General features: G+C 43.0%; 77 protein-coding genes and 1 pseudogene. 32 read left to right on the top strand and 46 right to left on the bottom strand.

Annotated features, from left to right (window positions below; genetic code table 11):
- Positions 1-84: 84 nt before the first annotated feature.
- The 3 genes from AB6D07_RS08730 to AB6D07_RS08720 all read left to right on the top strand — a co-directional run bounded on the left by AB6D07_RS08730 (position 85) and on the right by AB6D07_RS08720 (position 3197).
- Positions 85-888 carry an EAL domain-containing protein gene (locus tag AB6D07_RS08730; protein ID WP_372140711.1) on the top strand — a complete coding sequence of 268 codons (804 nt, stop codon included), beginning with the start codon at positions 85-87 and terminating at the stop codon, positions 886-888.
- A gap of 128 nt (positions 889-1016) precedes the next feature.
- Positions 1017-2471 (top strand): hypothetical protein, encoded by a 1455-nt coding sequence (locus AB6D07_RS08725; protein WP_012600475.1) that lies wholly within the window; start codon positions 1017-1019, stop codon positions 2469-2471.
- A gap of 210 nt (positions 2472-2681) precedes the next feature.
- Positions 2682-3197 (top strand): GNAT family N-acetyltransferase, encoded by a 516-nt coding sequence (locus AB6D07_RS08720; RefSeq protein WP_017102880.1) that lies wholly within the window; start codon positions 2682-2684, stop codon positions 3195-3197.
- A gap of 117 nt (positions 3198-3314) precedes the next feature.
- On the opposite strand, the gene AB6D07_RS08715 is transcribed toward AB6D07_RS08720, so the two are convergent.
- Positions 3315-3761, bottom strand: coding sequence for a DUF417 family protein (locus AB6D07_RS08715; protein WP_017102879.1), 447 nt, complete (start codon positions 3759-3761; stop codon positions 3315-3317).
- 281 nt (positions 3762-4042) lie between these two features.
- Here AB6D07_RS08715 and AB6D07_RS08710 point away from each other — a divergent pair, with 281 nt between their 5' ends.
- On the top strand, positions 4043-4405 hold the full coding sequence (locus tag AB6D07_RS08710) for a RidA family protein (RefSeq protein WP_017101776.1): 363 nt from the start codon (positions 4043-4045) through the stop codon (positions 4403-4405).
- Positions 4406-4548: 143 nt separating this feature from the next.
- On the opposite strand, the gene AB6D07_RS08705 is transcribed toward AB6D07_RS08710, so the two are convergent.
- The gene (locus tag AB6D07_RS08705) at positions 4549-6135 is read right to left on the bottom strand and encodes a BCCT family transporter (RefSeq protein WP_009845503.1); all 1587 of its coding nucleotides are present in this window, start codon (positions 6133-6135) and stop codon (positions 4549-4551) included.
- 450 nt (positions 6136-6585) lie between these two features.
- Here AB6D07_RS08705 and AB6D07_RS08700 point away from each other — a divergent pair, with 450 nt between their 5' ends.
- Positions 6586-9744 carry a chitinase C-terminal domain-containing protein gene (locus AB6D07_RS08700; protein ID WP_017101777.1) on the top strand — a complete coding sequence of 1053 codons (3159 nt, stop codon included), beginning with the start codon at positions 6586-6588 and terminating at the stop codon, positions 9742-9744.
- A gap of 292 nt (positions 9745-10036) precedes the next feature.
- The gene (locus tag AB6D07_RS08695) at positions 10037-11500 is read left to right on the top strand and encodes a sensor domain-containing diguanylate cyclase (RefSeq protein WP_029222917.1); all 1464 of its coding nucleotides are present in this window, start codon (positions 10037-10039) and stop codon (positions 11498-11500) included.
- A 90-nt stretch (positions 11501-11590) separates the two neighbouring features.
- Here AB6D07_RS08695 and AB6D07_RS08690 read toward each other — a convergent pair whose 3' ends face one another.
- A complete protein-coding gene (locus AB6D07_RS08690; RefSeq protein ID WP_009845500.1) occupies positions 11591-11845 on the bottom strand; it encodes a YgjV family protein in 255 nt (84 codons plus the stop codon).
- A 268-nt stretch (positions 11846-12113) separates the two neighbouring features.
- Between AB6D07_RS08690 and AB6D07_RS08685 the strand changes: the two genes are divergently transcribed.
- From AB6D07_RS08685 to AB6D07_RS08675, 3 genes are all read left to right on the top strand, one after another.
- On the top strand, positions 12114-12698 hold the full coding sequence (locus AB6D07_RS08685) for a DUF4136 domain-containing protein (RefSeq protein WP_009845499.1): 585 nt from the start codon (positions 12114-12116) through the stop codon (positions 12696-12698).
- A 178-nt stretch (positions 12699-12876) separates the two neighbouring features.
- Positions 12877-14061, top strand: a complete 1185-nt coding sequence (locus AB6D07_RS08680; protein ID WP_017097507.1) for a D-alanyl-D-alanine carboxypeptidase family protein — start codon at positions 12877-12879, stop codon at positions 14059-14061.
- A gap of 197 nt (positions 14062-14258) precedes the next feature.
- Positions 14259-14552, top strand: coding sequence for a YkgJ family cysteine cluster protein (locus AB6D07_RS08675; RefSeq protein ID WP_012600484.1), 294 nt, complete (start codon positions 14259-14261; stop codon positions 14550-14552).
- A 51-nt stretch (positions 14553-14603) separates the two neighbouring features.
- Here AB6D07_RS08675 and AB6D07_RS08670 read toward each other — a convergent pair whose 3' ends face one another.
- The gene (locus tag AB6D07_RS08670; protein WP_009845496.1) at positions 14604-15500 is read right to left on the bottom strand and encodes a LysR family transcriptional regulator; all 897 of its coding nucleotides are present in this window, start codon (positions 15498-15500) and stop codon (positions 14604-14606) included.
- A 116-nt stretch (positions 15501-15616) separates the two neighbouring features.
- On the opposite strand from AB6D07_RS08670, the gene AB6D07_RS08665 reads away from it, so the two are divergent.
- Positions 15617-15997: a DoxX family protein gene (locus AB6D07_RS08665; RefSeq protein ID WP_009845495.1), complete on the top strand. Its 381-nt coding sequence runs from the start codon at positions 15617-15619 to the stop codon at positions 15995-15997.
- 80 nt (positions 15998-16077) lie between these two features.
- Here AB6D07_RS08665 and AB6D07_RS08660 read toward each other — a convergent pair whose 3' ends face one another.
- The 6 genes from AB6D07_RS08660 to AB6D07_RS08635 all read right to left on the bottom strand — a co-directional run bounded on the left by AB6D07_RS08660 (position 16078) and on the right by AB6D07_RS08635 (position 21639).
- Positions 16078-17760 (bottom strand): RluA family pseudouridine synthase, encoded by a 1683-nt coding sequence (locus AB6D07_RS08660; protein ID WP_032500651.1) that lies wholly within the window; start codon positions 17758-17760, stop codon positions 16078-16080.
- A gap of 151 nt (positions 17761-17911) precedes the next feature.
- Positions 17912-18532 (bottom strand): glutathione S-transferase family protein, encoded by a 621-nt coding sequence (locus AB6D07_RS08655; RefSeq protein ID WP_009845492.1) that lies wholly within the window; start codon positions 18530-18532, stop codon positions 17912-17914.
- Between the two features lie 34 nt (positions 18533-18566).
- Positions 18567-19598: an NADP-dependent oxidoreductase gene (locus tag AB6D07_RS08650; RefSeq protein WP_012600487.1), complete on the bottom strand. Its 1032-nt coding sequence runs from the start codon at positions 19596-19598 to the stop codon at positions 18567-18569.
- A gap of 137 nt (positions 19599-19735) precedes the next feature.
- Complete coding sequence (locus AB6D07_RS08645; RefSeq protein WP_009845490.1) at positions 19736-20326, bottom strand: TetR/AcrR family transcriptional regulator; 591 nt, start codon at positions 20324-20326, stop codon at positions 19736-19738.
- A gap of 170 nt (positions 20327-20496) precedes the next feature.
- Positions 20497-20970, bottom strand: a complete 474-nt coding sequence (locus tag AB6D07_RS08640; RefSeq protein WP_012600489.1) for an FKBP-type peptidyl-prolyl cis-trans isomerase — start codon at positions 20968-20970, stop codon at positions 20497-20499.
- 42 nt (positions 20971-21012) lie between these two features.
- Positions 21013-21639 carry a thiol:disulfide interchange protein DsbA/DsbL gene (locus AB6D07_RS08635; protein WP_017097500.1) on the bottom strand — a complete coding sequence of 209 codons (627 nt, stop codon included), beginning with the start codon at positions 21637-21639 and terminating at the stop codon, positions 21013-21015.
- 271 nt (positions 21640-21910) lie between these two features.
- Between AB6D07_RS08635 and AB6D07_RS08630 the strand changes: the two genes are divergently transcribed.
- Positions 21911-22504 (top strand): OmpA family protein, encoded by a 594-nt coding sequence (locus tag AB6D07_RS08630; protein ID WP_032499738.1) that lies wholly within the window; start codon positions 21911-21913, stop codon positions 22502-22504.
- Positions 22505-22612: 108 nt separating this feature from the next.
- Here AB6D07_RS08630 and AB6D07_RS08625 read toward each other — a convergent pair whose 3' ends face one another.
- Both AB6D07_RS08625 and norR read right to left on the bottom strand, forming a co-directional pair.
- Positions 22613-22972 carry a glutaredoxin gene (locus AB6D07_RS08625; protein ID WP_029222916.1) on the bottom strand — a complete coding sequence of 120 codons (360 nt, stop codon included), beginning with the start codon at positions 22970-22972 and terminating at the stop codon, positions 22613-22615.
- A gap of 89 nt (positions 22973-23061) precedes the next feature.
- Positions 23062-24654: a nitric oxide reductase transcriptional regulator NorR gene (gene norR / locus AB6D07_RS08620; protein ID WP_017102876.1), complete on the bottom strand. Its 1593-nt coding sequence runs from the start codon at positions 24652-24654 to the stop codon at positions 23062-23064.
- A 349-nt stretch (positions 24655-25003) separates the two neighbouring features.
- On the opposite strand from norR, the gene hmpA reads away from it, so the two are divergent.
- Positions 25004-26200, top strand: coding sequence for an NO-inducible flavohemoprotein (gene hmpA / locus AB6D07_RS08615; RefSeq protein ID WP_372092179.1), 1197 nt, complete (start codon positions 25004-25006; stop codon positions 26198-26200).
- 140 nt (positions 26201-26340) lie between these two features.
- Here hmpA and AB6D07_RS08610 read toward each other — a convergent pair whose 3' ends face one another.
- Both AB6D07_RS08610 and clcA read right to left on the bottom strand, forming a co-directional pair.
- Complete coding sequence (locus tag AB6D07_RS08610) at positions 26341-27321, bottom strand: TDT family transporter (protein WP_029222915.1); 981 nt, start codon at positions 27319-27321, stop codon at positions 26341-26343.
- A gap of 301 nt (positions 27322-27622) precedes the next feature.
- The gene (clcA, locus tag AB6D07_RS08605; RefSeq protein WP_029222914.1) at positions 27623-29029 is read right to left on the bottom strand and encodes a H(+)/Cl(-) exchange transporter ClcA; all 1407 of its coding nucleotides are present in this window, start codon (positions 29027-29029) and stop codon (positions 27623-27625) included.
- Between the two features lie 540 nt (positions 29030-29569).
- Between clcA and AB6D07_RS08600 the strand changes: the two genes are divergently transcribed.
- The 3 genes from AB6D07_RS08600 (at position 29570) to AB6D07_RS08590 (ending at position 32807) form a co-directional block, all read left to right on the top strand.
- On the top strand, positions 29570-30553 hold the full coding sequence (locus AB6D07_RS08600; protein ID WP_017101788.1) for a GTP-binding protein: 984 nt from the start codon (positions 29570-29572) through the stop codon (positions 30551-30553).
- Positions 30554-30735: 182 nt separating this feature from the next.
- The gene (locus tag AB6D07_RS08595; RefSeq protein ID WP_017101789.1) at positions 30736-32022 is read left to right on the top strand and encodes a DEAD/DEAH box helicase; all 1287 of its coding nucleotides are present in this window, start codon (positions 30736-30738) and stop codon (positions 32020-32022) included.
- Between the two features lie 164 nt (positions 32023-32186).
- A complete protein-coding gene (locus tag AB6D07_RS08590) occupies positions 32187-32807 on the top strand; it encodes a LysE family translocator (RefSeq protein ID WP_017102873.1) in 621 nt (206 codons plus the stop codon).
- Between the two features lie 265 nt (positions 32808-33072).
- Here the strand turns inward: AB6D07_RS08590 and AB6D07_RS08585 are convergent, their stop codons facing one another.
- Positions 33073-35100, bottom strand: coding sequence for a PhoX family phosphatase (locus AB6D07_RS08585; RefSeq protein ID WP_017102872.1), 2028 nt, complete (start codon positions 35098-35100; stop codon positions 33073-33075).
- 252 nt (positions 35101-35352) lie between these two features.
- On the opposite strand from AB6D07_RS08585, the gene AB6D07_RS08580 reads away from it, so the two are divergent.
- Positions 35353-35694 (top strand): YggL family protein, encoded by a 342-nt coding sequence (locus tag AB6D07_RS08580; RefSeq protein ID WP_004731398.1) that lies wholly within the window; start codon positions 35353-35355, stop codon positions 35692-35694.
- A gap of 267 nt (positions 35695-35961) precedes the next feature.
- Here AB6D07_RS08580 and AB6D07_RS08575 read toward each other — a convergent pair whose 3' ends face one another.
- Positions 35962-36417: an exoribonuclease R gene (locus AB6D07_RS08575; RefSeq protein WP_372092184.1), complete on the bottom strand. Its 456-nt coding sequence runs from the start codon at positions 36415-36417 to the stop codon at positions 35962-35964.
- A gap of 158 nt (positions 36418-36575) precedes the next feature.
- Positions 36576-37505, bottom strand: coding sequence for a DMT family transporter (locus tag AB6D07_RS08570; protein WP_029222912.1), 930 nt, complete (start codon positions 37503-37505; stop codon positions 36576-36578).
- Between the two features lie 149 nt (positions 37506-37654).
- Between AB6D07_RS08570 and AB6D07_RS08565 the strand changes: the two genes are divergently transcribed.
- A complete protein-coding gene (locus AB6D07_RS08565) occupies positions 37655-38113 on the top strand; it encodes an Lrp/AsnC family transcriptional regulator (protein WP_009845472.1) in 459 nt (152 codons plus the stop codon).
- Between the two features lie 236 nt (positions 38114-38349).
- Here the strand turns inward: AB6D07_RS08565 and AB6D07_RS08560 are convergent, their stop codons facing one another.
- Positions 38350-38592 carry a hypothetical protein gene (locus AB6D07_RS08560; RefSeq protein WP_009845471.1) on the bottom strand — a complete coding sequence of 81 codons (243 nt, stop codon included), beginning with the start codon at positions 38590-38592 and terminating at the stop codon, positions 38350-38352.
- A gap of 260 nt (positions 38593-38852) precedes the next feature.
- Positions 38853-39427: pseudogene (locus AB6D07_RS08555) on the bottom strand (hypothetical protein).
- A 96-nt stretch (positions 39428-39523) separates the two neighbouring features.
- On the opposite strand from AB6D07_RS08555, the gene AB6D07_RS08550 reads away from it, so the two are divergent.
- From AB6D07_RS08550 to AB6D07_RS08525, 6 genes are all read left to right on the top strand, one after another.
- A complete protein-coding gene (locus tag AB6D07_RS08550) occupies positions 39524-40222 on the top strand; it encodes an SH3 domain-containing protein (protein ID WP_017101825.1) in 699 nt (232 codons plus the stop codon).
- Between the two features lie 550 nt (positions 40223-40772).
- A complete protein-coding gene (locus tag AB6D07_RS08545; RefSeq protein ID WP_017102871.1) occupies positions 40773-41513 on the top strand; it encodes an SDR family oxidoreductase in 741 nt (246 codons plus the stop codon).
- A 26-nt stretch (positions 41514-41539) separates the two neighbouring features.
- Positions 41540-42751, top strand: coding sequence for an acetyl-CoA C-acetyltransferase (locus AB6D07_RS08540; protein WP_017101826.1), 1212 nt, complete (start codon positions 41540-41542; stop codon positions 42749-42751).
- A gap of 130 nt (positions 42752-42881) precedes the next feature.
- Positions 42882-43229, top strand: a complete 348-nt coding sequence (locus AB6D07_RS08535) for a phasin family protein (protein WP_012600514.1) — start codon at positions 42882-42884, stop codon at positions 43227-43229.
- A gap of 73 nt (positions 43230-43302) precedes the next feature.
- Complete coding sequence (gene phaC / locus AB6D07_RS08530; protein WP_017102870.1) at positions 43303-45114, top strand: class I poly(R)-hydroxyalkanoic acid synthase; 1812 nt, start codon at positions 43303-43305, stop codon at positions 45112-45114.
- Between the two features lie 259 nt (positions 45115-45373).
- Positions 45374-46336 (top strand): DUF2860 domain-containing protein, encoded by a 963-nt coding sequence (locus AB6D07_RS08525; protein WP_017101828.1) that lies wholly within the window; start codon positions 45374-45376, stop codon positions 46334-46336.
- Positions 46337-46517: 181 nt separating this feature from the next.
- On the opposite strand, the gene AB6D07_RS08520 is transcribed toward AB6D07_RS08525, so the two are convergent.
- The 12 genes from AB6D07_RS08520 to napF form a co-directional block, all read right to left on the bottom strand.
- A complete protein-coding gene (locus AB6D07_RS08520) occupies positions 46518-47825 on the bottom strand; it encodes a HAMP domain-containing sensor histidine kinase (RefSeq protein WP_017102869.1) in 1308 nt (435 codons plus the stop codon).
- A complete protein-coding gene (locus tag AB6D07_RS08515; RefSeq protein WP_004731337.1) occupies positions 47822-48508 on the bottom strand; it encodes a response regulator transcription factor in 687 nt (228 codons plus the stop codon). Before AB6D07_RS08515 ends, AB6D07_RS08520 begins: the two co-directional genes overlap by 4 nt.
- The gene (locus AB6D07_RS08510; protein ID WP_017102868.1) at positions 48498-51653 is read right to left on the bottom strand and encodes an efflux RND transporter permease subunit; all 3156 of its coding nucleotides are present in this window, start codon (positions 51651-51653) and stop codon (positions 48498-48500) included. Before AB6D07_RS08510 ends, AB6D07_RS08515 begins: the two co-directional genes overlap by 11 nt.
- Entirely contained in the window at positions 51643-52869 is a 1227-nt protein-coding gene (locus AB6D07_RS08505; RefSeq protein WP_017102867.1) for an efflux RND transporter periplasmic adaptor subunit, read from the bottom strand. Before AB6D07_RS08505 ends, AB6D07_RS08510 begins: the two co-directional genes overlap by 11 nt.
- A gap of 1 nt (position 52870) precedes the next feature.
- On the bottom strand, positions 52871-54079 hold the full coding sequence (locus AB6D07_RS08500) for a TolC family protein (protein ID WP_017102866.1): 1209 nt from the start codon (positions 54077-54079) through the stop codon (positions 52871-52873).
- A gap of 406 nt (positions 54080-54485) precedes the next feature.
- Positions 54486-55685, bottom strand: coding sequence for an HD-GYP domain-containing protein (locus tag AB6D07_RS08495; RefSeq protein ID WP_029222911.1), 1200 nt, complete (start codon positions 55683-55685; stop codon positions 54486-54488).
- 460 nt (positions 55686-56145) lie between these two features.
- On the bottom strand, positions 56146-56283 hold the full coding sequence (locus AB6D07_RS08490) for a TIGR02808 family protein (RefSeq protein WP_009845457.1): 138 nt from the start codon (positions 56281-56283) through the stop codon (positions 56146-56148).
- Between the two features lie 11 nt (positions 56284-56294).
- Complete coding sequence (locus tag AB6D07_RS08485) at positions 56295-56876, bottom strand: NapC/NirT family cytochrome c (RefSeq protein WP_009845456.1); 582 nt, start codon at positions 56874-56876, stop codon at positions 56295-56297.
- A 29-nt stretch (positions 56877-56905) separates the two neighbouring features.
- Positions 56906-57367: a nitrate reductase cytochrome c-type subunit gene (locus AB6D07_RS08480; protein ID WP_009845455.1), complete on the bottom strand. Its 462-nt coding sequence runs from the start codon at positions 57365-57367 to the stop codon at positions 56906-56908.
- A 125-nt stretch (positions 57368-57492) separates the two neighbouring features.
- Entirely contained in the window at positions 57493-59982 is a 2490-nt protein-coding gene (gene napA, locus AB6D07_RS08475) for a periplasmic nitrate reductase subunit alpha (RefSeq protein ID WP_009845454.1), read from the bottom strand.
- Entirely contained in the window at positions 59979-60284 is a 306-nt protein-coding gene (locus AB6D07_RS08470; RefSeq protein WP_009845453.1) for a chaperone NapD, read from the bottom strand. The genes napA and AB6D07_RS08470 overlap by 4 nt, the downstream gene beginning before the upstream one ends.
- A gap of 23 nt (positions 60285-60307) precedes the next feature.
- Positions 60308-60787: a ferredoxin-type protein NapF gene (gene napF / locus AB6D07_RS08465; protein WP_017102864.1), complete on the bottom strand. Its 480-nt coding sequence runs from the start codon at positions 60785-60787 to the stop codon at positions 60308-60310.
- Between the two features lie 253 nt (positions 60788-61040).
- Here napF and narQ point away from each other — a divergent pair, with 253 nt between their 5' ends.
- Both narQ and AB6D07_RS08455 read left to right on the top strand, forming a co-directional pair.
- Positions 61041-62771, top strand: coding sequence for a nitrate/nitrite two-component system sensor histidine kinase NarQ (gene narQ, locus AB6D07_RS08460; RefSeq protein WP_017102863.1), 1731 nt, complete (start codon positions 61041-61043; stop codon positions 62769-62771).
- A complete protein-coding gene (locus AB6D07_RS08455) occupies positions 62758-63390 on the top strand; it encodes a response regulator (protein WP_009845450.1) in 633 nt (210 codons plus the stop codon). Before narQ ends, AB6D07_RS08455 begins: the two co-directional genes overlap by 14 nt.
- Before the next feature lie 209 nt (positions 63391-63599).
- On the opposite strand, the gene dcuC is transcribed toward AB6D07_RS08455, so the two are convergent.
- Positions 63600-64967 (bottom strand): anaerobic C4-dicarboxylate transporter DcuC, encoded by a 1368-nt coding sequence (gene dcuC, locus AB6D07_RS08450; RefSeq protein ID WP_029222909.1) that lies wholly within the window; start codon positions 64965-64967, stop codon positions 63600-63602.
- A 566-nt stretch (positions 64968-65533) separates the two neighbouring features.
- Positions 65534-66250, bottom strand: coding sequence for a GntR family transcriptional regulator (locus tag AB6D07_RS08445; protein WP_009845448.1), 717 nt, complete (start codon positions 66248-66250; stop codon positions 65534-65536).
- Positions 66251-66567: 317 nt separating this feature from the next.
- On the opposite strand from AB6D07_RS08445, the gene mngA reads away from it, so the two are divergent.
- The 4 genes from mngA (at position 66568) to manA (ending at position 73780) form a co-directional block, all read left to right on the top strand.
- A complete protein-coding gene (gene mngA, locus AB6D07_RS08440; RefSeq protein ID WP_017102861.1) occupies positions 66568-68502 on the top strand; it encodes a PTS 2-O-a-mannosyl-D-glycerate transporter subunit IIABC in 1935 nt (644 codons plus the stop codon).
- A 236-nt stretch (positions 68503-68738) separates the two neighbouring features.
- Positions 68739-71378, top strand: a complete 2640-nt coding sequence (mngB, locus tag AB6D07_RS08435) for a mannosylglycerate hydrolase (RefSeq protein WP_372092191.1) — start codon at positions 68739-68741, stop codon at positions 71376-71378.
- Between the two features lie 45 nt (positions 71379-71423).
- Positions 71424-72590, top strand: coding sequence for a glycerate kinase (locus tag AB6D07_RS08430; protein WP_017102859.1), 1167 nt, complete (start codon positions 71424-71426; stop codon positions 72588-72590).
- A 2-nt stretch (positions 72591-72592) separates the two neighbouring features.
- Positions 72593-73780, top strand: coding sequence for a mannose-6-phosphate isomerase, class I (manA, locus tag AB6D07_RS08425; RefSeq protein WP_017102858.1), 1188 nt, complete (start codon positions 72593-72595; stop codon positions 73778-73780).
- 230 nt (positions 73781-74010) lie between these two features.
- Here the strand turns inward: manA and AB6D07_RS08420 are convergent, their stop codons facing one another.
- Both AB6D07_RS08420 and AB6D07_RS08415 read right to left on the bottom strand, forming a co-directional pair.
- Positions 74011-74301 carry a putative quinol monooxygenase gene (locus AB6D07_RS08420; RefSeq protein ID WP_029222908.1) on the bottom strand — a complete coding sequence of 97 codons (291 nt, stop codon included), beginning with the start codon at positions 74299-74301 and terminating at the stop codon, positions 74011-74013.
- Positions 74302-74570: 269 nt separating this feature from the next.
- Complete coding sequence (locus AB6D07_RS08415) at positions 74571-75713, bottom strand: fatty acid desaturase (RefSeq protein WP_029222907.1); 1143 nt, start codon at positions 75711-75713, stop codon at positions 74571-74573.
- Between the two features lie 166 nt (positions 75714-75879).
- Here AB6D07_RS08415 and AB6D07_RS08410 point away from each other — a divergent pair, with 166 nt between their 5' ends.
- Positions 75880-76425, top strand: coding sequence for a GNAT family N-acetyltransferase (locus AB6D07_RS08410; RefSeq protein ID WP_009845441.1), 546 nt, complete (start codon positions 75880-75882; stop codon positions 76423-76425).
- Positions 76426-76610: 185 nt separating this feature from the next.
- Here AB6D07_RS08410 and ylqF read toward each other — a convergent pair whose 3' ends face one another.
- From ylqF to AB6D07_RS08355, 11 genes are all read right to left on the bottom strand, one after another.
- Complete coding sequence (gene ylqF, locus AB6D07_RS08405; protein WP_029222906.1) at positions 76611-77546, bottom strand: ribosome biogenesis GTPase YlqF; 936 nt, start codon at positions 77544-77546, stop codon at positions 76611-76613.
- A gap of 166 nt (positions 77547-77712) precedes the next feature.
- Positions 77713-78027 (bottom strand): cytochrome c, encoded by a 315-nt coding sequence (locus tag AB6D07_RS08400; protein WP_009845439.1) that lies wholly within the window; start codon positions 78025-78027, stop codon positions 77713-77715.
- 387 nt (positions 78028-78414) lie between these two features.
- Entirely contained in the window at positions 78415-79098 is a 684-nt protein-coding gene (locus AB6D07_RS08395) for a helix-turn-helix transcriptional regulator (RefSeq protein ID WP_017102854.1), read from the bottom strand.
- Between the two features lie 95 nt (positions 79099-79193).
- The gene (locus AB6D07_RS08390; protein ID WP_029222905.1) at positions 79194-80075 is read right to left on the bottom strand and encodes a hypothetical protein; all 882 of its coding nucleotides are present in this window, start codon (positions 80073-80075) and stop codon (positions 79194-79196) included.
- Positions 80065-82557, bottom strand: a complete 2493-nt coding sequence (locus AB6D07_RS08385; RefSeq protein ID WP_017102852.1) for a fimbria/pilus outer membrane usher protein — start codon at positions 82555-82557, stop codon at positions 80065-80067. The genes AB6D07_RS08390 and AB6D07_RS08385 overlap by 11 nt, the downstream gene beginning before the upstream one ends.
- Complete coding sequence (locus AB6D07_RS08380; protein WP_012600554.1) at positions 82541-83227, bottom strand: molecular chaperone; 687 nt, start codon at positions 83225-83227, stop codon at positions 82541-82543. The genes AB6D07_RS08385 and AB6D07_RS08380 overlap by 17 nt, the downstream gene beginning before the upstream one ends.
- A gap of 2 nt (positions 83228-83229) precedes the next feature.
- Entirely contained in the window at positions 83230-83955 is a 726-nt protein-coding gene (locus tag AB6D07_RS08375; protein WP_009845434.1) for a molecular chaperone, read from the bottom strand.
- A gap of 114 nt (positions 83956-84069) precedes the next feature.
- Positions 84070-84567, bottom strand: coding sequence for a hypothetical protein (locus AB6D07_RS08370; protein WP_009845433.1), 498 nt, complete (start codon positions 84565-84567; stop codon positions 84070-84072).
- A 77-nt stretch (positions 84568-84644) separates the two neighbouring features.
- Complete coding sequence (locus tag AB6D07_RS08365) at positions 84645-85169, bottom strand: hypothetical protein (RefSeq protein WP_012600556.1); 525 nt, start codon at positions 85167-85169, stop codon at positions 84645-84647.
- Between the two features lie 822 nt (positions 85170-85991).
- Entirely contained in the window at positions 85992-86996 is a 1005-nt protein-coding gene (gene ltaE, locus AB6D07_RS08360; protein ID WP_017102851.1) for a low-specificity L-threonine aldolase, read from the bottom strand.
- 40 nt (positions 86997-87036) lie between these two features.
- On the bottom strand, positions 87037-87552 hold the full coding sequence (locus tag AB6D07_RS08355) for an NUDIX hydrolase (RefSeq protein WP_029222904.1): 516 nt from the start codon (positions 87550-87552) through the stop codon (positions 87037-87039).
- 287 nt (positions 87553-87839) lie between these two features.
- Here AB6D07_RS08355 and AB6D07_RS08350 point away from each other — a divergent pair, with 287 nt between their 5' ends.
- Both AB6D07_RS08350 and viaA read left to right on the top strand, forming a co-directional pair.
- Positions 87840-89495 carry an ATPase RavA domain-containing protein gene (locus AB6D07_RS08350; RefSeq protein ID WP_012600558.1) on the top strand — a complete coding sequence of 552 codons (1656 nt, stop codon included), beginning with the start codon at positions 87840-87842 and terminating at the stop codon, positions 89493-89495.
- A gap of 12 nt (positions 89496-89507) precedes the next feature.
- Positions 89508-90953, top strand: coding sequence for an ATPase RavA stimulator ViaA (viaA, locus tag AB6D07_RS08345; RefSeq protein WP_017097464.1), 1446 nt, complete (start codon positions 89508-89510; stop codon positions 90951-90953).
- Positions 90954-91204: the final 251 nt, after the last annotated feature.

The following is a 91204-nucleotide window of genomic DNA, read 5'->3' as shown; positions in this document are numbered from 1 at the left end:
GAAATACGCGAAACGGGGTTGTTCTATCTTTAAATTTAATTACGCAACAAAGCCGCTTACAGTGTTAAAAAGTCACTTCAATCTATTGATGGTGTCTACATATATAACATTAATGACTATGAAAAAAACGTTAGAACCCGTTCGGTAATCCAAGCTTTACATCACGATATAAAAAAGGGAGGGACTCAGTTCGAGCTTTTTTATCAACCCGTCGTTTATAGTATGAATACTTCTAAAGAGTACCTTTGGGAAATATTGCTTAGGTGGAAACGCACAGAGTTCGGAGGTCCTGGTGTATTTATGCCATTATTGGCAACGGAGCCGCACCTACATTACTCATTAACCATTATAATTTTTAAAAAAATAATTGAATACGCAAAAAACACTCAAGATACACTTCCTAATATCAGTGTTAACATTAGTCATGCAGATTTAAGTATCGTTGACTTTTATGATGATGTAATGGAATTAACCAAATTAGTTCCAGAGTTAAGAAGTAAGATAGTATTTGAAACAGTTGAATATAGTGAGGGTCTTTTACATAGTTATGCTAAAGAAAATATAATTGCTCTTAAAGGGGCAGGTTTTCGATTTGCTATTGATGATTTTGGATGTGGTTACTCCAATTTTAACCTTTTATCAGAAAAATATTTTGATTTTATTAAGCTAGATAAGTCGTTACTACAAAAATGTCAGGAAGATATTGTGGCCAATGAGACACTTAAGTTTATGGTTAAGCTATCTGAGCGTATTGATGTAACCTTGATTGTCGAAGGCGTTGAAAATCCTCAACATCTACGACTACTTCCAAAAAAATCTAACATCTTATTCCAAGGCTTTCACTTTTCCAAACCAAGAAGGTTAATTAGCAATGTGAAAACAGGTTGATATATGTATGGATAATAATATGTGAAGGGCTGTAAATGACATTAAACAAAATCGAATTCGTTAACTAATTTAAGAGTATTACTATTTTAATATTTTTAAATCTCAACAAATAATAGAGATCCATTTAAATGAAAATGATGATACCAATTTTGTGCGTTCTGGCCTTATCAGCTTGTGGTGGCGGCGGTGATGGTGGGAGTAATCCGACAATTCACAAAAAAGCTACTGGAAAAGTAATCGATGGTTATATTGTTGGCGCTACCGTTTTTCTAGATATAAATAATGATGGTAAGTATAACGCAAACACTGAACCTAGAGCTTTAACTACAAAAGGTGGTAGTTATGAGCTTGACCTAAATGAAACCCAAGATAAATGCCTTGGTTATGCTCCAACGATAGTAGATGTTCCTGTTGGCGCTATTGATGAAGATTTGGGGCCTGTGAAAAATGCTTATCGTATGGTCTTACCCCCTGAATTTAAAGAACAGGTCGATTTCAAAAACCGTTTTATCACCCCTTTAACTTCATCTTTATGGGCGACAGTAGAAACCAGTAATGGTAAAAGTAACTATACGTGTCAGGATCTAATGAGCGATATAGAAAAACAAACTAAACAGGCCCAAGCGTTAGAGCATGCTCTTACAGAAACAATTCGCACATATAATATTTCTGAGGCTAAAATTTATGGTGACTTTATTGCATCTGAAGATAGTGACCTTGCCTTAAAGGCCCAAAATATCGTAACAGGTCTAAAGAAATCGTTCACAGATACAAAAGATTTACAACAAACCAACCCCAATAGCTATGTGCAAGTTCATTACTACTTCAAAGATGAAAACGGCGCTAGGAATTGGTATAAAAAGGTTTATATTTCTTCTCTAGGTACTAATCAATCAGCAAAGCAAACAACCACAAAAATGAGCGATGATTTGTTAACAGAGGTGGAAGTGTTGTCTGAGTCCACATCGGTTAACCTTTCAACTCAGTGGGGTGTTTACAACAATACTTTTGATATTGCTAGTATTAACAATTTTAATAGCAGCATCCGTCCGGGGTGTACATTCACAGAGAAAATCATTATTAAAGATGATAAATTTGATAATGTACTATCTAACATTGCCTACGATGGTAATATACACAACTTAGTAAATTGTCAATCTCTGGATCTAACAAATAAAATAGTCTCTAGAACTACTTCAACTTGGAAATATAACAAGAGTATCAAAGAACAATTAAATCGTACTTATGTCGACTGGAATGAGCATACTTTTGGAAAAGGCGATGACTTTGGATTATCGACAGTCGTTAATGTTAAAAGTCATTTAAATAGTTTAGATACTGAAAATATCAAAATAAACATTATGGGTAGATATAAAGATTACTCTAGTAATGAATTAGGTGACGCATCTAAGGTCATACGGTCAAAGATAGTTAATGATCAGAGTAAAGAAATCACCTATTGGAAAACACTCTTTCGTGCATCTCCGACGACATATTCACGAAGAATAACATCGTCAGATCAAACTTCTGTATACGAAAAAAGTACTGACGGAACTAATTGGGTAGTATCGAGTAAACCGTAGTCGTTAAGTATGTATATAATTGATGGGGTGGGTTGCTTAAATGTCACGCCCCATTCACTTCTACTAAAAAATATCTTCCTATGCCCACTAGAACCTCACTTTCAGCTGCTAACTCTGAAATAAGTAGTGACGTACCGTTTACTCAGAGATTTGGGCACTCGAATTTCAATCGTAGGCAAGGCTTTCGAAATAACCATTGGGAGTACTCGTATGGATGTATTTTTGCATTTACTTCAAACAAGTGATGCTAGGGCGCTCTTGGAATTTGAAGTAGACAATAGAGATTGGTTCGAGATGTCTGTACCACCACGGGAAGAAAGTTTTTATTCACTTTCAGGTGTAGAGAAGCAGATTGCTAGTTTTTTAGCGGAATATGAAAGTGATGAGATGATTCCTATGTTGATAAAAGATGAACAAGGGATTATCTGCGGTAGGATTAATGTACGTGACATTGACGAAAACGGAGAGCGAGGAGAGCTAGGCTATCGAGTGAGTCACTCCTTTAGTTCTAAAGGCATTGCGTCTAACGCGGTGAGGAAGTTACTTATCTATTTGGCGGAGCACTCTTCCCTTAAATATGTAGATGCCTATGCGTTAGTGGGTAATGTTGGCTCCAACAAAATTTTATCTAAGGCCGGTTTTGGCTTAGTTGAGCGTGTAGAGAATTACGCGTTATTCAAAGGGCAAAATCAAGACGCTAATCATTATCGTAAGGTGCTAGCCTGAGTAGGTGAGTATCAGTGCCTTATTCATTAGAAGCTGGCAGCGTCCTTCTAGCCAGCTTATAGTTTTATGTTGCTTAAAGAAGATCTTTAGGTTTACGGCCACTTATTAGGTTTACATTCACTTCTGAGGCTTGTTGCGTTCGATTACGCTAATAGCGATAGCCAAAAACAGAATATCTTTCACTAGGAAGAAGTTAGTGACTAAGATGCCATCCGATACTTTCCAAACGTTTGGCGTGGTGACTAGAAAGCTCAGTGTCACAACAAAGATAGCCGCTGCTGCAATACCTGAGTAGAAAGCAATAGTCGGCTTCTTAAATCCCACGATCAATCCAATCGCGACGATGATCTCTGCACCACCCACCATGTTAGACACTGCTTGTACCGAGAATAGATTGTAAAGCCAGTTCATTGCCGGGTGGTTTGCAATTAAAGGCTCAATTAGCATCGCTTCAGTTGGCGTAAACTTGTAAATACCAATCCAAGCTAACACTAATGCTACACCAATCACGCCTAGGTTGTATCCGACATTACTCTGTTTTAAATCATAGGTTTGAACATGCATAAAAGTACTCCATTTAATAAAATCTCTGAATATGACCGCAAGAGTTCAGATTAAATTTCGCGTTGAGAGTAATACTTAATATATTTATCTAGAGACTCAATAGATGGTGATTTATTGTTTTGATATTAATGCGTAGGCTAGTGATGTTGAACACCAAAGTCATAGGTTGGCGATAGTGCTGTTTAGCAGGTACTACGAGCTTTCTAATTTTTGTTTTCAATGTTAGGAATTTGGATTAGATTACGCTGATGTGCACCCTAATTATAAGAAGAGTATAACCTGTGAAAATTCATAGAATTAATCCGACCAAGCGTTGGTCTGATGTGACTGTGTTTAACGGTATTGCAAGCTTTGTTGAAGTACCAGAGACGGATACAACGGCAGGAATTAAGAATCAGGTTCAGCAAATCTTCGAACAAGCTGAAGAAATGATGAGTTTGGTAGACAGCGATAAATCTCGTGTATTGTCAGTGACTATTTACCTAACGGATTTCGCTAACTTTGATGCACTCAATGAAGTGTGGGAAGAGTGGTTCCCTGAAGGCTGCGCGCCAAGCCGTGCGTGCGTGAAAGCAGAACTCGCTAACCCTGAACTATTGGTTGAGATGTCATTCATGGTTGCTGCTGGTGAAAAGTTTCAATAAGCCGAAATCTCGGTAGATACAAGCGCTAGTAGACATAACTATTAATAAAGTCGACAGCGAACAGATAAAAAAAGCCACTCAGGTGAATCACTTGAGTGGCTTTTTAGTGTTCTACGCTATCCGAAACTAAATCGGATTAGGTATTAAGCGAGACCTTGATCTCTTGCCATCTGCTTCGCGATCTTCGGTGCATGCCATAGACATGGCAGCAAGATAAACGAAACAGGAACGGCAGTGATCACAATGAACGACTGCAGAGCTGAGATGCCGCCAGAGCCCATTGAGATAAGCGCGATAGCCACTGCCCCCATAATGACGCCCCAGAATGTTCTAACTGCTGAGTTAGGTTCTGTTGTGCCAGTCATTACTACACTGATGGTGTAGGTCATTGAGTCACCTGTGGTCACGATGAACGTGGTCGTCAGGATAAGGAACAGGATTGCAATCAGAGTCGGGAACGGTAGTTGCGAAGTAATAGCCAGTAGTACAGCTGGAAGGTTGAAACCTTCGAATGCGCTAGATATTACGCCTGGGTTCTCTAATTCAAACGCTAAGCCACTACCACCAACAATGCTGAACCAAAAACAAGTCACAAGCGGTGCAACGATGCTGATAGAAACGATCATTTGGCGAATAGTTCGGCCACGTGAGATACGAGCAATGAAGATCGCCATCATTGGGCCATAACCTAAGAACCAACCCCAGAAGAATACAGTCCAGCCACCTAGCCACGCAGTATCTTGGCGGTATAGCGCCATTGGGATAAAGTTGTCGACCATTTCACCGATGCCTTGTAGGTACCCATCAATGATAAAGCTGGTTGGGCCAACAAGGAGAATGTAAACGATTAGGCACACCGACAAGATGATGTTGTAACGGCTTACCAGTTGGATGCCTTTACTTAGACCACTTAATGCCGACAGCGTATACATTGCAATAGCGAATAGAATAACGACGCTTTGGGTAGCAAAGCTGTCAGAAATTCCAAATAGTTCGCTCAGTGCGTAGCTGATCTGTAGGCCAAGGAAGCCGATAGGGCCGATTGTACCTGCGGCTACTGCCACAATGCTGCACGCATCAACGACGTTACCAATCCAGCTGTTGATTGCCTTGTCGCCCAGTACTGGGTAAAGCAGGGTGCGTGGCTTAAGAGGAAGGCCTTTTTCGTAGTGCAAGTACATAAGCACAATCGAAGAGAGACCACCTAAGATAGCCCATGCAAGGAAACCCCAGTGCATGAAAGATTGTGATAGTGCATTGAATGCCATCGCTTGAGGGTCTGCGTTGCCATACAGTGGTGGAGCTGAAACAAAGTGAGCAATTGGCTCTGCAGCTGCCCAGAACACGCCACCACCCGCAAGGAGTGTACATAGGACGATAGACATCCATTTAAACGTGGTCATTTCTGGTAGGGCAAGCTTCCCTAAACGAACGTGGCCTGTGCGACTTAGTGCAAGCACTAAACCGATAATGAAATTGAGTAGTAGTAGGACTTGCCAGAAAGCACCGAACCATTTAGTTGAGTAACTAAAGCCGATGTTGACAAGTTCGGACAATACGGAGGTGTTGGTGAAAGCAAGGATGACAAAGAGGGTCAGGAAACTGCCACTCAGCCAAAAGACTGGGTTTCCGAGTTCCAGTTTTTCACCCAAAGATTGAGCTCTATTGAAATCGATAGAAGTAGATTCTGCGTTGATGTTTTCGTTGGCGACTTGCGTCAAGTTGGACATTATTTCTTCGCTATATTTGGCTCTTTCAAGCCTATGTATTTCTCCCACATTCGGATAAAAATGTGAGGCTCGTCAAAAAAGCCGCTGATACTAACATATTTGTTATCCAAAAGTGGGCGATTTCATAAAATAATCTCAAATCGCCCCTAACTCCCTACTTTTTGGTTAGTTTTGATACGAATTCTCATCGAATCTAAATCATATTTCTAAATTTTGAGACACTATTTTTTTAGCTTTGCGAAATAAATTAATATTAGTTGTTGGTGCAAAATAAGTGTCGAGTCATTGCATGCTATAAACAAATTAATGCGAGTCATTTTATAAATAAGGAATATTTTAGGTGTTTAATTGGCACTGTTACCTACAGTTGTTTTGCGAAGGAATTTAAGTGGCAAAAAAAGTGTCATTTACTTTAAATATCTTAAAACAACAACTTAAGGGACTGCAAACATGCACCTAAATCAAGGACGAGTGGCCAAAAAGGTTTTTACACTCAGTACTCTCACTGCGTCATGCTTAATGGCTTTCAATAGCTATGCGGCTGTGGATTGCTCAACGTTAGAAGCGTGGGATCCTGCCACGGTTTACACCGGCGGCGATCAAGTTTCACATGACGGTAGTGCTTACAAAGCCAATTATTGGAATCAAAATAACAACCCAAACCAATTCGAAGGTGACCATGCACAATGGAAGAAGGTTGATGTGTGTAGCGGTGGTGGTACGCCCAATGAAGTGCCAACGGCTTCGTTAACGACTCCATCAGCCTCTGACATAATCACTGAAGGCGATAACGTGGTGTTGAGTGCAACGGCGCTAGATTCTGACGGCAGTGTTACCTCGGTTGAATTCTTCATTGATGGAACTTCAGTAGCGGTTGTAACAGCTGCACCTTTCGAAGCGGCTTGGGCTGCAACGTCTGGTAGCCATCAGGTTTCGGTTGTTGCAACAGACAATGAAGGCGCGGCTAGCTTAGCGAGCGCGGTCTCTATTTCTGTCGATTCAGTTACACCTGGAAATGAAGCGCCGACAGTATCGGTTGCGCTTTCTGCATCTTCGGTTGATGTTGGTGGTGTGGTAACGCTTACCGCAACGGCAACAGACAGCGATGGTACGGTTGATAAGGTCGATTTTTATGTGGCAGGTTCTTTAGTCGGAACGGCTGCGACAAGCCCATACACGCTTAACTACACAACCACTCAAGCGGGTTCTTTAGCGGTTTACGCAAAAGCGACTGACAATCAAGGCGCAACGACAGATTCAGCGCTGGCTTCTTTGACGGTGAATGGCGTACCAACGGTGAGCACTTGTCGACCTGATGGCTTGTATCAAACTCAAGGTGTCGATGTTCCTTATTGTACGATTTACGATGATGAAGGCCGTGAGAAAATGGGCGCGGATCACCCACGTCGTGTCATTGGTTACTTCACCAGCTGGCGTGCAGGGGATGACCCACAAGCTGCTTACCTAGTAAATGACATTCCTTGGGAACAACTCACACACATTAACTACGCTTTCGTGAGCATCGGCTCAGATGGCAAAGTAAACGTGGGTGATGTGAACGATCCGAACAACGCAGCGGTTGGTAAAGAGTGGCCGGGCGTGGAAGTTGACCCAGCATTAGGCTTCAAAGGTCACTTCGGTGCATTAGCGACAGCGAAGAAAAAACACGATGTTAAGACTTTAATCTCAATCGGTGGTTGGGCGGAGACCGGTGGCCACTTCGCCACTGATGGTAGCCGAGTGGCTGATGGTGGTTTCTATACCATGACGACCAATGCTGACGGTTCTATTAACCATCAAGGTATCGAAACATTCGCAACTTCAGCGGTTGAAATGCTTCGTAAATACCAGTTCGATGGTCTAGATATCGATTACGAATACCCGACGTCAATGGCGGGCGCAGGTAATCCGTACGATAAAGACTTTATGGAACCACGTCGTCAATACCTATGGGCTTCTTACCAAGTGTTGATGAAAGTGTTGCGTGAGAAGCTTGATGCAGCCTCTGCGCAAGATGGCAATCACTACATGTTAACGATCGCGGCGCCTTCTTCGGGTTACCTACTGCGTGGTATGGAAACATTCGATGTAACCAAATATCTCGATTACGTAAATATCATGTCTTATGACCTTCACGGTGCGTGGAACGATCACGTAGGCCATAACGCTGCGTTGTTTGATACAGGTAAAGATTCAGAGTTAGCACAGTGGAACGTATACGGCACAGCGGCTTACGGCGGTATCGGTTACCTGAATACGGATTGGGCCTACCACTACTTCCGTGGTTCTATGCCAGCAGGTCGTATTAACATCGGTGTGCCTTACTACACACGTGGTTGGCAAGGTGTAACTGGTGGTGAGAATGGTCTTTGGGGCCGAGCAGCACTGCCAAACCAAGCTGAATGTTCAGCAGGTACTGGTGAAGGCGAGAAGAACAACTGTGGCCATGGCGCAATTGGTATCGATAACATGTGGCACGATACTGATCCGAAAGGCAACGAAATGGGTGCAGGTTCAAACCCAATGTGGCATGCGAAGAACTTAGAGAAAGGCATTTGGGGTTCTTATGCAGCAGCTTACAAGCTTGATCCTGTTAACGATCCTTCAGATGTTCTAATGGGGACTTACACGCGTAACTATGACAGCGTGGCTGTTGCTCCTTGGTTGTGGAACGCAGAGAAGGGCGTATTCCTTTCAACGGAAGATAAAGATTCTATCGATGTGAAAGCCGATTACGTTATCGACAAAGAAATCGGTGGCATCATGTTCTGGGAACTAGCAGGGGATTACAACTGTTACGTACTCGATGCGAACGGTAACCGAACTTCAATCGATACAACCGAACAGGCGTGTAATAGCGGAAACGGTGAGTTCCATATGGGTAACACTATGACGAAAGCTATCTACGATAAGTTTAAGTCAGCTACTCCATATGGAAACAAGGTTGCAACGGGTGCTATCCCAACGGAAGCATTAGATATTACTGTTTCTGTAGGTGGCTTCAAAGTCGGTGATCAAAACTATCCAATTAACCCTAAGATCACGTTTACAAACAATACAGGTCAAGCGCTTCCTGGTGGTACTGAGTTCCAGTTCGATATCCCAGTGTCTGCACCTGATAACGCAAAAGATCAATCGGGCGGTGGTTTGTCTGTGATTGCTTCTGGTCACACTCGTGCCAATAATATTGGTGGTCTAGATGGTCCGATGCACAGAGTAGCGTTTACATTACCTGCATGGAAAGAGCTTCCTGCTGGTGGTGTGTATGAACTCGATATGGTTTATTACTTGCCAATTTCTGGCCCTGCAAACTATACAGTGAATGTGAATAGTGTCGATTATGCATTTAGCTTTGAGCAGCCGGATCTACCACTGGGTGATATCAGTACTGGTGGCGGTAATCCTGGTGATGGCGGTACCAACCCAGGTACATGCGATACTGCGGGTTTAGCTGTATATCCCGACTTACCTCAGAAAGATTGGGCGGGTAACCCAAGCCACGCAAACACGGGCGACCAAGTGGTTCATAACGGTAGTGTTTACCAAGCAAACTGGTGGACAAGTGCCGAGCCGGGAAGTGACGGCAGTTGGACCAAAGTGTGCTCTTAATTTAATGCTAAGCAATGTATTTATAGACAATAGAGCGTAGTAATAGGTAATAAATGCGAATGCTTTTAAGTCGATTTATCAGAGCTTTAGTATAAATTAAGTTATCAATTTAAACGTAAAATCAAAACGCCGAACTGAATCCAGTTCGGCGTTTTTGCTATAAGTCACAGATTGCACATGAAGAGCGCTATTAATATCGACTATCGTTCAGTAAAATCGATAAATGTGATATAAAACAATCTACTTATAAAAACAATAGCGTTACCTAAAATTTAAAAGCTATGAGGTGATTTTGAAAGTAAGACGTAAGTATATCCTCAACTTTTCCATCGTGTTGGCCCTCGTATCTTTGGTCCTCTCTGCTATTCAATTTAACCGAACCAAAGAATCACTTTTAGAGTCTAATCAATTCTTCTTCCGTACTATTGTAAACGCAAGCTACGACATCGTAGATACTACCGTTAACGAAGCTATTAAAACCTATCTCAAAGGTGTGACTGATACTGTCGCTTCTCACACACTAGGTGTCACTCCAGAACAAGAAGTTAAAGAAGTCATCCGAATTGCTAACGAATTGGTGATTGGAGAGTCAGGTTATATCTATTTGATGTCACCACAAGGTGTCCACCTGTATCATCCGTTTTTACAAGGGCAAAATCGCGCGCATTTAACCCATATTCAAGCGCAACTGACCTCAAAGTCTGGAATGACTCAGTATTCTCATGCTAATCCACATGAAGTCGGCAAGCGTGCGAAGGTCGCGTATTCAGTGAGGCTACCGAGTGGTAATACATTGGTGGCGACCACTTATAAAGATGAACTCATGTACTTGGTCGATCTCGAAGCGCTTAAAGATAAACTAAGAAAGTATTCATATGGCGATAGTGGTTATGTATATATTGTTGATTTGCAAGGCGAGCTAGTCCTCCGACCCAATTTTGAACACGAACACTTGAAAGCCTTAATTGGTTATTCATCAGAGTTGCTCATCGATAAGGTCGTTGCTGAGCCTGAAGGGCATTTTAGTTACTCAATTTCAGATGACAACGGTACGACAAACAAAAACATTTTCTATAAGTTCTACCCATATCTGAATTGGATCATTTCTGCTGGAGTTTTGGAGCAAGAGCTCAATAAGAACCACAGTTTATTGCTAGCTAGTTTGATGACCTTGGTTATAAGTTTGCTTAGCATCATCGCCGTTTTGGTGCTTTACCTGCGGCACCGTCATTTAAAGATCTTAGATGTAGCTAGCTTAGATTATCTTACGGGGTTGAGTAATCGGCGGGACTTTATTTCTCAGGTTAAGATGAGAATTTTAGAGTGTTCGCCTTATCCGTTAAAAGGTGTTGGTATCATTCTTCTAGATATTGACCATTTTAAATCGGTAAACGATCTACACGGGCATAATGAAGGCGATAGAGTGATCTGTGCCGTTGCAAAAGTATTGAAGCAATTTGCAAATGAAAATCGTCTAATTGCTCGCTATGGCGGTGAGGAATTTATCTTTGTGACTTTTGATTGCAATGAATATCAATTGTACGAGTTGTCGGAAGAGCTTAGGCGTAGCGTCGAAAAAATTGAGGGGTTAGTGTTACCTGTAACGGTCAGTGTTGGGTGTCGCTATGCAAATGCACTGTTCCACATAGAAGGCACGATAGACCAAGCTGACAAAGCACTTTATCAAGCGAAAAAGAATGGACGCAATAACACACAGGTGTACAGAGAGAGTCAATATCGTATTGTCTGCCATTGAAGTTTTCTAAAATTGATAAGCATGAAAAAGCCCAAATAGAACGTTCTATTTGGGCTTTTTTAGAATTGTTTGAAAGTGCTAGCCGTTAATCTAAGCTTTTGCTGCTTTCATCGCTTCATTTTTTTTTTCCTTTTGCATTTTTGCAAGGAAGTAGATGTTCACACAAGCGATGAAACCGTTGGTTGCAACCACTGGCCATGCATCAATCATAACGCCGTATGCTGTGAATAGAGTACAGCCAACAAAGTTAAGGACACGCAGACGCACGATATCTTTCATTGTTAATGAAATTGCGACCATAATAGATGCCGCGTAACCTAAAATTTCAACCATATTGAATTCCATTGTGTGACCCTCTTAAATTTGCCGATGCTTTATCGGTACCAATTCTTCTCTTCATGAGATGATTGAGGAAGCTCCGTGCCCCGAATGGTTTGGTTATGTTTAACTAAGTTTACTATACCGAGTCTATTTCTGTGGTTAAACCCCCAAAATGAGTAGAAGTGAAGGTTAGCGATTACGCAAACGTTTAATGATCTTTCTATTAATATAATTACTGTTTATGTTGAAGGTCAAATTGATAATTATTCTTGTATAGGAAAGGAAGCCGCGAATGATAAAACGATTCATATGTGCAACAAAAGGCGTAAATAAAGTCGCGTTGTTGGCTTTGATAGCGATTGGACTGACAGCGTGTACAACCAATGAAACGACTCCAACTCACAATTATGGCGTGGTGACCAGTGGTGACTTTGATTTCATGAAGCATGGGGTAGTCACGTACTCATGGCATCCCGAATCAGAGCAAGTGTACCTTTCTGAAAAATATGACAAGACGGTCGTCACTGATCTTGTACGCGAAGCGATTAAAGAACAACTTTCATTGAAAGGTTATCAGTTGAAATCCGGGGCTGGTGATGTCGTAGTGGGTTTTGGATTAGCTGAAGAGTCTGAACTGAACGATGAATCGATCTTTGATGCGATTCAGCTATCTACAGGTGTGCCATTTTATAGTGATGATGGAAAGGTAAGCGAGAAAGGATCTTTGTATATTGCTTTTTTTGTTCCTAATTCGGAAGTTATACAGTGGCAAGCACTGGCGCAGTCTGGTATCCAACCTGATTTAGAGCCGAGCGAAAGCAAACAGCGGGTTATGGGCTTTGTTGAAATGTTATTTAGACGTATGCCCGAGAGGTAAAGCGAAGTGTTGAATGCATTCATTGAGTCAATCGTTTTTGTGTAAAAAACGGACAGGTCGCAGATTATACTTTTTTATTTGTAACGAACCGTACAAATACGTAAAGCAACGTAAAGTTCGCGCTTCTTTTGCTAGCATTTGTCTATACTGAACAAAACGTTAACTTAGGTTTAATTCAATGAAACGGTTCTCAAAATACTCTCTCCCTCTATTAAGTATGTTCATTGTAAGTAACGCAGCGATCGTAGCAAATACTGCTGTCGCGGCACCTTCTATAGTACCAAGCCCACCTAGCCTAGGCGCAAAAGGGTATGTGTTAATTGATTTTAACTCTGGTGATGTGCTGGTAGAAAAAAACGCACACACTAAGTTGAACCCAGCGAGTTTAACCAAGCTTATGACCAGTTATGTGGCTGGACAAGAGATGAAACGAGGTAACATCTCTGCGGATGATCAGGTGCGAATTAGCGAAAACGCATGGGCGAAAAACTTCCCTGATTCTTCAAAAATGTTCATCGAAGTGAACACTGATGTCGCGATGATGGATCTTTACCGTGGCTTGATTATTCAATCAGGGAACGATGCGAGTGTTGCGATTGCAGAACATGTTGCTGGCTCACAAGATGCATTTGTTGACTTGATGAACTCTTGGGCAGCTTCGCTAAAACTGGAAAATACCCATTTTGCGAATGCACATGGTTTAGATGCGGACGATCTCTATTCAACGCCTTATGATATCGCTCTATTAGGCCGTGCGATTATTCGCGATTTACCGGATGTGTATGGTTTATACAGCGAACGCTCGTTTAGCTACAACAAGATTACACAACACAACCGCAATGGCTTATTACGTGATAGAAGCTTGACGGTCGATGGCATGAAAACAGGCTACACCTCTGGTGCCGGCTACAGTTTAGCGAGTTCGGCGACACAAGGTGAGATGAGACTTATTGCGGTTGTGATGGGCGCATCAAGCGTTAAGAGTCGTGAGTCAGACAGCAAACAATTGTTGAGCTATGGTTTTCGTTTCTTCGATACGCTAAACCCTCATCAAGGCGGTGACCAAGTCGCTGAAGAGAAGGTGTGGTTTGGTGCTCAAGATACGTTGAAGCTAGGCGTTGCAGAAGATACGTTTATTACGCTGCCTAAGTCAGACAGCAAAAAGTTAACGGCATCGATTGAACTAATATCTGAACTGAAAGCCCCGATTTCAGAAGGCCAAACCTTAGGCGTTGTTCATTACACCGTTGATGGTGAAGATGTTCAAACTCAACCTTTGATCGCGTTGGAAGCGGTAGAGCAGGCTGGCTTGTTCAAACGCTTGATGGACTACGTAAAGCTATTTTTTGCTAGTCTGTTCTAAATCGAGGCTAGTCTGTTGTAAAGCGAGATAGTGGCGACAAGTCGCGATGGAAAACCATAAATAGTATGGGCGTTGTGAGTAAATCACAGCGCCTATTTTTATTTCTACATCAATCAAAACACTGCGCCGCACTATCTTTATTAGCCGTAGCGGTCGGTTTCGATTACTATACGCAAAATTTAGCAGCGTAGTCACTTATGACGATTGAGATAAAGAACGTAACCGAACCCGAAGTAACATGTGCTAATTGTCAGGCATGCTGTTGCCGTTTAGAGGTTATGATCATCACAGATACAGGCGTACCTGAAGAGCATATCGCTTATGATGAATGGGGCGGCGAAACGATGTTGCGACTCGACGACGGTTGGTGTTCTGCTGTAGATAGAGAAACACTGATGTGTACTATTTACGAAAACCGACCTTGGATCTGTCGTGAATTCGAAATGGCCTCTTTTGAATGTGTTGATCAGCGCAAGGATGTAATGGGTTAAGACTTTATCTTAGCTATCGATGTTAGTTGAGCTCTAACTGTTCTTAGAGCTTTAACTATTCCTTGCGCTCAAATACTTCGCAAGAAAATCGATAAACACTCGGATTCTTTGGGGCAAATAATCGCTCGCATGATACACCACGTACATTGGTAGCTGGTTATTACTCCAATCTTCCAATAACCTTTTTAGTTCTCCTTTCTCAACATACTCTTTGCCCATCCAATCCGGTAAAGCAACAATACCTAAACCTTGTCGAGCCATTTTAAGTAGCATATCTGGGCTATCTGAAGTGAATATTTGATTTACTTTAATGGTATTAGTTTTGTCGCTCTTGTCGGTAAAACGCCATTCATTCGCAGGGCTCATCAGGGAGTAGGTTAAGCATTGGTGTTCGCTCAAATCTTGTGGATACAGAGGAATCCCTTGTTTTTCTAGATAATCTGGTGATGCGAAGTAGTGAACTTTGTTGTTAAACAAGAAGCGTGCTTTTAGCCCTGAGTCTTTGAGTTGTGACGCGCGTATGGCAACATCAATATTGTGTTCATTAAGGTTGACGATGCGGTCATCGATGCTGAGGTTAATGCGGATACCTGGGTGCTGTTCAATGAAAGCTTGAAGCGGCTCACTGAGTAACATCGATGAAAAAGCACTTGGCGCAGATATCTTAAGCTCACCTTCCACGGATTCTGTTTCACGCTTGAGCCTACTTTCTATGGTAGACATCTCTTCGAGTAAACGGGAGCAATAAGTCAGGTAGTCTTTGCCTGCATGGGTTAGGGATATTTTGCGACTGTTTCGCTGAAACAGCGTCATTCCTAAATCACTTTCTAACCACGCAATCTTTTTACTTACGGCACTTTGTGTCACGTCGAGTTTATTGGCAGTAGCAGTAAAACTGTTCAGCTGCGCAGTTTCCACGAAGATACGAATACACTCAATTTTATCCATTCTAGTTGTCCTATACCTTGTACCTAAACCCAATCATTCCAAATTGGAATCCTAACTATCATAAAACTAGCATTTATCGTTCTATTTATGAATGGTTAAATGATTCCACTACGTTAATGATTCTTAAGAAAGGTGGCAACATGAGTACAGTAGTGAGTGTATTACTAGTGGTGTTCTTTTTATTGGCGAGTTCAATCAAGACAATTGCTTGGCAAAAGAAAGTGTTTGAAATCCAGCTTGGCTTTTTTAAAAGCTATGGATTAAATCGCGTCATCATGTTTCTAGTTGGCATGGTTGAGTTTACTGGAGCTGTATTGTTGCTCTGTGCTTTGGTTGGTTTAGCACCTGAACATACGCAACTGATGGGAGGTTTGATATTAGCGAGTACTTCACTAGGGGCGATTTACTTTCATTTGAGATTCGATACGTGGAAGGATGGTATTCCCGCGATGGTTACTCTGTTGGGTTCTGGCTTCTTGGTCATTGCATCGTACTAAGTTTATTCGACATGTAGCGATAGCTATGAGAGGCAAAGGAAATAAGAGTAGGGCACGAAGCCCTACCAAATGGAAACGGTTTAGAACTCAGAAGGTACTTCAAACTCGAGCCATTCACCGGTTGTTGGGTGAATCAGTTTTAAGTAGCCAGCGTGAAGGTGTAAACGCTCACGTTTGTATCCGTATAAGTCGTCACCACGAATCGGTACACCAAGGCCTGACGGGTGAGCACAGTGTACGCGCAGCTGGTGGGTTCGTCCTGTTTTAGGGTACAAGTGAACCTTGGTTTTGCCATTGTTGGTGCTGACCGCTTCCCAATGAGTTTCAGCATTACGTCCATGTTCATGGCAAACCAATTGTCTTGGTCTGTCTGTTATGTCGCCGCGCAAGGGCAAGCTGATATCGCCAGATTTGCCGTCGATTTCACCATCTAACAGAGCTGTATATCGTTTCTCTACGGTTCTATCAATGAACTGCTTCTGGATGTGTTTATTGGACTCTGCGGTCAGCGCCAAGATCAATAAGCCTGACGTCGACATGTCCAATCGATGGATAATCAAAGGGCCTGTTGCATCGGGATAACGCGCTTTAATACGGGTATAAACAGAGTCTTCGATAAACTTACCAGGAACCGACAAGAACTCCTCGGGTTTATTCACCACCACGATCTCGTCATCTTCATAGACAATATCAAACGACTTACCAACCGCAGGGTTCACGATAAGCGGGTTCTCTTCTAATTCGATGCCGTTTAGCTGGTGGTCGAGGATCTCGAAGCTTTTACTTTGGCAAACCGGGTACAGGTTTGCGTGCTGGCGAATGACAGCCGTTGGAGGCAATCCCCACCAAAACTCAGACAATGCTAATGGCTGAAAGCCGTGTTCAAAAGCAAAATTAAGCAGCTTAGGTAGGCAGCAGTCGCCAGAGCCTTCAAGAGCGTCTTTGCCATCTAACAATTCAAGCAGGTTCTTTGATTCGAGAGCTTGGTTGTTAAAGCGATAATGAGACAACCGTTGCGCTTCTAATTCGGCTGAGATCGCTTGGTACTCTTGCTTGCGGCTCGTGAGTTCGCTTTCGATAGCATCAACTTGCGACTGGCGTTCTGCGATCTTTTGTTTCCACTCGATTCTAAGTGCTTTTAAGTCGCGTTTCTCTTGGCTGCTTTGATTGCCCAGTTGTTTGAGCAAATTCGCTGCTGACTCTAGATTCCCCAATGCCTTTTCTTGATTGGCTTGTTCTCTGAGTTCGTTACGCTGAGATTTGTTTGCTGCCATGGCTAATTGAAAGGCTTCGATAGCTTGTGCTGATTCGATTTTTAACTCTTCAAATTCAGCCAATAATGCGTCTAGGTTGTGCGACTGTTGTAGTTTTTCAATGTCATCCGCTAGTTGCGATTGGCGAGCAAGGTTTGCACTGTTGTGAGATTGAAACTGTTCTGAATCGAAGGCTGATGGAACAAAGTTAATGTTGTTTAACTGAGAGGCCAAAGACGGATATAACTGCAAACCTGAAAACGCAGAAAGGTAACCTAGCTCTTGTGTAGTTGGGTTCTGAACAAGAAGCACGGCGTAGAGGTTGCCTTGCGATGTTTCATTCACACCGCAGTCGAGTAACGACTGCTGAAGTTGCTGCATGGCAAACTCACACGTTGGATGTGGTGTGTAGTAGTACGGAAACGTAAAACGAGTCGGTAGCGGTAAGTCTACATTCGTATTGTCGTTTTTTAGGTGCAGTGGTGTGTATTGAGCAAGGTTTGCTGACATGAAGATCAAACTCTATGGCTGTTCAGTTAGAGTTCGGTATTGTTGTCGAAATGAAGGCAAATGAGAAGCCAAAGCGAAAGATAAATCGGCTTTGGCTTCATTTAGTTGCTTGTGCTTATCCGAAGCGCGTCCGAGCTTGATTGAAACTCGATCAGTTCGAGTGTTCTAGCTCTAGTTGCTCGGCTTTTTGGTAAGCAGGGTGGCTCGTTAAAAGATCACCGTATTTAGCAATGTTAGGGTAGAGCGCAGTGGCACCGAAGTTACCCACGATTTCTACGATGAACGACATCATGAAATCGGCACCCGTCAGAGTATCAGCAACAAGGTAAGTTTTACCTTCAAGCGCTTCGTTGACAAAGGTTAGGATCTTTTGGTTTTCATCATCAGCGTAGCCGCCAAGGAAATTAGTCTCGCAACCGTCTTTCATCACAAAGATTTTAAGTAGCATTGGCAGAATACCAGAGCTTTCAGCGAAGTGAAGCCACTGTGAGTATTCCACGTAGTCAGCGGTGCCGCGCACTGGTGCGAACTTGCCTTGACCGTATTTGTCGATTAGGTACTCGGTGATAGCACCAGATTCGCTGATCACGACGCCATCGTCTTCAATAACCGGAGATTTACCAAGAGGATGAACGGCCTTCAATTCTGGTGGCGCTAGAAACGTTACACTGTCTCGTTGGTATGGTTTGATTTGGTAATCTACTCCAAGCTCTTCCAATAGCCAGATGATGCGTTTTGAGCGAGATTTGTTTAGGTGATGCAAAGTAATCATGATTTTACCTAGTTAACTGGTTCAGTTTTTGAATTTATTTAGCTTCGTTTGTTTTGATAACAAGCTTACCGAAGTTTTGGCCTTCCAATAGACCCATGAATGCTTGTGGCGCCTCGTCTAGGCCTTCAACTAGGTGCTCACGGTAGTGCATCTTGCCTTGAGACAACCATTCTGTCATTTGAACAGCAAACTCATTGTAACGGTGTGCGTAATCATCAAAGATAATGAAACCTTGCATCTTAATACGCTTGACCAAAAGAGTGCCCATAAGGCTAGACATGCGATCTGGGCCTTCAGGAAGTGATGTCGCATTGTATTGTGAAATAAGGCCACAAACAGGAATGCGAGCACCAGTGTTAAGCAACGGCATTACCGCATCGAACACCTTGCCGCCAACGTTTTCAAAATAAACGTCGATGCCGTTGCTACATGCTTTAGCCAGTTGCTCCGCGAAGTCGTCGGCTTTGTGGTCGATACATTCATCAAAACCAAGCACTTCTTTCGCGTACTGACATTTCTCTTGACCACCAGCAACGCCAATGACACGACAGCCTTTTAATTTTCCGATTTGGCCAACGGTTGCGCCTACTGCACCTGTTGCAGCCGCAACGACTAGAGTGTCGCCTTCTTTAGGTTGGCCGATATCAAGTAAGCCCATGTACGCAGTAAAGCCTGGCATACCCATGATGCCTAGTGCGTAAGAAGGGTGTGTTGGCTCTTTACCTAGTTTGATTAGGCCTTCACCATCAGACACACCAAGATCTTGCCAACCGGTGTAAGCCAGTACCCATTCGCCAACTTCAAAATCGCTATTGTTTGACTCTTCAACCTGACACACGGTTGCACCGACCATCACTTCATCAATCGCAACAGGGTCTGCGTAAGATTTAGCATCGCTCATTCGGCCACGCATGTACGGGTCTAGAGAAAGGTAAACTGAGCGAAGTAACATCTCGCCGTCTTTAATTGTTGGTGCGGCTACTGTCTCCAAACGGAAGTTATCTTGAGTCGGTGCGCCTACTGGGCGAGAAGCCAATACGATGCGGCGGTTGTCTTGTTGAGTCATTGGGTATCCTTAATTTTATATTATGTTTATTTAGAATTAGACCAGTCGTCTAGCCTTGTTGTCTAAAAATCCCGCCGTCATCAAATGATAAGAGGGCGGGTTATCTGTCGTTAGTAAAGACTAAACACAGTACGTGGTTAGTTTTTACCTTTTAAAATCTGTTGGGTTAGGTTTAAAGCTGATTCTAAGCTACGTGAACTCTGGCTTAGTTTGCTTAATAAGCTTGCGCCTAACCACATAGAATATAGATTTTGAGCGGTTTCTTGGCTCTCTTCAACCTTTATCGAGCCATCATCAATACCACCGACAATGCACTGCTCGATGGTATGCGTCACTTTCTCAGCACCTTTCAATAGCGCTTGGCGCATAGGGTCAGAAAGATCAGAAACTTCGGCGCTGAGCTTAACGACTAAGCATTTATGAGCGTTACAAGTACCGTTTTCAATCTGTGACCATCGAGTGAAATAACTGATAATTCTCTGGTAATGGTTGCCTTCACCATGAACCAAAATAGTTTCAACTCTGCTGATGTAGGTCTCAAAATAGTGCTGGATCAGAGCCTCGCCAAATTGCTCTTTAGATTTAAAGTAGTGGTAAAACGATCCTTTTGGAACATCCGCTTCTTTAAGCAATTGCGATAAGCCAACGCCGTTAAAGCCGTTGTTCACTATTAATTGGTAGCCAACATCTAAAACATGCAGGCGTGTGTCGTTCGTTTTATCGTTCATGGGTTTACTATAAGTTAAATTAGACCAGTCGTCTAGTGTTCGGTTTTTGAAGGTATACTCCGTCGTTACAAAAGTGGCTTCAACTATTCAATTATTCAATTATTCAAACGTTCACATATAAAAAAGCCCCAACATAGCTCGTATGTTAGGGCTTAAATCAGTCTCTTCAATTATTTGATAGAGATTAACTCAACATCAAAAATCAGTGTTGCTGATGGTGGGATAGGGCCTGAACCACCTTTACCGTAAGCCAATTGGCTTGGGATAAACAGACGAACTTTTTGGCCTTCGACCATGTAAGTCAAACCTTCTTGCCAGCCCTTGATTACTTGCTTAAGAGCAAATGAGATTGGCTCACCACGATCAACAGAGCTGTCGAAAACAGTGCCGTCGATAAGTGTACCGTGGTAATGAACCGTTACTTTGCTGTTCTTAGTTGGGTGCTCTGTACCAGTACCTTCTTCAAGAACTAGGTATTGAAGACCACTTTCAGTCGTAACAACCCCTTCTTTAGCGCCGTTTTCGATGAGGAATTGTTGGCCTTGTTCGATATTTTCTTCGCCAGATTTATGGTTCATCCAAGTGCGGTAGATCATGAAGCCAGCCAAAATAAAGACAATGACCGGGATGATAAATTTAGACATAGTAAAACCTATTTATTGTTGATTTTTTATAGAGAAAAGCCGTTACGGCTGAGTCAAAAGGTAGTTGATCGTTTTTGCGATACCTTGAACATCTTGGTGACCTGCTGTGAGTACTTGGTATTTACCGTTGATGATAAATGTTGGTACTGAGTTGATTTGACCTTTTACTGAGATCTCTTCAGCTTTCTTTACGTAGTCAAATAGAGCGACTTGCTGCTCTTTGTTCAGTTGGTATGGGCTAACCAGACCACGAGAAGTGAACGCAGTCTCTAGAGCTTGTTGACGTTGTTCAGGAGTCGCATCTGCACCCATTTGAACCGCAGCAAATAGGTCGTCCATGAACGCGTGGTCAGGTGTCGCATCAAGTTGCATTACTGCTGTGTAGTAGATCATTGCGCTGATTTGAGCACTTTCATTGAACGTAACGTGCATCTTGCCAATAGTTTGGTCTGTTAGAGATTCGATCTCTGGAATTGCACTTTCCATTTGACGGCAGTGACCACAATTTAGAGAGAAGATTTCAGTGATCGGAGACAGGTTAAATTCAGTTAGAGCAGTAGGCAGCGCTTCGTATTGGACGCCTTTCTGTGGCTCGTCTGTTTCACTACAACCCGCGATAATCAGTACGGCAGCAAGTGCTGTGATGAATTTAGTAAATGGTTTAAACATAATGTTTGCTCTAGCGTTGAGAAGTCGTGAGATTCTAACTATTTAGTACGAATTGGAAAACAATTATAAGGTAAATAAATGCAAACAGTTGGAACGGGCGGGCGATGACAGGCGAGTTGACGGTTAACTGTGATCAAAAACACTTTTTTGGGACGTGCTTTCTTTTCGTATAAAGTTTTTGTCTAAAGTTTTTCTCTCAGTGCCGATATAGACATTAGTGAATGGTTTATCTGCATAAGTGGTTGGTGAAGTAATGAGATATTTAGCGATAATGTTAAGCATAGCTTTGGCTGGGTGCGAAACTACGTTACCAACGGGGTTATTCGGTGAGGATATGTTACAAACTGCACCGAAAACTGATTACGACATTATGTACCCTGAATGGGGGGTGGTTCAAACCACTCATCAGCAAGGAACTATTACCACTAACTACGGACGTGGCGTTTCGACCAATGATCCACTGGAAGTCTTTTTAAGACAAAACCGTATCGATTTTGAAGTTTTACCTGGCAACCATGTGATGGTAAAGCTTGTACAGCATGTGAACTTTAAAACAGGTTCGACATCTCCTGAACCCGCTTACAACAATTGGTTGGACACGTTAGGCAGCTATCTTTCTCGACGCCAAGACATTGATGTCGTCATTGAAGGGCACACGGATAATACAGGCAGTGATCGTGTTAATGATCCGCTCTCTGAACAGCGCGCAAAAGAAGTGAAAGCTCGCTTAGAAAGTAACTATGTTTCGAGTCGTGCTATTTACACCCGCGGTTTCGGTGAGTACGTTCCCGCGTGTAACAACGCTTCAGTACAAGGTAAAGCCTGTAACCGCCGTGTAGAGTTGATGCTGATTGTGGCGAAATAGATGCGAGAAGCTTGATTCTTTGAATCGAAAGAGCGTATCGATTACAGACATAAAAAAATCCCTCATGAAGAGGGATTTTTTGTATTTAGCTTGTGTTGCTTTTTCCGCTTATGCGAACTGATTTTCTAAGTAAGATACGATATCTGAAGATTCGTACATCCACTCAGTTTTACCGTCTTTCTCGATACGTAGACAAGGAACTTTCACACGACCGCCGCCAGCTTCAAGCTCTGCACGGTGTTGTTCGTTGTTTTTTGCATCACGAAGTTCAAACTGAACAGACTGACGTTTCATCGAGCGTCGTACTTTTACACAAAATGGACATGCCTCGAATTGGTACAACGTGTGCGTTTTTGCCTGCTCGTTCACTTTGCTTTGTTCTTCTTGAGAACGCTTCACACCGCGTGGGCTGAAAACAAAATTCAACAACAAGATGACGCGACCTAAAAACCAACGGATAAACTTCATAACTCTCTCTACATATTTAAAATTAGCGTTACAATTTGCAGCATTATATACACAAGTTTTGTCAGATGCTCGCAACAAACCGCTAATATCTATTTTGTCCGTTCGATCGTGTGAGACTTCGCCACATTTAGCCCTAAACGTTTGGACAGTCGAGTCAGGTTTGCTCGGTCTGTTTTCAGAACTCGCCCTGCTTGCGCCCAGTTAAAGTTGGCATCTTCCAACACCTCAGTGATGATGCTGCGTTGAAAATTATCGGTAGCGCCACGTAAACCTGCAGATAGGTCGATCGTTGGTGTTGATAAAGGTGTGTTTTTTACCGGTGTCGTCGCTATAGGCTGATCTTGGTCGAGTGGGCCACAATCTTCTTTAGTGATTGTCACGAGGTTTTTGTTGGTGCTACGAGCTAATGCTTTTAGTGCCGAGCGGCTAATCACGTGCTCAAGCTCACGTACGTTACCTGGCCAACCGTAACGGTTTAAAAATACCAGTACATCAGAGCGGAATTTAACTTGGTTGATACCAAGTTTACGACGTGCCTGTTCTAGGAAGAAGCCTGCTAGCAAGCTGATGTCGTCACCTCGGTCTTTCAGAGCTGGCACTGCGATAGGGTACACACTCAATCGGTGGTATAAATCGGCTCTGAATCGACCGTCTTCAACTTCTTGCTTTAAGTCTCGGTTGGTTGCAGCTAAAACACGAACATCAATAGTTTGAATGTTGTCTTGGCCTACAGGTTGGATTTCGTTGTTTTGCAGTGCACGCAATAGCTTACTTTGTGCTGCTAAAGGCAATTCACCAATTTCATCTAAGAATAGCGTGCCGCCATCGGCTAGAGCAAACTTACCTAAGCGGTTTTTGTCTGCACCAGTAAACGCGCCACGAACGTGACCAAATAGTTCACTCTCTACCAAGTTCTCAGGAATAGCTGCACAGTTGACATAGACGAGTGGGTTACGTTTACGCTGCGATTGGTGATGCAGGGTTCGAGCAACGAGCTCTTTACCAACACCTGTATCACCATGAATCAGAATATTAAATTCAGAGGGTGCGACAACCGCGATATCGTTTTTAAGCGCGACCATGGTGTCACTATTACCAATCAATTCGCCGCCGTCACGTTCCCACGCTTCAACATTCAGCTCTTCCAGTAATTGCTTTGACTGTTTTGCTTGATGTTCAAGTTGCGAGAAAGTCATCGCCATTTGCATCGTAGAGGCAGCAATAGCAGCGAGAACTTCTAGGTTCCGAGCAGGAATATTCGCGAAGACATCAGGTTTTAGGCTGTCGAGGGTTAGTACCCCTAACAATTTGTCACCAAAAAGAAGAGGCAAACCCATACAGGCATGCATAGGCAAATCGCCGTCGTGGTCGATCAGTAAGCCATCGAAAGGATCAGGCAATGAGCTATCCGCATCAAAACGAACTGGAGAACGCGATGCACAAATCGCATCAAAACGTGGATGTTCTGAAATAATAAAGCGGCGACCGAATGTATCTCGACTGAGCCCTTGCATTGCGATGGGTACTAGCGTGTCGCCTTGAAGGCTTAAAAGTGCGACACAATCACACGTTATGGTTTTACGAATGGCATCGATTAAGCGATTGAAACGGTCTTGATCGTTCACACCGCTGGCTAAACCAATGGTCATTTCCATGAGAGTGGATGCTGAGATATCTTGCATAAAGGGCTCATACTGTTTGTATTTTTATACATGGTAGAGTCTTTATGACATAAAAAAAAGGTCTTTTTGACTAAAGTTTGAAGAGAGTTTTTGAAGGGATGCTAGGCACAACAAGCTTTCGCATGTTGGCACCGTTTGTGCAATGTGTCCATTGCGTGTTGTCTATATGACTGAATATCTGACCTATCATTGATTTGAATCAATTAATGCGAATTTATCAGTCCACGTAATTCTCATAAAAATAGTAGCCAAAGAGCTCATTGAGAAAGAATTAATATAAAGTCATCTTTAAATAAAATTAGTCAATTTGACATGAAAGGTCAAAAGACTAAGTGTTCGGAGTAAATCAATGCTAAACAATCTACATATCAACATCATCAAATCGACGATTCCTCTTTTAGAAAGCGCAGGCCCTGCTTTAACTCAACACTTCTATCAACGCATGTTCACGCATAACCCTGAATTGAAAGATATCTTCAATATGACTCACCAAAGAACAGGTCGCCAAGGTGTCGCACTGTTTGAAGCTATCGCGGCTTATGCAAAGAACATCGAAAATCTAGCAGCGTTAACCTCAGCGGTTGAGCGTATTGCACAGAAACACACAAGCTTTAATATTCAACCAGACCATTACCAAATCGTTGGTCTTCACCTAATTGAAACACTGCGTGAATTAGCTGCTGATGCATTCACCCCAGAAGTAGAAGAAGCGTGGACTGCCGCTTACCTATTCTTAGCGCAAGTATTTATCGACCGTGAAGCAGAGCTTTACCTACAGCGTAAGCAAGCGGTAGGTGGCTGGGAAGCAGCACGTACTTTCGTGATTGCAGATAAGATTGAAGAATCAGCTCTAGTAACAAGCTTCATCCTACAACCAAAAGATGGCGGTGACGTTCTGGATTACACTCCAGGTCAATACATCGGTATCGAAGTGAAACCTGAAGGTGCTCAGTACAGCGAGATCCGTCAATACTCACTATCAGACAAGCCAAACGGCAAGCAGTACCGAATTTCTGTGAAACGTGAAGGCCAAGGTCAAGAGACTCAAGGCGTAGTATCGAATCACATGCACGATACTGTTGCTATCGGTGATGAAGTTAGCCTATACGCACCAGCGGGTGACTTCATGTATCAAGAGCGCAGCAAGCCAGTAACGCTTATCTCTGCAGGTGTGGGTGTAACACCAATGCAATCAATGCTTGAGTTCTTAAACAACCAGCAGAAAAACGAACCTGTATTGTACCTTCACGCTTGTGAAAACGTAGGTCAACACTCTTTCACGACTCGCGTTAAAGATATTGTTGCCGATAAAGGTTGGGAAGCGAAAACGTGGTACATGAACAAAGGCGAGTCTGCGTGTGAGAACACACATGAAGGTCAAATGGATCTAGCATCTATCTCTGACACCAACGGCTTGGAAGAGAGCGATTTTTACATTTGTGGCCCTGTTGGCTTCATGAAGAACATCGTAGAACAGCTAGATGCACTTAAAGTCGACCGTTCTCGCGTCCACTACGAAGTCTTTGGCCCTCACGCCGATTTCTAATCGTAGTCGCCTGATCTATTAATTCCTTGCCTATTCAAAGGCCTCACAGTGTGAGGCCTTTTTTCGTTTGGTTTGTCCAGCGAGAGACAATTGGATATTGGAGTAGGGGGTGATCAAGGTAAGATCTTCTGGCGTTCGTTTTAAGAACGCTTAACCTTTTTGGACATGTAATCAGAATCAAAAAACTCAGGCCAGTACATTTTCACATAACCGCCTGCCACCCAAATCACTAGGATGGTCGCGATGGTTAATTCAAAGAAGCCGAATTTATGCAGCCAATACCATTGTGGGTATTCAGCACCGAAAAATGTGGTTAAGCGGTGCATAGCAATGGCGCTGATCACGGACGGGAAGGTGACGGCTGCAATCGAAGGTTGGAACTTAAGACGCATTAGACGGATGTAACATAAGTAAATCAATAGAGTCATGGTGATAGCAATGCCAGCCAATGCTCCTGTCAGAATCGGATCTGGGTTGTCGAAGTTCACCAAGTAAGCGGCTAAAGATAAGTTAACCGGAGCCGCCATGATTGCGAGTGTTGGTCTTGCTCGACGTGGCAGGTTTCCTTCGAATACCAAGCGGTACAACACCACTGGCAGCATTAGGAAATAGATACCGATACAAGTGGCCGCCAGTGTCTCTGAAAAAACGGTGTGTCCAAACTGTGTACCTGCTAAGGAACTGCTGATTAACCCCACGGGATACAGGAACCAACTCGGCACAATGTTCGACATTTTGAAATTGAGGATCTGGAAACTAAAGAACAACACCATCATGGTAAAATGCAACAACAACGCGCAGAACCAGACTGGATAGGCGATTATTGGAGATATCTCGGCGAGATAGTCACATAGAATCAATAACGCCATGCTCATCGGCGCCATTAAGCTTCCGCTAAGTGGATGGCGAATGTCATTGATAAAAGTATCAAAACTTGTGAGATAACGAAGTAAAACGGGCAGCAATAACAGTGCGCCAAACGCAGCAAGGTAAGGACGAATGAGCTCACCAACCCCTGGCAGATATAATGCCCAAGCTTGCCCCAGCCCTATAACGCCAAGTGCTAAAGACGCCTGAGATGGTGGAACATTCTTTACTTGGGTTAATCTTCTCCAGTTCAACGACTTGCTCCACTCAGTTAAATGTAGAACGTATACTCTAATCAAAACGTTCAGTCATGCTCACAATCGGTGTTGTTAGGCATGTAAATAATTTCGTGGATAATAGCAAGTTTAACGTTTGCTTTTAAGGTTTTGATTCGAAATTGATATATAAAGCGCGATGAAAGTGTTTTTGATTTTCTTGAGTGTTCTATAAATATTGAGCTTGGTTTGCTTATTGTAGTAGTGGAATTTGACTGTATTAGTGGAACTTAACGAGTTACGTTTAAGTCCCACATTTGAACTGAAGTTTTCAATGTAATTAACGAATTTCCTCTTGCTGAGGGAGATCTTGCTGTCTTAGTTTCTCGTTTTTCAGCGTACGGTTAAGTAGTTGGCTGTAAATTGGCTGACCACCTAACATCTGAGCAATGATTACCGCGCCTAAGCAGGTGATGATCAACGGTAGGATCAGGTAGTAGTTATTGGTCATTTCAATAACCAACAGAATACCAGTGATAGGCGCTCGCACGGTGGCGGCAAACAAGGCTCCCATGCCAGCAATTGCAAACATACCCGGTTCAATATTCAGTTCAGGAAAGAATGCCGCCGCGATAAGCCCAAACGCGTAACCAAAGAGTGTTCCTAGGGCAAGCATTGGTGCAAAGATACCACCCGGTGCACCAGAGCCGAAACAAAGTAGCGTGGTGAGCACGCGCCCTAAGAAGATTAACAGCAGCACGTTTGCGCTGTAGTTGCCATTCGTGATGTTCGGGATGATACCAATACCACCGCCAGTCAACTCGGGTATATAGAGCAGCAATAAGCCAAAGCAACCGCCCAGCAGGGAACCTGTCATTAAGTAGCGTTTACGGTCATTCTTGTGTATTGCCACAAACAGGTCTTGCGAAAGTGTAATCAGCTTATTGAAAATCACACCAAACAGGCCGAACAACACGCCTAACAACAAGAATAACCACAGAGCATCCAGTTCAGGCGGTTGGTATTGAGGCATAGTGATAACGGCAGATTGTCCGTTGATTGATCGAAAAACGATGTTGGCTGAAACCGCGGAGATGATGACGGCTTTAATTGATATGAGTGAGTAGCGAAACTGTGGTCTCATCTCCTCGACTACAAACATGATGCCAGCCAGTGGTGCATTGAATGCGGCGGCTAAACCACCTGCGGCACCCGAAGCTAATAGTGAGTGGCGAGTATCGTCATCTTTAACTCGAAAGATATCGGTGACCATGCGACCAATACTGCCGCCCATTTGAACGGTTGGTCCTTCACGGCCTAAAACCATCCCAGAACCTAATGCGCCCATACCGCCAAAGAATTTTACTGGCAATACTCTCCACCATCGAACAGGGCGCATACCGTCCATCGCCCCTTCAATTTCAGGGATGCCTGAGCCTGCAGCCTCTGGAGCGAAACGGTGAACGAGGAAGTAACCAATAAAGGCAAATGCAGCACTAATAAGGAAAGCGGCGAGCCAAAGAGGTAAATAGCTACCAATCTCATCTTTTAGCCAATCGGTACGAGTTTCGGTGATGAAATGAACTGCGACTTCGAAATAGGTACCCACCACGCCAGCAAGTACACCTACAATACAAGAAAGAAAGAGAACGGAAGCGGGTGTCTTATCTCTTGAGAGAAATTGATTAATAGCATCCCTTGGCATTTTGGCGAGTAGGGACTGCTTAATTTTCTCTCTTCTGGTCATTGAGATAAGGCTCCTGAATGGGTTGAGGCGGGACTGCAATAAATTATACGCGTCCTCTGCATATCCTATAGCAGCAAAGATGCAAAGTTGAATTTCATTTATGGAATATACGTGTTACATAAATGGAATCTATAGGCAATAGTTGAATGGCCGTCACAATTTTGATCGATTCTCCGGTGGCGGCTTGAATATCCCCAAAAATGAACCATAGTTAAATCGTAAAGCAACATAACGAACCGCAAGGAGAAGTGAGGTTTTACACACAATTTGGATGGATTCAGAATAAAGTTTTAGTTCCTCGTTAAATGTTCAGGTCGATATTTAAGGCTTCCTGATTCGCGAACTCACGATTGAGTAACGAGGGTGAGGCGTACTGAGTAAGTACGCCTTTAGTTCGTCTGGAGCATTCCTTTTTCATAGTTCCCCCCTTTCTAGTGACACTCATACAACTTCTGGCTTAAATCATTCTCCGTATAAACAAGCGATTGGGGTCAATTTCTCCGTGATTGTGTATATACTCCTAAAAAAAGGAGAACTGATATGACCAAAAAAGTTCCTACAAACATAATTACGGGTTTCTTGGGTGTTGGCAAAACGACAGCTATTTTGAACCTGCTCAAAAATAAACCTGAGAATGAAAACTGGGCTGTTCTGGTTAATGAGTTCGGGGAAATTGGCATCGATGGCGCATTGATGACAGATCAAGGTGCTTTGATTAAAGAAGTACCGGGTGGCTGCATGTGCTGTACCGCTGGTGTGCCTATGTCAGTGGGTATTAATGCTTTACTACGCCAGAAGCCGGACCGTTTATTGATTGAACCTACAGGGCTTGGTCATCCAAAGCAGGTTATTGCGACGTTAACTTCAGAGCAATACACACCTTACGTTGACCTAAAAGCGACGCTAGGTTTGGTTGACCCAAGAAATCTGTCGATTGAGAAATATACGTCTAATCAGAACTTCAATGATCAACTGGACAGTGCAGATGTGATTCTTGGTACTAAGGTTGACCTTGTTCATTCTGAAGACATCGATGTGTTCAATGATTGGGTGACGGATCAAACGCCAGCAAAAGTCTTCCATAAGCTAATTCACGATGGTGAAGTGCCATTGGAAGTGTTGGACATTGAAAGAGTATACGGCAGTGCTTCCTCTCATATTGAAGCGCATCATCACGATCACGCTGAGCAAGAGCCTCAATTCCAACTTCCTCCCGGTGAAGCTTTCATCCGTAAAGAGAATAAAGGACAGGGCTATTTCAGTTGCGGTTGGCTATTTGGCGCAGAGCATAAGTTTGATTTTGATGCGCTGTTTTCAATGCTGTCGGATCTAACGGCTGAGCGTGTAAAAGCCGTAGTGAACACCGACCAAGGTTGCTACGCATTCAATGTGGCGAATCAAGTAGTGTCAGTGAATGAAATTTCCCTTGATGGCTTTGAGTCTCGTCTTGAAGTGATCGACTCGCAGTTAATGCCTTGGGACGATCTCGAGCAGATTCTACTCAAGCTGTGTGGCATCAAATAGCCCTGTTTTTGCTGTTTGAACTAAGGATCTTGGTGTTTACCTCGTTGAAGGTGGGGTAAACACCAGATTAAATGAGAAAGTTTGCGTTATATCACGATAAATGTGAGATAAATCACTCTAATTACTTTATAGTGCTCGGCTGAAATAAGAATGTAGGCTGTCTGCTTAAGGAACCCGTAACAATGTCATTTTCCTCTCAAGGTTTTGCTCCTGAATTAGTCAAAGCGTTGACTGAGTGTGGTTATGAAAAACTCACTCCAATTCAACAAAAAGCGATTCCAATGGCTCGTAAAGGCCATGATATTTTTGCTACTGCTCAAACCGGTACGGGTAAAACAGCGGCATTTTCATTGCCTGTTATCCAACACCTTTTGAACAGCGGCAAAAAGGCTTCTAGAGGAACGGCTCGCGGCCTTATTCTTGCTCCAACTCGTGAGCTTGCTGCGCAGATCGCTCAAAACATTAAAGACTACGTTAAATACACGGAACTAAGCGTTTCAGCGGTTTACGGTGGTAACAAAATGTCTTCACAAGTTCGTCAATTAGAGCTGGGTGTGGATATTTTGGTTGCAACACCTGGACGTTTAGAAGAGCACTTAGAAGCGGGTAACGTGGCTATCGCAAACCTAGAATTTCTAGTATTTGATGAAGCTGACCGTATCCTTGATATGGGCTTCATTAATGCCGTTCGTAAGATCATGCTAGATGTAGAAACATCACCGCAAATCATGATGTTCTCTGCAACGACTTCTACTCAGTTAAACCAACTGTCTGTTGATATTCTGCGTAAACCAAAACGTATCAGTGTTGAGCGTGAAAACTCAACGGCTGCAACTGTTGGTCACGTGGTGTATCCAGTTGATCAAGAGCGTAAAACAGAGCTACTTTCTGAGCTGATCGGTCGTAAAAACTGGCGCCAAGTGCTTGTGTTCGTGAACTACAAAGAAACAGCAAACGATGTAGTTAAAGAGCTCAAGCTTGACGGCATTAAAGCGGTACTTTGTCACGGTGATAAAGCGCAAAGTGCTCGTCGTCGTGCGTTGGATGACTTCAAAGAAGGCAGAGCGCGCGTAATGGTTGCAACCGACGTTGCGGCACGCGGTCTTGATATCGAAGACTTACCACACGTAATTAACTACGACATGCCTTTCCTAGCGGAAGATTACGTTCACCGTATTGGTCGTACAGGTCGTGCTGGTAAACAAGGTCACGCAATCTCTTTCGTTAACCGCGAAGAAGAGCTGACTGTTGTTCAAGTTGAAAAACTGATCCAACAACGTATTCGCCGTGTTGAACAACCGGGTTATGAACCGAAGAAACGTGATGCTTACATCGAGAAGCTGAACACTAAATCGGCGTACAAAAACCGTCAGGGTCGTAAGAACAACGCAAACGAAGAGCCACAAGATCAAGCAAGTGCTGAACGTCGTTTGACTATGATGAAGCGAATTAAAAACCGTCGTAAGTAATTACGGTTGGTGATTGAAAAGAGCCACTGTTATGTGGCTCTTTTTGTTTGTATTGTTCGCAATATTGGTTATTGTCATCACTACTTCGTTTCAACATCGCTTCATTTCAAGTCCGATCAAGAAGCAAAAGCCACTAAATAAAAATAAGCCAGTAAGGTAATAATATGGATAGCGCACTACTTTGGGCTTTTATTCCCACGTTTTTCTTTGTGTCAATCACGCCCGGAATGTGTATGACTTTGGCGTTGACACTTGGAATGAGTGTTGGATACAAACGTACATTATGGATGATGATCGGTGAACTGGCCGGTGTCGCTGTGGTTTCCATTGCTGCGGTATTGGGTATTGCATCTATTATGTTGAACTACCCGTGGCTATTTACGGGCTTCAAGTTTGTTGGTGCAGCTTACTTGTTCTATTTAGGCGTTCAGATGTGGCGTTCGAGAGGCAAATTAGCGATCAGCACTGACAACCAAACAACCAAAGGCAGCAATGATTGGGACTTGGTGGTGCAAGGCTTCGTAACGGCAATCGCAAATCCTAAAGGCTGGGCATTCATGATTTCCTTATTGCCTCCTTTTATTAACAGTAATAAAGACTTAGCGCCGCAGTTATTCATTTTAGTGTCTATTATTCTGGTTTCTGAATTTGTCTGCATGACCTTATACGCGACAGGCGGAAAGAGCTTAAAGCATATGCTAGGCAAAGCCGATAACGTTAAGTTAATGAACCGTATTGCAGGTACGTTGATGATGGGCGTTGGTGTTTGGTTGTTCGTGAGTTAACTGTGATTAACGGTATTGCGATCAACGATAACGGTTAGAGATCTCTGACTCAGTCGTTCCTCCTTCTCGAGGATGACGGTGCGTGATTTGGTTTGGGGTGAAGAGCAGTTTACAAAGTCGCAGATCATTAGTTGAATCAAAGATCGTATAGAATTTAAAAAAGAGCGATAGGGCATTTGGCCTTATCGCTCTTTTTTGATTTTACTTAACTAGCGAACAGAAACTAGATAACAGTAAGGTTGCTGATCTTAGGTAGATTTGCTTATTAAACCGCGATTTCACCGCCGTCTTCACGGCGAATCACAACGGTAGATGCTCTTGGACGAACGTTGCCTTGAGTTTGTGCGGTTGCATCTTGAGACGATGGCCAGTTTGCTGGGTGTTGAATGTTCACAAACAGTGATTTGAAATCCGGGCTGATGGTAAAGCCAGTTACTTCACAACCGTTTGGACCAACAAAGAAGCGTTTAAGTTGTGCTTGGTTGTTTGCATCAATTACCGCGCTGTTGCCGTTGTCATCCGTTAGCTGAGATGGAACCACTGCCAGCATTTGGTCATTGGTGTAGCCAGTAACTTCGTCTGCGCCGTTATCCGTCTGAATCCAGAGAATGCCACGAGCATCGAACGCTAAGCCGTCAGGGCTCGCGAATTGGTTCATGTCTGTTAGACCTGAGCGGTTAATAGACTTGTCATCCACTGCTGGAGAGCCAAATACGAAGATATCCCAATCGAACTCACCTGCTGTTTTGCCTTCATCCCAACGAATAACATGACCGAACTTGTTGTCTACGCGAGGGTTCGCAGAGTTCGCTTCTTTACGCTTGTTGTTATTAGTCAGCGTTAGGTAAGCCGTACCTGTCATTGGGTCAACAGAGCACCATTCTGGGCGATCCATAGGGGTTGCGCCTACAAGGTCGGCGGCGCCTGCTGTGTTGATGATAAGAGCTGCTTGAGAGTCAAATGAATCACCTAGCTTGCCACCGTTTGTCGTCTTGCTACTCAGAGTTAGCGGTAGCCAAGTACCTGAACCATCATCATTGAATTTAGCCACATACAGCGTGCCTTTGTCCATGTACTTGTCACCCGCACTTAGACGGTTACTTGGCTCAGCGTCACGCGGGTCCCATTTCTCTTCAGAAACGAATTTGTACAGGTATTCAAAACGAGAGTCGTGGCCAGAATAGAACACGATAGGCTCACCTTCAGTAAGTTTGCCAAACGTACAACCTTCATGACGGAAACAACCCAATGCTGAACGCTTCTTAGCGCGAGAGTTCGCTGTGTATGGGTCGATTTCAACGATGTAGCCGTGGCCGTTTGCTTCGTTACGGTAATCGTCCATTGGAGAATCAGCGCTTGGTGTTACATCAAAGCGAGCAAACTCATCCAAGCGTTCTTGTTTATCACCAGAAAGCGTGTCCCAGCCGTAGCGAGTTTTATCAGTTGCGATGCCGATACGCTCTTGAGCTGGTGTTGTTGTCCCTTTATTAACGAAGTAACCCGGCCAGTTCTCTTCACAAGTCAGATAAGTGCCCCATGGCGTGTAACCATTACCGCAGTTATTTAATGTGCCGCGCGCTTGGCTGCCGTCTTGTGAGAATTTCGTTTTGGTAAACTCACTGTGAGCAACAGGGCCAGAAAGATCCATTACGGTCGCGCCCGTGTAGCGGCGGTTAAGTGGATCGTTATCCACCATTATCCATTGATTACCTTCAAGCTTAACGCGAACAACACTCACGCCGTGTGCGTTGATCTCTTTGCGTACTTCATCAAGGCTAGGGCGGTTGCCTTCATCGTATGTTGGACCATTAGCGTGCAGTGCTTTTTGGTCGATGTATTCGTGGTTGATCACCAACAAGCCGTCGTTACTGTTGCCATCAAGCGGGAAGAAGTGCATGCCGTCGTGGTGCATGCCCAGTGAGTTCGCTTGATCTTGTGCGTTGTTGGTTCCATCTTTTAACCAAGCCTTGCCTTGCTTATTCAGTGGGGTACCCCAAGGAACCAATACTTGTGCTGTATAGCCTTTTGGTACAGCGACACTGTCTGTCAAAGAGCCTTTAACCGACTCGAAGGCAAGTGTTGCGGTGCTTTTGTGCGCGCCCGTTGCTTGCATTGTCGTAGCGTTAGCCGTGCTATGACCCGCTAAACCAAATGCGCCAAAGGCGGTCATTGCACTGATGCCAAGACCTCCTTTCAGAACGTTTCTTCTTGAAAGGTTCGCATCTAGAACTTCTTCGAAGGGCTTGTTGGTACTCTTGTTAAAGCGAGTGCTATCAAATGTTTCCTTGCTCATCGGGACTGCTTCCTGTTGGCTGACTTTATTATTCGTTATTCACGTGTAACCAAGCTATTTCTAATGAGTTAATAGTTGGTTCAATGTGTGAACAATCGTGAAGGAGTTAAGTGACAGATTTTTATAGTTTTGATTAAGGTTTTGTTTCTGCAGCACGATTTTTTCCGTTAAGCCTCTCATGTAATACAAAACTCTTGGGAATTAACGAAGAACTGTGTATAAATGCTTTATCAAACGAAAAGAGAGACAGTTATGAAATTAGATAAAATCGAAAACAAAAATCGCCGCCTACGCAAGAAGTTATACCTAGGTGAATTCGCTATTCTAGGTTTTGAAGTAAGCTGCACGACTTCGATTGCTGATTTTGACCAATACGATGTGTTCATCGATGAATTTATCGATTTTATCGACAGCATCGGCCTGTGCTTTGGTGGCGGTGGTTTAGAGCTGTTCGAAGGTTTCTTATGTTCTATTGAGCGCTACCGTTCAGTGACAGAAGCAGAGCAACTGCAAGTAGCGCAGTGGCTTGAAGCTCGCGCAGAAGTAAGCAAAGTTGAAGTAAGCGAACTTGTTGACGCAAACTACGCATTCTAAATTGGTGGTGTATTGTTCGCTCAGCTGAAATCGATGGAGCTTTCGTGAGAGAACTTTGACACATCAGATAAAAGGCCCAGTCGGTATGTCGATTGGGCCTTTTGCGTTTGGTCAGCTCAACACCAGACCTCGGATTTCAGGTGTTGTAGTTTTCTTCGATTTAGAACCTGTACGACTTGTCCAAGGGGGAGCGACTAACTTGTTGGAGTGTTTGAAGCAGAATTGGAAATATGCGCTTTTTCAATTCGTCCCGTGACTTAGTGCTATTTACTTAGCGTCGTTTTCTTCGTTCACTTTTGCATAGAAATGCAGCAACTCTGTGAGCTCTTTTACCCAACCAAATGCTTCTGTCGGTGCTTTCGACAAAATCTTCTCGACTTTGTCACAGTGAGTTTCAAGGCTGATCGCTTGCTCAAGGTTGAACGACATTGCATAGAAGTGCCAAAGCAACAGTCGAGTCATGCGCTCGATGTTTTGCTGTGAGTTATCCGACTCACTAAACGCAAGATTCACTTCACTCGGCGCGATTGCTGTCATTCGCAACATCGCATCAAACTTCGCTGATTGCATACGCTCTTCATTGGTCACTTCTTCCTGTTCGAACGTAAACAGTTCCGTCATTGCATCTTCAGGGACAAGGCGATGAATCATTCTTAAACTAAATTCTTCTAGTTCTTCACGAGGCATGTTGTTTAAGCAAGTTAAAGTGTAATCGCGTTGCATGGTGTTCTCTTGGATCTGCAAAAAGGTCAGACAGTTTAATGGAGAAGCGAGTTCAGAAAAAGCAGATTTTAGATAAGCCTACGTTTGTAGGCTTATCTATATACTACAAGCCCTAAAATTGATGTTTAGGGAAACTGTATTTAGGTTTGAACGCAGTATCAGGCTTTGCTATGGCTTGGCGGTTGATATTGCATAGACTGGTCGTTTCTCATGAAAATGTTGCTCGCGACCAGGCTGCCGATGCAAATCGAACCAAGCGCTAACCAAGTCATCGTATCCGGAATTTCGTTGAACAGTGGGATCGCCAACAAGGTTGCAACGGCAGGTGTTGCACTGCCAAAAGCGGCTGAGCGTTCTGCTCCTAGTGTATTAACAGCATATAGATAAGTGAATGCTGCTATTAAGCCTGCACCTACGCCTTGCACCGCAGAATGCACGGCAAGCTCTGCAATTGGCCATTGAGCAATTGGTGTTTCCATTAAATGGCTAGGGAGGGTTCCTGTAAAGATAAGGATCAGCAACAGCAAGGTGGAACAGAATGAAATAAACCCCGCACTGACGAGCGCATTAAGATTGGCAACACGTGCTGAAATGGTAAACGTCGCCCACATCAAGCTGCCAAACAAAAACAACACGTGACCTTTGGTATATTCAAAGTTGAAGCTGCTTAAGCTACTTCCCAGAAACAACAATATCCCAAGCGAAACCAGACCTAAACCAACGACACGGTGTCGGCTAAGCGGCTGCTTAAAAAAGAGTACCGCGATCCCTGTTACAAATAGAGGAAGCGTTCCCGGAACTAAAGCACTCCCGTGTGATACCGGAACGAACTGCATGGCTGTTCCTGCAACGAGTAAATAAGGTAACCCGCACCCCACAAACATACCGGCCAAGTATCGATTCGGGACAGCAGCGATCGTGCTACGTGCTTTCCACACCAAAGGTAATAGCGCCAATGCTGGTATGAGGAATCGAGTCAGTGCGATGTCTGCAGGTGTTAAATCTGAATTTGCGCCGCCTTTAAGAGAAAGGAAAAAGCTCGCCCAGATGAGCAGAGTGACAGTAATAGATAAATAGCCAAGCTTCATAATAAACAAGGAAAGTGAATGATGATTAATTATGGGGTACTTGGTGTGCCATAGGTTGGCAAGTTTTGTTCTAACTTGAGTTGTAGTTGATGATTTCTGCTAATATCTTGCCAATTGTTAACGAATTTAACCAACAATTGGTATTTGCTATGGATAGGATTGATAGACATCTTCTTGAGTTGCTTCAGAAAGACGGCAGGCTAACCACCGCTGAGTTAGCTGATGAAGTTGGCTTATCGGCTTCACCGTGCGCGAGGCGCATCAAAAGACTGGAAGAAAAAGGAATTATTGATGGTTACCGTGTGAGCCTGTCACGGGAACAGGTCGGCATCGCAATGAGCGTGTTTGTTGAAGTGAGCTTGAACAACCACCAAGAAGTGTCGATCGATAAATTTGAAAGTGCGGTTGTCGAGATGGAAGAGGTCATTAGCTGTCACGTTGTATCCGGAGCTTATGACTATCTTTTAGAAGTTGTCAGCCCAAACCTTATGGCTTATGAAGCATTTACCAGAAAGTTACAGCGACTCTCCAACGTAAAAGACATACATACCCATCTTGCGATTAGGCAAGTGAAAGGCAATGCGCCACTTCCTGTTTATACGGACTGACTGTTTATGCGAGCTAACGGATTATACGAACAAACTGTCTATACGAACTAACAGTTTATACCGACTAAGCCGTAGGTAGGTGACACGCTGCCCGATGACATGAGTTGAAAAAGAAATGATTTTATGACGAATAGGAAGTACGGTCGCTATTAACGGCTATCTGACGAATGCGGATACGCTACAATAAAAAGCGGAGCACCTCGTGAAAGGTACTCCGTATATGATAGGTGCAAAACTTAGTGATACTTAAAGTTAGAGATTGAACAATCCCCGGTTTGAGCGTTGATTCTGAATGAAAAAGCATGTGAATGATAATCCACACCGTCATTCCAAATCGTCTCTCCAAATATCTTACATAGCTCTAGCTCACTTACTGAACCGAACTCTTCCATGTGTTTAGCGACAGATAAAAGTTTACCTCTTATCTCTGCAGTCCCTTCCGTGTTACTCAAGCAGTTGAAAGCCATAGTTTTTTGCATATTACCTAGCCAAAATATTTCTTGTTATTAAGTTATATGAATAATCATGATAACAATTTTCTGGCGTTTGTAAATCTATTTTGTGATGAATATCTCACATAGTCGCTTGCATTGGTCGGAAATTGAACGTCATTGTTGATAGTTACCACATTAGTTTTACAACTTATTGATAAATCTTTGATTGATTATCTTTCTGAATGTGTTGATTTGTTCGAACTATGATTATTGGGATAATCAAGTTGAGCAAGTGAGTAATCATTTTAGTTTTGTACATCGTTTATTGGTTGGTTTGTGTGGCGAGCTTCGTCAATCATCGTCGCTTCTTTACGGTATTTTGAAGAGAGCTGACGAAATTTTTTACTGAGTGTATGAAGATCTTGCGAGAGTGATTGTGAGCTTTGTACGTGTACCTGTGCACTTTCTGTTTGACGGGGTAGTCTTGCTTTAGCGCAGTGTTTAGCTATGGTTTGCCACGAATGCGTAGAGACTCCGCTCCATCTAGTTCTGTAGACACAATATACGCCTGTTTTAATAGAACCTCAGAGACATCATAAGCGGTATTCATATGACTATTGAGCTGCACATTAAATCTTTGTTCGTACTTTGCCCAAAGCCCAATGATCTGCTTTTCGTTGAAATGTTTAGATAGCAACGTTTGTGATTCATAGGTCGAGAGAACTTGGTTAAATTCTTTAGTGTATTGATTATAGCGTTCTTCAAATGATAGCTGGCGATCTAACAGTGTTTGCCAGTTTTCACGGTCACAATGGTCTGCTAACGCGATATCGGCACTCAGAGGTACACTTATAATGACAACCTTCACCAAAAAATTCATGATTTACCTCTACTTAACTCGCTCTCTATTAAGAGTATAGATGAGCAGCAACATGAGTTGATGTACACTTGAAACATACCTAAAACGGAAGAGCTGGTGGATTTGATGAAAAAAGCGCTGATCGCTTTACTTGTGTTATTAATATTGGGCGGAGGGGGGGCTGCATACTACTTCTTCGTCATGAAAAAAGACCCCACTCCGCCAGAGAAAAAGGAAGCGCCGGCTGTTGAAGTCGCGGCGCAATCTGAATATGACCTTACATCCCTCACTACTCCTCAGCCTGAGCCAGAACAGACTGAGTTCTACGTTTTAGATAGAAAACTTAAAGTAGTCGAGCAGCCCGAAATTGATGGTTTGATAACCGACTATCTTTATAAGGGCGAAAAGGTCGAACTACTAGAGAAGCAAGGTGAATGGGCGCGTATCTCTGACTATATTGTTTTAAAGGAAGGCGGGCCACAGACGGCGGAATGGATTTCAATGTCTGGACTATCTAGTGATGAAGTGATTATCTCTGAGCAAGAAAACAGAGAGATATTAGATTCATACTTGGCTAAATCCGATGATCTGAAGCTCCATCAAGAGAAGTTCCGCAACACGGTAGCTAAGCTTATCTCTGAAGGGGAGTGCGACCCAAGTGATTTTGAAGAGTTAGGCGGTTGGGTTAAATCAGTTAAATACAGCAACCGAGCCGTTTATTTTATTTATTGTGGTGGGTTGTCTCTTGAAAACAAAATTTATCTAGATGTAAATACTAATGAAACATTCACGAAGTATGAGCCGATTCCTATTTAATATGGGTATTCGTCACTGACTTTTAATTACTCTATTTCCCCAAGATATTAACTAAAGCCTACTCATAGATTGAGTGGGCTTTTTTATTCTATCTATAATGCTGGATTTTTCTATTTACCCTGTAATTCATGTTGAATCTTATATATAACCATCATTAAATATTTACTAATGGGTAATAAGATCTTTCCTATTATTCTCATGATCAATCATTTCAAATTCCCACATTGCATTCTTCTTGAAACAAGCTAGGAAGTGTTGGTTTATCTCTAATTAACAAAGGCTTACCTGCTTGTTGATAAAGTTGAAATTAAGTAAAGCTTATTTATTTCAGCGCCTTACGATAATTTACATGTGTGTAATATTTCACTAGAACTGTAAGGCAAGTCACGTTTTTAATCATACTCCCAAATTATTTTCGATTTGTAATAATACTTTTTGATTTTGAGTTGTAGGGTTTAATTAAAGCAAAACGTAAAGTTTAATTATCAACTAAGACATTATCTTATTAACATCATTGTTATTTAATTGCTTGTAAGGGATGGAATCATTAATGAAAAAACTTGCTTTAATTACAGGGTCAAAAGGCGGTATCGGCTCAGAAATTTCCTCTAAGTTAGTTGCAGACGGCTATCGTGTTATCGCGACTTATTTTACTGGGAATTACCAATGTGCCTTGGATTGGTTTAACGAAAAACAATTCACCGAAGATCAAGTGAGATTGTTTGAATTAGATGTTACCAATACTGCGGAATGTGCGCTGAGCTTAAGCAAGTTGTTAGAAGAAGAAGGCACGGTGGATGTGTTGGTCAACAATGCGGGTATAACGCGTGACAGTGTTTTTAAGAAGATGGATGCCGAAGCATGGAAAGACGTGATTGAAACGAACTTAAACAGCCTTTTCAATGTTACTCAACCACTGTTTGCGCCTATGTGTGAAAAGGGCAATTGCCGCGTCATTAATATCTCTTCAGTGAATGGTCTTAAAGGTCAATTCGGACAAACTAACTACTCAGCAGCGAAAGCCGGGATGATTGGTTTTTCAAAAGCGCTTGCCGCTGAAGGCGCTAGGAGTGGTGTGACGGTAAATGTTGTTGCCCCTGGCTACACAGGCACGCCTATGGTTGAACAAATGAAACCTGAAGTCCTTGATTCTATAAAGAATCAAATTCCAATGAAACGGTTAGCGACGCCTGTTGAAATTGCCGATGCAGTGGGCTTTTTAGCGAGTGAGTCTGGGGCGTACATTACAGGCGAAACATTGTCAGTGAATGGCGGCTTGTACATGCACTAATTGGCGAAACTGAAGGGATTGGAATGATGGAAAAAGTATTTATTGTTGCGGCCAAGCGCACTCCTATTGGTGCATTTACTGGGTCGCTAAAAAACGTATCTGCGGGTGAGTTAGCTGGCGTTGCGATCAAAGGCGCACTTGAGTCTGTCGATCTTTCGTTAGATGCGATTGATGAAGTGATCGTCGGCAATGTGGTTTCGGCAGGTCAAGGCATGGGGGTTGCTCGTCAGGCTTCCATTTATGCGGGGCTTCCTGAGGAAACGCCAGCATACGGCGTGAACATGATTTGCGGCAGCGGTATGAAATCAGTGATGGACGCAGCGGCGCACATCAAAGCACAAGATGCTGAAGTGGTTATTGCTGCTGGCGTTGAAGTGATGTCCCAAATTCCGTTTGTGGTGCCCGCGAGTGTTCGTAATGGTCACAAAATGGGTGATATCTCAATGAAAGACTTATTGGTTGGTGATGGCTTAACCGATGCGTTTAATCACTACCACATGGGCATGACGGCTGAAAATATCGCCAACACGTTAAATATTTCGCGCCTAGCTCAAGATAACTATGCCCTAGAAAGCCAACAGAAAGCCGTCGCAGCGATTGAAGCGGGTAAGTTTAACGAGCAAATCGTGCCTGTAGAAGTTAAGCAGCGCAGACAAACCGTCATTTTTGATACCGATGAGTATCCGAAGTCAGACGCGACATTCGAAGCTCTGCAAAAGCTTCGCCCAGCCTTTGACCGTGAAGGGTCTGTTACGGCAGGTAACGCTTCGGGCATCAATGATGGCGCAAGTGCAATCATCTTAGCGTCTGAATCGGCGGTCGTGAAATACGGCCTGACACCACTGGTAGAGCTGAGCAGCTACGCGCAATCTGGTTTAGATCCCAAAATTATGGGGTTAGGCCCAGTAGAAGCGGTATCTAAAGCGCTTGATAAAGCGAATCTCACCCTCGAAGAAATAGATTTGTTTGAATTGAATGAAGCGTTTGCAGCACAAGCTCTTGGCGTAATGTACCAATTGTCAGAGCAGCATGATTTACCGCTTGATGCGTTCAAGCCAAAGGTCAATGTGAATGGTGGTGCAATCGCGCTTGGTCACCCTCTAGGTGCGTCTGGCAATCGAATTATTGTTTCACTCATCCATGAAATGCTTGAACAGAAAACGACTTATGGCGTTGCTTCACTCTGCGTGGGTGGAGGAATGGGAACCGCTGTTTTGCTAAAAGGTATTGAAGGTTAGAGCCTAAGGTATCGGTAGCAAGCTTAAACATCGGATCAGCTTTTCAAAGCATCGCGAGCTCATAGATGAATGTTGGCTGAAACGATGATTATACAAATTTATTAAACTATGTATTCATCAGGAGTTACTTATGTACACGGATATTTTCAAAACAATTACTGACCAAACAGAAAAGCAATTTGAACCGTACTTAAAGTTCAACAAGTTGGTTGCTAAGAACATTCAAACGATGACAGAACTGCAAATGAATGCGATGCAGACTTATACGGATATGGGTCTTTCTCAAATGAAGGCAGTAAGCGAAATCAAAGACGTAAACAGCCTGACCGCTTTCAATAGTCAACAACTCACGGCATTAACTCAACTGTCTCAGCAAATGATGAGTGACAGTACAAAATTGCAAGCGGCTGCCAAAGAGTTCAAAGACGATGTTGAAACACTAACAACTGAAAACTTGAAAACAGTCACACCTGCATAAATTTAATCGCCATCGAATGAGGCAGTTTTACTGTGACATTCGGTGGCGATTTTCCGATTATTGGAGTCATGTTATGTTTCAACACTTCTTTTCGGACTACCTTGTTAAACTTCAACAAACAAACCAGCAATGGTGGGATAATTTTGAACAAAACAAGGAAGCCGCGCAATCTCCCCTAAATCAAGCGATGCAAGAATTGAATTTTGATGATGCATCAAAAATCTTCGAGCAAGCCGCCAACCAACCCGCCGTCCTGCTTCAGCTGCAATCTCAATGGTGGGAACAGCAACTGCAAATCTGGCAAAACGCAGCACTGATGGGCAACACTGAAAGTATCATCTCAGAAGAGCGCAGTGATAAGCGCTTTATCGATGATGCATGGAAGAACGACCCTTTCTATAGCTTCATCAAGCAATCCTATTTGTTATTCAGTAAAAGCTACATCGACACCATCAATTCTATCGAAGGCATCGACGAGAAAACCAAAGAGCGTGTGGCGTTCTTTTCTCGTCAGGCAATCAATGCTCTCTCTCCAAGCAACTTTATTGCAACGAATCCAGAGTTGATGAAACTGACGCTTGAGCGAAATGGTGAAAACCTTCTCGATGGGTTAGAGCAGTTACAAGCAGACGTTGAAGCAAGCGCCGATATACTCAAGATCCGCATGACCAACAACAATGCTTTTCGATTAGGTGTGGATGTTGCTAACACCGAAGGTGATGTTGTCTTTCAAAACGAGTTGTTTGAACTGATTCAATATTACCCCAAGACGCCGCAGGTCAATGCGACGCCTCTGCTGATCGTCCCGCCATTCATCAACAAGTACTACATTCTTGACCTTCGTGAGAAGAACTCAATGGTGCGCTGGTTACTTGAGCAAGGACATAGCGTATTCATGATGTCTTGGCGCAACCCAGGTGAAGCGCAGAAGGACACTGAGTTTGGTGACTATGTCACGGAAGGCGTGGTTAAAGCCGTTGCTGCGATTGAAAACATCACAGGCAAAGAACAAATCAATGCGGCAGGTTATTGTATTGGCGGCACGGTACTCGCGTCTACGGTGGCTTACTACGCTGCGAAGCGCATGAAAAAGCGCATCAAAACAGCGACCTTTTTTACCACCTTGTTGGATTTCTCGCAGCCGGGTGAGGTGGGCGCGTACATCAATGAGACAATCATCAATGCTATTGAGAAGCAGAACGATGGCAAGGGCTATATGGATGGTCGTTCGTTGAGCGTGACGTTCAGTTTGCTTCGAGAGAACAGCTTATACTGGAACTACTATATTGATAACTACCTCAAAGGCAGTAGCCCGATGGAGTTTGATCTTCTGTACTGGAACAGTGATAGCACTAACGTGGCGGCTAAATGCCATAACTTCTTGCTGCGAGAGCTTTATCTTGAAAACAAACTGGTTCAAGACAAAGGCGTGAAAGTGGGCGGCGTATGGATTGATTTGAATAAAATTAAGATACCAAGCTACTTCATCTCGACCAAAGAAGACCATATCGCGTTGTGGCAGGGGACTTACCGTGGTGCATTGAACACTGGTGGCAACAAGACGTTTGTTCTGGGCGAGTCTGGTCATATCGCAGGCATTGTTAACCATCCAGAGAAAAAGAAATACGGCTACTGGTTGAACGACAACCTAGACGACTCTGCTGACGAATGGCTAAACAACGCAAGTCACAACGAAGGCTCATGGTGGACACATTGGGATCAATGGTTACAAGGCTTTGAAGCTGACGAGAAAATCGAACCTTTCAATCAAGGTTCCGAGCTACACCCTGTGATTGGCAAGGCTCCGGGTAACTATGTAAAACAGGTACTTCCTATCGTCGATAAAGAAGTCGTTGATGTACAGGCTCCGAAAAGCGACGCTTAGCTTGTTTAACGTGAGTGGTTGATACCTATTTCTACTAGGGTATTAGCCACTTATATCAGAGGTGCACTTATCAAGCGCCTCAATACCCAAACGCCGAATACCACTTGAGGTGTAACAATACAAATCGTCGTAAAAAAAACGGCCGTCTAGAGTTGTTGCATATGCCTTCAGTATGCTCCCACTATGAAATATCTCTATTCACCCTAAATTTACCTTCGAGTTGGCAAACTATTCGCTACTTTCATAAGGAGAAGTAGCGATGAATTACCGCATGTTAATGACTCTAGGGGTTTTGTTTAGTGCAAATGTATTGGCTGAACTTGATGAACCAGGCTGGGGAGGCGAAGTTGGAGTATTGGTCGGCTTTGGTAGTGAAACCGATGACTCAGAGGCTGTAAAAAAAGGCAGCTTGAACAGCAAGGGAGAATCGGATTCGAGTGCGCTTGTTGTACCACTGGGACAGTTGCGCTACACGTTTGGTTCAGATAGCGACCAGCAGGTCTTTATGGGGACCTCGCGTGGCGATATCATTGAAGGTGTTTTTGCTTTTGAATTTGGCTACGCACTGGAATATGGCAATGAATCGGTTGTATCGTTCTCTTACCTTCCAACAATCGCAAATGGTGAAGTATGGGAAGACCCGTTCATAGCCAATACTGCGAGGACTAAAACCGATATCTCTGGTGATACCTTTCGTGTACAACTCGACAACTTATTAGATATTGGTTTATCGGGTGATTTCGCTGTCTACAAGCAAGACATTAAAAATGACAAATCGGGCGTTCACCTAGGAGTGCCAACAGGTGTACTCCAACGTGACGCTAAAGGCTATTATGCAAGCCTATCTATGGAGATGCCTGTTAGTGGGAGCTCTTTTATCGAACCATCGTTGTCTTATCAAAAACATCTTGCAGACGGTGAAGCAGTTTCTTTCTCTTATTACTCTGGCTCGTTGACCTACATAATGATGGTGGATGATCATGCATTCTCGGTCAATGCAGATTACAGCCACCGCTCATATGATGCATCCAATCCAGTATTCAAGAAAACACGTGAAGACAATGGATATAGCGCAACGCTTGGCTATGAATATATGGACGTTATGGGTTGGCAAGACTGGGGATTCAACGCATTAGCGGGTTATTCTAGTAACAATTCCAATATCGCATTCTATGATACCAGCGGATATTTGATGAGTGTTGGTGTTAGCTATCACTTTTAAGTAATTGACTACTTAATCACGATGAGTTGAGGGCTAGCATATTTGTTAGCCCTTTTTACTGTTTACTTTTTCGGCTAGAGGCTGCGACTGAATATGAGTGATGAAGCTTAAATTCAGTCAATGGCGACCCAAAATGTCCGGTCGGACCGCCATGAAGCTTGGTCATTCAACTTAAACGAAGTTAAGTATTGGTATTTGATTTTTCTTCGACCGGCAAATGAAGCCGAGCCAACAAGCCTCCCTCTATTTCCTCTGCTTCAAGGTGCCATCCTAGCTTCTTACATATTTTCTCGGTTAAATCCTGCCCAAGGCCAAAGCTATCTTGAAATGGCAGATCAAGTTCCTGTGTGTTTATATTCTTGATGACTATGCTGTTTTCTTCGAAATAGATATGGATAGTGCCGCTATGTGTGTATTGGAAAGCGTTACGAATGAGGTTACCAACGACAATTTTGATTGGAGTCTCTGGAAGTTCCACTGTTGGGGCATGAAGGTAATTGCGGATGATGTCGATCTCTTCACCTTGAATTAAATACTCCAACTCTTCTATCAAATTATCTAATAAAGCGACGACCGAAACTAAGCTCTGATTCGGTGGCGTTTCACTCTTTCGGACTAGCCAGAGCATTGTTTCGGTAATTTGCTGCACGTTGCTGCTCGCGCGGTCGATACGATTGATCGGGCGCTGTAAATCTGAGGGGAGGGAGATGCGCTCTAAAATCTCCATATTTGCTCGTATGATTGCAATAGGCGTTCTCAATTCGTGACTAGCATGAGAAAGGAAACGTTGTTCTCTTTCTACCAAGTGCGCATTCTTACTTAGTGCCTTTTCGAGATAAAGCGCAACGCGATTGTATTCACTAAATTTAAAGTTGGGAGCGGGGTTCGTCAATAGGTCGTTGGACGCACTTTCTGACCATTCGACGAGTTGTTCGGTTTTTTTCCCTACTTGATAACTGTAGAGCCAAAGTGCCAATACAATAAAAAAGATATAGCCAAGAGCTATGTAGATAATCAGATTGAAGCGATGATCGAACCACACGTCTATTGTGTCGCCGATCAGGCGGTAGTCGTACCGAGCAACGCCAAATACCGAACGACCGTTTTCGAGAGTAAAACGATAGACACCAATGACCGCTTCTTTCTTGATATCGTTGGTGACGGTTTCATCAACGAAGACGACTGTGAATTCATTGTTTGTCAATGTCACATCCCGAAGTACATCTTTGCCATCGATCTTTATGCCTGGCAATTGGTCATAATAAAATGACACCACGTAGGATTTAGGCAGTTTGGCCTCTGGATTTATAAGACGCACTTCGTTAAAGCTCAACCATTCACTGGCGAGTCGCATCTTTACTGAATCTTCTATTCCATATTCAAAGTGACGGATTAAGAGCTCTCCGAATAGTAAGGCTGTCAGAAGTGATAAGCCTAAGAAAAAGGTGGTTAGGTGCCCCCGTATTGGGAAGCTCTTTTTGATGCTCATGGTTGCTCTTTTATCCTCAGACCTTGACCAACGACGGTTTCAATTAAATTGGATTCAAATGGTTTATCGATTTTTTGTCTCAGTTGATAAACCTGCACTTTGATGTTGTTACTTTCTGGTGCGTCATTTGGCCATAAACACTCTTCTATCTCGCTGCGACTCACTACTTGTGGACTTCGGCGCATGAGGAGTTCTAAAAGCATTCGATTGAGTCGATTTAACTCTAAGATTTGATCTGATCTTGATACTTGCTGGTTTTGTAAGTCGTAAACTAGGTCACCTCGTACTAATCTTTTTTGTTGGCTACTTCTTCGCTTAGAGAGCGCCTTGATACGTAAGGCGAGCTCTTTCATTGCAAATGGCTTGATTAAGTAGTCATCGGTGCCAGCATTGAAGCCAGCTTCTTTGTCTTGCAGCGTATCTTTTGCTGTCAGCATCAAAATAGGCGTATCGTCACCGTCGTCTCGAAGTCTTTCACAGACAGTAAAACCATCTATTTTAGGTAACATTAGGTCAAGAAGAATAACGTCATAGTAGTTTTGTTTTGCGAGTGTAAAACCGCTTAACCCGTTGTAAGCATGATCGCATTTGATGTTTTCAAATTCGAGAAACTCTGCAACAGAAGCGGCGAGCTCCTTGTCATCTTCAACTAATAACACGTTGATAGATAAGTTAGATTTCATTTTTCTTAACCCCAGTTAAAGAAGCGGATCTTTGGGTAATTATGTTGTGATACAGCCGCTTGATATCTTGTTGAACCATTAGCAATACGGGTACCAAAAGAAGTGTTATTACCGTTGCGAATAAGATTCCATACCCCATTGACGTAGCTGCTGGTATTAAAAACTGAGCTTGAGGAGAGGTCTCTGACAGTAAGGGCACTAAGCCAAAATACGTGGTTGCAGAAGTCAGCACAATAGCCCTTAAGCGTCCTGTTCCTGATTCAATTAACGCCTCGTACACGGTATCACCACTCATTATCTTGGTATTAAAGCGTGAGATCAGTAAGAGGCTATCATTCACGACGACCCCGGTTAATGCAAGCATTCCAAACAGAGAAAGTATACTGATGGGTATCCCTTGGATTAAGTGTCCCATCAAGGCGCCCACAATACCAAATGGAATTGTGCACATGATCAGCAGTGGCTGGAAATATGAGTTGAGTGGTATTGCAAGCAATGCGTAGATGCCGATAAGAGCGATAGCAAACACGCTATACAGTGAATTTGATATTTGTTCCTGCTCTTGTTGCTGTCCAGAAAGGACAATGTTTAGGTCACGATACTTATTCTGTAATCTTTTAAACAGGTCGCTATCTAACTTATCAATGATCTCTTCTGGAGAGGCGATAGTTTTATCAACATCAGCTGTTATCACGTTGACTCTGTTACGATTCATTCGTTCAATATTTTTGGACACATATCGAGTCGATATATTGGCTACCGCATTGAGTGGTACTAACTTACCATTGCTCAAGCGAATTTGTGCGTATTTGAGATTATCCAGTGTTTGTCTTTTTGCCCGTGGATACTGAATTTTGACCTTTATTTCATGCGAACCTTCTTGAAATTGCTGCACTTCATAACCTTGATAGGCCATGTTGAGTTGCTGTAAGAGATTCGATGTAGTAAGCCCCATCGTTAACCCCATATCGTTAACTTTAATATCAACTTGGGCTTGTGTATTCGCGAGGCTACTTTTTATTCCATGCACACCTTGTACATTATTGAGATGATCCGTCAGTTCGCGAGTTGCGTTGCTGATCGTTGCTTCATTTTGACTTCTCAATTCTATGCTTATTGCTTTATCGCTGATCATATCGGCTAAGAAATTGGCGCTGTCTATGCCTTCAAGTGTTGGGACCATGGATTGCCATTCTTTAGCGATAGCACCCGCGCTGATTGGGCGTTGAGTGTTGCTCGAAAGGCCAACAATGATTTGCGAACTGTTATTGGTGGTTTCTACCAATACACTTTGGATTGGTGGTACAGACAGCGCATATTGCTTCACCAACGAATCATTCAATGATGCCGCCATTTGTTCAACTTTAAGTGTTTCACGTTGTACTAATCCGTAGCCAGTATCATCTTCGAATGCGAGCTCGATCGTGATGAAGTTAGTAGAAATCTCTGGGAAAAATACCGACTTAAGTTTGCCAGTTATTAGCGAACCGCCAACTAGAATACACAGGGAAAAAAAGCCACAAATTACAGCATAACGATAGCGTATAGCCAGTTGTAAACAGGGTTTGTAGAGATGCCAAGTGATGTACTTGAAACCACGTAGAACACGCTGTTGAATATAGTGCCATACGGCAGGAATACCCCATGCTGAAGTCGGTTCCATTTTGACTCGGGCAAGGTGAGCTGGGAGAATTAATTTGGACTCAATGAGTGAGAAAATCAGGCAGAAAGTTGCAGCCATGGCAAATTGCGCAAAGATCTTACCGAGTTCCCCTTCGATTAAGCTGAGAGACATAAAAGCGACGATGGTCGTCAATACACCAAATGTGGTTGGTGTTGCCACTTTTTGCGCGCCAGCGATGGTCGACTCAACGGACGCTCCGTGTTTCTCTCTTTGTTCGTAAATACTTTCACCAATGACGACTGCATCATCAACAACAATTCCGAGGGCCATGATGAAGCCAAAGGTGGTTAATTCATTAAGGGTGAGTCCAAAGAAAGAATCTCCCATAAGGACCATTGCACCGGCAAACGTAACAGGTAGGCCAACGGCAACCCAGAAAGCCACACGTATGTTTAAGAGCAGAGCCAGTAAAATAACAACGAGAGCGATACCTTGAGCACTGTTCTTAAGTAGCAAAGATAAACGGCTTTTAATCGGCTCACTTTGATCATTCCATTGGGTCAGGTGGATACCGTTCGGCAGAGTCAATTGGTAAGCATCAACGATGGATTTGGTCTCTTGGGCTAGCTGGTTGATGTTTGATTGACCATACATTTTTACCTTTAATCCCACTGATGGATGGCCGTTATAACGAGTAATGATGCCGTCGTCGTCAAATCCTAATTCAATATGTGCCACGTCGGACAAGAGTATGGTTTGCCCTGTTGCTGTGCGTTTAATTGGCAGCGAAGCGAACTCTTTCGCGCTTCGGTGTTGCTGGTCCGCTTTAAGAACTAACGTCCCTTGAGAACCTTTGAGCTGGCCGGCCGTTTGGGTTAATGATTCTGCTCTAATTTGGCTGACAATTTGCTCCATCGTAAGACTGAAAGCTTGCAATTTGGCCTCGTCAATTTCAATCGAGACCTGCTGAGATTTTCGGCCAATGTAATCAACCTTTTGTATCAAAGGAGAGTTTAGGAGCTTGTGTCGTAACTCGTCTAAATAACGCTGTAATGCACCGATAGGCACGTCACCAAACAGGTTAATTGAAACTACCTCTTCAAGGTCGGCTTGACGCGTGATCACTGGTTTTTTTGCTTCACTAGGTAAATCGCCAATAGCATCAACCGCACTTTTTACATCTTGTTGCAGTTTGTCGAGTGAATAGCCACTCGACTTAGTGATGGTTACCGTGGCACCGTCACTATTTGAACTGCTGTGTATCTGTTTGATGCCTTCTACACCTAACAATGAATCTTCTATTTTTATCGCAATGCTTTCTTCAGCAGAGCGAGCTGAGCCACTTTGATATTCGACGCTTACCGTAATATTGGTAGGGGGGAGTGAGGGGAAGCTTTCTACCCGTGATTGGATAACCGAAAAACCACCCGCGACTATGATCAAAACCATTAAAAGATTTGCGGCAACTGGGTTGTGAACAAACCATGCGATAACACCATGAGTTTTTAGGTTATTGTCCATCATTCACCTCTTTAAGTGATTTGTCCCCAGAGGCAGGAGTCGGGAGGCTCCGATTTAATGCGAGTTTGTCCGTGTCGTCTGCGTGAGAGCTATCCGAAAGTGCTAATACTTGCATTCCCTCCACGTAGCTGGACAACGGCTTTACAACCAAAGTGATGTGTTGATTTAGGTTGCCCTGTTTAAAACCAATCGCATCGATATCTTGAAACAGTGATTGAGTCTTGTGACGATGAAGTTGACCTTCTTTGACGTACCAAATATTGCCGTCTGCAGTAATGGAAGAGGATGAAACTACAAAACTATCTGAGTAGCTCTTACCTTGAATGACAACTTTAACAAAGCTCCCGATCAGCAAAGGCTCTGGCTGTTGAAGAGGGGAGTCTATTTTTAATATGAGGTTACGCATACGTGTTGATTGTTCCACGAGCAGTGAAAGGTGACTCGCCCGTGCTGCCCATTGTTGCCCTGAATCTGAATTTGATGCTGACTGAATTGTCACCGACAGTGCACTCAAATCGGAGGGGAGCTGTTGCCAGTCGCGTTCTGTGAGCTGAAGATGTACTTCAGCAGTTTCTATGGATTTGATCTGTCCCAACGAGGTTCCGGATGCAACAACACTGCCTGTGGTGACGTTGCTTTGGCTGACAATGGCATCAAAAGGAGCATGGATATTCGTGTTATTTAGTTGTTGCTTAGCATCTTCAACTGCTTGTTGTGCGGCGTTTAATCGTGCCTTTGCTGCTTTAAACTGAGGCTCTCGCAAAGCGAGGGGGCTCGGTGCCTCTTCTATACCTGAAGTTTTCCACTCTTTTTTAGCACGTTGATGTTTGCGTTGTTCTTGGAAAAATGAAAGTTGTGCGTTAGCTAGCTCCTTTTCTGCGTTAGCCAGAAGTACTTGGTAACTGGAATCGTCAATGTGAAATAGCAGATCACCTTTAGAGATTTGTTCACCTAGTTGAAATTTTTTTGCTTTCGAAAGAATCACTCCTGAAACCTGACTCGTGAGCGTTAAAGTTTCTTCTGGAATTACCTGACCGTAACCTTCAATGGTAGAGCGGTGTTCCCCGGCAGCAATGTCGACTGTGGTGACTTTGATATATTGTCGAGGCTGAGCTTCCAGCGCTAACGTTGTTTCTTCGGGGATTGACTTCATGATGTACATCGCGGTGGCAATGATACTGAGCAAGCCCAAAGCTGTAACAAGTATCTGTTTCATTTTAAACCCCCATTCCTAATGCTAACCCTAAGGTAATTCTGTTTGAGAGCCGACTACGCTGAGTATTAAGCAACTGGATTTTAGATTGGTAAATAGATTGTTGGGCGATAAGCAGTGCCAAAACGTCACTGGCTCCTTCCTGGTAAAGGTTTTGATAGTTTTTCATACTAGCCTTGGAGAATGTAAAAGCATCTCGATAATGCTGTTCTTGTTGTTTGAGGTAGAACTCTTTGTCTAGTGCATTTCCTACCTCATTGATGGCAACCAATAGTTTCTTTTGGTAATCAACAAAGCTCTCTTCTGCTTGAAGCTGAGCTATTTTTGCTTGGGTTTGTAGTGATGATTGGTCAAGAAGAGGTGCGCTGATCCCCCCAACGAGATTCCACAGGGAAGGATTGTCGATAAGCTGGTTTGGTGTTGAACCGCTACGATAAACAGAGGCAGACAGCGTGAATTTAGGCAGTAGATCTTTGTAAGCAACTGCCGCGCTTTTGTCGGCGGCGAGCACTTGCTGATAAGCGGCAATGAGGTCAGGACGTGATCCAATCATTTCTCCGGGAAGACGTAATGGCGGAGCTTCAACTTCTGGGATCGTGAAAATCATTCGGTTAAGCTGGTTGTCGCTCTTACCTCGCAAGGTATTAAGCCCTCTGATTGCGATAAGTTGATCTTGCTCTTTAGCCGCTAAACTCGCTCTTACTCTGGATGTTGCAGCACGAGCTGTGTCGAGGTCTGCTTGTTCTTTAAACCCATCGAGCACTTGCTCTAGTACAATATTCTCAGTGTTTGAAAGGCTTTGTAGCCAGCGTTGTTCAACCCCGATCACTCTTGCTCTGTAAGCAACATCAAGCCACGTCTCTATTACGCGAGCCGCGAGAGAGTTTTGTGCGTAAACATAGTCAAGTTGTGTTGCCTGTTGTTTCGCGTTAGCTGCTCTTGCTGTGTCAGCTAAGCGTCCCCAAACATCAAACTCCCAACTTAAATTCAAAGACAGTTTGTGACTGTTCTGAATCTGACTTGTTTTTTGTCTAGAGGCTTGAAAGTCTGTATTTAAAGAAGGTTGAAGGTATTGATCACTTTGAGCCGCTAATAGTTCAGCTTGCTTCAAGCGAAGTGCAGTTTTATGTAGGTCGTGGTTATTGGTGAGGGCTTCTTGAACCAGATCGGCGAGAGCTTGATTGTTGAACAGCGAGAGCAATTGTGTCGACATCGTAGTGTTTACGTATCGTTGAGAGCTTTCCCATTGCTCGGGAATCTGGGTTGTATTGTTCAAACTGGCTTGCGGCGTTGGTGATAGAGAAGCGCAACCCGTGAGATAGGTCAGACTACCCAGTAGTAATAATGCGGATAGGGGGCGGTGTGTGTTCATGCTGTCTTACTCTAAGGTATTTATCTATAGATATACCTAACAGCGAGTAAATTGGAGGTGAAATGAGTGTTTGGTTATTGATTAAAATTGGATATGGATATGGATATGGGCTAGTAAAGGGTTTATGAAAGAACTTCTGAAAACATAAAAGCCACTGAAATCAGTGGCTTTCTAGACTTGTCCATTTTATCTAATCAGGCCATACATGGAAAGTGCTGACCTCATCCCCCTCGAATAGCAGGTTCTATTAAAAGAAAGGGGTGACATCAATTTCAGCCTTCGTAGGAGAAATTGCTTTTACAATCGTATGCCAGCTGTGTTTTAAATCCACATACTTGACGTCAATGAAACGTTTATTCTTTCGTGAATAGAAGCACTTAACGACAGGCTCAACAGGAGCATCATCATTCGATGACCATACAATTCCAAGATGGCCATTGCTCAGCTCAACGATGGCCCCAATAGGGAAAATACCAATGCAATTAATAAATTTGTACACCAATTGTCGGTCTAAGTGATTAGGTGTCATACCTAACATGATTTTAAACGCTTCCGCTGGGCTCATTCCACGTTTGTAGCAACGGTCAGCCGTCAATGCGTCATAGATATCGACGATACAAGCCATTCGGCCGTGCTGCGGAATTTGCTCGCCACTCAATCCATTAGGGTAACCTGTACCATCTAACTTTTCATGGTGCATTAAACATACATCACGGCTAATTTGACTTAAGCCTTCGATTTTTTTGATGATAGGTTTAGCAAATACTTGGTGTTGCTTGATGTGAGCGAATTCCTCCTCGGTTAAACGAGAAGGCTTGTGCAAAACATTATCATCGATATGCACTTTACCGACATCATGAATAATCCCACCAATAGCCAATGGCTTTAATCGGTCTTTGCCAAAACCCAAATGCTTGCCAAATGTGACCAAAAGTGTGGCGACATTAACGGAATGTTCAAGCAAATAGGCATCTTTCTTACGTAATGCAGAAACACATTGCAAGGCATCTGAATTGATCAGTGCTGATTCAATCAGCTCATCCGCCCAACCATCCAGTTCATCCGAAACAAACGTATGCGAATCAAATGTTGCCGTAATAATTTTCTGAGCAAGACCGCGCGCTTCTTGGATGATTCGCTCTGCATTTTTTTGTCTTACTTCTCGAGAGACCAATTTACTTGGAGAATTTTTACTGCTCTTTTGTTGTTCCTCACTCGTTTCGTCATCAGGAACGGGGTGAAATTTACAACCTTTAGCAGAGAGCTTCTTGTCAACCCAGACATACTTAATGCCTTTATTAACTAATGTATCAATTCCTTTTTTTGAAGACACGCGTCCAGCGTTAGATAAATAAACACGCTCACTTTTCTGAATTGATGTAACAAACATTCCCACAACCACTGTGTTTATGGAAATTTTTACTGAGTCTTTAAGGTCGAACTGCATTAAATTCAATTAAGTGTTGTCAAAAACAGTGTGATTCTAATCCAATTTCGCGACGAATCTAGTCAAATTGTTGATTTATTTACTCAAAACACCTGAAATTAATCGTGAAACACGTGAAACACGTGAAATTAAAAATAAAAGACCGAAATATCACCGAGTTATGCTTCGATCTTAGCGATATTGTTTACAACGGTTAAGTGGCAGTGGTGTAGTAAAGAAAAATACTGGTTCGTTACTAATAGCTCTTCTTTAATCGAAGTGTCTATCTAAAGGGCTCTGTATAAAGGTACTTTGTATTGTGGATGTGACTAAAGAGGAGAGGTAGGGAGGTTGCCACCTATTAATAAAAAGATAAAACGTTAGATATTAAAAAAGCCACTGAAATCAGTGGCTTTTTAGAGTCAACCCATATCAGAATGGATTAAAATTAGCTGATAAAAGTTGACGTACTCTTCGATTTTTAATCGATTTCTTTGTCTTTAGTCATAGATAAAAGCCAAAGAGATACGGCTGCAACACCTGCAAAGCCACCAAGAATGATAACTGGCATAGCGCTGTAACCTAGGATGTGCCAAATTACGTTCTCTAAAGTACTCATTCAATCGCTCCTTATTGCCAGCCTTCAACGCCGTGCATGTCTGGTAGTTTGTGTGCGATACCTTTGTGACAGTCTACACACGTTTTTTCACCAGAAGCTAGCGCTGTCGAGTGTTGTTTCGCACTACGAGGGCTCTGCTCTGAGAAGTCCATGTAATCGAACTGGTGACAGTTACGACACTCAAGTGAATCATTCTTTTTCAATCGAGCCCATTCGCGTTCTGCTAAGTGAGCACGACGTGCTTTGAACTTTTCTTCAGTATTGATGGTTTTCGCAATAAAGTGTGCGTATAGCTCTTTAGAAGCCTGAACCTTACGAACAATTTTATCTGTCCACTCATGAGGTACGTGACAGTCTGAACAGATAGCACGAACACCAGAACGGTTAGAGTAGTGAATTGTTTCTTGGATTTCAGCAACGATAGGTGCGTGACAACCAGAACAGAACTCTTCTGTATTGGTTGCTTCCATACCCGTGTTGAATGCACCCCAGAACAAAAGACCACCCGAGAAACCCAAGAACAAAACAACGCCTACCGCTGCTTTACTTGGTGTCGCGAGTCTTTTCCAAAACGCTTTAAGTAATTTTATCATATATAGCCTCTCTTACAGTCCGGCTACGATTAACGCAGTGAATCTACAGGTTTGAACTCGTTCTCAACTAGCGGTTTAGCATTAGCTTGAGGTACGTGACACTGTAGACAGAAGTAACGACGAGGTGAAACATCAGCAAGTACCGCATCTTCGCGGTTCATGTAGTGAGTTACACTCACTTTAGTTGCACCCATTTCTTTTGCGTTTTTCCAGCTATGACAAGCAAGACACTTGTTAGCGTTAAGAGACACTTCATAGCTACGAATAGTATGAGGTACTAAAGGTGGTTGGTATACGTAGTCACTCTCAAGTACTTGGTCACGAGGAAACTTTTTGAAGTCATCTGCTGCGCGAGTTGCTTCAAGTTCACTTGCACCACGTAGAGATTCTACGCCACCAATGCCGCCTGGGTTATCCAGCTCAGCTTGAGCTTGAACTGCACCAGCTAGCAAAAGACCAGCTGATAGTAGGGCAGTAATCAGTTTTTTCATGGTTAATTTCTCCGCCTAAAGGCTAATTCTTTGAGTGGACTACTTCTTTCAAAAAGTAACGAAAAAAGTAGTCGCAATATTAAATACGTTAGATCTTGTATCTAGGTTCGAAAAGCGCTTGGCTCTTAAGAAACCTTAGTGATCTTAACTGGACACTTCTTGTAATCCGTCTGCTTAGACAGAGGATCCGTTGCATCCAAGATCAACTTGTTGATCAGAATTCTTGCATCAAAGAATGGTACGAATACCAAGCCTTGTGGTGGACGGTTGCGACCACGAGTTTCAACACGAACGCGTACTTCACCACGTTTGTTTTCGATAAGAACTTCATCACCACGGCGAAGGCCACGAGCTTTAGCGTCAGCAGGATGGATGTAACAAAGTGCATCCGGTACTGCTTTGTAAAGTTCTGGTACACGACGAGTCATAGTACCTGTGTGCCAGTGCTCAAGAACACGACCTGTACATAGCCACATGTCGTATTCGTCGCTTGGCACTTCTGGTGGTGCTTCGTAAGGAGCATTGATGATAAGAGCTTTACCATCTGGTTTACCGTAGAAATCCCAACCAGAACCTTTCTTAGCGTATGGATCTGAACCTTCTTTAAAGCGCCACAGTGTTTCTTTACCGTCAACAACAGGCCAACGTAGGCCACGGACTTTGTGGTAAGTGTCGTAAGGTGCTAAATCGTGACCGTGATCGCGACCAAAGGCTGCGTATTCTTCGAATAGACCTTTTTGAACGTAGAAACCTTGAGCTTGAGCATCGTCGTTAAGCTCTTGTGCTTCAGACAGTGGGAATGCATCAACGTTGCCGTTTTTGTACAGCACGTCGTACATCGTTTTACCACGATACTCAGGTGCTTTAGCTAGAAGCTCTTCGCCCCAAACTTCTTCAACAGTGAAGCGTTTAGAGAACTCCATGATTTGCCATAGGTCAGACTTTGCTTCACCTACGGTTTTAACTTGTTGGTACCATGCTTGTGTACGACGCTCAGCGTTACCGTAAGCACCTTCTTTTTCAATCCACATTGCTGTTGGAAGGATAAGGTCAGAAGCTTGAGCTGTTGCTGTTGGGTACGGGTCAGAACATACAATGAAGTTGTCTGGGTTACGGTAACCTGGTAGACGTTCAGTGTTGATGTTTGGACCAGCTTGCATGTTGTTGTTACACATTACCCAGTACGCGTTGATCGTACCATCTTTTAACGCACGGTCTTGCGCAACAGCGTGTTTACCCGGTTTAGGTGGGATAGTGCCTTCTGGAAGCTTCCAGATGTCTTCTGCAATCTTACGGTGTTTAGGGTTAGCAACCACCATATCTGCCGGTAGACGGTGAGAGAACGTACCTACTTCACGAGCTGTACCACATGCAGATGGTTGGCCAGTAAGTGAGAATGGGCTGTTACCTGGAGTAGAAATCTTACCTGTAAGAAGGTGGATGTTGTACACAAGGCTGTTCATCCATACACCACGAGTATGTTGGTTCATACCCATAGTCCAAAGTGACATTACTTTGATGTTTGGATCTGCGTATTGCTTAGCCAACTTGATAAGGTCATCTTGAGATACACCTGACATTTCAGATGCTTTTTCAACGGTGTATTCAGCAACAGAAGCTTTGTAGTCTTCGAAGCTGATATCAGTCATTTTACCTGAGTTAGGGTTCGCAGCGGCTTTCTGTAGTGGGTCATTGTCACGAAGGCCGTAACCGATGTCTGTTGTTGCTTGCTTGAAGTTCGTGTGTTTGTTCACGAATTCCCAGTTCACCGCATCGTTTTGAATGATGTAGTTAGCGATGAAGTTAGCAATCGCTAGATCTGATTGAGGTTCGAAGATGTAACCTGTGTCTGCAAGCTCGAAAGAACGGTGGTAGTAAGTAGACAGTACGTTTACTTTAACGTGTGGGTGGCTTAGACGACGGTCTGTAATACGAGTCCATAGTACTGGGTGCATTTCTGCCATGTTTGAACCCCACAGTACGAATGCATCTGCGTGTTCAAAGTCATCGTAACAACCCATTGGCTCATCGATACCGAAAGTACGCATGAATGCACCTACCGCAGATGCCATACAGTGACGAGCATTTGGATCGATGTTGTTTGAACGGAAGCCCGCTTTCATCAGCTTAACCGCTGCGTAGCCTTCCATTACTGTCCACTGGCCGGAACCGAACATACCAACGCCTGTTGGACCGTTCTTCTTCAGAGCGGCTTTCCATTTCTCAGCCATTACGTCGAAAGCTTTGTCCCAAGATACTGGTGCAAAATCACCATCTTTGTGGAACTCACCATCTTTCATACGAAGAAGAGGCTGTTCAAGACGGTCTTTACCGTACATGATTTTTGAAAGGAAGTAGCCTTTAATACAGTTAAGGCCTTTGTTTACAGGTGCTTCTGGGTCGCCTTGAGTCGCGACCACTTTACCGTTTTGAGTACCAACTAGTACCGAACAGCCCGTACCACAAAAACGACAAGGCGCTTTATCCCACGTGATTTTTGTTTGATCAGAGCTAGCAATCAGGTTGGTTGCTGTTGCTGGTAGAGTTACACCTGCAACGGCTGCCGCTGATGCAGCTGCGTTTGCTTTCACAAACGCACGTCTTGTCATTTTCATACTTCACCCTCAAGTTGAGAATTGTTGCTTCCAGTTTCTAAATCCGTTTCGTCTAGTCCAGTCTCGATTTGGTGATAAACCAAAGCTGTCCCTAAAACGTTCGTAATATTATTAATTTCTTCGATGGTGTCCGTAACAAAACCTTGGTTCTCGGTTTCTAGGACCACGATGATTTTGCCTTCAGGGCTACTGCCGTAGATTTCCGCATTATCGTATTGCTCGATTTGTGCTTTGATCTCGTCTAGATGCTCTGGGCTCACATGCACGACTAAACTTGATATATGCACTTCATTTAGTGCCATAAATTGCTCTCGTTATTTTTGTTTTATGCATTACTCACAAGAATAGCCGAAGTAGGGCAAACTGCTACGCAAGCTCCACAACCGCTACACTCATCTAACTCGATTTTTGGTAGAGCAACATTGCCTGCTCTAAGTTGAAATTGAATCGCCATAGGTTCACACATGTCACCACAGCTTCGGCATTCAACATTTTGTTGGGCCAAGCATTTATCAGAGATAGTTGCTTTTGCCAGCCAAGGCGTTTCTTCCTCGGGTTTAAAAATTGGCTCTGGACAAACGTCTGCACATTGATAACAGAATGTACATTCGTCTTTTGAGAAGTCGACAGTAGGAAAACCACCGTCGCCGACAATGATGATGTGTGTCTCGCAACTTTCGATGCATTTACCACAACGTGTACAATCATCTGCGAAGCTTTCTAGACTTTTAATCCAAGGCAATCGAATTTGGCTTGAATCTACTTTTCGCCTAGAAAATAGGCGTCGTCTCGATAGGTCTACCACTAAATGCCTACTAATGTTACTAAGATGTTGTAATTGTAGATCATTGTTTCGTTAATATCTTGTCATTTATCCTCACAAGTAGTGTAGTTTTAGAAATATTTGTATAAATACCCCTTAAGGGCTAAATAGGATCCTATATTGTCTTAGATCAATAAATTATGAAGCGTTTGGTCACATATTGAATGGAGCTCTGTTTTTTGATGTGTGACAATAGGCTCTCGATAGCCATTTTTATACCTTCAGGATATTAACTTTGCTTATTAAACCTGTTTCATCTGTGACGAGTACAATAGCTAAATCATTGCTATTTATATTGCTCCTTTCAGTTGCCACCACCGGTTTTGCTATTTTTACATTGGCGTCCAGCCTTAATGATGCCGAGGCGGTTAATGTGGCTGGCTCGATGCGCATGCAAAGCTACCGTTTAGCGCATGATATTCAAATAGAATCAGTGGATTACGATTCTCATATTCGTGAATTTGAAAGTTCCCTTTATTCCACATCGATGACTAATTTGGTGAGTTGGGAAGTGCCAACTGATATTACAAATGATTATTATTTAATAATTGGCCGTTGGCATGAATTGAAGCAGGTCTTAAATAGCGAAGATAGAAAACACTACCTGGTACTTGTTGAAAATTTTGTTATTGAAATCGACCGCTTTGTTTTTAAGTTACAAGAATTTTCAGAAAATAAATTAATTAAATTGGCATGGGCTGGTGGTATAGGTCTAGGTGGAATACTCGTCATATCTCTTTTTGTTGTTCATTTTGTACGTAAACAAGTTGTTAAGCCTCTACACGCTCTCGTTAGAGCTAGCCAGAGAATAAAAAATAGTGATTTCGAGGTTAAGTTGGAGGTTACCAACAATAATGAACTGGGCATTTTGACCAAAACATTTAACTCGATGGCGAAAGATTTAGGCGTGCTGTATCGAAACCTTGAAGATGTTGTCGATGCCAAGACGGTTGAGTTACAAAATGCCAACCAATCATTGCAAGCACTCTATTATTCTTCTCAAGAACTCACGGTAACGCGTGTTGCACCGGAAAATTTCCGAGCTATTTTGCAGCACTTGGTCAGCCTAGAAGGGATTGAATCGCTAAGGTTAGAAATAGTCGATAATTCGGGACGTTCTTTGATTATGGATGAAGGTTACGACCCGACTTGCGATTATGAAAAGTTTGAAATGAAACTGGATGATAACGAACTTGTTTTGGGCTATCTGTATTGCTCATATCATCACGGTCATTCAACTAAGACGCTAATTGAGAGTTTTATCCAACTGCTATCGAGAGCTATCTACTATAATCGCGCTCAAAAGAAAGCTGAACAGCTTATTATTATGGAAGAGCGAGCGACGATTGCACGTGAACTGCATGATTCATTGGCCCAATCGCTGTCGTATTTAAAAATCCAAGTGACATTGTTAAAGCGTGTTATTGGTAAACTTCCGGAGCACAAACATCGAGAGCAGTCAGAGCAGGTAGCATCTGAGATAGGGAATGGGTTAGCCGGTGCCTATACTCAATTGAGAGAGCTACTCACCACATTTAGGTTATCCATCAAAGAGGGTAGCTTTGGAGATGCTTTGAGCACCATGCTAGAGCAACTTAGTGAAAGAACCGATGCGAAGATTAAATTAACTAATAACCTTTCATCGCTAGAGCTTGATGCGCACAGTCAGGTTCACTTGCTTCAATTGATTCGTGAAGCAACAATAAACGCAATAAAACACGCCAATGCCGACTTGATAGATGTATGCTGTATCGATGAGGACGGTGAAGTATTCGTCGTGATTAAAGATAATGGAGAAGGCTTTGACCCAAGTAGTTCGAAGATGAACCACTACGGAATGAGTATTATGCAGGAGCGTGCGGCAAGACTGAATGGTGACTTAACGATTGAAGCGGCTCAAGGTGAGGGCTGTACAGTCATATTGAAATATAAAAGTTTAAAGGAAGTTAAAGTTGACGATTTGTAAAGTAATGTTGGTTGATGATCATCCATTGATGCGCAGAGGTATAAGCCAATTACTGAGCTTTGAAGATGAATTTGAAGTGATTGCAGAAGCAAGTAACGGTACTGAAGCGGTCGCTCTTGCCCATGAAGAAGAACCTGATTTGATCCTGTTGGATCTGAATATGAAAGGCATGTCTGGGCTAGATACTCTGAAAGCACTTCGTACTGATGGTTCAAGCGCTAACATCGTTATTTTAACGGTTTCTGATAGCCCTGCGGATATCGAAGCGATTGTTAAAGCGGGCGCTGATGGTTACTTACTGAAAGATACTGAACCCGATGAGTTGATTGAACTGCTTAAGCAAGCACATAGCGGCGATAAGGCATACAGCAGTGTGGTAGCTCGCTATTTGAATGATGCTGACAGTCGAAATGATATCTTCGACCAATTGACTGAACGTGAAATGCAAATTCTTCAAGAAGTCGCGAAAGGTTACCGTAACAAGCAGATCGCCGATCACCTGTTTATTTCTGAATCGACAGTTAAGGTACATATGAAGAGTTTGTTGAAAAAGCTGCAAGTGCCTTCTCGTACCGCAGCAACCGTTCTTTATTTAGAACGTTATGGAGACATGAAGTAGGGCTTGTTCCTTTGAAGTAATACTATTTGTTTCAAGATCTTGTGACATTTTTAGTGTCATGCTCCAATAGATAGAATTTTGAATTGTCTAAAATAATATGACGTAAAAAAGGCGCTGAATTTATTAAGTTCAGCGCCTTTTTGTTAGGGCATTTTATATCGGCATCTCTATCTTAGCTTGTATCAGTCTAGATAGGGTTTTTCTTAAAGTTAAGCTGCCATTGGAACCAATACCAGCGTACCAAAGATAACCGTGATAAGACCACAGATTACTGGAACAGAAGTACGTTTTACAACTTCAAACGGGCTGATTTTACCCATACCCGATGTCGCAACAATTACGCCAGATACTGGAGAAATGGTACGGCCTAGGTTAGATGCTTGAAGCATAGGGATGATTAGGAACGCTGGGTTCAAGCCCATTTTCGCCGCTAGTGATGGAGCCAGTTCTACGAATGCATAGAAAGGCGCGTTACCAGAACCTGTCGCGATAGCTGCAGCAACCGTTAAACCTGTTAGGATAAGCATTAATGCGATACCGCCAGCACCTGCCGATTCAGCAAGACCGATTAGGTTATCAATCGCACCGATAGACATTAGACCTTGTGCAAATACGCCCGCCGCAACCAACAGCATTACCACGCCTTTGAACGCTTCAGCCATGCCTTGGTAGCAAGAATCTAAGTCTTCTAATGTTTTCTCGCCGTCAAACTTCTTAACAACGTAATCGATAACCGCGCCCACGAAGATAGAACCTACCACAATGGTGTAGATATCAAGTGAAAGCCCTGGAATCGTACGACCGTTGAATAGGAAAACGCCGATGATAGGTAGGAATGGCAGTGCCGCGTAGAAAGCCGGTGCTGTTGTTTCGATTTCAGAAACGTCTACTTTTTCCATTGGCGTGTTTTCTTTCTTATCTAGGTATTTGTTCCAGAAGAAAGCCGCACCAGCCATCACGATGATTGCACAGATAGAAACAGGCAGTACTGTTTGAACAGCAAACACATCAAGAGACATGCCTGATTTTTCTGCTGCGATAACCACATCACCAGAGGTTGGAGAAAGAATAATTGCTGCAGGTGACGCACAAACGGCAACGGCTGCTGGGCGTGAAATACCCATCGCCGTCATCATTGGGAATAGGGTCGCCATCAGTAACACACCAAGGCCTGTTGCAGAACTTACTGCTAGAGACATTAGACACGCTACGATGTAAGCCGCAACAAGAAGTACATAGGGAGATTTAATAGCAGCAAGCGGTTTAGAGAACTGTTTCACTACTACGTTGTTAGCACCAATGTGCGTCATGTAAGAAGCAAAACCACAAAGAAGCATGATTTGCATGCCTAGGCCGCCTCCACGGTACTGAAGCATGTACTTAACAAATTCGAGTGAGTCGGTAACCATGTTACCTGTTGAAGCGACCTTAGCTGGTAAGACTGTGTGACCAATAAGGCCAGTAATAAGAAGTAGGGCAAGGCCAGCAGTTAGTAATACGCCTGCCGCTTTATAGCCTTTCACAATAAAGTAACCAACAGCGATGGTAATTACTAATCCGATCAAGAGCTCTAACATAGAAATCTCCACAAAGTTTAAAAAATATAAGAAAGTGTTTCAGAATATGACAATGAATGTACAGAAAACTGCACTGTGGCACGAGGCATAGTTGAGGTTGGTATGATCTAAGACAAACATTTTTTTCGATGTTAATTGTGGTTGTAAATATTGATTAACCACTGTTGTTTGGATGTTAATAAACAAATTTTGTGACTCCCTAGAATATAACTTGGATCACCTTTGCTTGTTTTAGTTTCATATGACAGGAAGGGTTGGATAACTTTAGCCGTTGATGTGCAAATGGTGATAATAGCGAGAAAAATAGAGTTATATGGGGCAAGAGACGAACGGGCGATTTGATGTGGGGAGCACAATCAAAGTGTTACAGCCTTATGATGTTTTAGAGTGGTTTTAATGCTATCGAGCACTACGCGTTGAAGCCTGGAGGGAGATTTAATTCTCGGTGATCAAATCACACAACGCGTATCTGGTGTGTGATTTGGTATTAAAGGCGAAAGAAGCTCTAAGTGTGGAAGAGCTTCTTTGGTGCATTCGTTTAGGTAAACCAAAGCCTATAGTATTGCTTACCTTTGGCGTCTTGCGACCAAAGTGAATCGGTAATCGTTAGACGTGAAGTAGTTACGGCTGTATTCAAACACCGTGTTATTGGCAAGGTAACCGCGAGTACGTTTTTCAATGATAGGCTGAGCTGGGTCAATACCTAACTGTTTAGCAACGTCTTCAGGCGGAAGAATCGGTACCAATTCTTGCTCACTTCGATCAATCACCATGCCTTTGGTGTTCTCAATAAAGTCGTATTTTGATGTCTGCATCACTTGATAGGTGAGATCTGGGAATAGGGCAACAGGTAACCAAGTTTCTTCAACCGTGATTGGATTGTTGTCTATGAAACGAACACGTTTTACGTAGAAAACCAATTCGCCTTCTTTGATATCTAAATGCTCAGACATCGCCAAAGAACACGGCTTCATTTCAAAGGCCAGGACTTCACTGTGTGTAACCACATCCAAATGCGCCCACTTTTCTTGAAAGCTCGACTGTTTGTAGATGTCGTAATTGATCTTGTTCTCTTTGACGTAAGTACCGCTGCCTTGAACACTTTCAAGCTCATCGTTTTCGATCAGTAGTTTCAGCGCCTGCCTAACCGTTACACGGCTTACCGAGAATACTTCACGCAATTGCGCTTCTGTTGGGAGTGCTTCGCCAACTTTATATTCTCCAGAACTGATCTTTTCTCTTATTGCATCGGCGATTTGGCGATACATAGGGAGTCTTGCCATTTTTGCCTCATTTGTGCGCTAGGACAACTAGACTTTGATTAAGAACCTGTACCTTAAATACGTAAATTTGCTCTATATAAGCCTTGCTTTAAAGGTTAGTGTGAGCATCGTATCGGCGTTTTGTAGTACATATAATACAAATTAAACGATACATAACAAGCTTTCTTAAAGGATTTACCAATACGATTTAAATACAAATTAAATACAAATATGTATTGATGAGATCGTGATCACGGATTAAATGTCTTGAAGTTGTATTATTCTTACCGTCGGCAGGGACGACTGTCGTACTAATCCGTGACTATGGGACAAAGGTTATGAAACTTACTACTCTAACGAATAAGTCGCTCGTAAATCTGCAAACTACGTTTAGCAGTCGAGAAGAAGCGATTTACGCACTTGCTGACCAACTGGATCAGCAAGGCAAACTGCATAACAAGCAAGAGTACCTTGATGCAGTATTTGCTCGTGAAGAGCAAGGCCCGACAGCGCTTGGCGAAGGCCTAGCAGTACCGCATGGCAAGACTGACGCGGTTAAAGAAGCTGGTTTCGCTGTAGCAACGCTTAAAGAAGACATGAAATGGAAAGGCTTGGATGAAGACGAAGATGTAAATCTAATCTTCCTAATTGCGATTCCAAATGCAGAAGCGGGTTCTACCCACATGCATCTGCTTACTGCACTGACAACTACATTGGTTGACGACGATGTTCGCGAAGCAGTATTAAAAGCAACAACCGCTGAAGAAATCTTCGCGCTTCTTGATGGCGACAATCAACAAGATGAAAAACAAGACAACTTAGATACAAATGCCCCGACAATTGTATGTGTGACGGCTTGCCCAGCAGGCATTGCTCATACCTATATGGCGGCAGAGTATCTTGAAAAGGCGGGCAAAAAGCTTGGCTATAACGTGCATGTTGAAAAACAGGGCGCAAACGGTATAGAAGATCGCTTAACGGCTGAGCAATTAAACAATGCTGTGGCTTGTGTTTTTGCTGCTGAAGTGGCGATTAAAGAATCTGAGCGCTTTAACGGCATTCCTCGTGTAGAAACGCCAGTTGCAGAACCGATTAAACACGGTGAACGCATTCTTAATGAAGCGATTGAAGAGTCGAAAAAAGGTAACGGAGCAGAACGTAAAGTTGCTACTGATGACAAACCAAAGAAACTTCCGTTGAAAACTGAGCTTAAACAAGCACTGCTTTCTGGTATTTCTTACGCGGTTCCTCTTATCGTTGCTGGTGGTACTGTTCTTGCGGTTGCTGTTCTTATCGCGCAAATTTTTGACCTGCAAGAGCTCTACGCAACAAAAGATTCTTGGCTATGGATGTATCGCAAACTAGGTGGCGGCCTACTGGGTACATTGATGGTGCCAGTACTGGCGGCTTATACAGCGTACTCATTAGCAGATAAACCGGCACTTGGTCCTGGCTTTGCCGCGGGTATTGCAGCAAACATCATTGGCTCTGGTTTCCTTGGCGGTGTTGTTGGTGGTTTGATTGCTGGTTACGTGATGCGTTGGGTGAAAGAGCATGTTCGCTTAGGCCCTGCGTTTAACGGCTTCCTCACTTTCTACCTTTACCCTGTAATCGGTACTTTGGTGGCAGGTAGCTTGATGCTGTTTGTTATCGGTAAACCTGTAGCTTTCCTAAACCAAGGTCTGACGGATTGGCTGAACGGTATGTCAGGCACCAATGCATTGTTATTGGGTGCGATTCTAGGTCTGTTTGTATCATTCGACTTAGGTGGTCCGGTAAACAAAGCCGCATACGCATTCTGTTTAGGTGCAATGGCGAACGGTGTTTATGGCCCATACGCAATCTTTGGTTCAGTAAAAATGGTATCAGCGTTCACCGTAACGGCTTCAACCATGATTGCTCCACGCTTATTCAAAGACTTTGAGATTGAAACCGGTAAATCAACTTGGCTACTTGGCCTAGCGGGTATTACCGAAGGCGCAATCCCAATGGCGATTGAAGATCCAATCCGTGTAATCGGCTCATTCTTACTAGGATCAGTGGTTACAGGTGCGATGGTTGGCGCGGCAGGTATTGGTCTATCGACTCCGGGTGCGGGTATCTTCTCTATCTTCTTGTTACACGATTCTGGTTTGGGCGCATTCTCTGCTGCTGCAATCTGGTTCGGTGCTGCCATTGTCGGCACAGTGATTTCAACCATTACTCTTCTGATGTGGCGTGGTCACGCTGTAAAAAAGGGTAAGTTTGAAGCAAGTACTGCAACACAGAACTAACTGAATTTTGAGTTAGCTGCTAACTCACTGCGAAATCAATATATAAAAAATAACAAACAACTGGCTGTCCTAAATACCTGTGCTCCTAACGGTTTTATTCTCACAGATTCTGGGCGTGGTTTTCTGCACCCTAAATTTAGTGGCAGCCAATTTTAACCCCTTGAAAAACTTTAATTTAGTCGTATTTGAGCTCGAATTTAAGATTTACTCGAAGCGACACATTTAGGTAAATGATTATGACTACATCACGCGTACATATTACTCCACACATGCACTGGGATCGTGAATGGTATTTCACAACAGAAGAGTCTCGTATTCTTCTAGTGAACAACATGGAAGAAATCATGAACCGTCTGGAGAGCGATCCAGAATACAAATACTACGTTCTAGATGGTCAAACAGCCGTTCTAGAAGATTACTTCGCGATCAAACCAGAGAACACAGAACGCGTAAAAGCATTGGTTGAAGCGGGCAAGCTAATTATTGGCCCTTGGTACTCTCAAACCGACACAATGCAAGTTTCTGGTGAGTCAATTGTACGTAACATGATGTATGGCATTCGCGACTGTATGAAATTTGGCGATGCAATGAAGATCGGTTACCTACCAGATTCATTCAGCATGAGCTCTCAGCTGCCGATGATCTATAACGGCTTTGACATTACACGTGCAATGTTCTGGCGTGGTTGTTCAGAGCGTCATGGCACCAACAAAACAGAGTTCTTATGGCAATCAAACGATGGCAGTGAAGTGACTGCGCAAGTACTTCCGCTGGGTTACGCGATTGGTAAATACCTTCCTCAAGATGAAGAAGGCTTGCGTGCTCGTCTAGATAAGTACTTCCCAGTGCTAGAAAAGCCATCTGTGACTAAAGATATCTTGCTACCGAATGGCCACGACCAAATGCCGATTCAAAAAGACATCTTTGAAGTAATGGACAAGCTTCGCGAAATCTACCCAGATCGTGAATTCTCAATGAGCCGTTACGAAGAAGTGTTCGAGAAAGTAGAAGCGGCGCGCGACCAACTCGACACAATCAAAGGCGAGTTCAACGACGGTAAATACATGCGTGTTCACCGTACGATCTCTTCTACGCGTATGGACATCAAACTGATCCACGCAGAAATCGAAAACAAGATTGTAAATATCTTAGAACCGCTAGCGTCTATCGCTTGGACATTAGGCTTTGAGTACCACCACGGTTTGATTGAGAAAATGTGGAAAGAGAGCATGAAGAACCACGCTCACGACTCGATTGGTTGCTGTTGTTCTGACAAGGTTCACGCTGAGATCCTAAACCGCTACATCCTTGCGGACGATATGGCGACAAACCTGATTCATTTCTACAAGCGTAAGATTGTCGACCACATGCCAGATCGCGAAGGTTGCGACAAATTGGCGATGTTTAACCTTTCTCCGTACGAGCGTGAAGAAGTGGTGAACACAACCATCACTATCCGTGCTCAAGAATTTTCTATCTTTGATGAAAACGAAAACCCAGTTGAGTACTTCATCCAAGACAAGCGCCAAATTGACCCAGGTAAAGTAGACCGCCAAATCGTTCACTACGGTAACTATGACCCGTTTATGGAGTTTGATATTCAAATCAAACGCACTGTGCCAGCGATGGGCTTCACCACGTTACACATCCAAGGTAACGAGAAGGGCGCAGTAAAAGTTGCAGAACAAAAAGACTACTTGCTAGAGAACGAGTACTACCGAATCAATGTAAACGACAACGGCACTCTGACTATTTTCGATAAAGAGACAGAGCAAGTATTCGACCAAGTACTTCGTTTGGAAGACGGTTCTGATGACGGTGATGAGTACGATTACTCTCCATCTCGTCAAGAATGGTTACTGTATTCAGACGAGTTCCCAGTCGAAACATCGATTGACCACCAAGGCTTCCAATCGGTAGCGAACATCGCTTTCCGCATGAACGTGCCTGCAAACCTTGCAGAGCGTGAAGAACGCACGGGTCAAAATGGTTTTGTTGAAGCGCAATGCCAAGTGGTATTGAAACAAGGCTCTCGCCGCATCGAAGTCCGCATGGAATTAGACAACCAAGCCGACGACCACCGTGTTCGTGTATTAGTACCAACACCATTTGTCTCTGAAACTGTCGTTGCAGATAACCAGTTCGGTTGTATTACTCGCCCGACCAATGACCCTGCTATGGCGGTTTGGGAAGAAGAGAAGTGGAAAGAAGCGCCAGTTCCTGTGTATCAGTTAATGAACTTTGCAGCGCTAGAAAACGGCAAAGCGGGCATGGCTATTATGTCGAATGGTCTACGTGAATTTGAAGTGATTGCATCTCAAGGTGACGAAAACCGAGATACCTTCGCACTGACACTATTCCGCGGTATTGGCGTGTTAGGTAAAGAAGAGCTATTGCTTCGTCCAGGTCGTCCTTCAGGTATCAAGATCCCGACACCAGATTCACAAGTGCGCGGCAAGTTAATGTGTGAATTCACGCTGTGTGGTTTCTCTGGTAACCACATTGACGCGAACATCATGGCGCAAGCACGTGACAATGTCACTCAAATCGAATGCTACAACAAGATCCCTTACAACGCGATGAAGCTGAATGTGGGCGAGCAAAATCTACCAATGAGCTTCAGTTTGCTATCGAAGCAACAAGCAGGTGCGGTTCTAAGTGTGCTTAAGAAAGCTGAAGACGAAGATGCGTTGATCATGCGTGTCTACAACCCAGCAGAAACGGGTTCAGTATCGGATTCAATCTCTTTCACTCAAGCAGTTTCAAGCTGGAAAGAGACAAGCATGGACGAGCGAGTACGCGAAGGTGATGTAGCAACAGAAACCTTCGGCCAACTGGCATCTTGCCAAGCGAAAACATTCCAAATCAAATTCTAATTTCAATTACCCGCTCACCTTGGTGAGCGGGAATGGTGAACGACAATGAAAATTGTAATTGCCCCCGATTCATTTAAAGAATCACTCGACGCTCATCAAGTTGCGTCTTGTATTGAGCGTGGGTTTGCTGATGTTTTCCCTTATGCAGAGTTCGTCAAACTGCCTCTAGCTGATGGTGGTGAAGGCACGGTAGACGTGTTGCTAGAAGCACTCAATGGTAAAAAGCAACAGTTGCAAACAGCGGATCCAATCGGACGTGAATGCACGGCTTACTGGGCATCGTTAGAGCAGGCTGTTGATGGAAAAAATGTAAAAACTGCCTTGGTAGAATTTGCTCAAGCGTCTGGCTTAGATCGATTAACGGTAGAAGAAAGATCACCTTTTACAGCATCGTCTTACGGCACAGGGTTGCTGATTAGAGATGCGCTAGATCAAGGCGTAGAACAAATCATTATCGGCTTGGGCGGTAGTGCCACCAATGACGCAGGTGCTGGCATCTTACAAGCGTTGGGAGGCAAGTTATTAGACAAGCAAGGCAACGAACTATCTGGTGGCGGCGCCGAGTTAAGCCAGTTAGCAAGCATCGATCTTGATGGACTACACCCGAGATGCAAAGAAGTGACGTTTGTGGTCGCGTGTGATGTGAACAATCCACTGTGTGGTGAAAGCGGAGCCAGTGCCGTGTTTGGTCCGCAGAAGGGAGCATCAAAAGTTCAAGTTGAACAACTTGATACTGCGATCGGACATTTTGCCGATATCGCTCAAGCGCGCACGGGTATTAATCATCGAGACACTGCTGGTTTTGGTGCGGCTGGAGGCACGCCACTGGGGTTAAGTCTTGCATTCAATATCCAAATTAAAGCGGGTATTGAGATGGTATTAGATGCCTTGGGTGCAGATAAGGTTCTTGAAGGTGCTTCACTGGTCGTGACCGGAGAGGGGCAGATGGACAACCAAACCCTGCAAGGTAAAACACCTTTCGGCATCGCTCAGCGAGCTCAAAAGTTGAGTATTCCAACCATTGGAATTGCGGGCTCTTTGGGGCAAGACGTTGAAAAACTTTACGGCTCAATGTCTAGCTTATTTGGAACCGTACGTTCACCTCAGTCTTTAGACCAAGTTTTATCAGAAGCGAATCAAAACCTGACTCGCACTGCCCGTAATATCGCCGCCACGCTCAAGCTTGGCAGCCAGATTTTTAATGAGAAGTAATTATGTCTCTATTTAAACTCGACAACGTTATTCAAAACTACGCATGGGGAAGCAAAGACTCCATCAACCAACTGTTTGGTATTGTGAACCCAAACCAAGAACCTCAAGCAGAAATTTGGATGGGTGCTCATCCTAATGGTTGCTCAAAAGTAGGTGATACCGGTGAGTCGCTTTCTCACATGATTGATGAAAACAAAATCGATGTCTTAGGCGGGTACACGGCGGCACGTTTTGGTGAATTACCTTTCCTGTTTAAGGTGTTGGCCGCTGAAACACCATTATCAATTCAGGTTCACCCGAACAAGCGAAAATCAGAATTAGGTTTTGAGCGAGAGAATGCACTTGGCATCCCTTTGAATGCGTCTAATCGTAACTACAAAGATCCAAATCATAAACCTGAGTTGGTTTATGCGTTGACCTTTTACAAAGCGATGAATGGCTTTCGTCCAATCGTAGATATTATTGCCTTGTTCGAAGAAGCGGATATTCCTTCGTTAGCGATTGAGCTTAATGTACTGAAAGCCAATGCCGACAGTGATTCTCTGAAGTCTTTTTTTAGCGCAATTATGTCTCTTGAAGGTGAACGTAAAGAAGCCGTACTTGATGAGCTTTATGCTGCACATGCGCGACCAGCCAAAACGGTCATGGGGCGTGAAGCTCTGCAATATAGCAAAGAGTTCAAACAGCATTATCCGGGTGATATTGGCTTGTTTGCTCCATTGATGCTTAACACGGTTGAACTGGCGCCAGGTGAAGCGATGTTCCTGTTCGCAGAAACACCCCATGCTTATGTTCAAGGCACAGGCTTAGAGATCATGGCAAACTCAGACAACGTGCTTCGTGCCGGTCTTACACCCAAATACATAGACGTTCCTGAGCTTATCGATAACACGATCTTTGAGCCGATTAAGCCAGAAGATATTCGCCTTAAGCCTGTATTGAAAGAGGGTAAGATGAGCTATCCGATTCCAGTAGATGATTTTGGTTTTGATATCTTGTCTGCGACTGATGAGAGCAAGTCACAGTATTTACGTAGCGCGGAGATCTTGTTCTGTGTGGAAGGAGAGGCGACCGTCACTTCAGAAGGACGGTCAGTTTCTCTTAAACCCGGAGAATCGGTCTTTGTAAGTAGTAATTCAAGTGTTTACCAATATCAAGGGAATGGCATTTTGGCTCGTGCTTTTAACTAGTGCCCCCGTGCTAGCGATCAGCAAAAGAAATGTCAGAGTGCCACTGTAAAGTGGTACTCAATATTGGATTGATGGTTGTTACCTATCTGTCTTTGACAGCATTAATTATTGACCATACCCGCTACTCTTGCGGGTTTTTTTATAAGTAGAATGAGCAGATATAAGTGTGTACAAAAGATAAACCCTGCGATCAGAGCAGGGCTTTTATTGAATCAGTACTGAGTGACTGGTTAGGCAATGTGCGTCATTTTATTAAGCACAAAGGTTTCGATACAGTCTTCAGTCGCAGCCATGTACTCAGCGATGTGTTGGCTCGCTAAGTGTTTCTCTAGGTGAGCTTCAGACTCCCAGTTCTCATGAAAAACGAAGTGAGCAGGGTTACTGTTATCTTGGTGTAAGTCGTAGTTTATACAACCGTCTTCAACACGGGTTCTATCGATCAATTTAATCATCTCTGATTTAACTAGCTCAGTTTTGTCTTCTTTAGAGACGATCGTTGCAATAATAGTCAGTTTGCTCATTTTCAATTCCTCGGCTTTAAACTCGATAAGTTCACGTAATATAAGTATAAATTCAGATTGAAGAAAGAGTTCTGAAATCCAATAACTATGGTTCTTGAAGCCCATAATTTAGACTTGAGAGTATTTGGCTAATGGCTAATGGCTAATGGCAAATAGGTTACGCTCATAAAAAAGCCCTCATAGTAATATGAGGGCTTCAAATAAGAGTCAAGCAGTGTCGTTACTGGTACATTAAGCGGACTACTCAGCCTTAAGTATATTGTTCTACCTTAAGCATACTGTTCCACAGTCATTGCCCAATTTTTTTTCTGTTGCTCAAAATTCATTTTGATTTGTTGGTAACGAACTTTAAGTAGAGAGTGTTCGTACTTCTTCACAACATCTTCGCGTTTGCTTTCAAGTAGCTGCTTTTTGACTTCGTAATACTCGTTCATGTTTGATACTAGAGCATCGAATTCTTGTTGAAGTTTGTCTGCGATTTGTTGCTTGTCGGCACGATGCATGATCTTTTGCTGCGTACGTTTAAGTAACATTGATGCTTCTGCTTTTTCGATACGAGCTTGAGGGGTTTTCTTAAGCTTGCTTGCCAGTCCTATCAAAGAAGCACTCTTGATCAACCATTTTGTAGGATCGTATTGCCACCAGTAGATGCCGTTGCGGTAATCGTTCTCAAAGATGTGGTGGAAGTTGTGGTAGCCTTCGCCAAAAGTTAGAACCGCTAACACACCGTTATCACGGGCCGTGTTTTTGTCGGTAAAAGGTTGGCTACCCCAGATGTGAGCAAGAGAGTTAATGAAGAATGTTGTGTGATGGTTAAGCACCAAACGAACAGCACCTACGATTAACAACATGCCAAGTACGTCACCGTAAATAACACCTAAAGCGATAGGAACACCGAAGTTCATTAGCAATGCCAACAGAACATAGTGCTTGTGCTGCCACATAACAATTTTGTCTTTCTTTAAATCTCGACAATTTTCATAATTTTCATACATCGAGGTGCTGTAGTTACGAATCATCCACCCGATGTGAGAATACCAAAAGCCGCGTTTTGCAGAGTACGGGTCTTTGTCATTGTTATCCACGTGCTTATGATGCACACGGTGATCAGAAGACCAGTGTAACGCGCTGTTCTGCAGGGCAAATGCGCCACCTAATGCAAATAAAAATCTTAGGCTCGAATGCGCTTCAAACGCTTTATGAGACCATAAGCGGTGATAACCCGTTGTGATTGAAAGGTTACAGAACGTAAAACAGATTGCTAGCCATATCCAGTGCTCCATACCATAGTCAAAAAAGTAGCCATAAACGGGAGCCGCAACAACAGCAAGCAGCATACTAAAAGAGAATACAAAAATATTGAGCCAGATTAATGGCGGCTTTTTTGTAGATTGTTTGTCGGCACTATTCATTAGCAAATTTCCATTGAGCTTACATCTGTGCGCTAGAATATCAGCGTACACGTGTAAGTCAATATTGAAAGTGTAAACGTGTATTAGTATGTTTTGCTTAAATATTGTATAAAGGTAGTGTGAAATGTAGTAGCAAGTCATAAATGGAAGTACTAAGGGCTAATAAATGGAAATTAAGGTAGCTGAATATAAAGATTATGAGCGGATTGCCCAATTACACGCGGATAGCTGGAAGCTATATTATCGTGGCATTCTTGCTGATGATTACTTAGAAAATGATGTTTTGGAGGACAGATCTGTTATTTGGCAGACTCGTTTGATTAACCCTCCTTTTAACCAACATGTTTTATTGCTTGAAGAGGGCGGTTTACTGGTTGGTTTCGTCTGCGCGTTTGGTAATCACAACTTTGAGCGTGGCACGTTCATCGATGCGTTACATGTAGATAATGCCTATCGCGGTCGTGGTGTTGGTAAGCGTTTATTGTCTGAATTATCGAAGTGGTTGCAGCAATACTATTCGGATTCAGGTCTGTACCTAGAGGTGATGTCTGAAAATCACCAAGCGATTGCTTTTTATCAAGCGATTGGTGGTAAAGAAGAGCTAGAGCAAGTTTGGAATGCACCATGTGGAAGTCAAGTGAATGAGAAGGTGATTTCTTGGAGCTCTCCCGTTGAACTTGAACAGAAAACAGCAAGCATTGTGTATTCTTAGTCACTTCAAGTTGAATAATGGTTCCTTGCTCAACAGCTGCCTCTTACTGAAGTTGCTTTAAAGCTGAAGAACAAACCAAAAAGCCCCGAGCATTAAATTGTTCGGGGCTTTTTTGATTAGATTAGACACTTCAATTATTTGGCACTTAGTCGCACCATGTGATTTTTTCTTAAAACTAAGAGAGATTAACGCTTGTTCTTCAAGTAACGCTTACGACGCTCTTCTTTTTTCTTAATCTGTTGTTCGGCTTTCAGCGCAGCCGCTTCTTCAACTTCGATCAGTTCTTGTGTGATCATTTCTGGTAGCTCTAACGTTACTTTACCTAAAGTACCATTACGCAGTTCGTGAAGTAGGATTTCCGAACATTTGTGAATGTCGATATGACCACCAGCACGAAGTGCGCCACGCTTACGACCAATCGCTTCCATTAATTCGATGTCTGACTCTGGCAGCTCTTCAATTTGGTAGCGTTCTTGCAAAAGGTTAGGGTATTGCTTTGCAAGGTACTCGACTGTGTAGAATGCCACTTCATCGTATTCCATTGCCGTATCTTTTACAGCGCCTGTTGCAGCCAAGCGGAAGCCACTGTGTGGGTTTTCTACTTTAGGCCATAGGATTCCAGGAGTATCTGAAAGGATCACGCCATTTTGTAGATTGATACGTTGTTGACGACGAGTTACCGCAGGTTGGTTACCAGTAACCGCGATCGTACGTCCCGCTAAACAGTTGATGATGGTCGATTTACCCACGTTCGGGATGCCCATGATCATTGTACGAATGTTCTTACCCATCTGTTCACGGTGCGGTGCTAACTTACGCACGAGCTCCATAACGTGGTTAATTTCTTCTTTAGCGCTAGTAGTAATCGCAATCGCTTTAACGCCTTGCTCTTTCTCGAAGTGCTCAATCCAACGCTCAGTAAGCTCAGGATCCGCAAGATCGCGCTTGTTCAACACTTTTACACAAGGCTTATCGCCGCGCAGTGAAGAGATCATTGGGTTTTCACTACTGAACGGGATACGAGCGTCCAGTACTTCGATGATCACATCAACCTGTGGGATAACTTCTTCGATTTCTTTACGGGCTTTATGCATGTGACCCGGAAACCATTGAATAGACATAGAGATAAACCTTGATAAATATATTTGCTGCACATTGTAAGGGTTGGATGATACGTGTAAAGGTATATCTCTCCCGACCTTCAATGAGCTCAGTGAGTTTGCTTGAAGTATAGGCGACTTAGTGATGTTTATTTAACTTAGACTGATCTAATGAAGGTGAAATCCATTACTGTTGTGAAGCATAAAAAGCCGCAATATCTTTCAAGTCTTGATCATTGAGTTTACTCAGTTGTGTTTGCATCATCTCAGCGTAAGCGCCTTGTCTATCACCGTTTTGGTAAGCTTTCATTGTGTTATAGAGGTAAGTTGAATCTTGGCCAGAAAGTTTTGGGTAAGCAGTGTTACTTGTTTCACCCGTGGGGTTATGACAGAAAATGCAACTTGGTGACTTCATTTTACCCAGTTCAGGATCGCCAAAATTAGAGGCATGAAGGCTAGGGGAAAGAGTGAGTAATAGTAAAGTGAAGGAACGGTAAGTCATGCTTTTGCTCCGGTAAAAACATAACAATAAAGCTTACCCTAAGGGGAAGCTCAAGTCCGAATTGCTTTAGATGCTTTAGATGCTTTATGCTTTAGATATTTTAGAAGCTAATAGTGTTGACAGTTACAACTGACTTCGTTCTGTTAGGCGAGTAGAGGGCTTAAGAAGTGATGTTTTGCGAGTTCAAAAATTCTATTCGTACCTTAGAGGGCAGAATGTAATTAAGTCACTGGTGATATGATTTAAACTTCGTTGTTCAGTCTAACTGTGATTTTATGACGGAGGGGGATAATAGAAGATCACCTTTTCAAGGGCCTAAATTATAATACGATCTGTTGTAAAAATAACTGCAATCCAGTGTCTCTATATTTGTGACTCAAATATTAACTACATGCCTGGTTGTATAATAGTCTCTAAACTATTGATAAAATTTGCTTTTCTTATTGCTTCTTTTCGGTTGGTTACGTTTATTTTTTTATATATATTATATACATGCGTTTTTACTGTACTTTCTGAAATAAATAGTTCACTTGATATCTCTAAATTTGTATCTCCTCTGATAACTCGTTTAAATATTTGAGCTTCTCTTTTTGTAAGGGTAGATAATATTGCCTGTGACTTGAATGTTTGGGAGCGCGCATTGGATAAAATATGCGACATTAACTTCCTTGGTAGCCATAGGTCGTCATCACAGACCGTTTTCAAGCAACGTGTAAGGTGCTCTACAGGAGCATCTTGATAGATTATGCCCTTTATATTAAACATGTTGAATAGTTGCATTACGGTAATACTCTGTCCGGTAATATCAGAGGGAACATCATAGATTACCCATTTGTTGGACTCTACTTTTGATAAGGTGATGTAGACATCTTTGATATCAGCTAAGAGTAAGTAACTAATGAGAATGACATCGAACGTCTTGCGATGATTCGAACGTTCAATGCCTGAAATACATTCACGACTAAAACAAAAGTCACTGTATTTCTCTATTTCTCGTTGAATAAACTGGTTATTTATACCGTTATCGCCAATTAGGAGCATGTGCTTTAAATTATTTTTACTGTTATGCATACTTTACTCCGAAACTGACAAATCGTGTTGTGATTATATGATACTAGGTTTTATATAATTGCGTTGCATATCTCAGGATTTATATAATTACATATTTAAGGCTGCTGTGAAAGGAGGGGTTCTATAGAAATTTGTAATGTATCGCCATATATTCCTCCCGGTTTGTTCTCTGTTTCCCCAATTACAAAACTCAAAGGAATAGGTTGACCGATCGTAGCCGAAATACGCTGAATTTTTGCATCAAGTTGACCGAGGTTTACTCTATCGTTATCTAGGGAAAGTTCGTATGGAATATCCCATTTTGTCTCATCAGATTCATGACGTAGCATGCCTTGATGGGATGATTCCAATACGATGGTATACGCTGTATTACTTTGCACCCATAGGTTCGGTGCAGAACGAATAATCTTGTTTGAATATAATGTTCCTAGATCAAGGTCATAATGCTGTTGAGTTAACCCATAAAAGTGAACTTTTGCAGCTGGTGGCACGGTAACAGATACTGGGAGTGAGCTAGGGCTAATCTCTATTTGTTGGTTGTCTGAGGTATAAGAGGGCGACACTTCTAAAAGCCCCCGGTAGGTTCCTGACGCTAGCCACTGTTTGCTTGGGAAACGCATTTGTATGGTTGTCGAAGGTTGACTGTCGGTTAATGATAAATGCCACTGATTCGCGATTGGCACACCCACTTGTCCACTCCACTCGAAGTTGAGCTTGTCTTGGTTTAACCCTTTTAACGTCCGACTGGTATCGTTAAGTTGTAAAACCAAACTCAATTTACAGGCTTCTCCAACTATATTTGCATCGATCCTATAAGTATTAATTGTTGCGTAAGTACCTGTGTTGAACACGTCGTATTGCGACTGGGATGAGACGGGTTGAATCGTCAATGCACTAGCTTCACATGCTAATACAGAGGATACAGAATTTATGGCGATGAGGAACCATCCACCCCACCGAAGTTGTTTAATCCACATACACATCTCCTAGTCTGATCAAGTTGTCACTGCGCTCGCTGAGAGTAATGACGGCTGACTCTTGTCCTTTAGTGTCTAGAATCAGTTGATATTTCCCTGGCTTTAACCCAGATATCGCAAATATGCCACTCCGATTGGTAAAGAAGTCAATCGGTAACTGTTTAGCTTCACCAAGGTAATGTGCTACACCAGCGACAAGTGAAATTGGATTGTTACTTTGACGGTCGTATAGCTTACCGATCACGGTTAAGACCGCATCGGAACCAATTTGTAGTTGGAAGCCCCGTTTATAGTCAGGCTTAACCCAAAAAGCACCATCCCCCAAATCATATCCTGGTGGTAAGTTATCGACCTCATAACCGATGACTTGGCTATTGTAAGCAACAAGATCAGGAACCATGGCACTGGCATCTCCGTTAAGGTAAACACGTGCGTACTCTCCGTCTTTTGTTGGGTCCAATGCCACGTCATTCTCTGCGAGGCTTTCATGCTTGCTGACAATAGCAAATGCTTCTCGGACTGGTCTGCCGATCGTTACCGATGAACCTGCAAACGCAAGTGCACTGCTGATGGTTACGTCGGTACTGTGGTTTCTTGTGTCACCACTAATGTCGTCAAGTCGAGAGGCATGGGTCGCACTCAATTCGTAACGGTTTGCCGTATAGTTAATACCAGCGTCCATATCGGCGTCCGTTTCTTCATTCGTAATGACACTCGCAAAGCCTGATATCCCTCCGGTGTTACCTATATTATTCTGATAGCTGTAATCTAAGGCGGCTTCTCTTAGCTCTGTACTGTAACGACCGACGACACGAGTTTGTCGGCTAAGAGGCCAACTTATGGTGAGCGTAGTGCTGATGTCATCGTCTTTACTGGCGTGATCTTGATAGCTAACACGGGCACTCCAAGTCGCGTGAGTATCAAACAGTCCGTCCGATAAACTCGGGCTAATTAGCCAATAGTCGTTCTCTTTGTCTATTCCTAAACGGTAATTGACTGTCATGGCGGCACGTAATGATCGACTTAGATAAATCGAACCGAATGCAGAAGCATAATGAGTGGTTAAGTTGATGTCTTTATCGGAGGCGTCAAACCCAGCAACACCAGTAAAATTGTTGCTCAGATACTCATAACTAACACTCAGTTGTGGAGCCAGTGTATTCTTGCTGGAAAATTCCGCATCGAATGCAAATTTGTAAGCATCGCCGTTTCCTAATACAGGATGTTCGCTACGTGAAGCATTGAGTTCAGTGACTCCCCATCTAGAAGCGATGAGTGCGGTAGTACCATATTGGTATAAATCTTCACGGGTTTGAAAGTTGGTACCTAACGTTAACCAAGGGTTAATCCCCACATCAACATAACCATGGAAAATACGCTCATCGGTTAGGTATTCTAATTGTCCATTTTGGAGTTCAGAGGGTGCTCCATACATAATGCTATATTCAAACTCACCGCTATTGAGTAAGTCGTTACCCGTCGCAATAGAAAACTCGATACGCTCTTCATTCCCAGAACGATCGGTAATGACGAGTACAATATCGTTACTACCTTGCGCAAGAGGTATATCACTCAGGTTGTAGCTACCAGCGCCTAAGGTCAATCGTTGGACTGCAATCCCATCTATATAGACATCGACATTCGAGGCTCTTTGAAGTGTGAATGATTGATTGGCTCGTGGTCGTGCATTTCTGGTTGGAATCAGTGTGAAATCTCGAGTTAAGCCAATACCAAGTATGTCGGTACTGTCCTGAAAAGATTGGCCACTGTTGTACATATCGCCGAGCACAAGTCGTGTACCTTGCTGTGCAAAGTCAATATTAAGACGAGTTCCTTCTCTCACATATTGTGACTTTTTCGATGAACCATTTTCTAAATAGGATTCATATTCAAAATTGAAAAAACCAATGTTAAGTGCAGAATCGAATTGACTGCGATAAAGATCTTGCCTTGACGATTTTTGATCGACATATTGGCTCTCATTGGCGGAAAGGGCGACGTTAACGTATCCGCTTAACAGACTTGGCTCAGCATAGTTATAAAAATCATCTGCGCCGTTCATCGAGAGTTGTTGGGTTAAGCTAAATTCTGGCGGAACCGTCACGATACATTCCAACGAAGAAAAGTCGAAATTAAGTCCCAGCCCTACGCTCATAAAGTGGTGCTGCGACAGCATCTCATCGTCTGTCGTGTCATGGAGCTTACCAATACCTTCTTGAGTGACGACAGACGAAAGGAGAGACAGCGTACTTTCCTTTGGCAAAAGAATTTCGTTGTTTGCGGTAATGATAATGTCCGCTTCACCAAGAATGGTGTCACTTATCCTTAGTAAAGAGGTAAGTTGAATGTCGCGTCCTGTCGGGTTCAATACCATATCCTGGCCCCAAGCTACAGGGCTTAAGGCGGCACAATAAAACAGTACTAATCCCAAGACATAGAAAACTTGCCACATCTTGTGAGAGGTTTCAGTTTTCATATCCATGATAAGTGCCTACTGGTAAGTAATTTAAAGAAGAAGGCAAAGTAATAGTCGAGCGTGGTGGAATAAACTGTTCACCTAAAGCCTCATGTACCTTTTGGTTCTGAGATTCGAGCCCCTTAAAATGAAGTAACGATGTATAGGTAAATCGCGACCCTGAATTAGTAAGTGTTAGTTTTCCTTGTTCATCTATATGTAAGTTCACGTCAGGCTCTAGCGAGGATGAGTGAATGTGCAACAACGCATTGTAGTGAACTTGCAAATTGATACCGGTTGTTAAACTGGTAGGACTGTCCATTTTTTCGTTGTTTTGACCAATATTTAAGGTACTGAAACGAACAAAGTAACTTTGGGAAGTTTCGAGTTGGCGGTTTCCCAACCATTGTATACGGAATACTTGACGTTCACCGGGTGCCAACATAGCGGCAGGTGGAAACACAAACATCACCTCACTCGATAGATCTATTGTTTGGAACGTACCATCAGGTAAGAATTTCAAACGACGAACGTTAGCTTCAAGTGGGAGATCCCGCGTTGAGTTGTTAGTCACAACCAGTTGCGATGTTGCCCTGTGATCGGTATTGAGTTCAATGACGGTTGGAAACAGTGTTATGCCAAGCGCTTGTCCACACAGAAAACAAGAAATGAACCCACCAAAAATATAACGTCTCATTGCTACTGATCCTGCTCGATTTCAATCGATAGCGTCTCTACATTGTAATTTTCAAGTGGCTGCATTTCGAAAAAACGAGTGGAATAGGGAAGAACTAAAGTTCCTGGAATACGTTTGGCGATTTCTACGCCTTTTAAATAGGTTGATTTTTTGCCGTCAGAAATTTTCCATGTCGTATTGGTTAACCGACCATAACTATTACCGCTGTTCAGTACTTCAAGGACCCATTTGTTATTCTTGTTATTTGGTTCGATACTTTTAATTTCTAGTTGAGAGGCAGTGTTCTGAGGTCGCACGTTGATAAGCGTATTAAACTGAAGTAACAGACTCACTTGCCCTTGGTTGCTACTTGCTCTTTGAACTTTCACTTGCTTAACCGCAATACGAAAAGCTTTTGACTCTGTAATGGACGGATCGCCTAAATATCGGACCATAATAGATTGCGAACGTCCAGGCTCTATAATTGCAGTTACTGGAATCACTAATAGCTCGTCATCTGCAGGCGTCGTGGTCTCTTTTCCGTATTCATTCATAGTCATAAATACTGGAGACAGTTCGACTGTGAGTGGTTCGGTAGACGAATTCTCAACCCTCATTGTCATTTGAGCTCTTTTACCAAGTGGCGTCATCTCCATAGACATCGGCTCTACTTTGAACGCATGAGCTGACAAACAAGTGAGTGACAATAATAAGAGAACAGTCCATTTATGCATGATCCATTTATACATCGCGATGAGCTCCAAATTAAACTAGAGTCGTAATACAACTGAGGTTAAGTTTTAATACAACAAAGGCTTAGATGAAGTCGGAGGCCAAATAATAGCCCCCGACTTATTCAACCTCTAATTTGAGGTGATATTTACGGTTAACGTATCTGAATAACCACCTGCCCATGGGGAGGTTTCTGTTGTCACAATATCAATGGACGCGGCAACACCAGTCGCCAATACTCCTGAACCACCATAAGAGTTACTGATTGAAACGTCATTTAGGCCTGGGCCTCCTGGCGCATTAAGCGTGAAAGGAGCTAAGCCTGAAGGGTTAAATGTTGCTTCGTATGTAAGAGCGTAGTCTTCGCTATCATCGGACTCTAGACCACCCTCAGCACTCGTCAGTGTTACAGTTGCACCATCGACGTCATTACACTTCATGTTAAGGCCACTAACAGAAAGGTTTTGAATTTGAGATACATTACCAAAGTCCATCAGTTGTGTTGAAAGACCAGTAACTTCACATACAGGTGAAACAAAACCAACTAGCTGGACATCACCAGGAGCGGCTTGAACTTGAGCACCAAAAATAGCTGTGACTGTTGCTGCGTAGAGTGTTAGCTTTTTCATTAGAAATTCCTTTATCTTAAATGATTGGCTCGAATACTGCTGAGCGTATGTTGTTCTGCAGATACATTGCAGAGCTTTTACTTGGTCACGCTATGAATCGAAGGGTAAACTTCGATCTCAATAACGTCTTGATAATAACCCGCGAAACGCAAGCTATTTTCGAGTGCTACCCTAAGGCTCCCCTGTTGAGAGAAAGGAATAACACCAGAACTGTTTATCATTACTGGTGAAGTAAGTTGGCTGCTGTGCCTACTTTCATAAAGACGAAGCTCGTCTATTTGTAATGACAGATTATAAGTTTCAATAATATCAACCCCTTGGTGTTGATATTTTAAGCCTCCATATTTTGAATTAATCGTTATACCCAACGGACGGTTACAATACATATTAAAAGGCAATAGTTGCACATCACGGCGTTCCGTAAACTTCATGACATTGCCAGAAAAGAAATTTATTTCGCATCGATCTTTGATCTGGCCATTAATTCCTAACGTTAAGGTGTTAGCACTGGTGTAGAATGAAAGTGACAGACTAAAAATTAACGTTGAGACGATGAATTTGTGAATAAATACGAATGCTCTAATCATCATTTCACCTCTCATTGATTGAATGTAACCTGTTGCTTAACTTTCAAAACTATAAGTGCTTTAAAAAATGGTGAAGTAGTAAAAAAAGTTTATTATTTAGACGAAGTATGAGTTTTAGTATGAGTTTAAGGTAAGGTATAGAGAGTACATTTTTAAATAATAATTTTATTTTCAATTAGATAGGGAGTTTTTGACCCACAGTTATATTTACGAGTGAATTTTTCTTAATTGATAAAATTAGAACTATGGTCTACGGCGTGATTTTTGGTGAATTTTCCGTGGATTATTCTTCCAGGGATATTTTGTTTTTAGTTTTATTCACTGGTTTATAATTTGAATGTAACGAATATTAATGATAATAGTGAACCATAGCTATCTATATTGGTTGGTGATTTTCTATTTAAATTAGCCTCTTACGAAGATTTTTTAGAATTGATGTGTTTTGTTTCTAAATATCGTACGTGTGGTAAATAAAAATGAAATTATTACTACTAAATTATTTGACTTTATCTGGCATGAAAAATTTCATATAACAAATGAAAGTCGAAATTTAACGATAAGTGAATACTTAAACGCAGGTTTAATACATAGAAGGTATTCACATAGGCCAAAACAAGATTGCGTTCTGTTGCAGTTAATTTAGTTGAGTCTATTAGGCAGATTAGTCGGTATAGGTATAGGTATAGGTATAGGTATAGGTATAGGTATAGGTATAGGTATAGGTATAGGTGAGGTGGCTATTTTTCGGTGGAAGAGGTGAATGATTTTTTTTAAAAGACTAAAGCTTCGTAAGGGAAGCTTTAGTCTTAATTGCTTTAATGCGAATCTTGTTCAGCGTTAAAGCGCATTTTCCAACTTAGTTAGGAAAGTCGCGATGTCTTCTGAACTGATATCTCTATGAGTAACGAAACGTACAGGGTTACCTGGTGACATAGTAATACCTTGCTCTCCTAACTCCCGTGCGATGCGGTTAATATCAACCGACTGGTCTAACTTCGCAAACACAATATTAGTCTGAATGAAATCAGGGTTAACAGAGAAACCTTCTAACTTGCTTAAACCAATCGCTAGTTTTTTTGCGTTTTCATGGTCTACTTTAAGTTGAGCCACGTTCTCCGTGATCGCCATTTTACCTGCTGCAGCAAGAATACCAGCCTGACGCATACCGCCACCGACCATTTTACGCAGTCGACGAGCTTTAGCGATGTACGCTTTGCTACCAAGAAGTAGAGAGCCAATCGGAGCCCCCAAACCTTTTGATAAACAAATTGTCATCGAATCGAAGTGTTGTGCGATCTCTTTAATGTGAACATCTAGTGCAGCCGCCGCGTTATAGACACGCGCGCCATCTAAGTGCATTTGCAGGCCGTGTTGGTTTACGAACTCACGCGCTTCCGCTAGGTAAGAGACTGGCAGCACTTTACCATTGATTGTGTTTTCTAAACTAAGAAGCTTAGTACGAGCAAAGTGGCTGTCGTCTGGCTTAATCGCTGCAGCAAGCTTTTTAAAATCTAACGTGCCGTCAGGGTTGTTCTCGATTGGCTGAGGTTGAATCGAGCCTAATACTGCAGCGCCGCCAGCTTCGTATTTGTAGTTGTGCGCTTGTTGGCCACAAAGGTATTCGTCACCACGCTCACAGTGCGCCATTAAACCCAGTAGGTTGGCCTGTGTGCCGGAAGAAGTGAACATAGCCGCTTCAAAACCGGTTTCATTTGCAGCCCATTGTTCCAGTTCGTTGACGGTTGGGTCATCGCCATATACATCATCGCCTACTTCTGCATTTGCCATTACATCACGCATAGCTTGCGAAGGTTTAGTTACGGTGTCAGAACGAAAGTCCATGTTTATCTCCTAGAGTACTATTAGGTAGTCATATAATTGGCTATAGATGGCCACATAGTTGGGCTTTGCTTAAACAAGCGATGGTTTTGGTATCGGTAATTTGATCGTTGCGAACTTTATGTTGCAGTTCTTCCAAGCTAAGTTCGATAACCTCTATTACTTCATCTTCATCACATTCAAAGCGGGTAGTAAGGCTTAAGTCTTTTGCGATGAACAAGTGTTGGATCTCATCACAGAAGCCAGCTAAAGGGGTAACTTGTCCCAAGCTCTGGAAATAAGTTGCACTGTAACCCGTTTCTTCTTCGAGTTCGCGTTGTGCACATTGAAGAGGTGTCTCATCAATTTCCATCGTGCCAGCAGGGAGTTCCAAAAGCCATTTTTTAAGAGAAGGACGAAACTGGTTAATGAGGATGATTTTTCCAGACGAAGTGATAGGAAGAATAACGGCCGCGCCGGGGTGGTTTATTGTTGTATGTTTTACCACGACGTTCGTAGGGAGCGTCACGTTCTCTTCTATAAGAGAAATACTTTTCCATTGATGGATAACTTTACTCATGCAATCTGGCCACTTTCCTTGCCAATTTTTCTTATAACTGAAGACGTGTACCACCATAACGTCTATGGTGTCGAAAATAAAAGAAAAATTAGGGTTAACAATAGATTTAGTTTCACACCATTCGTGATGCTACTCTCATAATTGGAATCTATGATTGCGCGAAAATTGCAGCTTAACCATCTGATATAAAGGCAACTCAATAATAAAAGATACTTGTAACAAAGTGCTAACAAATGTATAAAAACGTATCTACACTCTCAACTGTTCAAAGATTTTCGGAGTAACGCATGAACCCTTCTATTTCCTCACATGCTGACAAGGCGCTACTCTCTGAAAGAATCAATAAATTAGCGCATGCTCTCTCTGATGGCGTTTATGAAAGAGAAGACACCATTAAGCTTTGTTTACTGGCGGCTCTGGCTGGCGAAAGTGTGTTCCTATTGGGCCCTCCGGGTATCGCAAAAAGCCTTATCGCTAAACGCCTCATCCAGGCTTTTGACAACAGTAGCTACTTCGAATATTTGATGACACGTTTCTCTACTCCTGAGGAAGTGTTCGGCCCATTAAGCATTCAAGAATTAAAAGACAACGGTCGTTACGTAAGGCTGACCGAAGGCTACCTACCAACCGCGCAAGTTGTATTCCTTGATGAGATCTGGAAAGCAGGCCCTGCCATTCTCAATACGTTACTGACTGTGGTTAACGAAAAGACATTTAAAAACGGCGCAGACATTGAGCGTGTGCCGATGCGCTTGTTGGTTTCAGCGTCTAATGAACTTCCTGACGAAGACAGCGGGCTAGAAGCACTTTATGACCGAATGTTAGTTCGCGTGTTCGTCAACCGTATTCAAAACAAACAAAACTTCAAATCGATGCTGACGACGGGTACTTCCCAAGAAGCTGTGATTCCAAAAGGATTGGCGATTACTGATATTGAATACCATCAATGGCAGAAAGAGCTCGATAACCTGGAATTGACAGATAACTCGTTTAACAAGTTATTTGAGCTAAAAACCATGCTTGAAGACACGGTTAAGAAGCAAGGCTCAGCGTCAGAGTCGGATTTGTATGTTTCGGACAGACGCTGGAAGAAAGCGGTTAAACTATTGAAAGCGAGCGCATTTTTCAGTGGCCGTGATAGCGTTAACCCGCTCGATATTATGCTTCTTCAAGATTGTTTGTGGCATAGCCCTGAATCTCGCGATGTGGTTCGTAGTGTGGTAAAAGATTTTGCGTTGAACCGAGCGTTTGATCAGCAAGAGTCTAAATCTCAAATCGAAATGTCTCGTGAAGAGCTAGAAGAGATTCAAGATGATGTTGAATCGACTCTGTCGGTGTCGCTCTCTGTGGAGTCAACCAGTGGCTTACGACGTAAAGACGTTTACCAACATGATATCAAGAACGCGAAAATGTACAGCGTCGGTAGCGCATACAATCTTATTAAATTGGTTATGCTGCAAAGCAATATGTCGGTGTCTGAATCTGAGAAAGGCGATAGTCGTTGGGTGTATGTAGCCAAAGATGATTTTGACCGCGTTCTAAAAGAAGGTCATGGCGACATTTATGGTTACGTAAACGAAAACAAAAATCTATGCCGCTTAAAGCTCGACTTGGATGCATCGAATCAATTAGTGATCAAAGATATTGCTAATCGTTCTGTATTGGTGAGTGTGGTGACTACTGACGGTTTAGATCAAGAACTGTATAACAAGTGGTTGAACGGCGCTGAGAAAGCCCTAGAACAGTTAACTGCAGCTGAATTCAAGTTAAAAAGAGTACGCACTGAATTCCATGACGCATTACCGCATAACTATATTGACCCTGATTTACCGAAAGCGATGGAATCAAGCTTACAGGCGGTAACACAAGAGCTTGAAACGACAAAAGTGAAGAGTAGCAAGATCGCGCAACGCATTAAGTTCATGAGTCAGTACTTTGAGTAAGAGGGGGAGCATATGTTAGGAGCTGACGGCTTAAACCTCGCTTTGATGGTGGCTGACTCTGGTATCATTGATACCGCGATGAATGATCTTATCGCTCGTTCTCAAGTGATGATGGCTGCTGAGAATAAAGGTGTGAAAACATCAGTCAAAAACCACTTAGTTAAATGGCGCGGTAAAGTAAAAAAACGCGTCACTAAAGTGTGTGAAACCGACCGTTTCCAAGAGGAAATCGCACTTTACCAAGAAGTGATTTACTGGGATGAATCTCAGTTTTTTGACGAGATTGATCGCGTTATTAAGAAGCTGGAGTGGCACTCAGCATTTTATCTACAAGCAAGACGTTTGATGGAAAACAATAAAGGTGTTTATAACGCGATGTTTCCACATTACTTTTGTGATCAATGGTACCAATCGCTGTCAGATGCCATCAAACAAGCTCAAGTCACTGAACTCGAAACAAGCAAAGAAAAAGTCTTAGCTGATCTTTATCAGCGCATGGAAACCATGAAAAACATGGACAAAGTGACAGAGTCGGGCGATGAAGGCAGTGTAGGGCGTTTGTGGGACATGGCATCGGCCAAATTAAGCAAAACAGACCTAACCATCATGAAGCGCCACGCTGAGTTTCTGAATAAGCACAAGGGTTTGCAAGAGATCGCAGAAAAACTAGGACGTATGGCTGGTGAGGAAGATGATCCTTCGCTACACAAAGCTCCTGTAGAAGAACTGCAGATGGTTGAAGAGAAAAGCGATGAAGCGGTCGATGATATTGTTGGGATTCACGAAAGTGATGATCTCAACAAGATGCTGCCAAACGAAACCATGTTCCTCGCTTACCCTGAACTTGAGGTTATCTTTTATAAGCACTTGGCCGACAAGCGTTTATTGAGCTATCGTTCGCAAGGTAAATCACGGACATTACGTAAAGTAAAAGCGCAAAAGCCTGATAGCAAAAACGTCGATATTGAAAAAGGGCCGTTCATCGTCTGTGTGGACGCTTCTGGTTCTATGAGTGGGTTCCCAGAGCAGTCAGCCAAAGCAATGGCTTACGCTTTGATGCAAATCGCGCTTGCGGAAGAGAGAGACTGTTACGTGATTCTGTTCTCTTCTGAGCAGATTACCTATGAGTTAACAAGGCAAGATGGCCTGCGTGAAGCGAGCGACTTCTTAAGCTATTCATTCCACGGCGGTACGGATCTAGAACCTGTACTCATGAAGTCGATTGACCTGATGACGGGTGATAAATACAAGAACGCAGATTTGATCGTACTTTCTGACTTTATCGCCCCTAAGCAATCTGATGAAATGATTGCTCAGGTTGAAAAATTGAAAGAGCACAAAAACCGTTTTCATGCGGTTAGTCTTTCGAAATATGGCAACCCACAACTTATGACGATGTTTGACCATTGTTGGGCTTACCATCCAAGCCTAGTCGGTCGTTTTATGAAGAAGTGGTAACGTCGAATTCCTTAATTTGCTCCATTTTGCTGCGTGTTTATTGATTGAAGAGATCGAACATGCAGCAATTTGATTTAAATGTCAGCAAACGGAATTGAAATTCATTTTTTTGTTTGACTATCTCCCCGCGATCCGTAAAGTAGGCACCCGAACACAGCGGTGTGGCTTGCTTTAGCCCCTAAAGTGTTGAATTGAAAAGGCGCCTTGGCAGAGTGGCTATGCAGCGGATTGCAAATCCGTGGACCTCGGTT

This window comes from Vibrio sp. 10N.239.312.C11, assembly GCF_041466065.1.
In the GTDB taxonomy this organism is placed as follows: Bacteria; Pseudomonadota; Gammaproteobacteria; order Enterobacterales; family Vibrionaceae; genus Vibrio; species Vibrio tasmaniensis_A.
This window is presented reverse-complemented; position numbering and strand designations above follow the sequence as displayed.

Excerpts from the sequence above, each read along its gene's own strand:
- AB6D07_RS08725 (WP_012600475.1), top strand. The coding sequence starts at position 1,017 with ATGAAAATGATGATACCAATTTTGTGCGTTCTGGCCTTATCAGCTTGT.
- AB6D07_RS08720 (WP_017102880.1), top strand. The coding sequence starts at position 2,682 with ATGGATGTATTTTTGCATTTACTTCAAACAAGTGATGCTAGGGCGCTC.
- AB6D07_RS08715 (WP_017102879.1), bottom strand. The coding sequence starts at position 3,761 with ATGCATGTTCAAACCTATGATTTAAAACAGAGTAATGTCGGATACAAC.
- AB6D07_RS08705 (WP_009845503.1), bottom strand. The coding sequence starts at position 6,135 with ATGTCCAACTTGACGCAAGTCGCCAACGAAAACATCAACGCAGAATCT.
- AB6D07_RS08700 (WP_017101777.1), top strand. The coding sequence starts at position 6,586 with ATGCACCTAAATCAAGGACGAGTGGCCAAAAAGGTTTTTACACTCAGT.
- AB6D07_RS08690 (WP_009845500.1), bottom strand. The coding sequence starts at position 11,845 with ATGGAATTCAATATGGTTGAAATTTTAGGTTACGCGGCATCTATTATG.
- AB6D07_RS08685 (WP_009845499.1), top strand. The coding sequence starts at position 12,114 with ATGATAAAACGATTCATATGTGCAACAAAAGGCGTAAATAAAGTCGCG.
- AB6D07_RS08680 (WP_017097507.1), top strand. The coding sequence starts at position 12,877 with ATGAAACGGTTCTCAAAATACTCTCTCCCTCTATTAAGTATGTTCATT.
- AB6D07_RS08675 (WP_012600484.1), top strand. The coding sequence starts at position 14,259 with ATGACGATTGAGATAAAGAACGTAACCGAACCCGAAGTAACATGTGCT.
- AB6D07_RS08670 (WP_009845496.1), bottom strand. The coding sequence starts at position 15,500 with ATGGATAAAATTGAGTGTATTCGTATCTTCGTGGAAACTGCGCAGCTG.
- AB6D07_RS08665 (WP_009845495.1), top strand. The coding sequence starts at position 15,617 with ATGATTCTTAAGAAAGGTGGCAACATGAGTACAGTAGTGAGTGTATTA.
- AB6D07_RS08660 (WP_032500651.1), bottom strand. The coding sequence starts at position 17,760 with ATGTCAGCAAACCTTGCTCAATACACACCACTGCACCTAAAAAACGAC.
- AB6D07_RS08655 (WP_009845492.1), bottom strand. The coding sequence starts at position 18,532 with ATGATTACTTTGCATCACCTAAACAAATCTCGCTCAAAACGCATCATC.
- AB6D07_RS08650 (WP_012600487.1), bottom strand. The coding sequence starts at position 19,598 with ATGACTCAACAAGACAACCGCCGCATCGTATTGGCTTCTCGCCCAGTA.
- AB6D07_RS08645 (WP_009845490.1), bottom strand. The coding sequence starts at position 20,326 with ATGAACGATAAAACGAACGACACACGCCTGCATGTTTTAGATGTTGGC.
- AB6D07_RS08640 (WP_012600489.1), bottom strand. The coding sequence starts at position 20,970 with ATGTCTAAATTTATCATCCCGGTCATTGTCTTTATTTTGGCTGGCTTC.
- AB6D07_RS08635 (WP_017097500.1), bottom strand. The coding sequence starts at position 21,639 with ATGTTTAAACCATTTACTAAATTCATCACAGCACTTGCTGCCGTACTG.
- AB6D07_RS08630 (WP_032499738.1), top strand. The coding sequence starts at position 21,911 with ATGTTAAGCATAGCTTTGGCTGGGTGCGAAACTACGTTACCAACGGGG.
- AB6D07_RS08625 (WP_029222916.1), bottom strand. The coding sequence starts at position 22,972 with ATGAAGTTTATCCGTTGGTTTTTAGGTCGCGTCATCTTGTTGTTGAAT.
- norR (WP_017102876.1), bottom strand. The coding sequence starts at position 24,654 with ATGCAAGATATCTCAGCATCCACTCTCATGGAAATGACCATTGGTTTA.
- hmpA (WP_372092179.1), top strand. The coding sequence starts at position 25,004 with ATGCTAAACAATCTACATATCAACATCATCAAATCGACGATTCCTCTT.
- clcA (WP_029222914.1), bottom strand. The coding sequence starts at position 29,029 with ATGACCAGAAGAGAGAAAATTAAGCAGTCCCTACTCGCCAAAATGCCA.
- AB6D07_RS08600 (WP_017101788.1), top strand. The coding sequence starts at position 29,570 with ATGACCAAAAAAGTTCCTACAAACATAATTACGGGTTTCTTGGGTGTT.
- AB6D07_RS08595 (WP_017101789.1), top strand. The coding sequence starts at position 30,736 with ATGTCATTTTCCTCTCAAGGTTTTGCTCCTGAATTAGTCAAAGCGTTG.
- AB6D07_RS08590 (WP_017102873.1), top strand. The coding sequence starts at position 32,187 with ATGGATAGCGCACTACTTTGGGCTTTTATTCCCACGTTTTTCTTTGTG.
- AB6D07_RS08585 (WP_017102872.1), bottom strand. The coding sequence starts at position 35,100 with ATGAGCAAGGAAACATTTGATAGCACTCGCTTTAACAAGAGTACCAAC.
- AB6D07_RS08580 (WP_004731398.1), top strand. The coding sequence starts at position 35,353 with ATGAAATTAGATAAAATCGAAAACAAAAATCGCCGCCTACGCAAGAAG.
- AB6D07_RS08575 (WP_372092184.1), bottom strand. The coding sequence starts at position 36,417 with ATGCAACGCGATTACACTTTAACTTGCTTAAACAACATGCCTCGTGAA.
- AB6D07_RS08570 (WP_029222912.1), bottom strand. The coding sequence starts at position 37,505 with ATGAAGCTTGGCTATTTATCTATTACTGTCACTCTGCTCATCTGGGCG.
- AB6D07_RS08565 (WP_009845472.1), top strand. The coding sequence starts at position 37,655 with ATGGATAGGATTGATAGACATCTTCTTGAGTTGCTTCAGAAAGACGGC.
- AB6D07_RS08560 (WP_009845471.1), bottom strand. The coding sequence starts at position 38,592 with ATGCAAAAAACTATGGCTTTCAACTGCTTGAGTAACACGGAAGGGACT.
- AB6D07_RS08545 (WP_017102871.1), top strand. The coding sequence starts at position 40,773 with ATGAAAAAACTTGCTTTAATTACAGGGTCAAAAGGCGGTATCGGCTCA.
- AB6D07_RS08540 (WP_017101826.1), top strand. The coding sequence starts at position 41,540 with ATGGAAAAAGTATTTATTGTTGCGGCCAAGCGCACTCCTATTGGTGCA.
- AB6D07_RS08535 (WP_012600514.1), top strand. The coding sequence starts at position 42,882 with ATGTACACGGATATTTTCAAAACAATTACTGACCAAACAGAAAAGCAA.
- phaC (WP_017102870.1), top strand. The coding sequence starts at position 43,303 with ATGTTTCAACACTTCTTTTCGGACTACCTTGTTAAACTTCAACAAACA.
- AB6D07_RS08525 (WP_017101828.1), top strand. The coding sequence starts at position 45,374 with ATGAATTACCGCATGTTAATGACTCTAGGGGTTTTGTTTAGTGCAAAT.
- AB6D07_RS08520 (WP_017102869.1), bottom strand. The coding sequence starts at position 47,825 with ATGAGCATCAAAAAGAGCTTCCCAATACGGGGGCACCTAACCACCTTT.
- AB6D07_RS08515 (WP_004731337.1), bottom strand. The coding sequence starts at position 48,508 with ATGAAATCTAACTTATCTATCAACGTGTTATTAGTTGAAGATGACAAG.
- AB6D07_RS08510 (WP_017102868.1), bottom strand. The coding sequence starts at position 51,653 with ATGGACAATAACCTAAAAACTCATGGTGTTATCGCATGGTTTGTTCAC.
- AB6D07_RS08505 (WP_017102867.1), bottom strand. The coding sequence starts at position 52,869 with ATGAAACAGATACTTGTTACAGCTTTGGGCTTGCTCAGTATCATTGCC.
- AB6D07_RS08500 (WP_017102866.1), bottom strand. The coding sequence starts at position 54,079 with ATGTCGACACAATTGCTCTCGCTGTTCAACAATCAAGCTCTCGCCGAT.
- AB6D07_RS08495 (WP_029222911.1), bottom strand. The coding sequence starts at position 55,685 with ATGCAGTTCGACCTTAAAGACTCAGTAAAAATTTCCATAAACACAGTG.
- AB6D07_RS08490 (WP_009845457.1), bottom strand. The coding sequence starts at position 56,283 with ATGAGTACTTTAGAGAACGTAATTTGGCACATCCTAGGTTACAGCGCT.
- AB6D07_RS08485 (WP_009845456.1), bottom strand. The coding sequence starts at position 56,876 with ATGATAAAATTACTTAAAGCGTTTTGGAAAAGACTCGCGACACCAAGT.
- AB6D07_RS08480 (WP_009845455.1), bottom strand. The coding sequence starts at position 57,367 with ATGAAAAAACTGATTACTGCCCTACTATCAGCTGGTCTTTTGCTAGCT.
- napA (WP_009845454.1), bottom strand. The coding sequence starts at position 59,982 with ATGAAAATGACAAGACGTGCGTTTGTGAAAGCAAACGCAGCTGCATCA.
- AB6D07_RS08470 (WP_009845453.1), bottom strand. The coding sequence starts at position 60,284 with ATGGCACTAAATGAAGTGCATATATCAAGTTTAGTCGTGCATGTGAGC.
- dcuC (WP_029222909.1), bottom strand. The coding sequence starts at position 64,967 with ATGTTAGAGCTCTTGATCGGATTAGTAATTACCATCGCTGTTGGTTAC.
- AB6D07_RS08445 (WP_009845448.1), bottom strand. The coding sequence starts at position 66,250 with ATGGCAAGACTCCCTATGTATCGCCAAATCGCCGATGCAATAAGAGAA.
- mngA (WP_017102861.1), top strand. The coding sequence starts at position 66,568 with ATGAAACTTACTACTCTAACGAATAAGTCGCTCGTAAATCTGCAAACT.
- mngB (WP_372092191.1), top strand. The coding sequence starts at position 68,739 with ATGACTACATCACGCGTACATATTACTCCACACATGCACTGGGATCGT.
- AB6D07_RS08430 (WP_017102859.1), top strand. The coding sequence starts at position 71,424 with ATGAAAATTGTAATTGCCCCCGATTCATTTAAAGAATCACTCGACGCT.
- manA (WP_017102858.1), top strand. The coding sequence starts at position 72,593 with ATGTCTCTATTTAAACTCGACAACGTTATTCAAAACTACGCATGGGGA.
- AB6D07_RS08420 (WP_029222908.1), bottom strand. The coding sequence starts at position 74,301 with ATGAGCAAACTGACTATTATTGCAACGATCGTCTCTAAAGAAGACAAA.
- AB6D07_RS08415 (WP_029222907.1), bottom strand. The coding sequence starts at position 75,713 with ATGAATAGTGCCGACAAACAATCTACAAAAAAGCCGCCATTAATCTGG.
- AB6D07_RS08410 (WP_009845441.1), top strand. The coding sequence starts at position 75,880 with ATGGAAATTAAGGTAGCTGAATATAAAGATTATGAGCGGATTGCCCAA.
- ylqF (WP_029222906.1), bottom strand. The coding sequence starts at position 77,546 with ATGTCTATTCAATGGTTTCCGGGTCACATGCATAAAGCCCGTAAAGAA.
- AB6D07_RS08400 (WP_009845439.1), bottom strand. The coding sequence starts at position 78,027 with ATGACTTACCGTTCCTTCACTTTACTATTACTCACTCTTTCCCCTAGC.
- AB6D07_RS08395 (WP_017102854.1), bottom strand. The coding sequence starts at position 79,098 with ATGCATAACAGTAAAAATAATTTAAAGCACATGCTCCTAATTGGCGAT.
- AB6D07_RS08390 (WP_029222905.1), bottom strand. The coding sequence starts at position 80,075 with ATGTGGATTAAACAACTTCGGTGGGGTGGATGGTTCCTCATCGCCATA.
- AB6D07_RS08385 (WP_017102852.1), bottom strand. The coding sequence starts at position 82,557 with ATGGATATGAAAACTGAAACCTCTCACAAGATGTGGCAAGTTTTCTAT.
- AB6D07_RS08380 (WP_012600554.1), bottom strand. The coding sequence starts at position 83,227 with ATGAGACGTTATATTTTTGGTGGGTTCATTTCTTGTTTTCTGTGTGGA.
- AB6D07_RS08375 (WP_009845434.1), bottom strand. The coding sequence starts at position 83,955 with ATGTATAAATGGATCATGCATAAATGGACTGTTCTCTTATTATTGTCA.
- AB6D07_RS08370 (WP_009845433.1), bottom strand. The coding sequence starts at position 84,567 with ATGAAAAAGCTAACACTCTACGCAGCAACAGTCACAGCTATTTTTGGT.
- AB6D07_RS08365 (WP_012600556.1), bottom strand. The coding sequence starts at position 85,169 with ATGAGAGGTGAAATGATGATTAGAGCATTCGTATTTATTCACAAATTC.
- ltaE (WP_017102851.1), bottom strand. The coding sequence starts at position 86,996 with ATGGACTTTCGTTCTGACACCGTAACTAAACCTTCGCAAGCTATGCGT.
- AB6D07_RS08355 (WP_029222904.1), bottom strand. The coding sequence starts at position 87,552 with ATGAGTAAAGTTATCCATCAATGGAAAAGTATTTCTCTTATAGAAGAG.
- AB6D07_RS08350 (WP_012600558.1), top strand. The coding sequence starts at position 87,840 with ATGAACCCTTCTATTTCCTCACATGCTGACAAGGCGCTACTCTCTGAA.
- viaA (WP_017097464.1), top strand. The coding sequence starts at position 89,508 with ATGTTAGGAGCTGACGGCTTAAACCTCGCTTTGATGGTGGCTGACTCT.